A 115,343-nucleotide genomic window follows, 5' to 3' on the forward strand; every position below is an offset into this window, starting at 1 on the left:
CCAAAGATGCGGTAGAAAATTTAAAAGCGTTCATCGAAAACGTTGAAGAACATGGTGCCGACATCGTTAAAGGTAAACTTGCCAGCATTAAAGACCGCATTCATAAAAATCCATTTGAAAGCATTCAAGAGGTCGGAAAAGTCTTAGCCAATGTTGAGACTAAAGACTTTGACATGATGAGTGTATGTGGCACTTTTAGTAAAGGCAGTAAATTGGAAGTATCACCTTCTAAAGCATTGAGTTCTTTACAAGGCTTTATGGAGGGTTATACCCAAGGTTTAGAAAGTAGTTCCGATACTAAACAGCAAGAACAAGGCAAAATCTTTAGACAGGCCTTGATGTTATTAGCATCGCCAAATGGCATTGCGTTGACGACACCTGAAAATATTATTCTGCAAGCTTCGCAAGATATTGCCGAAAGTGCCAGCGGTTCAATTAATTTGAGTGCACAGAAAAATATTATTGGGCATGCACAAGACAAAATTAGTTTGTTTGCCGCTCAAAAAGGTTTGCGTGCTTATGCAGCAAAAGGAAAGCTCGAACTACAAGCGCAAGATGATGCTATTGAAGCAATTGCGAGAAAAGTGATTAAAATAATTTCGACAGAGGATAAAATCGAGCTTAGTAGTGCGAAAGAAATTGATATTAAAGCGGGAGGTAGCCAGCTTATTGTGAATGGAAATGGAGTGTTCATAAAAACAGGTGGTAAGTTCGAAAGTAAAGCTGGACAGCATATTTTTTTAGGCGGCGAAAATATTTCTATACCCAAGTATGATTTACCAAAGATAGAAAAAAATAGATTTAGTTTGAGATTTGCTCCTTTTGGTAATGATATTAACTTTGATTTAATGGGATTCATTAATCAACCTTACAAAATTATTAATAAAGAAAGCGGAGAAATACTTTCAAGCGGGATTATCACTGGAAAAAAATTGCCACGAGTTTTTAGTGATAGTGAAGATGAGGTTGAATTGTCGATTAGTGAGGAATCATGGAAACTCGATGTTCAAGTATTGTCTCCTAGTGAAGAAAAAAACTTTGAAGATGAGGTTGAAGATGTAGAAAATTTATATTGCGAATTTGATGATGATAATACTGAACATGGTTTTCTTGACTCAGATTTAATAAATTCAATAATAAATAAGTAGGAATTAAGTATGACAAAATTTATTAAAGCTTCACATGATAGACCGACATTAACTGTTCAATATATTGGAGATGATGGAAAAATTTTATTAAGAACAGGGGGGACAATTGCGTGGAGATTTAACAACCCAGGAAATGTAAGACCAAAAAATAACGGAATGTATCCAGGTCAAATTGGTACTGGGAATACGAAAAGTGGAAACTTTGCTATTTTTGAAAGCTATGAAGTAGGTAGGCGTGAAAAAAAAGCTTTACTCAGACGTAAATATAATAATTATTCATTAAAAGATGCTTTATATATTTACGCACCACCTGAAGAAAATGATACGGAAGCATATATTGCTTATTTGGTAAAACATACAGGATTTACGCGTTCAACTGTATTATCATCATTAGATGATAAAGGAATTGAAAAATTAATGGATGCTATGGAGCGTAAGGAGGGCTACTATAATACAAATACACAGCCACCCCGTTCTGATAAATGGATTAGTACCACTACCGTAAATGTTAGCAATGGCTCTAGTCCATTAGCTGATCAAAAAATTATAGTTAGTCATAATGATAAAAAGAAAGAATATGTCACCAATAAAAATGGAAATTTGCCACCAATTCCCCATGCTAAACAAGGGGATAAAATATTTTTTAGTACTATAGTAGATGGTTGTGAAAAATTAATTGGAGAGGTTGCGACTTCCGCTGAATCTCAAGTGGTTAGCTTGGTTAATAATGCAGCCCGTTTTACTAGTAAATTAATGCCTCAAAATGGTTCTTTTAGTGCAAAAAAAGATGATATACCACGAATTGAGTATATTGTTGTCAATGGAGATGTGCTATCAAAAATAGCAAAGCGTTTTCGTGTTACCGCACAACAAATACAACAATGGAATAATATAAAAAATGCGAATGAAATTTATGCAGGACAAACACTTGCAATAGGGTATTTTGCAAAAAAAAGTAATGAGCAACAAAAAGGTAAAAATAGAAATAGTTCTGTAGGTATTTATAAAGTTAAGTCTGGTGATACAATTTCTAAGATTTGTAAATTGAAAGGTATCTCAATTGAAAGCTTTATGAAAGTAAATCCAAAAATTAAAGAAAGAGATACGATTTTTGCTGGTCAAATAGTTACAATACCAACATCTATTTCTAGTACTCATACTAAGCCAAAAAGTACAATAACAAAACAAGCCACTCATACTACTTCTAATTTAAGTAGTAATATTCAAAATGTTACAAGAAGTAAGTCAGGAACAGGAGAGGGACTAGCGATTTTACCTGTAAGTAATCGAGAAGCTCCTTGGATGCCCATTGTAATTCGTGAATTAAAGCAATGGTATGGTAAAAGAGAGGGGGTGATTACTAAGCAAGATAACTATCATATATTGACAGGTAGTCAAATCAATACGTTGGTTGGTTCAAATCAAGCGTGGTGCGCATCGTTTGCAAATTATTGTTTACAAGAAGCAAAATATGCAAAATCATCTCAGCCAGCGAGTGCATTAAGCTTTCGCCGTGATACAAAAAATTTTGTTAAAATTACAAAGCCTATTTTTGGCGCATTGGCTACTATCCCCACTTCTTCTGGAGCTAATCCAGAAGCTAGCTCTGGTTTAGGTCATGTTGGTTTTGTTTATTGTTTAGATAAAACAGCTGGACGATTTCTTATAATAGGTGGAAATCAGGATGATCAAATCACAATTGCAAGTAAATCCATATCAGCTTATCGATTCTACATACCAAAAGCTTATCAAGAATTTGCAAAATCTCAAGTTTTGGAAAAGAAAATGTCAGTTGATGATCTATATGGAGCTCTTGGGCTAAAAGCAGTGCGTACAGGAAATGCTACAAGGTAAAATTAGGATATATTTATGAAATTTAGTGTTATTTGCGTATTATCTTCCCTATTTTTGTTAAGTGGTTGTTCACAATCAGAAACTCACAGTATTAACTTAAATGAAGAGTCTAAGCAAAAAAAAGAAACTCGTGATGCAAGTGTCAGTTCACCTATCTTGTATATGAAAAATGCAGAATCCTCCGGCCAAGAAATTACAACAAAAGAGCAGGCAGAGTTTTATCGGATTTTGTTGAAGAAGTTAGATGGAAACAGATTTTTAGTTCAGGATTTTTATATTACAGGGAAAAAACAAACAGATCCCTATATCTTAACTGATGGTAAATTAGATTATGTTTATAATGAACAAGCCGATACATCATATTATCCAAGAGAAGGTTCAAGAGTTGTATGGTATGAATCTGGAGATAAAGCAGCGGAGACGGAATATCATGAACATAAAGAAAATGGGTTATGGCGTGTTTGGTATGAAAATGGGAATTTAAAGGAAGAAACAAATTATAAAGCAGGTAAAATAAATGGAATCACTAAAACTTGGAATGAAGATGGGCAATTAACAGGGGAGTGTAGTTATAAAAATGGTTTAGAGGATGGCCGATGTTATGAAAAATATACAATGAACCCTCAAGCATTTATTTATGATGGTACTTATAAAAAAGGAGTTAAAGTGGGTGAGTGGAAAGAGTGGGATGAGGATGGTAAATTGGTAAAAGTAGAGAACCATGATGATTAATTTAAAACTAAACGCATTTTTTTTTGTTCTAGTAGCAAACGTCATATTTTTATCGCAAGCAATTGCGAGTGAAAACTCTACAATTCTAAGCGGTTATATACTCAACAAAAAAAGTATAGATGAGCAAAATAAAGTACATCCTTATGATGTAGTTTTATTACCTGTCGCTCAAAATTTTTATTTAAAAGAAGAAGATGAGGAATATAAAAAGATAAAAGAGATCCAATTGAACTATTTAGATAAAAAATATAAAATCGAATATAAAAAGCCAGTAAAAATAATATGTAAAAATTTATATTCAGCTGATTCAATGTTTCATTATACTAATTTAATTTGTGTGGTTGATAAAATAAGTTATATAAAGTAGTAATTTGATATAATTTCGATGAGAATAATACCATTTTCTTTTAAATAGTGAAGATAAATGGTATTTAATTAATTTGAGTTTTATACATGAAAAATTTAAATTTTAATATATGGTAGTGATATGCTATGTGTTTGTAATTTATTTAAATATTCCTAAAAAATAAACTTATTGACATTAAATTTAATTTTTATAAAATTTATAAACAATATGTAAGTTTGTTGTATTTAACTTTAATTAATTTGTATTGTTTAAATATAAAAACTGTAAAATGTATAAAGATATTAAAGGAATATAGTGCAAATATATATTAATAAGCTTTCTAATATTTTTTTAGTCTCGAGTTTGAGTATCTGCTCAAATGCTGCAGATTATAAACCATAACGGTTAGATGAGAAAACAATATATAGTAATAGTAAATATAGTCTAAACAATTTATATTCTGTCATAAAAAAACTATACTGAAGAGTTAATTATATAATATGAATAAGTTAACTAACACCTACAAAGATACTCATCTTCATTTTCAGCTAGAAGTATATTTTTTTTAGAGGTAGAATTAGACGAAAGATTTCCCAATAGCATTATAAATGTAAATTTGCCGTATTAATTTTGAGGTACTTATGAAAAATCTAAATTCTTTTGCAATGGTGATAGCTTGTAGTGTATCTTTCAATATTTGTTATGCAAAAGACAATAGCGAGTGGAACGATTATTTACAAGATTCTACCCAAATAAATTCACCTATAGAATATATAGATTCTTATAATAAATATACAGTTATAAATCCTAATTTAAAAATTAAATTAGTAGATTTTGGTAATATTAGTAAAACTAAAAAAGATATTAAATATTCTTTAAAAAAATATGGAGTTCAAATTTTAAATCGGAAAGAGGTATATAATATTTTTGAAGGTAAAGTTCCTTTAAAATCTAATGTTGACTTTACATTGTTATACAATGATAAAAATATTGTGGTTTTTAGAATTCGGGAAAATAGTAATATAGATTATGTGAAAGAACCATATAAAAATTTTACTGCAAATGCATATTTTTATAATTTGATAAATAATAAATTTATTGAAGTACCAGTTTTGAATTCAGATAGTGAGGATAAAAGTAAGTCGACCGATATCTTACAAGGAGATCAGTTAACATATGATTCAAAAAAAGGACAATATATTTATCTAGCAAATATAAAATCTTATAAAACAGGAAAAACTCAATCTATAAAAACTATTTTTAATAGTAATTTAAAGTGTATTTCATCTACTTTAGGATGTGAGACAATAGGGGTTCTTCCTGCTACAAAAGCTAATTAGTGTAAAAAGCCCAACATAAGTTGGGTTTTTCCAATATCTTTTAAATCTTTAAGTACATACAAGGTCTGCTATCAATTATAAATTTCAAAATGATTTAAGCTTTAAAAGATAGCTTTATGTGAATCTGGAACTTTTTAGTAAAGGTAGTAAATTGAAAGTATCACCTTCTAAATCATTGAGTTCTTTTAAAAGCTTTATAGAGGGTTATACCCAAGGCTTAGAAAGTAGTGCAGATGCGCACAACAAGAACAAGACAAAATTAGTTTGTTTGCTGTACAAAAGGGTTTACGGGCTTATGCAGCAAAAAGAAAGCTCGAGCTGCAAGCATGAGATGATGCTATTAAAGCAATTGCTAAGAAAGTCATCAAACTAATTTCTTCTACTGAAGAAAAAATGAGCTTACAAGTCTTAAAGAAATTGTATTAACAGCAGGTGGGGCACAGCTTAAAATTAATGCTAATGGTGTATTTTTAATAATAAGTATAAAAGTAAAGCTGGGCAGCATTTGTTTACGATTAGGGGAATAGTAAATGCTGAGTTGTTAAAAATAATTGAGAGTGAAGTTTTTAGTCGAGATTTAAATATAATGATATTTGCAATTTAGAAAATTTAAAAGATTAAATTAGATTTAAAATCATGAAAAAATAATAAGAAATATATCGGGATGTTGTCTAAAATTCAATTTATGAGTAGTAGTAATAATAAAATTATTATAAAATCAAAGGGGTAAATGAAGTGCCTTATAATTATAATATAGGGTAGGTAATGGAATTCAAAATCAGCTTAAAGAAGCTTTAGATAGTGAATATAAAGGTGTCTTAAAAGATAAATCTAATCAATTTGGAGTAAAAATGAAACGTAGTCTAATATTGCTACTGAGCACATTTATCTCAATACAAGCTTTTGCTGAAGACAACGCATGTGAAAAAATTTGGGATAGTTTCAAGCATAAGAATGAAAGTATCAAAATTGATAAAGTTACTGTCCTATGTAAACAAATTTGGGAAGATACTAATAAAGCAAGATTAGTAAAGACTGTTGGCTTAAATCCAAAAGATGCTCAATGGATGTCAACAGGGGAGTGTCAAATTATTGAAGTTAATAAAAATAAATATCAAGTTTATTATGCTTATCTAAAAAATGACCATAGTGATATAAGTATTATTAATGATAATAAGGGCAATTATTTTTCATATTTCAGAAATTTAGGCCGCTATGATATATTTGAAGATAAGTTTTTTCCAACAAAAAAAGCAAATAAAAATGGTGTGGAGTTAAGTTGTCCTGGTTTGGGGAGTTTTGAGGAATTAAAACCTATTTTAAGCTCATATATCAGTAATAAAAAAATTGATATTAAGCGATTTAGTTTTGAGGACTTAAATAAATAAAAATAGTAAATCTATAAATCAAAAATCATATCCATTAACGCGATATAGAGCTGGATTGGACACATTGATATTAATTCTTTATTAAATTTTTTGTAGCATCCTGCTAAACAAATTCAGATCATTGGAGAATGAATAGAACCTATTTGCAAACGATTAAGAAATAAAAGCTTTAATGGATACTATAGGAGAATAATAAGTAGAATTGAAATTACTGAATCGGATACTACTCAAGCATTCCTACTATTAAAAAAGGTGATATGGGAAGATAGAGGGTCAGAGTATGATGTCATTGATTATTCCAGTGCGTGCATTCATATATTCTCAGTTATTATCCTGTGTGCTGTTGTAGGTAGAACTAAAATTTCATTATGGCGAATATTTGTAAAGCCAATCCTCAATCTATTTCCAGTGGTAAAAGTGAGTTAATCAGAGCAGTTCATATTCGCTTAGCAAGTTTTGGTGGAGTATTACTAAAAGATGAATTTACAAAGCTAACTGTAAAATGTATTAAACAATTCCAATGGGATTATAGGGAAGCAGATATTTAAAAGATTTATGGTTCTGTTCTGACTGTTTTATATAAACTCAGAGATGAATAGAAAATAACTTGTTCTTTTTATTCAGTGGAATAACATTGTAGGAAATATTCAAGTTTTGGCCGTAGTAGATTTACACCCTGCCGTTAGTATAATTATTAACTAAATAAAAAAACCTATAATTTATCACCAAATGATACTACAAGAATGTTTACTGTTGCTAAGTACTAAATATTATTCTAGGACCTATGCGAGAAGCTAAATTTAAGTTGGTCTAACTGGAAAAGAAAAGTTTAATACCAATTTACAAGAGCGGATTTTCCGGGAATATTTGATACCTTCAAAGAGACCAACTTTAGGTGCATTTGTATTAGATGGGAAAGGTACCCAATATGAAGCTTCAAAAGAATGGGCATCAATAGCTACACCTCATGGATTGAAAATTGGTAAAAAGAATGTTGTCTATGTTTCAGATGGAACAAAATCTTTTTATGAAAGTAAGGCCAATCATGCAAATATGGGCTCTACAAAAATGGTTAAAGAAATTTTGGAAAAAATTTTGAAATATCATCAACAACATCAAAAGTGAGATGAACAGTGAAAAGACTAATATACGTATTATTATCTGCAATAGGCCTTACAGTAGGTTGTAATGCTAAATCAGTAGAGCCAAAAAACCTGAAGACTATTAAAGTTGAGCCTTGTGGTTTTGATTATGATGTGGATAACTATTATTGTAAAAAAGATAAACTAAAAATTTTTGAAAATAATATTGGTATGCAGCCAGATTTTAACAAAGATTATTCTGTAATAAAGATTGAGGATGGTAAATATTATAGATTGGCTGTATTAAACCAAAAAAATTATGTGGTTTATCCTCTAAATTATCAAATAAGTAAAAATAAAGCTAACTTTAATTATTCTGTTGAAAAAGATGAATTGTGTATAGCTGGAGATTTATACTCTTATAGAGATACATATTTAAATTCAAAAGCATGTTTTAAAATTATTGATGATGCTTTTGTAAAGGTTAGTATTGTAGAAAATATAAATCAAAAAACTAATAATAAGTCACTAGTTTATTTAAAAACTCCAATTTCCTCAGATTTTTTCTCCAAATGTAACGAGAAAAACTCAGCTAAGAAATGCACGCAACTTGAAAATTCTAATAATCGGGCTTACTCTTTCTCTGAATTAGAAAAAATATCTCCCGATTTTATAAATATACTTAAGGACACAAAAGTAGATTCGTTAAATGTAAATACATTTAGATTCCTTCCTCAATTCAAAGATAGCTTTTATTCTATTGCTGAAAAATATATTGATACAGATGAAAGTTCTAGTTCTGAATTTTATTTAATAAAAATAAAGCCTGATTTAAAAGTAGAGAAAATAGGAGATTATTACTCAATTGATAGTTCAGGAGTGATAACTTATAAAGATGAAAATGGTAAAATTTTAAAGAAAAATTTAAAATAAGAATTGTCTTAAAAATTAGACTAATATATTCTTTTATTGTACCCCAATAGATTTGGGGTACAGATAGAAATTTTTAACGAAAATTTTGAGAATATTAGTTATATTTTTTATTGTTACATAAATGTCAAAGTATTTTTTGCAAGGAAGATATTCAAAGAGTAAATATTTCTCCTATTAGTTTCAAAAAATGTAAATAAAAAATGTTGCGATGTTTTTATAATTTTTCTTGTAAAATAAGATATCAGCTTAGGTATAATTTATGAAATACAAATTATTTACATTTATTTTTCTATCCTTTTTCTTTAGTGTTACAAATGCAAGTAACGATGAGAAATGTTTTGAAGACTCAAAAAGTTTAATCACAAACTTATATAAAAACTATCCTGTGGATGGAAATAAAATTATTGAGAGTGCTGATAGAAAAACTATTTCTAGGTTTTTTTCTAATCAATTAACAAATATGTTAGTAAAAGATTATACTTGTAGAAGTAATCTAAATGGTGTATGCAATATAGATTTTAATATTTTAAGTAATGCACAAGATGATATAGGTAAATTTAGTATACTACAAGCTACAGATAATATTGTTACTGTTAAATTTAATACGCCTACACATGGTGAGTTTATTGATTTTTTGATAGAAAATAAAGGTAAATGTAAGCTTATTAAGAATATAAAATACGATAATAATACTAATTTGATTAAAATTTTGCAGCAATAATATTTGTTTCTATTTAGTGAGAATACTAGTGTAATATATAAATTATGGTTGGGAAAAACAAGAAGCTTTAATATATTAGTGATGTTGTTGTAAATTTTTTATAAAATAGAAATTTGTCTGAATTTTGATTTTTATTGAAGGTACATATAGTGAGAAATAGTTTCACTAAGTTTTCTAATATTTTATTAGTCTCTAGTTTGAGTATCTATTCAAATGCTGCAGATTATAAACCACAACGGTTAGATGAGAAAACAATATATAGTAATAGTGAGCATGATCTGAATAGTATATATTCAGATATAAAAAGCTATATCAGTGATAATAAAAATGAAGTTAAGTATCTGGTAGATACTCAACGTTCTTGGTTGAAAGATAGAAATTTAAAATGTAAATTTAATGGGAAAGAAGCAAGTAGTGAAAACTATAAATGTTTAAGTGATTTTAATAGTTCTAAAATAAAAGATTTGAAAAAGTTATATTTGGACCTTGATAGTTTAGAGGGAAACCTAATAAAACCATTTAAATACACAGATGGTATTGTGAAAGAGTTAGAAACAGGTGGATGTTATTGTAGTGAAAGTACAATTAAAATTTTAAAAAACAAAATTTATATATATCAAGCTTGTGATCAAGGGTTAAAGGAGGCACGTATATATAATATTGTTGGTAAGAAAAAAGATGAATTTTCTATAGAATATCAAATTGATACGAATAATAATAAAGTTCCAGAATTTAGTTTGGTATTTGTTACTATCGGTAAAAATGTTTGGAATATAGTTCCTAAAATCTTTAGAAAAGTAGATTTAATAAATTTGAATTTTGCAATTAATTATACAACAGATAATAATCTTAAAGAGACGAAGCTAGCATGTTCAATTGACTGATATAAATTTTAAATTTAAAGACTAATATTTTTGTAAACTGAGAAAACCGCATGTTTAAATTTTTTATAATTAGTATATTAGCTTGGGCGAATGCTGCTAATGCTGAGTTTAATATAGAAAATAATCAAGATCAGCCAGTAAATGTCAAATTAGGGTATCGGAGTGTTTTAAATTCTTCCTTTATATATACTGATGTCAGCAAAAATGTAGATTTGAAAAAAATATCATTACTGTTCCATATGGCGAAGTTACAGTTTTACTAAATCCGGTTTTGAATAATAATAATGAAATAAAAGGAAAGAATTATTACTTTATAAGCTATCAACCTACAATTCTATTAGGGGAAAGTCAATATAAACTTCCTTTTGTTATTTCAGATGTTGGAGCAATTGGTACTAGTATTATTTATAATGATAATAATATTTCTATTTTTTCAATTGAAAGTTATACAAATCCTGTGTCCAATAATAATTTAAAAAAATTTAAAAGTGATATATATGTATTTAATAAAAAAAGTATAGGGATATACAATCCATCATTTTTATCAATAAATGTTAAATTAAGAAGTTTAAATGATGCTTCAATAAAATTTACAAAATTATCATCCATAAAGTATAATAAAAAAGATAAGTCATATCAAATAGTATATGACTTTCAAAAACTAACTGAAGATTTTGCTTCAACTGGAAAAGTTAATTATGAGAAATTTCCAATTCAATATTCTTTTTCCTTAATTCCTGATAAAAATAAACCTTTTTTAATTAAAGATATTGTTGAAAAGAGAAAGGGTGAGAAAAATATTGTTTCAAAAATTGAAAATAATGATATGTATTTATATTTTTTGAAATAGAGATTATTTTATATAAATTATTTTACTGCTTTTTAAATAATTGGTAATATTGAAAATATTTTCTTATTAATAAAAGTTAATACCGAATGAATAAATATCTTAAATTTATAGTTTTTACTGCTTTCATGATTGGATCTATTGAGGCTTTACATGCTGACTTTGGTCTTATTCAAGATAAGGATGGGTATGTGAATGTAAGGGAAAATTCAAGTTTAAGTTCGAAAGTTACATCTAAATTAAATAATAATGAAATTGTTTCTTGTGTGATGGATGAAGAGACTAATAATTTTTGTTTAGTTAATGCAAGTAATGGTGCAACAGGATTTGTCTATAAAAATAGAATAAATAATTTTAGTGGTTACACTTCTATTAAGCTATCTCAATATTCTAGAGAAAAGGTTATCTATAGTGATAAAAATATAATTGTAGAAGTGTATGCAAAAAAAGCTATTTCGGATCCTAAACTGTATAAAACTTTCAAAGGTAAATATAAATATTTTAATAATAAAAAGTTTTTTGGGACAGATGGTAGTCTACCTGACAATAATTTTTTACAACTTGATAAAATTATTGTTAAAGAAAAAGATAACAGAATAGAAATCAGTAGAACTGAGCTCGAGCAATATTTTTTCCCTAAAGATGGTATCGATGAGGGCAAGAACGAGCTTGCTGATTTTAAAATATATTACTTAAATAATAATATTTTTATTTTAAATACTTTTAATAATGGTGGTGCAGCAGCATATAATATCGTTTTAAATATAAAAAATGGAAAACTAGTTGCCAATAAAGCTTGGAAAGTTGAAATTTGATAATATTCATATAGTAAAGTTAGGAATGGCTATAAATATTAATTTCATTAGTGATGTGAGAAAATAGAAGTGATTTATAAAAAATTAGTTTTTGTATTTTTAGTAGGTTTTAGCTTATCTACTATTCAATATCTAATTGAAGGAGCTTATGCAAATTCTTTTGAAATACAGAAAGTAAATAATAGCCAATTCATTGAATCTGCTGAAAAAATTAGAAAAATAAAAAAGGATTTAGATAATAAAATTTATTTATTATTAGATTCTGATGAGGGCTGTATAATAAGTGAAAAACCTCTTAATAAGGATATCGTAATTATCTATAAAGAGGACAAAAAATTTAAATATGATGTTGCGAATCCAATATTGAAAAAAGATAGTAGTGATTGTGTTTCAGAATTAGCTTTTGTTACAGATGAGCCTAATTATTTTTATAATATTAATAAAAGAAGTAAGGAGTTAGTTCGTGGTTATGGTTTTGAATTAAGTAAGGATCAGATTCTATATAAAAATAATAAAATTAGAGGAGTTGATTTGATAGGGGATGGAATTCCTAATATTGTAACTGAATGTTTTTCAAATGAAGGGGCACATTTTAATATTTTGGGAGGGCATAATAATGAAGAAAAATTGTTACATCGTTATACTTACCTAGATATGAACTTACAAGCCTCGTGTACTGAAAATGAAGAAATATATAGTAAAGGTTTGTTAGATTTAAGAAATAAATATAGAGAAAATTAATGAAAAGTATCTGATAATATTAGCGATAAATGAAAATTTAATTTAAATAGCATAGGGACTTTTATTACTAAAAGTGCCTATACTATCTTTATTTAGTCGTTAGAAAGTTTATATTAACAATATTCATATAATAACTTTTAAATCCAATTTAATATTTTTAAATTTTTGATTTTTATATTTTTAATTTTGTTATTATCGCCGTTAATTAAATAGGGCAGTTTAGCGCCAATCAAAATAGGTAAGTCATCATCAATATCATCACTGTATGTTGCAAACCAAGGTTGTTTGATATCAAGCTTATTCAATCTTTTTACTTTTTCTTCAGCCCTACAATGTGTTCCACTTACCCATCCTCCTAGTTTATTTTGTAAAGGAGTACCAATAATTCGTACATCTAGTTTGGTAGACTCGAGTAAAATGCTCGCTAACTTTTCTGGTGCAGCAGTGGCAATAAACACAATTCTTCCATTGGCTAAATGATCTTTAACTTCGGCTATACCTTGCTTAAACCAATATAATGAACTGGAAGTAGTTTCATTGATATTTTTAGAGAAATTTTTAAAGCTGTATTCTAATTCTTCTTCATTTAAGCTATACGTTGCAATCCATAAATACAATGAAGCACCTTTAGATTTATATTTCTTAAATTTCATAAGAGGTAAAGCGATGGGCGTAACAATAAGTGCAGCGATAAATCTAAAAATATTAGATTTCAATTTATCTGTTAACCATGCCTTTGCAGAGTCACCCGATAGTAATGTCCCATCCAAGTCAAAAACAACAATTTCTTTCATATATTTCTCTAGATTTGGTAATTGTGATAAGAATTAATTTTCAAAAAGAGTATTTTTAATAGTTGATTTATAAAACAATAAAATATTTTATTGTATTGTAATTTGGTTATAATGGTTTGACTTGATTATTTATAAGTTAATTAAATGAAAAAATTTTGTTTATTATTGCTGGCTCTTTCTGTTACCACATTTGCAAATGCAGATAAGTGGAATGGTACTTATCATTATTATAGTTCAGAAGAGTTGCCGGGTGGTAATGTTGCGACGATAGAATCGGTTTTAACACTAACACCAAAAAAGTGTGAGTATTCTATTGCTGGCTTTCAGGTTGATAAATCTTATATATGTAAAGTGAAAGAGAAAAATAACGAACTATATTTCTTTAAAGTTCAAAGTGGTGAAAAGTTAGGAAAAGTAGTCTTTAAGAAAGGAAAATATTATCTTTATTCCGATGAAGTTTTAGATATCAAAGATAATCTATTTTATAAGGATAAATAATTGATATAGGGTTCTTTATAACCTTTTCTATTTTTAATATTTGAAAAAGTAAGAAAAGATTTAAAATTTTATAAAAAAGCGCAACATAAGTTTACTTTTTATATATCTTTACAGTTCATTGTTAACATTTAAGCATATGGCTCGGCATATCTAAGATAAAGGTTTTAATACCTAAGTGATGAAGATATTGATGGAAGTAATTGTAGGATAGAATATGATTGAAATATTTAAGCGAAAAATAACGGAAGTTACAGGATTTAATATGAAAAAGACTTTTATATCAATTTTTTTATTAAGCGGAATTATGTTTAGTTTTAATATATACGCAAATGATGATACTTTTGTAGTTTCTGCAAAATGTAAGGATGAATATAGTTCTAATTGTGACATTGTCAAAACTATAAATAGTAAGAATGAAATAGTTATAAAAGATGTCAAACTTTTAAACATTTCAAAAATAAATAAAAATTTATATAAAGTAAAAACATCTTGTGGGTCTCCATGTTTAGTTACGCTTTTCTATAGTCAAAATAAAGAGGATTCTACAGACGAATTTATTGCTATTGATAATAAAAATAATTGTTTAATTGAAAGTGATAGTCAGAAAAAAGTCATTTATGCTAGAAAATTGTTTACAAATAAGCCTAGAAAAATTGTCGATTTAAAAACCAAAGAATTTAATGGGTTGTTACAAAGATTTGATTATTATATTTATTTTAAGGAAAGAAGTTTTTTCTTACCTGATGGTAGTTTAAATTTAATTGCAAATGATTATGGGGATATATTGGTTAAAAAGAAAATAAAAAATCCTTGTGGTGGTGATAAGAAATAATTTATTTAGTGCCTTTAATTGATAGAAATACTAATTTTCTTTTAGGTCTAGTGTAAATGTTAAAAAAAAGTATCAGAATTAATTTCTGGTTGGAAAATTGAGTCTTTTGATGATTAAGAGATTAGTGTTCATGGTTGTAGAGAAAAGCATAAACATGCTTAAAAATTTAAAAAATAAAATTATAAAATTATACCTTTTTAATATTAAGAAGCTAACTATATTGGCTCTTATATTTTTTGGATTTATTATTGGTTCGACCATCTATGCAAAAGATACATTTAATGTTGAATTGAAATGTAAAGGGCATGATCAGGAGTATTGTGATATCGTAAAAAACTCTGATAATCAAACTAATTTTATTTTAAGAGACATGAGATACCCTGAGGTTGACCAAGTAAATGAAAATATTTTTCATGCTTATGGTAGTTGTGGTTCACCATGTCAATATCACTTTTTTATAAGTAAAACACAGGAAGATCAGACTAAAGAATTTATTGCTTTAGATAAAAATAATAATTGTCTAATTGAAAGTGACTCTAAACGGAATCTTATTTATGCTAGAAAATTGTTTAATAAAAATAAAAAAATGATCGTTGATTTAAAAAATAAAGAATTTAATAATGTTCCAATCGATATTGCTATATATAACTCATTTCAAGAAAGATCATATTTTGATGAGCAAGGACAGCTACATTTAGTAGCCATGTTAGCAGATGTTGATAAAAATGGTGATAGTTTATACTTTAATAAAATAATCAAGAAAGCTTGTGAATAATAAGATGATTGATTGTGGAGGGTAAAATGTTTTAGCTAACTTGAATGCTATCTAAAAATATTATTTGATTTCTAAAATATAAGATAAGCTTGAATGTAAGATAGTAGTAAATTTTTTTGAAAATTTTAGAATAAAGGTCTAAGTTAATAATGAAATTATTAAAGATAGCAGTAATGACATATCTTTTATTAAATAGCATAAATTTATATGCAGAAAGTACGAAAGAATGTATGAAGTATTGGAGTAAACCAGCAGTACAAGTGAGTGTGCTGCCAGACGTCCAATGTTCTGATGTCTGGGATGATAGTTTTAGCCTAGAAAATAAAAAACTAGTAAAACAAATAGGATTTAATCTAAAAGATAAAAATTGGATTTCTACTGGTTCATGTAGCCATATCCAGTATAAAACTAAAGACTATTATATTTATTGGGCTGATATGAAAAATAATAAAACTGATCTTATTATGATTTATAGTCCTAATAATTCATTTGCTTACTCAAGAGCATTAGATCAAAAAAAAATTAAAGAAGGATTCAAAATAGAGGACTCTATCGACGTAAATTTGTCTTGCGGTAAAATAGGGGAAGATATAAATATTATATCTGTCTTAAATGGATATTTACATAAGGAAACATCGATTAAGAATATTTCTAAATATAAAATTTATGACAGATTTAAATGATTGTAAACTATACAATTTAGAAGAAGCCCAACAAAAGTTGGGCTCTATTTACGTCTCTACAATTCCTTCCAAATCTTCGAGCGTATAGTTCGGCATATCAATAATATGGGTTTGAATACCGTCTTGCACATAATCATTTACATGAGGATATAACCAGCGAGTAATCTGTTCAGCAACACTCGAGTGATACTGAATTTCAAAGTGATTTAAGCCATAAAACACGGCTTTATGAGAGTCTGGAACTTTAAGCTGAAAACGTGGATTAGGATGTTCACCTAGTGCGCTTTTTACACTCACTAAGTAATCGCCAATCACGGTAAGCGCTTTATTACGCACCTTTTCAAACTCGAGTGTTCCTGCCACTAAAAAGGTATTGATATGGGAAGGTAGAGGAGCTGGAGCACGGTTGTCATCCATCATGCCAATACGGGCATCCATATATTCCCAGTCATCATCTCGAACACTACCATGGCGTAGGTCTAAAATCCCATTACTACGGATGTTAACCAGCTGACCAATTAGGCCAACAAATGGAAAAGCGCCTAGCCGATCTTGTAGTGCAAATCCAAAACGCTCAAGTACTGCACCGTGGTGGGGAGACCCAATACAGACGAGGTTTTCGACCATATGAATCCATTGGTACATATTTTGTTTACCGTAAAACAGTGCGCTACGGGAAACTAATCCACCCATGCTATGACCAATTAAATCAATGCTGGTAATTCTTGGATTACGCTGTACTAAATCTTCTAATAAATTTGAGAAACTGCGGCCATTGGCTGAAATACGGCGGCCTGTATTGTAATTTAAATACAGCATCGTGTTGTGATCACGCTGCGCTAACAAACGCTCACCAATCCCGCCATAATGTGCATTTGACCAAGTAAGATGGTTCATGCACAAACCATGAACTAAAATTACAATACGGCCTGCAAGTTCGCCTTGTTGGATTGCACCGTAGTGGTCGTATAGAACCATTGGCAAGGCGAGGGGACTATGTTGTTTAAGTAGATAGTCTCCGAAAATACCATTTAACACTCCTACTAAAAAATGAAGGGTTGGTGTTAATGGCTTCTCATGAAGGGTTGGAAATTTTTCAATAATGCGACGTAATCCTGGTGCTAAAAAACAACTACCATATTTTTGTAAGGCACCATAAGAAAACTGATATGCCTTTTGGACAGAGGGCCGTTTTTGGAAATTTTTAGCATTTTGGGCACTAATACCAAAAGCATTTTTTAATACTTCAATATTAATGACTTGTATTAATTCATGTACACCATTTAAGCTGGTACTGAACAGTTGAGCTAAACCTTCTAGTACGTCGGCCTGACTAGGTGGCGTACGGTCCCATTTACAATAAGTTTCATGTAACGGTGTTAAGCTCGGCATATCTTTTCCCCATTTACGTTATAACCGACGTTTTAAGCTGTACTTTTTATGAACGGCAGCTAACGTTTCCATCTTAGTAGTTTAAATAACACATGTTTTTAAAATACTGATGAATGGTAAGTTGAGTGGTTTTTCTTGTCTGACAATAGTGTTTTTATATACAAACTGAGAACAAAAATGTGAGTTTATTCTCAATTTAGAGGGAAAATATATGAATATTATCTACCTCCATGGCTTTAATAGTAGCTCTTCTTCAATTAAAGGGCTCAGCCTTAAGCAGTATTGTAGCGAATTGGGCATAAATGTGCATTTGCCAGATTTAAATAGATCTCCAGAACAGGTAGTAGCACAGGTTTCAGAGTTGATTGAGTCTTTACAAGAGGTGGCTTTAGTCGGCAGTAGTCTTGGTGGTTTTTTTGCGACATATTTTGTCGCGAAATATAATATTCCGGCTGTACTGATTAACCCTGCTATGCAACCATGGAAGCTGTTTGATGAGTTATTTCAAGTTGAAAGCATGCCTTATAAGGTGAATGATCAATGGTCAATTGATCATGTTCAGTTACGACAGTTAGAACAACTGGAACTGAAACAGCCTGAAAATGCTGACAAAATACTCGTCTTGTTGCAACAAGGCGACGAAATTTTGGATTATCGTCAAGCACAACGCTATTATAGTGCTGCAACACCATCCTCATTGATTTTGACGGATGCTCATGGCAATCATGCCATGGAAGATTTTGAAGAAAAATTACCCTTAGTGATCGAATTCTTTGCGCACACCATCAAATAAGGAAAACGTACAACGTGACACAATATACGGCTCAATCGCTTGAAGTTCTTTCCGGTTTAGACCCTGTTCGTCGTCGTCCGGGGATGTATACCGATACTTCTCGTCCTAACCATTTAGCCCAAGAAGTTATTGATAATGCTGTCGATGAAGCCTTAGCCGGTCATGCCGACAAAATCTGTGTCACGGTTTATAAAGATGGTTCATTGTCAGTTGAAGATAATGGCCGTGGTATGCCAGTCGATATTCACCCTGAATATGGCCAAAGTGGTATCGAAATCATTTTAACCAAGCTGCATGCTGGTGGTAAGTTTAGTACCGATAACTATCAGTTTTCAGGTGGTTTACATGGTGTGGGGATTTCGGTTGTAAACGCTTTATCTACACGTGTTGAGGTAGAAGTTCAGCGTCAGGGTAATTTATACCAGATGGCATTTGAGCAAGGTGAACCTGTTGCTCCTTTAGCGGTGTTAGAAGGTAAAGCACCTAAACGTGCGACAGGAACTACTGTACGTTTCTGGCCTGAAGCTAAATATTTTGATAGTCCAAAATTTGCGTTAAAAGCACTCAAACATAATTTAAAAGCCAAAGCTGTTCTAGCTGCTGGTTTAAAAATCACTTATATCGATCAAATTAATGATGAAAAAATCGAATGGCAATTTGAAAATGGTCTTGTCGATTATTTGATGGATGAATTACAAGACCGCGAAATTTTGCCAAACCCTGCATTTGTAAGCAGTGGGCAAGCAGACCGTGCGGCATGTGAATTTGCGATTTGCTGGAATGTAGAGGGTGGCGAACAGGTTCAAGAAAGTTATGTCAACCTGATTCCAACTGCACAAGGTGGTACTCATGTGAACGGTTTGCGTTCGGGGGTGACTGAAGCGCTACGTGAATTCTGTGAGTTACGTAATTTATTACCACGTAATCTTAAACTTTCGGCTGAAGATGTTTGGGATGGCGTGAACTATATTTTATCGCTTAAGTTCCAAGAACCACAGTTCTCTGGTCAAACCAAAGAGCGTCTTTCGAGTCGTGAAGCTGCCAATATAGTTTTAAATATTGCTAAAGATGCGTTTGCGCTCTGGCTCAACCAGCATGCTGAAATTGCCATGCAACTTGCCGAAATGGCGATTTCTAAAGCAGGGCGACGCTTAAAAGCTGCGAAAAAAGTTGAGCGTAAAAAGATTGTTTCTGGCCCGGCTTTACCTGGTAAGCTGGCGGACTGCGTGGGCCAAACGCGTGAAGAAAGTGAACTCTTTATTGTTGAGGGTGACTCTGCGGGCGGTAGTGCCAAGCAGGCGCGTGATAAGAACTTTCAGGCCATCATGCCAATTCGTGGAAAAATCTTAAATACATGGGAAGTTTCTTCAGATGAAGTACTTGCTTCTCAGGAAGTTCACGACATTGCCATTGCAATTGGTGTAGACCCGGGTAGTGATGATTTATCTGAATTACGTTACGGCAAAATCTGTATTTTGGCCGATGCCGACTCGGATGGTTTACACATTGCGACTTTGCTTTGCGCTTTATTCGTTAAACATTTTCCAGCATTGGTTGAAGAAGGGCATTTGTATGTAGCAATGCCACCATTGTTCCGTATCGACATTGGTAAAGATGTCCATTACGCGCTAGATGATGAAGAGCTTGAAACCATTTTGAAAAATGTTAAAGGCAATAAGAATCCGCAAATTACCCGATTCAAAGGGTTGGGTGAGATGAACGCAATTCAACTACGTGAAACAACAATGGATCCGAACACCCGTCGTTTGGTTCAGCTTGATCTAGATGATGCACATTTAACGGCAGGTTTACTCGACAAGCTCCTTGCAAAAAAACGTGCAGCAGACCGTAAGCAATGGCTTGAGCAGAAGGGTAACTTAGCTGATATTACGGTTTAAAAATAAATAAAAAAATCCCCGCTCAATTGGCGGGGATTTTTTTATTTAAACCTAAATTGTTGGAAATCACCACAACGGGTTCTACTATTAAATTAAAAAATAGACAGATTTGTCTATTTTAATTTAGACAGTAATTTTTATCGGATGGGGAAATTGAAAAATATCACAATTTGTACCGCCTCCAATTCGATCCACTACTGCAAAATCACTCGGCGCTTCAAAGGTAAGCAAAGGATGATGCCAAGTACCTGCCCGATAATTGATACTTTGCTTGCCATCCGAAACAAAAGCACATAATTTTGAAATATCAGGAGTATTTTTGTCTAAAGCAGGGGCCACAATAATTAAAAATTTTTGTTGCTGTAATGGAATGAATGCTTGAGAGCCTTTCGGATGGCGCTCTAGCATTGAAATTTCCATAGGTAACACACTGGCCTTAATATTTCGGAAAATACTAATTCCTGCCTTTGCTTCGCCTTCAATTTCAGTTTCAACGAGCGCATGGTAGCGCTCGGTGTGTGCATCATTAATATGAAAAAAATCATGCCCGTCACAACAAATGACTTCTCCGAAGGGCTGAAAGTTCTCAATGGTTAAAGGCTGAATTTGAATATTCTTCATGATCATGACTTGGCAATTTTTCCCCATAAACGGACACGGCTAATACCACCATCCGGAATCATATTAATACGGATATGCGAGACTTTTTCATGCTGTAAAATTTCATTCATATATTCATGAATATGGTCCATTTGCATCGGTTGGGCTTCAAGTAAGTAAGACCAAAACATACTTTGTGGAATCAGCTGTGCATCGGTTGCATTTTCAAGGTAGACCGCCTGAATAGAAACTTCAGCAGGAAAGTTACCTTTAAAATGCGCCGTATCAATTTCAATTTTTTCAATTTTTCCGCTTTTACCCAATGCAAGAATACACCAGTCATAACCTGGTGCACGGCGGCGTTTGGTTTCCCACCCATCGCCCATGTTGACGCCACGGCCTGGGTTAATCAAATTACGTGGATGTCCAAAGTGCGCATCGCTATAAGCAATTACACGACCGCCATTTTCTAAGGCCAATAAATCGAGAGTCTGCTCGTGGTCGGTCACCTGAATATGAACGTCACCATAAACGCGTAAACGGGCAACACCACCATCTGGGAAAATATTGAGGCGTATATGCGTGAAAATTGCATCATTATTGACCATAAAAATATGATGTTGACTCGGCCCTAGCTCGGTATTTTCTAAAATACTCTGCCACTTTGCCCCAGTAAGGTCACCATTTGGTGCATAACATGCCTCTAATGAGGCAGAAGCAGGATAATTTCCTGTAAAAAACGTGGTGTCGATATCAAGTGTACTGATTTTTCCACTCACACCTAGTTTCACAATACACCAGTCATAGCCTGCATGACGCTTACGGCGGGTTTCCCAACCGTCCATCCATTTGCCATGATCATCAAATTTATCTTCAACAAAAATAGGTGCTTCAAATTGCAGCATACGCTTTGCTTCTGCAAAGAAATCATCTGAACACTCAATCACTTGTGCACCAATTCGGGCATCTGCCAAATTCGTTTTAGTATTCAAAATTTCAGGAAGTTCAAAAGCAGGAGCGTGCAATGTTGCCATAATGGAGTATCCGTATTTCTTGTTAAAAACATGATTTTTCATTTAAAACTGCACTCACACTGAGCGTGTTGAGATGAGTTTTATACATAAATATATAAGCATGGTGCATGCCAGTTTTGTGGAAAAGCTAAATAAATTTTGAACGATGGCATGTTTTTAGCATAAGCACCCTATAGGTGAATATCTATAGGAGCGTGTTATGAATGTGGTGATTATTGGTGCGGGAATGGGAGGTCTAACCACAGGCATTGCATTAAAGAAATTTGGTCACCAAGTTCGTATTTTTGAGCAAACTGAAAAGATTCTTCCGGTCGGCGCCGCAATTTCGCTGTGGTCAAATGGTGTGAAATGTCTGAACTATCTGGGATTAACTGACAAAATCGCCAAACTTGGTGGACAAATGGATGACTTGGCCTATGTAGATGGTTTAACTGGAGATGTGATGACACAATTCAGTTTACGACCATTAATTGAAGAAGTAGGACAACGCCCTTATCCGGTTGCACGTGCCGATTTACAAAATATGTTAATGGATGAGTTTGGTCGGGATCAGATTTATTTAGGCAAAAAAATGGTCAGCCTTGAAGATAAAACTGATTTTGTAGAGGTTCATTTTGCTGATGGTAGCTCAACACAGGCTGATTTACTCATAGGGGCAGATGGTACGCATTCAATGACTCGGGCCTATGTGTTAGGTCAGCAGGTACAACGTCGCTATGCAGGTTATGTGAACTGGAATGGTCTGGTTGAAATATCCGAAGATTTAGCACCAGCTCAGCAATGGACGACTTATGTAGGAGAGGGCAAGCGCGCGTCTCTGATGCCAGTTGCGGATGGACGTTTTTATTTCTTTTTAGATGTACCTTTACCAGCAGGGTTAGAGAATAATCGGGATGAATATAAAAAACTTTTAAAACAATATTTTGCTGATTGGTGTCAACCAGTGCAGCAGCTTATTGAGCGCTTAGACCCGCAAAAAACCAATCGGGTTGAAATCCATGATATTGAACCGTTCACACAGTTTTATAAAGGTCGTGTGGTGATTTTAGGTGATGCTGCACATAGCACGACACCTGATATTGGGCAAGGCGGTTGCCAAGCTATGGAAGACGCGATTTATTTAGCGCGGTCTTTGCAAATTAACACTTTGGGACTAGAAGATGCTTTACGCCGCTATCAAAACAAGCGTAATGAACGTGCCAATGAATTGGTGCTTCGTGCGCGCAAACGCTGCGACGTAACGCATATGAAAGATGAAACGGTCACGCAGGCATGGTATGCAGAACTACGCCGTGAACAAGGCGGACATATTATGCAGGGGATTATTAGCAATATTGTGGGTAATCCACTCGATTAAAAACAAAAACAGCAAGGATTTTCCTTGCTGTTTTATCTTCTAAATAAAAATTTTAGAAGTGGTATTTAACCAAAGCACTGACGTTATTCTCGTCGGCACCTTTAATACCAAATTTGTTATTCCACACAGAGTGCTCAATACCGAGGTATAGACGTGTATCAGGAGAAATGTGTTTACCTACATTCCATTTCCATTGAGTTGTCCAGTTCAACTCACTCGCATGGTCATCTTCAGCGGTTGACCAGTCGAGGAAACCATCAACCAAGAAATCTTCAGATGCGATTTTAAATGGAATGCCATAAACGAACGTCATTTGATAATCGTCGTCAGTTTTTTCATTGTTCGCACGGTAGAAGTTTAAATTCGCATATTGGAAATATGGGATATCTAAATCAACTGCAAAACCATACAAGAAGTTGTCAAAGTTATTGCCGTTTTCGCTATTACTTTCCCAAGTGGTACTAATGAGTACATCTTTAATTGGGCCGTACGCCAGTTTTTTGCCAGACACTTCGCCTAAGCTTAAACGTGGTGATAACTCAAAATAAGTACTCTTATGGTCATTTTCGCCACGCATGCGGTCCATAAAGAAAAATACATCAGCATATTTAACTTTTGCTGCATATTCCAAAGTAATCGTAGTTTCTTTGTCATCTACAACTTCATAGTTTTCACCATAAAGTCCAGTCACGCTAAAATCTTGCCAGATTGGTTTTGCCTGAACCATGGCAGTTGCAGATAACAAGGCACAAGTCGCCGCAAGTTGCTTTAATTGCATTTAAATGATCTCCCCCCAAATAAAGCACGCTAAGGATACAGGGTCTTAAGCAAAAATGAAGCCAAATTTGATCAACGGTTAAAAAAAAGCCCACCGAAGTGGGGCGCTAAAAACTAACTCATTAATGTGTATTTCGTGTGTTTATTGTTTGGCTTAAATGAGGGGTACGCGAGCTGCGAAATGAAGGTAAGTGATTAAATAACAAATTCAATAAGATAGCAAAGATACAAGTCGAACTAATACCCGAATGGAACAAAGTTTGTACCCAAACTGGGAAATGAGCATAAAATTCATGGTTAATAATTGGAATCATCCCAGCTGATAAAGCAGTTGCTACAATAATCAAATTTTTCTGATCGTTATAATCAATTTTTGCCAAAGTGCGAATTCCACTTGCTGCAACCGACCCAAATAAGACCAAACCCGCACCACCAAGTACTGGCATAGGAATTGCCGCAATAAGGCGGCCCATAACAGGTAATAGACCTAAAATAATCAGAATGACACCGCCTGCTGCCACGACAAAGCGGCTTTTGATGCCTGTAATTGCCACCAGTCCAACATTTTGGGCAAAAGCACTTTGCATGAATGAACCAAAGATAGGAGCAATAGCGCTTGAAAACATATCTGCACGTACACCATTGGCGATACGTTTTGAATCGACTTCGGTTCCTACAATATCTCCGACAGCAATAATATCGGCTGTAGTTTCCGTCATAATCACCAAAGTAACGATTAGCATCGATAAAATTGCACTTAGCTCGAAAGTTGGTAAACCAAATGCAAATAAGTGTGGAAATTGCAGCCATGCGCCTGAGCTCACCTGACTAAAATCTCCAAAACCCATAAAGTAGGCAAGGGTAGTACCAGCAACAATAGCCAACAAAATTGATAAACGGCGTATACTTGCTTGTGGCAGCATATTTAGAATAATCACAATGCCTAAGGTCAGCAAAGCTAAAGAGATATTCTCGACGCTACCCCAATCAGGTGCTTTGTTGTTGCCACCCATCATCCAGCGAATCGCAACGGGTAACAGAGATAACCCAATAATCGTGATGACACATCCCGTCACAACAGGTGGAAAAAAACGAATAATTTTTGAAAAGTAAGGTGCAAGGCATAGTCCAATTAAAGATGCGGCAATAACCGCGCCGTAGACAGCAGGTAAACCACCGCCTGTAGTGATAATAGCAACCATGGTTGCCACACCAGCAAAAGACACACCTTGCACTAGAGGTAATTTTGCCCCTAGATATTTGGTTCCGATGGTTTGTATGAGAGTTGCCAACCCGCCTACAAATAGGGCCGCTGCAATGAGCATTCCGACTTGTGCTGCGCTTAAGCCAGCTGCCGTTCCAATAATCAGTGGCGGGGCTACAATACCCCCATACATGGTGAGTACATGCTGTAAGCCGTAAGCAAAACTTTTGGAAATTCCTAAATATTCATGCTCTGGAGAAATCGCATTCTTTTGCTGATGATTCATATTTTTCTCCTATTTATATTTGAGTTAGCTGCCGCGATAAGTGGAGTAAGCAAACGGGCTGATCAGTAATGGAATGTGGTAATGCTGATTGGTGTCTTCTATGAAAAATTGAATACAAACACGGGGGAAAAAAGTTTTGATTTGCTGTGATGAAAAATAAGGGGCAACTTCAAATTCAAGTTGATAAGCACCTTTACCTAAGTTTTTTATTCCAAAATCACTCACTCGCCCATCTTGGTTGGTAATTGCAGTCGCTATCAGTTCATGAGTGGCTGCATGAAACAACTTCACTTCGACCTGTGCAGCCGGTTTTCCTAAATTCGTATCTAAAATATGAGTGCTGATCATGCTTGTACTTCCTGAGATAAACGTAATAGAGCAATTGCAGCGAGTTGCTCATGTACAATGACTTTTTCTATAGCTAAGTTGTTTTGAAGACGTTGATGGAGTTTTTTTAAAATCTCGTCGCTACTGAGGCCTGCGGCTTTAATTAGAAAAATAAAACCAAACTTCTGCTCATACTCGATATTACCTTGCAGCAGGGCTTGTTGTGTTTGTTCATCTAAGGAAATGCCAGCTTGTTCTTGGGCTGAAAAATTTTGCTCTTTTGCATTGAGCTGCTTTTTTGCTTGTCTTTCACCAATTTTTGGATGGGTGGCTAATGCGGCCTGAATCTCTTGCCATGACCATGTGTGGCTTAATTGTTCTGCATACCCTAAAAGTACTGATGTTGATGAGTAGGGACGTTCTGAAATAATTTTTTCGGCCCATACAGGAATATGGACGCAGTTGTTTAACAGAGTCTTGAGTTGGTCGGGTGGGGCTTGATTAAACTCGGCTAAAAACACTGTTATTCCTAAACTCGTTGTCGTGATATAGAGTTTTAGCAATAACAGTGCCAAGAGTGATTTGAGATTTGCTTAAGAATTTGGAAAATTAATAATCAATTATTGATTTATGTGATTTTTATACCAATATTCTGCAATATCCTGACGGCGACATACCCAAACACGATCATGCATTTCAATATAGTCCAAGAATCTTTGTAATGCTTTAAAACGACCCGGACGCCCTAAAATACGGCAATGCATTCCAATTGACATCATTTTTGGTGCAGTTTCTCCCTCGGCATACAACACATCAAAACTATCTTTTAAATATTGAAAAAACTGTTCTGAGCTATTAAATCCACCTGGTGAGCAGAACTTCATGTCGTTACATTCCAAAGTATAAGGAATAATCAGATGAGGTCGTGATGCACCCGCCGTATCGGTAAGTGTGGTCCAAAAAGGCAGGTCATCACCATAATAATCAGAGTCGTATTGTATTTGTGGGAACTCTGCAAGCAACTGACGCGTATTGGGGCTATCACGTCCAGTGTACCAACCTATAGTTTTATTTCCAAACAAGTTTTCTAAAACAGATAAGGCTTGCTCCATATGCTGTTTTTCGACTTCAAGATCTGTCTCTTGATAATGAAGCCAGCGGTAGCCATGAGAAACCACATCGTAATCGGCCTGTTTAATTGCCTCTACAATATAAGGGTTGCGAACAAGCGCCATTGCTACTCCGAAAATGGTCATGGGGAGCTTGCGCCGTTGAAACTCACTATGAATGCGCCAAAAACCAGCACGTGAACCATATTCGTACATAGAGTCCATCGACATATGTTTGGCTGGGTAACTTGCAGCGCCAATAATCTCGGATAAAAACTGCTCTGAACCTTCGTCGCCGTGTTCAATATGTTTTTCGCCACCTTCTTCATAATTCAGCACAAATTGCACGGCAACCTTAGCATTATTAGGCCATTTCACCTCTGGAGGCTGTCCGTGATAACCGATTAAATCACGTGAATAAGGAGACTTTTGAATCTGCTCAATAAGTTCTGCCCCAGATAGATAAGATTCGGACACAATTGCTCTCCTTTTGTTCAATTTTTCATAAAAATTTAAAAAATCAGCTTGCATATTTTTATAGATGGACTGATATTGAAGGTATGAAGATCTTCAAAATAAATTAAAAGCAGTACGTTTAAGTCAGGAGATAACAAACCATTACACCATCAAAATGTACAATTGAAGTCAGTTCATGCATGCTTAAAACATGCCAACATAAAAAAGTTTTGCATAGAAAAGATCCACAGTAAGAAAGAGAGGATGGTATTTATGAATATTGAAATCCGCACAGATAAAAACATCCATAATAGTGAACGTTTAATTACTTATGTACGTGCAGAACTTACTCAAGAATTCCAACGTCATAGCGAACGTATTACACATTTCTCGGTTCATTTTAGTGATGAAAATGGGGATAAAGGTGGAGACAAAGATATCCACTGTATGATCGAAGCACGTCCTTCTGGCTTAAAACCAGTTGCAGTGCACCATAAAGCAGGAAATATTGACGCTTCAATTCATGGCGCGATTGAAAAGCTAAAACGTAGCCTTGAACATACCTTTGAGAAAAAAGAACACCCGAGAGGTGGTCAACCAGAATTCATTGATGATGAAGTTTAAAAAACACTAAAAAGCCCTTCGGGGCTTTTTTTATGAAGACGTAAAAAGACCAATAAAAACTCTTCACAACTTTAGGTTTGCAATGCAATAGCGTTGACCTCTAAAATCTTCAGTAGAGATTAGGCATAATAGCGCTAATATATTTTTGAGAGATGGTCATGTTAACCACCCAACAGCAGGCTTTAATTAAAGCCATAGAAGAATTAGAACTCGCGCAAGTACAAAAATTACTTGCTGAGGGTCTTGATCCGAATTTCATTGATCCGGAACAAGGACCGCCAGTGTCCATTATTTGTGATGGAATTTTTAAATGGTGGGAAGACGTCTCTGAAGCGTATGAAGCGGGGACTCCATTATCACAAGAAAAAAAACAGCAAGCCCTGCAAGTTTATCTCGATATTCTTGAAGCCCTCATTCAGGCAAAGGCAAATGTCCATCTTTGGGATGCAGAAGAGTTTTATGGTCCACTATGGGATGCAGCAAGTTCGGCATGTGCACCAGCAGTTCAGCGCTTGCTAGATGAAAAAGTTGATCCAAACACACGTGATGAAGAAGGACTCACCATTTTATCTTCAATCAGTCAGTTGTTCTTTGATTGTGATTTTGATGAAATAGATTGGTCAGAAGCGCTTCAAGAAGAGCGTGAAACACTAGAGTTATTGCGCCGTCATGGAGCAAAAATGTCAAAAGAATTAACTACTTGATTGGATAATAGAATGAGAACATTTCAAATTTTAACTTTTGCTCTGACCGCCGTTGCTGCAGGAAGTACTTTTGCCGCAGAGTTCTCGTTTGATCGTCCGGGTTCAGGCTTTGGAACAGGCATTACGCCAGTTGGTAAATTAGCATGGGAACAAGGTTTACCAAGTGCAACCTATACAGAGACAACTGTTGATGGCGTTAAAGAAAAAACAGTTACTGTAAATGAGGATATGTTATTCCGTACAGGTTTAGCTGATGGTTTGGAATTGCAATTAGGCTGGCAAGGTCCGGCATGGACTCAAACTAAACGTGCTGGTAAAAAAACGGATAACTCAGGTTTTGGCGATGTAAGCATCGGCTTAAAAAAAGCGATTGATTTAAATGATGAAAATTTAACAATGGCTGTATTGGCTGAAGCTGTTATCGCAACAGGTAATGATGAGTTTACTGCCCATGACGATATATATAGTTTAAGTTCAGCAGTAGCTTATAAATATAATGATTTGTTGGATACTTCTATTACCATGCGTTATGAAGTACAAAACAGTAACTGGGCAGTGACTGCAATTCCAACCATCAATTATAAGATTGCGGGCAAACTCTCAGGATATTCTGAATTTGTTTATCGTAAAGCTGAAAGCCAAGACTACCAATATGGTTTAGGAACAGGTTTAGTTTACGCAGTAAATAACCGCACTCAACTTGATGCAAATATTGGTGTGGACTTAGAAGGTCAAGATAAGAGCTACAAAGGTGGCTTAGGCATGGCATTCTTATTCTGATCAGACTAACTTGAACTCATTATTATTGATGAAAAAGCTTATTTCTCAGGGAATTATTTATTTTCTAGTAGCCGCTACTTTTGTATTGAGTCAGTTTGTCTTTGCAGAAGATAAGTTATTGTCACCCGAACAGGCTTTTTCATTTTCGGTTGAATCGCCACAATCGCATACCGCAAAGTTATCGTGGCAGATTCAGCCGAATTATTATTTATATCAACATAAATTTACCGTACAACAGGGCAATCAGCCTTTAACTTTAAAATTGCCTAAAGCGGTTTCTCAATATGATGAGAACTATGGCCAAAGCCAAGTTTATTACCATCAAGTCAACTTCCAGATTAAAACCAAGCCTTCAGAGCACTACACAGTAACTTGGCAAGGCTGTGCCAAAGACCGTATTTGTTATCCTCCACAAACTATTGAGTTTCAAACTGACGCAGATGGTCTGGTCGGTTTGCAAAATCAGGCTAGTGCAGCACCAAAACGCTTATTAGATTTGGCAAATACACAAGCATCAAGCTCTACGGAGTCTTTAGAGAATCAGAGTTCAGCTACTCAAGCTGAAGGAGCTGCTCCAGAGATTGCCCAAGATCAGGTTTGGTCAGCAAAGTTAATTGAACACTCGCTTTGGTATGGTGTTTTATTATTTTTAGGTTTAGGCATGCTGCTTGCATTTACGCCATGCTCTTTACCAATGCTGCCGATTTTAACTTCATTAATTATCCGAGATCACAAAGGTTTAAAAGCTTGGACGATTGCACTTACTTTTGTGTGTAGTATGGCATTGGTCTATGCAGGTCTAGGCTTGATTGCTTCTTCAGCGGGTTTAAATTTCCAACGCTGGCTACAACAGCCTGCTACTCTTATTGCGTTTAGTTTGTTGTTTGTGGTTTTTGCGCTAAATCTGTTTGGGCTTTTTGAGCTTCGGTTACCGCAAACTTGGTTAAATCGCCTTGATCGTATTCAGTCTATGCAACAAGGCGGCACTTTAGTTGGTGCAGGCGTTATGGGCGTGGTTTCTGCGCTCTTGGTTGGCCCATGCATGACTGCGCCTTTGGCTGGAACTTTATTATTTATTTCTCAAACCCAGAGCCAATGGCAAGGTGCTTTGCTTTTATTCTGTCTCGGTTTTGGCATGGGAATACCTTTACTCATCGCGAGTGTTTTAGGTGCAAAGTTTTTACCTAAAGCGGGCGACTGGATGCATCAGATTAAAGTGATTTTTGCTTTTCTGATGTTGGGGTTAAGCCTTTATTTCATCCGTCCTTTATTACCAGATTGGGGGATGCAAGCACTTAGTTGTGTACTTGGGCTGGCTTTTATTATCTATGCGCTGTATCAGTTCTTTTGGAAAAAAGGGCAGTTACAGTGGCTTTATGCGCTCCTACTTTTATTGGTAACGCCATTTGTGGTTTATAACCAGTATCAACATATTCAAAATCGTAGCTTACAAAATTCTGAGCATATGGCTGAGTGGCATGTGGCGACCACGGCAGCAGACTTTCAAAAGATTTTAGCAGCAGCTCCTGCTGATCGGGCTATTGTTGTTGATGTCTATGCCGATTGGTGTGTGGCTTGTCAGCCTATTGAACATCGTATTTTAAAAGCACCTGAGGTTCAGGCGGCTCTTGCGCCTTACTATCTCATTAAGCTTGATTTGAGTCATTATGACCAATCACATGAAGCTCTACTCAAACAATGGAATATTCTTGGGCCTCCTACATATCTCTTTTTAAACAAGCAACAGCAAGAAATTCGTTCTTTACGTTTAACAGGCGCATTTAGTCAGCAAGAGCTTTTACAACAGCTGGGAAGCTTATCAAAAGCTAAAGATTCAAATTGATTTGATCTGAGGTAGTTGGTGAAAAGTGCGTACTTGATTACGCCCAGAGGCCTTTACCGCATAGAGCGCTTGATCGGCTTGTCTAATCACAAGATAGGGGTCATTTGCAAATGCGGAACTGCTGATGCCAAAGCTGGCACTTACATGAATTTGGATATTTTGATTATTGAAGATAGTCAATTCTTGTAAAGCTTGCCGGCAACGTTCGGCAATTTTTTCTGCTTGAATAATATCGGTATGAGGAAGTAATAAAATAAATTCTTCTCCACCAAATCGACCAATGATGTCTTCATTACGTAAATTTTCAGAAAGACATTGAGCAATTTCAATCAAAACCTGATCACCTTGGTGATGTCCGTATATATCATTAATTTTTTTAAAATGATCGATATCAAGAAGTATCACGGCATAATCAAATTGCTGTTCATGAAGTGCTTCAAGATGGGTGTTTAAGCTTCGTCTATTTAAGACATTAGTTAATGGGTCGATTTGGCTTAAACGTTGAATATAGGTTTCTCGTTGACGCCATTGGGTCAGCAATATTTCAAATAAAATAAAACACGCCACTAAAATAGGCGTAATAAAAAACAGCATACTTCCTAGCCAAAATGGATTGGTTTGGGCATGACGCATCGCTGTAAAATTAAATAGGGGCGCATATGAAATAACCCCCGTCATACTTAAATATGTACATACCGCTAGAATAATAGTTGCAGGTATAAAAGCGCTATAAACAATTTTTCTTTCAAATAAAACCAAACCTACGCCAATAGTGCCTACGTAACCCACCATTGTGGCAGGGCTGATACTACCAATTAAATATCCATCGTGGCACAACATCAGCATAAAAGCTTGTACACTAATTAAAGGCACAATTTTTTGCGCCCAAGCTTGGTCTTTGTAGCGATAACAAGGAATAATGAGTACAGCTAATAAAAATAAGGTCAGTAAATTCAGCCAGATTTGTGATTCAACTAAAGATAGGTTTGCCCATTGCCAAATACTAGGAGTAATTAAAATATAGCCTTTCCATAAAATCCAACTGAAATTCATTGCGCAGGCGAGGGTAAGCATTAGTGCGCTTTTTTGTAATGGGGTCCAGTTAATAATGTGATTGTGATGGATGAAATCGAGAATCACCTGTTTTATTTTATTTATAGGACGAGTGATTAAACGAATTTTCATAATAATAAAGGAACTCCTAAATAGAGATGTCTCTTCGTCAGATCATCCTAAAGAGGGAGAGTTTGAAGGATTCATAATCTAAACATACCATGATTCATAAATTAAACCTCATGATTTGGATTGTGAAAAATAAGAAGAAGTGACAAATTTTAAATTTGTCACTTCTTCATTTTGATTAAGTCTTATCAAGTTCATGAGCAAACTCAGCAATATCCGCCATCGCCTGTTTTGCTTCTTCGAACCAAGCATTAAACATTTGGAAGTTATGCCACATGCCTGTGTAAAGTTTAAAATGTACTTTTACACCTGCTTCTTCAGCTTTTTCTCTAAAACGTTTGGCATCGTCTAATAAAATTTCTTTTGAACCGACCTGAACTAATGTTGGCGGTAAACCTTCTAAGTTGTCGAAAATAGGTGAAACACGCGGGTCATCTGCCGCAATATGATTGCCAATATAATGCTGAATACCTATTTGCAGAGCTTCAAAAGAAAGCAAGGCATCATGTTTTTGGTTAAATCTTAAAGACTCACTGGTTAGGGTTAAATCTAGAAAAGGTGACAATAAAATCAGGCCACTTGGCATAAGTTCGGGTTGTTCTTTTAAACGTAAGCAAAGTGCCAAAGCTAAATTAGCTCCACAAGAGTCACCAGATAAAATAATATCTTTAGGCTGGATACCTTGAACTAATAACGATTGATAGACGTCATATAAGGCCTCAGTTGCCTCAGGATATGGATGCTCGGGTGCAAGTGGATAGTCCACATGAATAATTTGCATTTGGGTACGAGCAGCCAAATCTGTCATGAACGCATGATGTGTTTTTAAACTTCCTAAAAAAAAGGCGCCGCCGTGAATATGAAAAATAAGCTGGGTCGCTGAATCTTGGGCTTTAATTTCTTCACCCTTAATGCCAGCAAGTCGGATTGGTCGAACGGTTACATTTTTCTGTTTTGGAAATGCTCGGCAAAGTTGTTCAAGCATAGGGCGCAGAGCAGTTGGAGGTAAATTCAACTGACTTGGTTTGCGAATTGCTGTTTTAAGAAATGTTTCTGTGAAATAATATTTTAAAACATTAGGTATATTCATATAGTATCCGCTTATGTTAATTACTTGTTTCCCTATAAATTTTATTTTTCAAGGTTACAAGGTTACACGAAACAGTCACATTCAAAAATTGCAATATCGTTGCGAGTTTTGAATACTGAAGTCTTGGAAGACCCAAGGATATTACAAAAATGAAAAAGATTGCTTTAGCTTTAGGACTTGTTGGTATGGCTGCATTTGCCAATGCGGCTGACCCACTAAACGGAACGGTATGGAAAACGATTGATGACCAAACCAATAAGCCCAAAGCCGTAGTAAAATTTACGGAACAGAAGGATGGAACCTTAACTGCAACCATTCAAAACATTTTGACACCAGGTGAAGAAAACGCTTGTACAAAATGTGAAGGTCCGTATAAAAACAAACCGCTTAAAGGTGTGACCATTGTACATAATCTAAAAAATGTAGGTGGCAACAGTTATGAAAACGGTACAATTTTAGACCCGAAATCTGGCAAAACTTACAAATTAAAAGGTGAGTTGGCTGAGGGCGGTAAGAAGCTTAAATTACGTGGTTATATTGGCGTTTCAGCATTGGGCCGTAACCAAACTTGGATTCGTGCGAACTAAAAGCCTAAATAAAAAAACGAGCCATTGGGCTCGTTTTTTTATGCACTTAAGTTTTGATAGGCCGTTTCATCAAAGCCCACAAGAAACCCTTTAGAGGTCTGTAGAACTGGTCGCTTGATTAAGCTTGGCTGAGCAATTAGCGCTTCAATAAGATGATCTTCACTGCTTAAAGCACGCGTTTGTTCTTCTTCAGATAGTTTTTTCCACGTAGTACCTTTCTTGTTGAGCACCGTATCTTGTCCAATTTCTTTTAGCCAGATTTTTAGAGTATCGGCATCGATCCCTTGTTTTTTATAATCGTGAAATTCGTAGCTCAAACCTTTTGCTTGTAAAGCATCAAATGCTTTTTTCATCGAGTTACAGTTTTTAATACCATAAATTTTTAACATTTTATCGGACCATGTCAAAAAGAAAGAACACACAGCCTAACCCAAAATGCATTTGAGCACTACTTTATACAGATACTTTTAAAACAAATGAAAAATAATGATTAAAACAATAAAGAATGTCATGTTATTGTCATAAGACAAGGTAATAATGGGCTTAATAAGAATAAATTAAAAACTAAAAGAACGTAGCGCAAAAAATAAGAGATAGAAAAGAGAAAACCCGCATTTAATCATCCTGATCATGCGGGTCTCATTTCAACGTCCATTGTCACATCCTTGCAAATAAACTTATCTTAAGTTTATTTTATCTTCCTACGGCGTCCTATCCTTTTGCGTCATCCTGACTGCTTCCCTGTGCCGTGGGGCTATAATGCCGTTAAACATGTGTAAGAAAAATACTCAAAAGCGACATGTGTTGTAAGCAAAAACGACAATGTAAGTGAACATGTGTTCACTTATTCTTGAATTTTATAGTCGATAATAACGGGTGCATGGTCACTAAACCATTGATCTTTATAAACCCAAGCATTAATTGTACGTGCTTTCCAGTCTGGCGAGCATGCATGATAGTCAATACGCCACCCTACATTTTTTGCACGAGCTTGACCGCGATTTGACCACCATGAATACAATTCCGCTTCTGTTCTTACAACACGGAAGGTGTCTACATAGCCAAGTTCATCATAAATATGATCAAGCCAAGCACGCTCATGTGGTAAACAGCCAGACGACTTTTGGTTGCCAGACCAGTTTTTAATATCAATCCGTTTATGAACAATGTTGTAATCGCCACAAATAATGATGGACTTATTCTCATCACGCCATTGTTTCAAGATTTTGGCGTATTCACCTAAAAATAAATCTTTACGTGCTTGCGCTTCTTCACCACTTGAGCCTGAAGGTAAGTATAATGATGCAATATGTACGGGATGTGACAAACCTAAATCGAATTCGGCAGAAATGAAGCGGCCTTGACTATCGGCCAATTCAAACCCTAAACCATCTTTAATAGAGACAAAGGGTAAGCGGCTATAAATTGCAGTACCTGCGTAGCCTGCACGCTCTGCTGGAAAGAGATGGGTATGCCATCCTTCGGGTCTAAATTTCTCAGTCCATTGTTCATGGGTAATGCGGCTTTCCTGCATGCATACGACATCGGCATCTGATTGTTCTAACCATTCAAGTAAGCCTTTCGTCACTGAAGAACGTAAGCCATTTACGTTAATGGAAACGACTCGAAGAATTTTTACATCACTTGGATACTGATCCTTTGGTATCATGCGAAAATTTAACCTCAATTGTGAATTTGGAGCACCTCATGACAACGCCTGTGTCATTTCACCCGCAAGCATTTATCGAACTCGCATTATCACGCGGTGTGCTTAAATTTGGTGAGTTTACTTTAAAATCTGGACGCGTGAGTCCTTATTTTTTTAATGCAGGCCTACTCAACGATGGTGAAGCTTTATCTCTTTTAGCACAAGGCTATGCCGATAAATTAACACAATGTGAAAATGTTGATGTGATTTTTGGACCAGCTTACAAAGGTATTCCATTTGTAGCTGCGACTGCTGTTGCTTTATCGCAAACACATAACAAGAGCGTGCCGTGGGGCTTTAACCGTAAAGAAGCAAAAGATCATGGTGAAGGCGGTGTTTTAGTCGGTGCTGCGGTTGAAGGTAAAAAAGTCTGGATTATTGATGACGTGATTACCGCAGGCACAGCGATTCGCGAAGTGGTAACGATTTTGAAAAATGCTGGTGCAACTATTGCGGGTGTTTTGGTTGCGCTAGATCGTCAAGAACGTGGGCAAGGTGAACTTTCTGCAATTCAAGAAGTTCAAAAAGAATTAGAAATCCCTGTGCACGCACTGATTACCATGAAAGATTTAATGGATTATTTAGATGGAAAAGACGAAAAAGAAGCTTTAGCCGATATGCGAGCGTATCGTGAAAAGTACGGAATTTAATTTTTAACAATTTAAAAGGAAGCACAAAGCTTCCTTTTTCATTATTAATTTTTCTTAAAGGATATATAAAAAATAGAGTTAAAAATTATATAAAATATTCTTTCTTATTGTAAATATTATAAATTACTAAATAATACTTTGATTTTTTTTACTAAATAATATTTTTTATTTTTATTGTTGGTTTTGTTTTTATTTTAAAATTCATGTGAAATCAATAATTATATTTAAAACTTAAAATACTCTTTAGAAACTATATTTTTTTCTTTTTGGTAAAATATATTAAATTGCTGATGAATAATAAATTTAATAATTTTTATTTTTAAAAATTTTACCTAAGTTATTGATCTTGACGAATGCTAGAAATGAGCTCATTTATAGATAAAAGCGTTAAAAGATGTAAGAAATTTTCCAGTTTTTCATTTCATAAGGATAAGAGGTGGAAACATGGCAGTTTTTGGATATTCATCAGCAACTTCCGTCTTACCTGGAAGTTCAATCAGTTTTTATCTCAGTACTGATGTACCTGGGGTAATGAATTTAACCATAGAGCGTATAGGAACAACCTCAGTATCATCAACAATTACTACAACTCTTTTTACCCGATCACTTCCGACTACCAACCCATGGGAAGGATTTGGTTGGCCAGTTTCAACAACATTTAATATCCCTTCAAATTGGCCTTCTGGGTTATACAGACTTGCCTATATGTCTCAAGATGTGCTTACTTTTGTGATTCGGCCAGTCATTCCGGCGGCCGTTTCTAAGGTGCTTTTACAAGTCTCTTTTCTGACACCGACCGCCTATAATGCGGCAGGTGGCAAAAGTTTATATGATTTTAATAGTGTGGGAGGAGCTCGTGCGAATAAAGTTTCATTTAATCGATCTGGTGGTACACCAACAAGTAATGGACCTGAGTCTATTCTCATTCACTGGCTTGAAACCGAAGGAATAGCGATTGAATATTGCTCGAGTGTGGACCTGCATAGTATTTCAAATCTACTCACGAACTATGAGTGTTTGATCATTGCAGGACATGATGAGTACTGGACAAGAGCAATGCGAGACCAAACGGAGCAGTTTATTGCTAACGGTGGTAACCTGATCATACTTTCTGGTAACACATGCTACCGAGCTGTAAGGTTAGAACAAGGGAACCGCATGGTTGTTTTTTATAAATTTGCTGGTAGTGACCCGAATCAAAATGCTTATGATACGACTGTAGCATGGGCAGAGCCACCATTGAACCGACCCCAGAATTCATTTCTTGGGACTGGTTTCACTGAAGGTGCTTATGGTGGAACAGCGACAGCATATACAATCCGGTTTCCAGAACATTGGGTGTTCAACGGAGTTTTATCCACAACTACAACATCAGCTTTTATGACCTATGAGACTGATGCTGCAGCTTATGTAGATGAGGAGGAGGGTTACCCACGTGTTACTGGAGATGAAAATACACCACTGACTATGACTGTGCTTGCCTCAGCAGAGCTTGGTTCATGGACTGGTAAACCAGGGCGCGCGACAATGGGTATATTTTCTCATAACGGTACAGTTTTTAATGCTGCAACAACGGACTGGATATATGTTTTGGGTAGTGATGCTGTTGTGACTACTATCACACGTAATGTATTTTCCCGTCTTAAACAGCGTATAACATGGGATTGGGAGAATATTGGATATGCAAATGATTGCTGTGCGCTCACCGCATTGCAAGGCAAAATTTTCATGGCAACAACACAAAATAGACTTTTACAGCGGTACCCTATTGGTGCAGATGTAGCTTGGCGTGATGTTAGTCATGCGTATAATGTCGTTGCAATGACAGCTCTTGGAGATACACTTTATTGTGTTACATCCGATAATCAACTTTGGTGGAAGCCTGCTTCAGAGGGGGGGCAGCCTTGGGCTTCAATGGGGACTGGCCCGACTGGTGGAACCAAGGCGTTAGCTGCTACGGGCGGAATGCTTTATGCAGTTGATAGTCTGGGAGCATTATGGAGGGCGCCAGCAACGAGAACAACTCCGTCATGGGTAGCAATGACGACATTCACGCAGGATGCTACTGTTAATGCAATGGCTGCTTATGGAGATATTCTCTTCGCTTCAACTACAGATAATCGCTTGTTACGTTCAAACAATGACTTTATTTGTGAAAGTAGTGCATGGGCCTATATCCATCACTGTAACTATTCTGCTGGTCTGGCAGTAGTTGAATCAATCCTCTTTGTTGCTACAACCCAAAATCTTCTTTGGAAAATTGACCTTTATGGACTCCGTCAGCCTTAAGATTCTAAAATGTATACTATCTAATAAAAAGGCATACCTCTAAATAGGGGTATGCCTTTTTAATATTTTTTTAGAACTGATAATTCAAACGCAATAACACATTACGTGGTGTGCCTGGCATGCTGTCTGAGCGCCAGTACTCTTTATTGGTTAGGTTATTCACCGCAAGTGTGACATTCCATGGATCTGCACTATAGCCAATCGCCGCATCGACACGATTGAAGCCTTCCATTTTTACTTGATTATTAATATTTGGATAATAAGAACCGACATAGGTCACGCCCACTTCGGTATACCACTGTTCAGTTGGTAAATAGCGAACAAATAAATTACCCGTATTTTTAGAAGTGTTGGCTAAATAATTGCCTTCTCGCTCAGGGTTTTGATTGTCTTCTTTAACTTTGGCATCGGTATAGCCATACCCACCGCGAATAAAGACATTATCAAGTACACGGCCAATAAAACTAAATTCGAGACCACGAGATTGATGTTGACCAGCAGTTGCCCATACCTCTGGTTCACTGTCAGGATTCGGTTTATAACGAATATTATTTTTACGAATATCAAAGACAGAAAATTGAGTATTTAAACGATTATCGAACCATTCACTTTTTACTCCAACTTCATATTGCTCGTTATATTGAGGCTCTTTATCCATTTTTGTGACATCGGTGCTGCCAGTAACTTGGTTAACACCCATTTGCCCGCCAAATGGTGCAAAACTCTTAGAGTAAGACGTATAAAAGCTATGTTCAGGAACTGGTTGCCATACCAAGCCAACATTTGGGCTAAAAGTACTGTCTTTTACATTACGATGTTCATTGTTAATTTTGTTAGTAGTTGAAAAGTCGAAGTAATCGTAGCGGAGTCCCATCATAAGTTTAAGTTGGTCATTTAGACCAATTAAATCTTGAATAAATACGCCGTAAGTTGTGCCTTCATTATAGTTATGCTGACTAATCTTTAATGGGCCATTGCCACGACTGTACTCTCGTTCACCAGTGATTGGATTAACGTAACCATAAATGGCCGACCCATTTTGAGTTTTATTGGCTAGACGTGGCTCTCGTTGTTCATAAGTCCAGTCTGTACCAACCATAATTTGGTGTTCAAGCTGGCCTGTCTTGAACTTTCCTTTAATATCAAATGTATTGGTTGTGGTCTTATTGCTGGTTTGTTGCCAGTAGTAAATTTGGTCGATGTAACCTTTTTTTGTACAAGCCTCATTCTTTGAGTTTTTTCCATCTAAACCACAATAATTTCCAAAATAAAAGTGGTCAAAGTTCTGTTCTGCTTGTCGGTAACTTGCCGCCCAGTGGAAGTTCCAATCAGGCGCATATTCATAATTCACATCGGTACGAACGACTTGCAAAATATCATCAACATAATCACCGTCTTGGGCAAATCCCATTTTAATAGAAGTTCCCGCAGGCAAGTTGTCACGTGTTGGTCCACGGTCAGGAACTCGACCTAATTTGTCATAGGTATATTGTGTGGTCCAAGTCAGCTTTCCATCGTCATTCTTATAGGTAAAGCTTGGGGAAAACATCTCAATCTTATTTTCAATACCAGAGCGGAAGCTGCCTGCCTCACCATATTCTCCAGTCAAACGCACTGCTAAATTGTCATTAAGTACTTGGTTGATGTCAGCGGTTGTTCCGTAGTTATCGTATGAACCTGCATATGCGCCAACTGAACTTTTAGAGTCAAAATTGGCGAATTTACTCACCATATTCACAACCCCGCCGCCAGCACTACGGCCATATAAAACCGAAGCGGGGCCTTTTAAAATTTCTATACGTTCAATATTGGCTGTACTGCGGCGTACTTGCCCGCTTTCACGTATGCCATCACGGTAAATATCGCCTGTGTCGGCACCAAAACCACGAATCGTGATCCCATCACCACGCATATCGTAACTGGTTGATACACCTGGTGTACCTTGCAGCATGACGCTTAAATCATTCGATCCATAAATTTTATATTTCTGAACATCAATGGTATCAACGGTTTGAGGGATATCTTTTTTATCTAAACCATTACGAGTGACATTGGCTTTGTCATAATCGATATAGCTTTTAATCGGGTCGAGCTCACTCATGGCCTCGATTTTTATGGTTGGCATGGTGGCTGCAGCTTTTGATGAGGAGTCAATCAATTCCTCGGCGTTAGCACCTTGAATATTTAAAATCATTAAACTGAGTAAGCTGAGCGGGAATGAACCCTTAATTTGGGGAGATGATATAGAAATTCTTAACATAAAAATAAAATCAATTAACAAAAATAAAAGTATAAATGATAATTATAATCATTTAATTGTTTAGAATAAAAGAACTATTAACTTAAAAAATGGCATATTTATTTTTTATTAACTGATTTTTAAGAAGTTAATTAGAAAATTAAAGGACTTGTTGGGTTGACTCATTAGTTTTTCTTGTTAATTAGGTTTTAGAGGGGCTTTTTATTGATAAAAATGCCCCCTCTAAAATCACGCATTATTTTTGAGAACATCTAAAATATCCATTTCTGGATCATAATTTTCATCAATTGTTTTGCAAATCGCTTGGCCTACAATAACTTGAGAGCCATTAAAAGTCATAGTAGGTGCTTCATAGAGCTCCCAACCATGATTAAGTGCTTTAGTCACTCGTGCACAAAAAGCAGAGTCATCAGGTCCAGTTAAATAGCGATAAAGTTTCATCTTTAGCCTTTAAAAATAATATTTTATGATCATAGTTTAACTGAATTTACCTTAATTCAAGATAAAGAAATAACCGATAAGGTTTTACTAAAATTAAGAAAAACGAGTGAAAAATCTCAGCTATACTCATGCTAATTTAAATTTTAAGAAGAGCTTGAGCATGCGTGTACTTGTCGTCATGGATCCGATTGAAACCGTAAATCTGAAAAAGGATTCAACCATGGCAATGTTGTGGGCGGCGAGCCGTCGTGGACATGAGTTAGGTTATGCATTACAACAAGATTTGTATATCGATCAAGGTAAGGCTTACGGTCTCATCTCTCCGTTAAAAGTTTTCGAAGATTACAACCATTATTATGAGTTAGGCGAAAAGAAAAAAGAATCAATCGCGGCTTATGATGTTGTCCTCATGCGTAAAGATCCGCCTTTTGACATGAACTTTGTCTACACAACTTACGTGCTTGAACAAGCTGAACGTGAAGGTTCATGGATTATTAATAAGCCCCAATCACTGCGTGACTGCAATGAAAAATTGTTTGCTACGCAATTTCCTGAATTACAGGTGCCAACACTTGTAACATCGCAGCAGAGCTTGATTCGCGAATTTATTACCGAGCACGGTGATGTGATCGTTAAGCCACTTGATGGTATGGGTGGTATGGGTATTTTCCGTTTATACCAAGACGGTGTAAATATTGGTTCTACCTTAGAAATGCTTACAGAATTAGGCACCCGCCCAATTATGGCTCAGCGTTATATTCCTGAAATTGTAGAAGGGGATAAACGAATTTTAATGGTAAATGGCGAGCCTATTCCTTACTGTCTGGCACGTATTCCGCAAAATGGTGAAGTGCGCGGGAATTTGGCAGCTGGGGGCTTAGGTCAAGCGCGTCCACTCACAGAAAATGACAAACTCATTGCTGCTAAAGTTGGTCCTTTCTTACGTGAAAAAGGTTTGGTATTTGTAGGTCTTGATGTAATTGGTAATTATGTCACTGAAATTAATGTGACAAGTCCAACCTGTATTCGTGAAATTGATGCGCAATTTGGTACATCAATTGCCGATGACCTATTTGATGTATTAGAAGCTGGTCGTCCAGCATAAGGGTCTATTTCGGGTGGTTTCCTAAGCTTATTATTGGAAATCACCCGAAAATATATGAATTAATAAAATCACAATATGAAATACGCTAGCGCTTTGTAGGCATATTTTCAAAAAAGCACATCTTTCTGTTATAAACGAGTGAAATTCGCTTTTCGTTAATGAAGCTTTAGGATTAAAATAAACGGCTACAAAAATAGATGACAATTTCCATTGTTTTTTGAGTTGAAGAATTAGACCGTGACCGATTCACAGCAAAGCAAACCTAAACATGTCATGATGATGGCTGCCGGTACTGGTGGACATGTTTTTCCAGCCCTCGCCGTAGCCAAACAACTTCAACAACAAGGTTGTCAAGTTTCATGGTTAGCCACGCCAACAGGTATGGAAAATCGTTTATTAAAAGATCAAAATATTCCAATTTATCAAATTGATATTCAAGGTGTGCGTGGAAACGGAGTGATCCGTAAACTTGCTGCACCTTTTAAAATTTTAAAAGCAACTTTTAGTGCAATGCGCTATATGAAACAGCTTAAAGTGGATGCTGTTGCAGGCTTTGGGGGATATGTGGCAGGCCCGGGTGGGCTAGCAGCGCGTTTATTAGGTATTCCTGTTCTCATCCATGAGCAAAATGCGGTTGCAGGATTTACCAATGCACAGTTATCCCGTGTTGCTAAAGTGGTATGTGAAGCGTTTCCAAATACATTTCCTGCTAGCGAAAAAGTAGTGACAACTGGCAATCCGGTACGTCGTGAAATCACTGATATCTTAAGTCCAAAGTGGCGCTATGATGAACGCGAGCAAGCGGGTAAGCCGTTAAATATTTTAATTGTGGGCGGCTCTTTAGGTGCAAAAGCACTGAATGAACGCTTACCTCCGGCATTAAAACAACTTGAAGTTCCACTGAATATTTTCCATCAATGTGGTCAGCAACAGGTTGAAGCAACTCAAGCTTTGTACGCAGATGCGCCAGCAAATTTGACCGTACAGGTTTTGCCGTTTATTGAAGATATGGCGAAAGCTTATAGCGAAGCAGACCTGATTATTTGCCGTGCTGGTGCTTTAACTGTGACAGAAGTAGCAACAGCTGGTGTTGCAGCAGTTTTTGTACCGCTTCCTATTGCGGTGGATGACCACCAAACTGCAAATGCCAAATTTCTGGCCGATGTCGGTGCTGCAAAAATTTGCCAGCAATCGACTATGACACCAGAAGTTTTAAATCAATTGTTTACTACGCTGATGAATCGCCAATTACTTACAGAAATGGCAGTGAAAGCGCGTCAACATGCCCAACCAAATGCAACTCAGCATGTGGTTGATCTTATCCAAAAAATGTAATCGGATTTACTATGTCTCCAACAACAGCTGCGAACCAAGCAAAAAAACTGATTAAAGTGCCTGAAATGCGCCGTATCAAACACATTCATTTTGTGGGAATTGGCGGTGCAGGTATGTGTGGTATTGCTGAGGTGTTAGCTAACCAAGGATATAAAATTTCCGGTTCAGATATTAAGGCATCAAAAACCACACAACAATTAGAAGAAAATGGCATTAAGGTCTATATCGGACACGAAGCAGAAAATATTAAAAATGCAAATGTGCTTGTCGTGTCAACAGCAATTGACCCGGAAAATCCGGAAGTTAAAGCTGCCATTGAACAACGTATTCCGATTGTACGTCGTGCAGAAATGCTCGGTGAACTTATGCGTTACCGTCATGGTATTGCTGTGGCAGGTACACATGGTAAAACTACAACCACAAGTCTTTTGACGACAATGTTGGCGGAAGAAAACCTCGACCCAACTTATGTGATCGGTGGTTTACTTAACAGTACAGGTGTAAATGCAGCGCTTGGTGAAAGCCGCTTTATTGTTGCTGAAGCTGACGAATCGGACGCATCTTTCCTTTATTTACAGCCAATGGCAGCGATTGTAACCAATATCGATGCTGACCATATGGATACTTATGAAGGAAGTTTCGATAAATTAAAAGATACCTTCGTACAGTTCCTTCATAACTTACCATTCTACGGCTTGGCTGTGGTTTGTGGCGATGATGCGAACATCCGCGAGATTTTGCCACGTGTAGGCCGTCCGGTTATTACTTATGGTTTTAATGAAGATAATGACATCCGTGCGATTGATGTAGAGCAAGATGGTATGCGTTCGCACTTTACTGTATTACGTAAAGGACGTGAGCCGTTACGTCTAACTATTAATCAACCGGGTTTACATAACGTTTTAAATGCTTTGGCTGCAATTGGTGTTGCAACTGATGAAGGCGTTTCAGATGAAGCAATTAGCCGTGCATTAAAAGGTTTTAGTGGTGTTGGACGTCGCTTCCAAGTACAAGGTGAATTTGAACTTGGTGAAGGGAATGTAAAATTAGTCGATGACTATGGACACCATCCTAAAGAAGTGGAAGCTACGATTAAAGCTGCTCGTCAGAGCCATCCTGATCGTCGTTTAGTTATGCTTTTCCAACCACACCGTTACTCTCGTACACGTGATTGTTTTGATGACTTTATTGAGGTTTTATCTCAAGTCGACCAATTATTATTACTAGAAGTTTATCCGGCTGGGGAAAAACCAATTGTTGGCGCAGATAGCCGTACTTTGGCGCGTAGTATTCGCTTGCGTGGTCAGGTTGAACCGATTTTGATTGATCCGGTTGAAGGTAATTTGCAAAACATCATGCAAAATGTGTTACAACCAAATGACTTGTTATTAACGCAAGGTGCAGGTAACGTGGGAGCAATTTCAGTAGAACTTGCACAGCACCATTTGTATGTGAAATAAACAAAAAGTATTGAATTATCGGGTTAAGGATTTAAACGTGTCAAATGCTACAAAATTCGGCAAAGTTGCCGTGTTACTTGGTGGGAAATCGGCTGAGCGTGCTGTGTCTTTAGATAGTGGTCAGGCAGTTTTGGACGCTTTGTTACGTTCAGGTGTTCAGGCTGAGGCATTTGATCCGCAAGACCGTAGCGTAACTGAACTTGTAAACTATGATCGTGCATTTATTGTATTGCATGGTCGTGGTGGCGAAGACGGTCAAATCCAAGGTGTGCTTGAGTGGTTGAACATCCCTTATACAGGAACGGGTGTACAAGGTTCTGCCATTGGTATGGATAAAGTCAAAACCAAGCAAATCTGGCAAGGAAGTGATTTACCAACTGCACCGTATCGCATTATTACTAAAGAAACTGACTTGGATTCAGTGATTGCTGAATTGGGGTTGCCTGTCATTATCAAGCCTGTACATGAAGGTTCAAGTGTAGGCATGAGTAAAGTTGAGAAAGCTGAAGATTTTGCGGCAGCAATTGAAAAGGCAACTCAGCATGATGCTGTAGTTATGGCAGAAAAATGGATTACAGGACGCGAATTTACGATTTCATTCTTAAATGGTCAGCCTCTACCTGTTATTCGTTTGCAGCCACCAGCAGATGTTGCTTTCTATGACTACGAAGCAAAATATCAACGTAATGATGTTGAGTATGGCATTCCTTGTGGTCTTAGCGAAACTGAAGAGAAAAAACTACAAGCTCTATGTTTACGCGCTTTCCAAGCCGTAGGTGCAGAAGGCTGGGGACGTATTGATGCAATGCAGGATGAGCAAGGTAACTTCTGGCTTTTAGAAGTAAATACTGTGCCAGGCATGACCAGTCATTCGCTTGTACCAAAGGCTGCTAAAGCAGTAGGTTATAGCTTTGATGAATTGTGTGTTGCAATTCTTGAGCAAACATTGGAAGGTACGGCTTAAATATGGCACAACTTCCGGCATCCATGCGCCGTAAACGTGCGGCAATTACCTCCATTCATGAAAAACCGCCTACGCGCAAGCAAAAACTTGCCAATGCCGGCGGATGGGTGTTGCTGGTTATTGCCTTTTTAGTCTTGGCGGTCGGAATTTACGGACTATATAAAGTTATTACTGATGCAACTGTTGCAAAACTTGAAGTTGTAGGTTCAACAACTCCAGTTGAGACTCAGCAAGTGATGCGATATGTGCAGCCGATTGTAAAAGATAACTACTTTACATCTGATTTAGAGCAGATTCGTGATAAAGCATTAGAAATTTCATGGGTAGACCGAGTCGTCGTATCTCGTGCTTGGCCCAATGGTATTCGCGTTCGTGTTATGCCTCGACATGCTATCGCCCGTTGGGGAACAGGTCGCTTATTGAGCGATGGTGGCGATGTATTTAGTGAAGCAGAGCCGAGACTTCATCCTGAGCTTCCGTTACTACACGGTCCGGTAAGTCAGTCTAAAATGATGATGCGACGCTATAATGAAATTAATCAGTTATTCCATCCTGTTAATTTGCGTTTAAAAGAGTTATATCTAACAGAGCGAATGACTTGGTTTATGCAGTTTGACTCTGGTTTACGAATTATTGTTGACCAAGATCAAACAATGAATAAATTGCAACGTTTAAGTCATTTGGCACAATCTGACCTAAAACCTGTGTGGACGAAAATCTCAGCCATTGATTTGCGATATCGTAATGGATTATCTATTCAATGGAAGAATGCAACCCCACCTAAAATCGTGAATGGTCAGTTTGTTGTAACGAGTGATGACACAAGCATTGCAGGTGGTACAAAAGCAAAGCCATAATACGTGGCTTTAAAATAGGCAATTTGCCTGGTATTAGACAACAAAGAAATGGTATGAGTGATGAGTGAAGCTGTTCCCTCAGTTGTTGCGATTGACATTGGGACGCATAAAGTTTCAGTTTTGATTGGAAAAATTCATGCGCCGGATAACATTCAGGTTATCGGTATGGCAACTGCTCGCAATCGAGGCATGAACAAAGGAAAAATTGTAAGTCTCGATAAAGTCATTGCTGCGATTAAAAACGCTGTTGCTGAAGCGGAAAATATGGCCGAATGTCGCATTCATAGTGCGTGGGTATCTATTCCGAGTACCGAGCTACAAAGTTTCTATGCTTCTGGACGCACACCTGTTGCTAACCCGGCGCATGTGATTACAACCAATGAAGTTGTACGTGCATTAGAGTTGGCAAAAGCAAGCCATGTGACTTCTGACTATTATCTAGCGAGTGCGGTCCCATTAGGATTTGAATTAGGCGACTCATCTGAATGGGTTCAAAACCCAATCAATATGACCGCTCACAGCATGACTGGTCATTATCAGCTTATGATGATGCCGATTGCCACTATGCAAAACCTTGATCGTGCCATGAAAGGCGCGAACATTGGAGTTGAGAAAATGGTGGTTTCTTGCTTGGCTACGGCTGAGGCAAGTTTGCTTAAAGATGAAAAAGAATATGGTGTCTGTCTTGTCGATATTGGTGCAGGTATTACCAATCTGGCAGTTTATTTAGATGGCCGTTTAGCTTTAGCACGCACCTTACAGCGTGGTGGTGAGCATGTGACACGTGATATTGCTGCCGTGTTACAAACAACCACTGAAGAAGCTGAACGTATTAAGATTCTGCATGGCTGCGTTGATCTAAGTGCTGTTAAGCCTGACCATATGATTCAAGTACAGGGTATTGATGGTCCGCAAACGATTAGCCGAATTGAGTTGGCGGAAATTATTATTGCTCGTTATGAAGAGATTTTCAGCCAGATTCGCGAAGAACTCGAACAAAGCGGTGCAATCCATGGTCTATATCATGGTGTGGTATTGACTGGCGATGCTTGCCAGATTGAAGGTATGGTAAGTTTGGCGCGTCGTATGTTAGGTGTGTCTGCCCATCTAGGTAATCCGCCATTACAGGTGTATGCTGATGATCAGCATCAAGCTGCATTACGCCGCTCAATGTATGCAACAGCAGCTGGTTTACTTATGTTTAGCCAAAGTGAATTACAAGAAGCTGTTGAGGAGCCTGAAGAGGGAAATGACCGTTCGGTATGGGAACGAATGGTGAATGGCTGGAATGCTTTTAATAGCAAACTTAAAGCCATTTTTTAGGATGTATGTATTTATTGGTAGAATTGTTAGGAAGTTGTAAGAGAAAACCACTGTACTTGACAAGGTTGGTATTGCACAGCATTCTTAAAATTAGTTATTTTTGAAAATCAAGGCAGTATACGGGCTGAAGTGACTGCCATAATGTATTAGGAACCCTAAAGGTCATGGCCTCATTTGAATTTATAGAAGATGAACTAAACGATGGCAACGGTCAAGCCCGTTTCACTGTATTTGGTGTAGGTGGCGGTGGCGGTAATGCCGTTCAGCACATGGTACAGTCTGATATTCAGGGTGTTAAATTCGTTTGTGCTAATACAGATAAACAAGCACTTGACTGTATGAATGCCCCTTTCAAAATTCAGTTAGGTGAGCAAAGTACACGTGGTCTAGGTGCAGGTGCTAACCCTGAAGTAGGCCAGGTAGCAGCAGAAGAAAGCCGTGAAATTATTCGTCAGCACCTTGAAGGGACTGACATGGTGTTTGTAACCGCTGGTATGGGTGGTGGTACAGGTACTGGTGCAGCTCCGGTTGTTGCCGAAGTTGCTAAAGAAATGGGGATTTTGACTGTTGGTGTTGTAACAACTCCATTTAACTTTGAAGGCCGTCGTCGTCAAAAGTCTGCTGAGCGTGGTATTGAAGCGCTGGAAGCTCATGTTGATTCATTGATTATTATTCCTAACCAACGTTTATTAAGCGTTTATGGTGATATTTCAATGAAAGATGCCTATAAAAAGGCAGATGACGTATTGTTAAACGCTGTACGCAGTATCTTTGATCTTGTGGTTAACCGTGGTCATATTAACCTTGACTTCGCGGACTTGAAAACTGCAATGAGTACTCGTGGTTACGCAATGATGGGTGCTGGTTTGGGCCGTGGTGAAGACCGTGCGCGTCAAGCAGCTGAACAAGCTATCCGTAGCCCATTACTTGATAATGTGAATATTATTAATGCGAAAGGCGTGTTAATTAACATTACTGGTGGCGATGACATCACATTGCGTGAAACAGAAATCATTACTGACGTTGTTAACCAGATTGTTGACCTCGATGAAGGTGAAATCTTCTACGGTACAGTATTTGACCCAGACGCACGTGATGAATTACGCGTAACTGTGATTGCAACTGGTTTAACACGTAATGCAGCTGATGCAGAGCCAAGAAAGCGTAATACAGTTAGCCATACATTAACTCAATCTGCACAATCTGTAGATGAAGATGACGTTCCTGCAATTAATAAACGCCAAAATGCTGAAAATGACGTGAATAATGTGCCAAGTTCAACTCCGCGTTCTTCGCCAATGAGTATTCAAGATTACTTGAAAAATCAGCAACGTAAGTAATTTAGCGTACAATCTATCGAAAGGCAGTGTATAAACACTGCCTTTTTTTATTTTTGATCAATGACTAAATATGCTAACGTATAGCGGTTTTAAAAAAGAAGTTACAAAGCATGGTGAAACAGCGTACTCTCAATCGTGTGGTAAAAGCGAGTGGAATAGGTCTTCATAGCGGTCAAAAAGTGATGATCAATTTCATTCCACATACCGTGGATGGAGGTATTGTATTTCGCCGTATCGATTTGGATCCACCTGTCGATATTCCTGCTAATGCATTGCTGATTCAAGAAGCATTTATGTGTTCAAATCTTGTCACTGGCGATATTAAAGTCGGGACAATCGAACATGTGATGAGTGCGATTGCCGGTTTAGGAATCGATAACTTAATTGTGGAAGTGTCTGCTTCTGAAGTTCCAATTATGGATGGTAGTGCTGGTCCATTTATTTATTTACTCATGCAAGGTGGCTTGCGTGAACAAGATGCTCCTAAGAAATTTATAAAAATATTAAAGCCAGTTGAGGCTTTAATTGATGATAAAAAAGCAATATTCAGCCCGCATAATGGCTTTCAGCTTAACTTTACGATTGATTTTGATCATCCTGCATTTGCCAAAGAATATCAGTCTGCAACTATCGATTTTTCTACTGAAACGTTTGTGTATGAAGTCAGTGAGGCACGAACTTTTGGTTTTATGAAAGACTTGGATTATCTCAAAGCAAATAATTTAGCTTTAGGAGCAAGTCTAGATAATGCAATTGGTGTAGATGATACGGGTGTGGTGAACGAAGAAGGTTTACGATTTGCCGATGAGTTTGTTCGTCACAAAATTTTAGATGCAGTTGGTGATTTGTATTTACTTGGTCATCAAATTATTGCCAAGTTTGATGGCTATAAATCAGGACATGCCTTAAATAATCAGCTATTACGCAATGTTCAAAGCGATCCGAGTAATTATGAAATTGTAACATTTGATGACGAGAAAGACTGTCCAATTCCATACGTGAGTGTGACATAAGTCATTGTCTTTATTTGGCTATGTTATAATGTAACATTAATAAGTGTGATTTTTATCACATATTAAGAACGATTCTAATTAAGAAATAGAAAGCTCATCATTTTTTATTGCTTGCCAAACGTAGTAAAGCTTGGCTAAGCTTAGGGTCGCTCACGAAGTCGGCGGCACTACGTAACATTTCTTGTGTTTCCGGGGGGATGGATTTAGAAGGCTCAGATGAGGTCGTTACAGGAATAGTTTTATTTCTTAAGCGAACTTGAATTCTTTGTAAGTCTTTTAATCCTTCAAGTTGAGATAATTTAGATACATATTGGCTCTGTAAATAGCTGAGTTGACTAATCATTGCCTGATTTTCACCAGTAATAATTAAAGAGCCATTTTGATAACACACGACTTGCCATTGTTCCGGTTGGGGCAATAAGGGTTGGATTATTTTCGTAAGTCTTTGCCATTGCGCGACTTGCGTTGTTAGAAACGTAAGGTTTCCTGTTTTTATGTGTTTTCCGGTTTGTTGAAAAACGTTATCGGGTTTAGACATTGATCATCCTCGAATGGTTTCTTGTCCTAATCTTAAGCGTTCATTTCAACCGATATCAAGGAAGAGATCATAAGGAACTTGAGTAAGAACAGTTTCAAGAGGTTTTTATGCACACGCGTCGTATTTTATTAGCGTTTTCACTTGCCGCTTCGGCAGCATCGGTTGCTTTTGCAGATTATCAAAATATTAACCAATCTACTGATTCAGATCGATTGGAACAGTTATCAAAAACACTATCTCAAGGCTCATATACTCATCCTGATGATTTAGATCTTCCGGCGAGTGCAAAAGTTTCAGTGACTTTACGTGAGAAAACAGTTGAACTCAACAATGATTCACTGGCAAAGAAATACGGCACTACGACAGCTAAAAATTCATTTAAAACCTCTTCTTCAAATCCTTATTCTTGGTTAGTTTCTCATCCTCTTCCTGATACAGTACGTGTTTCTTCTAACTTTGGTGGTCGTACCATGGGTGGTCGTGCAGAGCATCATGGTGGTTTAGATATGGCTGCACCAAGTGGTACGCCAATCTATGCGACTGGCCCGGGTATTGTGACTAAATCAGGCTGGGGCACAGGTTATGGCCAATATGTTGAAATTAACCATGGTAATGGTTATTTAACACGTTACGCGCATGCTTCACGCTTAATGGTTCGAGTAGGTGATCAGGTTTCTGCTGGTGACCATATTGCTAATGTTGGTTGTACAGGCCGCTGTACTGGTCCACATTTACATTACGAAGTAGTTAAAGATGGTCAACGTAAGAATCCATCAACATACTTAGCAATGTTGCCTTAATTACATTGCCTCCAAGGTCAAGGTTATTAAATTTATGAATTTGAAATTAACTTAAACCTTTTTTAACGTAATGATTGTATAAAAAAACGCCTTTATTGGCGTTTTTTTGTTATTTTGTTTACTGCTCGGTCAATGACTATTCATTCAGAAAATAATAGGCCCCCCCCACATTCACCCGTGGCAATAACTTGAAAGGGGTAAAACGTGGTAAAAATACAAAGTAGATTAGAGAACAAGGAACAGGTGAATTATGGCGTTTTACGGTGACTCCGACGCACAAGAAACCCAAGAATGGCAAGATGCATTCGATTCAGTTTTACAACACATGGGAACTGAGCGAGCGGCATTCTTGTTGGAAAAACTTTACCAACAAGCAATTGCTAAGCATGTTCCAATTCAACGTCTCAATACACCTTACTTAAATACAATTTCTGTTGAAGAGCAACCTGCAATGCCAGGCGACCAAGATATGGAACGCCGTATTCGTGCATTGATTCGTTGGAATGCCTTAGCAATGGTACTTCGCGCGAATAAAACAGGTGATGATTTAGGTGGTCACTTGGCGAGCTTCGCATCAAGTGCAACATTATATGACGTAGGTTTTAACCATTTCTTCCGCGCTAACAGTGATAACTTTGGCGGAGATATGATTTATTACCAAGGACACTGTGCTCCTGGTATTTATGCACGTTCATTCCTTGAAGGACGTTTAACTGAAGAACAGTTAAGTAATTTCCGCCGTGAAGTTGGCGGTAACGGTTTACCAAGCTATCCACATCCATATTTAATGCCAGACTATTGGCAATTCCCAACTGTATCAATGGGTCTTGGTCCAATCATGTCGATTTATCAAGCGCACATTCAAAAATATTTGATGAACCGTGGCTTGATCAAAGAAGAAGATCGTAAAGTTTGGGCATATCTCGGTGATGGCGAGATGGATGAGCCAGAAAGCTTAGGCGCGATCTCACTAGCTGGTCGTGAGAAGCTTGATAACTTAATTTGGGTAGTTAACTGTAACTTACAGCGTCTAGATGGTCCTGTACGTGGTAACGGTAAAATTATTCAAGAACTTGAATCAATCTTCCGTGGCGCAGGCTGGCGTGTCATTAAAGTAGTATGGGGTCGTCATTGGGATCCATTACTAGCTAAAGACACAAGCGGCGCATTAAAAGCACGTATGGAAGAAGCTGTTGATGGTGACTATCAGCGTTATCAAGTAAAAGGCGGTGCATATACACGCGAAAAATTCTTTGGTAAGTACCCTGAAGCTGCGGAACTTGTAAAAGATTTAAGCGATGAAGATATCGATAATCTTAACCGTGGTGGTCATGACCCTTATAAAGTTTTTGCTGCATATGCAGAAGCGATGAAAGCAAAAGGTCAACCAACAGTAATCTTGGCGAAAACTATCAAAGGTTACGGTTTATCTGAAGAAATTGAAGCGGTAAACAAAACTCACCAAATCAAAAAGATGCAAATTGACTCTTTAAGATATGTACGTGACCGTTTCAATCTTCCATTCACAGATGAGCAATTAGAAGAGCTTCCATTCTATCGCCCAAGTGAAAACTCTCCAGAAATGAAATATATGAAAGCGCGTCGTGAAGCGTTAGGTGGTTACTTACCTGCACGTCGTCGTGAGAGTGAATCTTTAGCGATTCCTGATCTATCTGTATTTGATGCAGTGTTGAAAGGTTCGGGTGGCAAAGAGCAATCAACCACTATGGTGATGGTTCGTTTAATTGCTGCTTTACTTAAAGAAAAAGCAATTAAAGACCGCGTAGTGCCAATCGTTCCAGATGAAGCACGTACTTTTGGTTTAGAGGGTATGTTCCGTCAGCTTGGTATTTATGCCGCTCATGGTCAAAAATATACACCGGAAGACCAAGAGCAGTTAATGCATTACCGTGAAGCAAAAGACGGTCACATGTTACAAGAAGGGATTAACGAAGCAGGTGCGATGAGTGCATGGGCTGCGTTAGCGACAAGTTATTCAACCAATAACTTGCCAATGATTCCAATGTACATGTACTACTCAATGTTTGGTTTCCAACGTATTGGTGATATTGCATGGGCTGCGGGTGACGCACAAGCTCAAGGTTTCTTGTTAGGTGCGACTGCGGGTCGTACAACATTGAACGGTGAAGGCTTACAGCACCAAGACGGTCATTCTCACATCTTGGCGAACACGATTCCAAACTGCGTATCTTATGACCCATGTTTTGGTTATGAGTTGGCTGTCATCGTACATGACGGTTTACAACGTATGTATGTGAATCAAGAGCGTGTGTTCTATTACTTAACTGTAATGAATGAAAACTACGAGCATCCTGCAATGCCAGAAGGCGTTGAAGAAGGCATTAAACGTGGTATGTATTTATTCGAGAAAGATGAAAAAGCAACTGTTCAGTTACTTGGTTCAGGTGTAATTCTTCGCGAAGTGATTAAAGCTGCGAAAATCTTACGTGATGAATACCAAATCCATTCAAACGTTTGGAGTGTAACAAGCTTCAATGAATTGGCACGTGATGGTATGGCATGTGAAGAATACAACCGCCTACACCCACTTGCTGAAGAAGTTAAAGAATCTTGGGTATCTAAACAATTACGTGGTACGGAAGGTATCGTAGTTTCTGCGACCGACCATATGCGTGCTTACAGTGAACAAATCCGTGCGTATCTTCCAGATGGTCGCCCATTTGTTGCATTGGGTACAGATGGTTACGGCCGTTCAGATACACGTGCGAACTTACGTAGTTTCTTTGGTGTTGATGCTGCGCACATCGTTGTTGCTACCTTGAAAAAATTAGCTGACGAAGGTGAAGTAGACGCACGTTTAGTGAAAGACGCAATTTCTAACTTTGAGCTAGATACTGACCGTCCGGTTGCATGGGCGCCGCAAGCACATCCGGAAGTTCAGCCAGTTGCTGAATACAATGAAACGCAAACAGGTGAGGGGAACTAAGCATGCAAATTAAGACCCCTGATATTGGTGTAGATAAAGCAAACGTCGCTGAAATTTTAGTAAAAGTTGGCGACCGTGTTGAAGTTGATGACAGTATCGTTGTGCTTGAGTCTGATAAAGCAACTGTTGAAGTGCCTAGCACTTCAGCAGGTGTCGTAAAAAGTATCTTGATTAATCAAGGTGATGATGTGACTGAAGGTGTTGCTTTGATTGAGATCGAAGCAGAAGGTGCGGCACAACCAGCACCGGAACCAACACCAGCTCCTGCGGCTGAAAAGCCAGCTGCTCCAGCACCTGCGCAACAAACTCAAGCTTCAGCTCAACCTGCTGCTACATCAAGTGCAACTGTTGAAGTGACTGTACCTGACATCGGTGTTGAAAAAGCATTGGTTGGTGAAATCCTCGTTAAAGTGGGTGACCAGATCGATGTTGAACAAAGTATTGTGGTTGTAGAGTCAGATAAAGCGACTGTAGAAGTTCCAAGTAGTGTTGCTGGTACTGTAGAAAGTATTCAAGTGAAAGAAGGCGATACCGTTAAAGAAGGTGTTGTTCTTATTCAAGTGAAAACAGCAGCTGCATCTAATGCGCAAGCAGAAGCTCCTGCTACTACACCAGCTCCAGCTGCGGCAGCTGAACCGGTTGCTGCAAAGCAAGAAACTGTGGCAGCGGCTCCAGCTCAGTCTGGTTCAGTTGATATCAATGTTCCTGATTTGGGTGTAGACAAAGCTATTGTTGCTGAAATCTTGGTTCAAGTTGGCGATAAAGTTGATGTAGACCAAAGCCTTGTTGTTGTTGAGTCAGATAAAGCAACTGTAGAAGTTCCAAGTACCGTTGCTGGTGTTGTAAAAGCAATTCACTTGCAAGCAGGCCAACAAGTTTCACAAGGTGTATTGCTTGCAACAATTGAAGCTGAAGGCCAAGCACCTGCTGCTGCACCAGCGGCAAAAGCAGAAGCAGCCCCAGCTCCACAGGCAGCAGCACCTAAAGCAGCCGCTCCTGTTGCAACTCAGTCTGCACCTGCGGCACCTGCATCTGGTACTGATAAGTTAACGAAAGAGCAAGAAGCAGAAAACGCTAAAGTGTATGCTGGTCCTGCTGTTCGTAAGCTGGCTCGTGAACTTGGTGTGATCTTGTCACAAGTTAAAACTTCTGGTGAGCATGGCCGTGTTGTTAAAGAAGATATCTTTGCTTATGTGAAGAGCCGTTTAACTGCACCGCAAGCTGCACCAGTAGCTCAAGCTACTGCTGCTCCGGCTGGATTGCCGTCATTACCTGACTTTACTGCTTTTGGTGGCGGTGAAGTAAAACCAATGACGCGTTTACAGCAAGTTTCTGTACCACAGTTGTCTTTAAACAACTACATTCCACAAGTAACTCAGTTTGACCTTGCGGATATTACTGAGCTAGAAGCTTGGCGTGGTGAGTTGAAAGACGGCTTTAAGAAACAAGGTGTGAGCCTAACAATTTTGGCATTTATTGCAAAAGCAGTAGCACACTTGTTGAAAGAAGAGCCTTATTTCGCGGGTCACTTAGCAGATGATCAGAAATCTGTATTGCTCCGTAATGAAATCCATATGGGTATTGCGGTTGCGACTCCAGATGGTTTGACAGTACCTGTACTACGTAATCCTGACCAAAAATCAATTAAGCAAATTGCTGTTGAATTAGGTGAGTTGAGTAAAAAAGCGCGTGATAAGAAATTAACACCGAAAGATTTACAAGGTGCTAACTTCACGATCACAAGCTTGGGCTCAATTGGCGGTACAGCATTTACGCCACTAGTTAACTGGCCACAAGTTGCAATTTTGGGTATTTCACCTGCAACGATGCAGCCTGTATGGAATGGTAAAGACTTTGATCCACGCTTAATGTTGCCGTTGTCATTGTCTTATGATCACCGTGTAATTAATGGTGCGGATGCAGCGCGCTTTACAAATAAACTTACGAAACTTCTTAAAGATATTCGTACTTTATTAATCTAATGCTTTGAAAGAACATACTAAAACCTCGCTTCGGCGGGGTTTTGTTTTAATGTCTATTTGACTTAATTTTAGGTTAATCTACAGATTAAGCAGGATTTATCGAGAGTGAGGAGACATTTCTCGTTATTACATAAAGGAGAAATAGTAAATGTTGGGTTTTCTGAAAATTATGTTACCCTTGTTGTTGGTTGTATTTTTATTGATGGGAATATGGGTCAGTATTTTGCACTTCCCTTGGGAGTGGATGACTTATGTTGTCATGGGGATTGAAGTGTTTGTCGCTACTCTGATTTTACCCCTTGAATATCAAACTGGAACAAGTAGCAGCCATATTGGTTTTATCAGTATAAGTGCTTGTCTTGCAGTGCTGTTAGGAATAGCCCGTTTATTCGTATGGACATGGGTAAAATTTTTTGCCTGAATATTTGAAAAATAGATTTAGTCGAATATAATAAGCCCATACTTCATTGGGGAGTAGCCGCTATTCACAGCAAATGTGAATAGGTGATGGTCAACATAATTGTTCAACAGAACATGGTCATCATAGCTTAAACGTCTCATCGTTCCTGAGTTGGCAAGACCTTTGATTTACCACTCTGCAATCATTTTATGATATTTGGCTAGCAGGAGGGGTAGGTCATAGGCATTTATGCTAGCCAGAGAACCGACATGCAAGAATTTCTGATTTCTACCTCGATTGTTGCCCTCGCTGAAATGGGCGATAAAACTCAATTGTTGGCACTTTTATTATCTGCACGTTTTCGTAAGCCAATCCCTATTTTAATCGCGATTCTTTTAGCAACTTTAATTAACCATGGTATTTCTGCTGTGCTTGGGCAGTGGATTACAACGGTTTTAAGCCCTGAAATCTTAGTCTGGGTACTTGCGGTTGGTTTCATTGGGATGGCGTTCTGGATGCTTATTCCGGATGAGCTTGATGATGAAACAGCGAGTATTAATAAATGGCAAAAGTTTGGCGTTTTTGGCGCAACCTTTATTTTATTTTTCTTGGCGGAAATTGGCGATAAGACTCAAATTGTAACAGTCGCTTTAGCTGCACGTTATGACAGCATTTTCTGGGTAATGTTAGGCACAACTTTAGGAATGATGATTGCCAACGCACCAGCTGTATTTATTGGCAACAAATTGGCTGAACGTTTGTCTATTGCGCTCATTCATAAAATTGGCGCCGCTATTTTCTTCATTGTAGGTGTTTCTACACTCGTACAGCATTATTTCTTCTAACGCATTTTAAGCTGCCAAAAAAACGCACTCGAATAGAGTGCGTTTTTTTATAGGTAATTTTAATAATTAAATTTCACAGTAAAGTTAATTTGACGTGGATTACCGAGAGTCACCAAATTTTCGTTGAGAGCACCTGTATAGTAATCTTTATCAAATAGATTACGGATCGCAAGTTGAGCACCCCAATGCTCAGCATCATAACCAGCTTCGGTATCGAATACTGTATAGCCCGGAACATGCACATCTAAACCATCAACGGTTTTATAAGTTTCACCCCGGAAACCACCACCTACATACCAACCAAGTTTTGATGATGGATCAAATTTGTAACGAGCTGACAAGCTATAAGCGTGTTCAGGAATATTGTCGAGCGCTTTCCCTACATTGCTTGCATTTGCATCTTTACTAATTTCTGCATCAATTGTGTAGGTATATGCAGCCGTTAATTTTAAACCTTTTAAAATTTCTGCACTAAGTTCAGTTTCAATACCGCGAGTTAACTGTTCACCACGTTGTACTTTATAGCCACTATTCGCAGTATCAGTAACCAAAACATTCTGACGTTTTAGATCATACCAAGCGATAGCACCTTGAATTCGTTGATCCGGACTTTGTAATTTCATCCCGACCTCAACCTGTTTTCCTTTTTCTGGCTTAAATGGGTTGCTATTTACGTCAGTACCACTATTTGGAGTAAATGATGTAGCGTAGCTCACATAAGGTGCCACAATGTCATTGAAGGTATACATGACAGAAGCACTGCCCGTAAATGCATTATCTGATTGTTTACTCGCATTGCCAGTTACTAAACTTGTAGTTTGGGTTTGTGCCCAATCTTGACGTCCTGATAAGCTTAAAAGTAATTGATCATTAAGCTGAATACGGTCGCGTAAATAGAGCCCTAGATATTTGAGACGGTTGATATCACGTACATTTTGCTTCAATGTCACGTTCTGACCATAGATAGGGTTATAGATATTTAAATCACCAATATCATATTTATCATTGGTGTAGTCACTTTTTTCTTGAAAAGCATCGACTCCAATATTAACGTCATGCTGCATGCCATATAGATCAAATTGTTTATTTAAACGGTTATCGATGGCGAAGCTTAAGTTATCAATAACTTGGTGTCGGCTGTTATTTTTACGGCTGATAGTCGTGTAATCAATTTCACCTTGTTTATCTTTTGCCCAAAAGTTACTACCTGTACGAGCAAAGACTGCTTTGCCATCCATTTCGGTTTTTTGTACGGCAAAATTCTGGTTAAAGCTCCAGTCATTATCAAAAGTATGTTTAAACGTATAACCAGTGCGATAAACATCTGCCTCATATTTACCGAAATTAGGATCTCCAATATATAAACTACGATCTATAGGTCCGTTAGGGTTGTCTTTTAATGTACCAATTACAGGTAAACCTTGCTGACGAATATATTCGCGGTGTTGATAGCTTGCGATTATAGAGAGGTCAGTGTTATCACCGAGGTCAAAATTATAAGAAGGCGAGATATAAAAATTTTTAAAATAAACATAATCGGTTGGATCATCTTGATCAGAGATACGTCCATTTAAACGGAAAGCACCTTTTTCACTATTGTTTGGGCTGTAGTTTAAATCGAATGTTCCTTCTTTAAGGCTGTAACTACCATAAGTCATGCTAGCACGTGCAAAGCTTTCTGCTTCCGGTCTTTTAGTCACTAAATTGACCATACCACCCGGAGCAACTAAACCGAAATTAATAGAAGCAGGACCTTTTAAAATTTGTACCTGATCCATACCAGATAGTTCGGTGGCAACATAAGTATTTTGGCCTACCCTTAAACCATCGACATAGACCGAATCAGAAGAAGTTTGGCCTCGAATAATAAAGTCGTCCCAACCGCGGCGACCGAGTTTTCCAGCCTCTACACCTGCAACCCCTTCAAGCGCATCCGTAAGAGTTCTTGCTTGTTTTTGGTCAAGTTGTTCACGGGTGACGACAGAAACTGATTGAGCAGTTTTAAATAGAGGTGCATCTGATTTTAAAGCTGAGTTTGCTTTTGTTGCGACATAAGAAGAGGGATTTTCTTTTTGTGCTTGAATAGAAATAGTGGGTAACACATTGGTTGAATTTTGCTGTTCTGCCAGTTCTTCAGCATGACTTGTTGTCATTGAAGTAAAAATAGCAACTGCTAACAAAGTTTTTGAAGTTGAAAAAGCAAAGCGTTGAGTCATGGGAGGCCTAAACAGCGCAAAAAAGTAAATTTGATAATGAGAATTATTTTAATTTATTGCAGTTTAATTTTAAATAACATTATGATTCATTTATAAAATAAGAAAAGCAAAATCAATTTTAAAATATTATGAGAAAAATAAAGTAATTCATTGCATGAGTTATTGAATCCCATTATTTTATTATGGAAATAAAAATATCTAATATTTAAAGTTTTTTTGGGGAATTTTATGGGGTTTGAAAAAACAACATCACAGATATTATTTGATAATGGCGTACACAAATGTATTAGTTTTACCAGTTTGGTCAAAGGGGAAGGCATACAAGCCAATCAATTTTTAATTATTGATCATGAGCGTGCTGCCGTGATCGACCCAGGTGGTGATTTGACCTATGTTCCGCTGACAATGGAACTTAATAAATATACGCGCCTTAAAAATCTTGATTATGTGATGGCTTCGCATCAGGATCCAGACATTATAACCTCAATGCCCCGCTGGTTGGTTTATACCGATGCTAAAGTGGTGGCCTCAAAATTATGGGCACGGTTTTTACCTCACTTAAATTCATCATTTATGAGTGAGCGTATGAAAGGGAATTGGGAAGACCGTTTGATTGAGCTGCCTGATCGTGGTCAAGTGATTCAATTAGGTGAATCGAAACTTGTAATTATTCCAGCGCATTTCCTACATTCGGTGGGTAATTTTCAGTTTTATGATCCCGTTGCTAAAATTTTGTTTTCGGGCGATATGGGAGCATCCATCGTAGATGATGCAAGTCAGCCTCTAAAAGATTTTGATAGCCATGTGATGAAAATGAAAGCTTTTCATCAACGTTATATGTGTTCAAATAAAGTCATTCGCTTATGGGTTAACATGGTCCGTCAGATGGATATTGAAATGATTGTCCCTCAGCACGGTAGTCCATTTATTGGTAAAGAGATGATTAATCAGTTTTTAGAGTGGATTGAAACATTGCCATGCGGTGTAGATTTAATGACGGAACAAATTTTTAGCTGTCCAACATAAAAAATAATATTCGACATATTGAGTCCAATTTGAAATTTTTTTAGGATTTCGCGTCGCAGAAAAATTTTTGATGACGAGAATTTGAATAAAAATGTTATCTCAAGTTGCGACTCCAGATGAATGCCTACGCTGTGGGGCATGTTGTGCACATTTTCGGGTTTCATTTTACTGGGCTGAGGCCGAGTTAATGGAAGAACATCTAGTTGAACCTTTGACACCTGTCTATTCATGTATGCGTGGAACTAATCAACCTGAGCCCCGATGTCAGGCTTTGACGGGTGAAATTGGTAAAGAGGTGGGTTGTTCCATCTATGCGGTGCGTAGTTCTACCTGTAGAGAAGTGCAGATTGCTGATGAGCAGTGTAATAAAGCTCGTTTAGCGCACCAGCTTATTCCTCTTATTCAGGTTAGCCCGGCAGATTCAGAGAATGATCACGACTATGATCAGGTGAGTTAAATATAAGCTAACACAATAATAAGTGGGAAATATTTAGAGTAGGCGAATATCTATTGCTGAAAAAGGCAAAGATAATATGAAAATTGCATCGAAATTTGTTTATAATAGCTCACGGAATTTACCAGTGAGATTGTTATGCTGACCATCGTTCAAGAAGCGCTAACCTTCGATGATGTCTTATTACTTCCTGCCTACTCTACTGTTCTCCCAAAAGATGTCTCTCTAAAGACACGTTTAACTCGCGGCATTTATTTAAATATCCCATTAGTTTCAGCTGCAATGGATACAGTGACTGAGTCACGTATGGCGATTGCAATGGCGCAAAATGGTGGTATCGGGATTTTGCACAAAAACATGGATATTGCTGCTCAAGCTGCAGAAGTACGCCGTGTGAAAAAATTCGAAGCGGGTATGGTGAAAGACCCTATCACTGTAAGCCCTGAAACTACAGTACGTGAACTGATTGCAATTACCTCTGCTAATAACATTAGTGGTGTACCTGTTGTTAAAGACGGCAAGGTTGTTGGTATTGTGACAGGCCGTGATACGCGTTTTGAAACCAATTTAGAACAACCTGTTAGCAACATCATGACAGGCCAAGATCGTTTAGTCACTGTACGTGAAGGCGAGTCTAAAGAAAATATTCAAGCATTATTGCAAAAACACCGTATTGAAAAAGTCTTGGTCGTTGGCGAGAGCAACGAACTTAAAGGCTTAATTACAGTAACTGACTTCCGCAAAGCTGAGAGCTATCCAAACAGTTGTAAAGATGATCTTGGTCGTTTACGTGTTGGTGCTGCGGTAGGTACAGGTGCTGATACACCAAGTCGTGTGGAAGCATTGGTTGAAGCTGGTGTTGACGTCATTGTTGTTGATACAGCACATGGCCACTCTGCTGGTGTAATTGAACGTGTACGTTGGGTGAAACAAAACTTCCCTCAAGTACAAGTGATTGGTGGCAACATTGCAACTGGTGATGCTGCATTAGCATTATTAGATGCAGGTGCAGATGCTGTAAAAGTGGGTATTGGTCCTGGTTCTATCTGTACAACGCGTATTGTGGCTGGTATCGGTATGCCACAAATTTCTGCAATTGACAGCGTTGCTAGCGCACTAAAAGATCAAATTCCTTTAATTGCAGATGGCGGTATCCGCTTCTCTGGCGATATGGCAAAAGCGATCGGTGCGGGTGCAAGTACGATCATGGTTGGTTCATTACTTGCAGGTACTGAAGAAGCGCCGGGCGAAGTTGAGTTTTTCCAAGGTCGTTACTACAAAGCATATCGTGGTATGGGTTCATTAGGTGCAATGGCGGGAGCAACTGGTTCTGCTGACCGTTATTTCCAAGATTCAAAAGCGGGTGCTGAGAAGTTAGTACCAGAAGGAATCGAAGGCCGCGTTCCATATAAAGGCCCAATGGGTAACATCGTTCATCAAATGATGGGTGGTTTACGTTCATCGATGGGTTATACAGGTTCAGCTGTGATTGAAGATCTTCGCCAAAATGCGAAATTTGTGAAAATTACTTCAGCAGGCATGTCTGAGTCACATGTTCATGATGTAACGATTACTAAAGAAGCTCCGAACTATCGTGTTGGTTAGATTTTGGTAACCAAAACAATCAAGAAAGCCGTCAGTACACTGACGGCTTTTTGTTTTTGGTGTAAAGTAAATCCGATGAAAAGAGATATGGCGGAATAGCCATATATGAAATGAGCCACGGCTGAAGTGGCGTAAAAATGAGATAAGCTATGAGTTATTTTGGAACGGATGGTATTCGTGGAAAATTTGGGCAAATGCCGATTACGCCAGAGTTTGCTTTAAAACTCGGTTTTGCTGCAGGGAAGGTATTAAAACGAACGAGTCCGAAAAATAAACCACTTGTTGTATTAGGAAAAGATACTCGTTTATCCGGTTATATTTTAGAGTCTGCTTTGCAGGCGGGATTAAATGCTGCTGGTGTATATGTTCACTTACTTGGACCATTACCGACACCGGCTATTGCACATCTTACCCGTGCCTTACATGCACATGCAGGGATTGTTATTTCTGCATCACATAACCCATATTTTGATAACGGGATTAAGTTCTTCTCAAGTGAAGGTAAAAAATTACCAGATTCATTGCAGGAAGAAATTAATAAAGAATTAGAAAAAGATTTATTTATCGAAGACACTGCAAACTTAGGTAAAAGTGTTCGTGTGACCGATGCAAATGGTCGTTATATCGAATTTTGTAAATCTACATTCCCATATCATTTTGATTTAAATAATTTAAAAATTGTTGTGGATTGTGCTCACGGCGCTGCTTACAGCGTTGGCCCTTCGGTTTTCCGTGAACTCGGCGCTAAAGTTGTCGCTTTATACAATGAGCCAGATGGTTTAAATATTAATGAAAACTGTGGTTCAACTCATCCAGAGAGCTTACAAAAAGCGGTTGTGGAACATGGGGCTGACTTAGGTATTGCCTTTGATGGTGATGCTGACCGTGTAGTGATGGTTGATAAGTTCGGTAACTTAATTGACGGTGACCACATCTTATATATTTTAGCGACTCAGGCAAAAAACAAGCCAGCAGGTGTTGTTGGTACAGTAATGAGTAACATGGCACTTGAAGTTGCGCTTGAAAAAGCAAATGTTGGCTTTGTTCGTGCAAAAGTCGGTGACCGTTATGTATTACAAGCCCTAGAAGAAAACGGATGGGTAACAGGTGGTGAGCCTTCTGGTCATATTCTGACTTTAGACAAGAGCACAACAGGTGATGCGATTATTGCAGCATTACAAGTGTTAACCGTGATGGTTGAGCAGAACAAAGCGCTGCACGAATTGGTTAACGGCTTTAAACTGTACCCACAAGTTCTTGTAAATGTACGTTTGGAACAAATGCTTGATCCATATTCTATTCCTGCATTAGTTGCTGAGTTCAATAAAGCTGAAGAGCAGCTCAAAGGACGTGGACGTATTTTAATTCGTAAGTCTGGAACTGAGCCAGTCATTCGTGTCATGGTTGAAGGTGATAACGAGCAAGAAGTGAAAACTTTAGCTGAACATTTAGCAAATGCAGTTCGTTCACAGGCACAAGTCGCATAAGGTGTATGGCATGAGTGATGTCATTAAAGACTTAAGTGAATTGCGCTTAAGCTATGAACAAGGTGAGTTGTACGAGACTCAAGTTGCTAGCAATCCCCACGAGCAATTTCTAGGTTGGTTTAATCATGCTTTAGCAGCTAACTTGCATGAACCGTATGCAATGTCATTAGCAACTGCGAGTGCTAGTGGTCGTCCGCATGTCAGAACTGTGTTGTTACGCGGTGCGACAGAAGCAGGTTATGATTTCTATACCAACTATGACAGTCAAAAAGGTATAGATTTGGCAGAAAATCCATATGCTGAATTGTTATTTTATTGGCCAAGTCTAGAGCGTCAGGTACGAGTAGGTGGGCATGTTGTAAAAATTCCTGAACAGGAATCTACAGACTACTATCATAAACGTCCACGTGATAGCCAGATTGCAGCTCATATCAGTACTCCTCAAAGTGGCAAAATTGAAAGTCGCGAATTGTTACAACAGCGTTTTCAAGACTTGCAACAACAAGTTCAAAGCCACGAAGTACTCGATAAGCCGGAGTTCTGGGGTGGATACCGTCTACAGCCGGATTATTATGAATTCTGGCAAGGGCGACCAAATCGTTTACATGACCGCTTGAGTTATGAAAAAATCGACGGTCAATGGACGTTGCACCGACTGATGCCTTAAATGACAAAAATACAAATTAAACAAAGACCTTTATTGACACGCCCTGAACAGTTTCAGGGCGTGCCTCCGTTTATTGCCGAAATTTTGGCAAGACGGGGCGTACAATCCGAGCAAGAACTAGAGTTAAAGCTTAAGAATTTACTGGCTCCTGAACTCAAAGGGTTGGACGCTGCTGTAGCATTAATGGATCAAGCCATCGATGAGCAGAAAAAAATAGTTATTGTGGGGGACTATGATGCTGATGGCGCAACCAGCACTGCTTTAATGATGCTCGTGCTTCGCGATATGGGAGCACAAGTCGACTATCTGGTACCGGACCGTTTTAAATATGGCTATGGACTTACTCCTGCCATTGCTGAGCTTGCTCATCACACCTATCAACCCGATCTATTAATTACGGTAGATAATGGAATTTCTAGCCATGCTGGTGTTGATGCAGCACATGCCCTAGGCATGCAAGTGATTATTACTGATCATCATTTAACGACTAAAGAAACACCACTTGCAGAAGCAGTTGTTAATCCAAATCAATTAGGCTGTGAGTTTCCAAGTAAAGCATTGGCAGGTGTTGGTGTTGCTTTTTATGTACTTGCCAATTTGGCGAGCCTACGCAATAGACAGGGTAAAAGCACAAGTAAAGTTACCCAATATTTAGATTTGGTCGCTTTAGGAACTTATGCTGATGTTGCTGTCCTAGATTATAACAACCGTATTTTGGTCGATGCAGGTGTAAAACGTATTCAGCAACATCAGTGTCGAGTGGGAATTTTAGCCTTACTCGATATCGCTGGTCGGGAAGCTACTTCAATACGTGCCCAAGATTTAGGTTTTGTGCTCGGACCGCGCATTAATGCTGCTGGACGTATGGAGAGTATGCGTATTGGGATCGAGTGTTTATTAGCTGACACGATGGAAACTGCATACCCCATTGCTCAGCAATTAAATCAGTTAAATATCGATCGCCGTCAAATTGAAGGGGAGATGAAGCAACAAGCTTTATCTGCTTTAGACAGTTTACAACTCTCACAACAAGATATTCCCGCGGCGCTTGTTCTGTTTGAAGAAAACTGGCACCAAGGTGTCATCGGGATTGTCGCGGGACGTTTAAAAGAACAGTTTCATCGCCCAACGATTGTGTTTGCTCCAGATGAAGATGGTATTCATATTAAAGGCTCAGCACGTTCCATTGATGGGGTGCATATTCGAGATACCATTGAACAAGTTGCCGAACAACATCCTGAGCTGGTGAGTCATTTTGGTGGACATGCGGCAGCGGCAGGCTTAACGATTCGTAAAGAAAACTTTGAAGCTTTTAAAACCGTATTTAATGATTGTGTAGCTGCTATGGATGAATCAATCTTTCAAGCGACATTATGGACCGATGGTGAGCTACCTGTCTCTGCTTTGCAATTAGATACCTTAAACTGGATTGAGCAATTAGGTCCGTGGGGACAAAAATTTCCACTGCCTCAATTTGAAGGATATTTTAAAGTTATCGATTTTCGTTGGCTCAAAGAGACACATTTAAAGCTTAGATTAGCGATAGACCAATATAGTTTCGATGCTATTGCTTTTAATGCGGCAGGTCGCTTCGAGTTTGATCCGATGCGAGACCATGTGCATTTGGTTTATGAAATAGACCGTAATGTCTTTAATGGTAATGTGAGCTTACAGCTACGCATTGTGCATTTAAATCAATAAAAAAATCCGCTCAATTGAGCGGATTTTTTTTAATCTAGGTTAGATTAGAAGCGGTATGCTGCACGAACACCATAAGTGTTGTCGTTATCACCGAATCCAACACGACCTTCAACACTTACTTGCTGATTTAAGAATTTTTTAGCATTGATACCAAATTCATCTTTATCAGTTAAGTCGTTATTGTAGTAGTCCACACCTAAACTTAAAGTTTTATCGATGTAGTAGTCACCACGAACTTTATATTCGTCAAGGTCACCAAACGCACCATAAGCTTCAAGGTTTACGTCATGTTGACCAACTTGAGTTACATACTTAGCACGAACGGTAGGATCTGCACCGTCTTTACCGTCTTTCTCGTCGTAACCTTTAACACCTAGAGCAAGTAATAAACCAGGAGCTGGTAAATAACCTACTTCTGCAGCATAAGTAGTCACTTTACTGTCGATATTAGTGTTGTCGATTTCACGTTCGTTTCTGCCTACATCACCGCTAAGGTAAAAGTCAGAGTTAGGAACGAAGTACTCAACGCCTACGCCATATTGAGTGTCTTTTGTGCCGCTGTTATCGCCATAGTTAACATGCGCGTTAACGTTACTTGCACGGTTTAAGAATGCTGCTTCTGCAAGCGGTGCGTTACGTGTTTGAACAGGGTTGAAATAATAAGTCCCATCAACACCGAATTTGCTTACGCTGCTGCCGTTATCTGGATCAAGATAATTGTAAGAACCACCAACTTCAGCTTGGTAAGCGTTTGCTGTGCCACTTACTGCAAGAGCAGATAAAAGAGCTGATGCAATTGCTAGTTTTTTCATGGAATCTCTCCCCTCTAAAAACGATTTTATAAATGTTTTGTTACAACTTTCAGTCTAGAGCAAAATCATTCACCGTCAATCTTGTCCAAGTAACTGGACTGTAACCATGTGCTTTTTATGTAACTATATTTAATTTAATATATTGATTTTAAATAATAAAAAAACAATGTTTTATTTTATTAAAAATGAGGAGATTTTGTGTAGAAACTTAAAAATGCTGGAAAAGTACCCAATTTTGTATGGGGATGTTACGAGTTAAGCTTAAAATCTACTGAAAGAAAATTAGCAAACTTATTCATTGAAATAAGAGTTAGCGATTAAAGCAGGTTCGAAGATAACCGTAGCTATGATAAAATATTCGACTGTTTATCTGCTTTTATGGGAACACTCGCGTGGAAATTAATCCTTATCTAAACCAATTGAAAGACTTAACTGATCGTAGCCAAACACTACGGGGGTATCTTTGACTACGATCTAAAAAAAGAACGTTTAGAAGAAGTTTTACGTGAGTTAGAAGACCCTGCGATCTGGAACGATCAAAACCGTGCTCAGGCAATGGCGAAAGAAAAGGGCGAACTAGAAAACGTTATTAATGTATTAGATGGCTTATCTACACAGCTTGAAGATGCAAAAGCAATGTTGGATTTGGCTGTAGAAGCTGATGATGAAAGCTTGCTTGAAGATGTTCAGTCTGAACTGAGTACTGCTGAAGAAGAATTAGCAAAACTTGAATTCCGCCGTATGTTTAGCAATCCAATGGACCCGAATCCTTGCTATGTCGAGATTCAGGCGGGTTCAGGTGGTACAGAAGCACAAGATTGGGCTTCAATGCTATTACGTATGTATATGCGCTGGATTGAACGTCATGGTTTTAAAGCAGAACTTATGGAAGTGTCTGACGGTGACGTGGCTGGTATCAAATCTGCAACAATTCGTGTTGAAGGTGAATATGCATATGGTTGGTTACGTACAGAATCTGGTGTACACCGTTTAGTACGTAAATCACCATTTGACAGTGGTAACCGTCGTCATACTTCTTTCTCTGCGGTATTTATTTCTCCAGAAGTTGATGACAATATCGAAATTGATATTAATCCTTCAGATGTTCGTACTGATACTTACCGTGCATCTGGTGCAGGTGGTCAGCACATTAACAAAACCGATTCGGCAGTACGTTTGACGCATATTCCGACTGGTATTGTAGTGGCATGTCAGAACCAACGTTCACAGCATGCGAACCGTGATCATGCATGGAAACAGTTACGTGCAAAATTGTATGAATTAGAAATGCAAAAACGTAATGAAGCCGCTCAAGCACTTGAAGACTCGAAGTCTGATATTGGTTGGGGTAGCCAAATTCGTTCTTATGTACTTGATGACTCTCGAATCAAGGATTTACGTACGGGTGTTGAAAATTCAAATACTGGTGCGGTTCTTGATGGTGACCTTGATCGTTTTATTGAAGCGAGTTTAAAACAGGGGTTATAAGAGTCTTTTGAACTTTTAATTCTCTATAACTCTTAAATTTTTAGCGATTAAAACGGCAAAGCAGTTCAGTGTTTGGAAGTTAATCGGAAAAATACGATATGAATATCGAAAAAAATAGATATGAATATCGTCAAAATACGATATTATGTTTCCGAAATGCTGAACAAAGCTTTGTTCGTTTACAAGACGTGTTGAGCCTATGGATATTGATGCAATTAGCAAAGCCCTAGCCAATCCTCTGCGTCGGCAGATTCTGCAATGGTTAAAAGAGCCGGAGCATTATTTACCGGTAGAAGAGTGTGGTGGTAGTTTTGAAAAAGGGGTTTGCGCAGGTCATATTGAACGTTTGGGTAAAGTAGCTCAGTCTACAATGTCCAATCATTTGTCTGTATTACAGCAGGCGGGTCTCATTCAGGTCCAAAAATATGGACAATGGTCTTATTTTTCACGTAACGAAGCTTTGATTCAGCAATATATCGAACATTTAAAACAGACACTTTAAAACAAATAAAGTGTAAGTCGAGGCGATCATGGCTGAACTCAATACTCCCTTAACAGTTGGTGATTTTGAAATTAAAAATCGACTGGTAATGGCCCCATTAACACGTGCGCGTAGTGGCGAAAGCCGTGTTCCAAACGATTTAATGGTGGAATATTATCAGCAACGTGCAAATGCAGGTCTCATTCTCACTGAAGCAACAGTGATTGGTTCAAAAACCGTAGGTTATGCAGATACTCCGGGACTATGGTCACAAGAGCAAGCACAAGCATGGAATAAGATTATTGAAGCAGTTCATGCTCAAGGTTCAAAAATTGTAGTTCAACTGTGGCATGTGGGTCGTATTTCACATCCAGAGCTTTTAGATGGTGATATTCCTGTTGCACCGAGTGCGATTCAACCTGCGGGTGAAGTAAGTTTATTACGCCCTAAACGTCCATATGTAACGCCACGTGCGCTTTCAATTGAAGAAATTCAGGAAATTGTTGCTCAATATAAGCATTCAGCTGAATTGGCTAAAGCAGCAGGTTTTGATGGCGTTGAGCTACATGCAGCAAATGGTTATTTAATTGACCAGTTCCTTCAAAGTAATACTAACCAGCGTGATGATGAGTATGGTGGTCCGGTTGAAAACCGCGCTCGCTTGTTATTAGAGGTAGTTGATGCCTTTATTGAAGTGTGGGGCGCTGGCCGAGTAGGTGTGCATATTGCACCGCGTGGCGACTCGCATGATATGGGTGATGAAAACCCGCTAGCGACATTTGGTTATGTGGTTGAACAACTCAGCCAACGTAATGTGGCTTTCATTTTCTCTCGTGAATATGAAGCAGCTGATAGTATTAGCCCACAATTACGTAAAAAATTTAATGGTGTATGGATTGCCAATGAAAATCTGACACCAGAGTCAGCAAAACGTATCTTGCGTGAAGGTCAAGCAGATGCTGTATCTTTTGGTAAAGCATATATCGCTAATCCAGATCTTTTACAGCGTTTAGAACAAGGCTTACCATTAAATGAACTTCAACCAACGACTTTATATGCTAAAGGCGCTGAAGGATATACAGACTATCCGGCTTTAGAAGCTTCATAAGTTCATAATATTATTAAAATTTACTATGTGCTGAACTTGCTCTTTCGTGAGTTCAGTAGATGACTTTTCTTGTATATGGTAGAGTTTAGGTATCGAAACTCTGCCATTTTTTTTATCTATGTTATATTTTCCGCAGTTTTTGAATTTTGACTATTTGAGGCAAATCGCTTGGCGACCCCATTTTGGTACAACACCGCACTTCATTTATTAAAACCGTTTTATCGTTGGCGGATAAAAAGACGTGCAGAAAGTCTAGAATTATATCAGCAGGAATGTCTGGAAAGATTTGGGCCGTTTGAAGCACCGAAGAATGTAAAAGCGATCTGGTTTCATGCTGTTTCAGTCGGGGAAACCAATGCTGCACAGCCTTTAATTGAGTATTACCTAAAACTTGGGCAGCCAGTCTTAGTGACCAATACCACGAAAACAGGTCAGGCTCGTGCCAAGTCACTTTTTCTAAAAGAACCATATTTAGATTTATTTCAAGCCGTTTATTTGCCTGTAGACCAGAAGCCTCTTTTAAAAAAATTTTTTGAGTTATATCAGCCAAAGCTTTTAGCACTGGTTGAAACTGAACTCTGGCCAAATTTAATCGATCAAGCCAAGTTACAGCATGTACCTTGTTTGCTGCTTAATGCTCGGTTGTCAGAAAAATCTGCAAAAGGATATGGCAAAGTCTCGGGTTTAACCGCAGGTATGTTAAAACAGCTGGACTGGGTGTTAGCGCAAGATAGTGCAACTCGTCAGCGTTATGTTGAGCTTGGTTTAGACGAACACAAAAGTCAGGTCGTTGGTAATATTAAATTTGATATCCATACACCAGAGGCTTTTATTAAACAAGCTGCCCAATTGCATCAGCAGTGGTATCTGGAAAATCGGCAGGTTGTGACGATTGCCAGTACACATGCACCCGAAGAACAACAAATTTTGGAAGCACTCGCACCTTATTTAAATTCAGATCGTGAGTTGGTGTGTATTGTGGTGCCTCGTCATCCTGAGCGTTTCGATGAAGTATTTGAAATTTGCCAAAATTTAAATTTAATTACGCATCGTAGAAGTATGGGCCAAAGTATTCATGCCAGCACGCAAGTTTATCTCGCTGACAGTATGGGTGAGCTCTGGTTATGGTATGCCTTAAGTCAGGTGTGTTTTGTAGGCGGTTCTTTAAATGAGCCGGGTGGTGGGCATAATATTTTAGAACCTATGGTTTTAAATGTACCTACTGTGGTTGGACCGCGTTATTTTAACTTTCAAACGATTGTCGATGAGTTCATTGATGAAAATGCTGTGCTTATTGCTCAAGATGCACAGCAGGTCGTTGATATCTGGTTAGCATGTCTGGCAGAACCTGAGGCGACTGAACAGTTAGTGGTACAGGCGCATAAAGTGTTGCAACGTAATCAAGGTTCCTTACAAAAACATATCGGGGTGATTAATCGCTATCTGGCCGAAAAATCATGAATATTGTTTTACTAGAGCCTGAAGATGTTCAGTCGGATACATGGTCTATCCATTCAAAACGTCAATTACAGCATTTGCGTGAACATCTTGATATTACAGTCGGCCAGAACCTAAAAGTTGGTATTCGCAACGGCGCCCGTTATATCACTGAAATTGTTTCGATGAATGAGCATGAAGTCCGTATACGGCCTATTCGTGAAGAACTACTACCAGCAAAACTTCCGGTTCATTTAATTGTAGCTTTACCAAGACCTAAAGTTTTACGCCGTCTAATTATGGACAGTGTGACTTTAGGGGTTGAAAAGATAAGCCTGATTCATAGTTATCGTGTTGATAAAAGCTATTGGCAAACTCCTTTTTTACAGCAAATAGACAACTACGTTACGCTGGGACTTGAGCAAGCAGGCGATACAATTGTTCCTGAAATTCAACTTTATAAACGTTTTAAACCTTTTGTTGAAGACGTCTTGCCAAGCTTAATTACGCAGGAAACACCTGCCTATGTGGCTCATCCTTATGCTGAGCAGCGTATGCCAATTAATATTAGCCATGCTTGTAGTGTAGTGGTCGGGCCGGAAGGGGGATTTATTCCTTACGAAGTAGATTTGCTCATAAAAAACGGCTGCCAAGCTATGAGCTTAGGCAACCGTATTTTAAGAACCGAAACGTCTATTTCTTATATTTTAGGTCGTTTGTTTAGCTGATGTTTCAGGGTTTAAAGCTGGTGGATTAGATACCATTTTTAATTCCTGAATTGGGTAAGGAATATCAATATCATTTTCATTGAAAGCTTGTTTTACTTGAGCTTGAATATTACTAATAGATGAAGAGATATCAGTTTCAGTGGTATCAACCCACCAGCGTACAGTCAGGTTAACCGAGAAATCTGCTAAAGCTGTGACGTTAACTGAAAACGCAGGTTGACTCAGTACATTTCGATCATTATTGAGAATATCTAAAATAATCTGTTTTGCTTTTTGCTCATCATCATCATAGCCAATTCCGACTACAAACTCGCAGCGTCGTTGTTGATAAGCAGTATTAACAGTTAAGGCACTTGTATAAACCGTTGCATTTGGAATAACAATACGGCGACCATCCGGTGAGCGTAGGAAGGTTGCACGGATCTGGATGTCTTCTACAGTTCCTTCAAGTGAATTCACCACAATTGAATCGCCAATACGGAATGGCTCGCTCAATAAAATCAAAATACCTGAAAGCAGGTTTTGGAATATATCTTTAAATGCAAAACCAATGGCGACTGAACCGATCCCTAGTGCACTCATGAGCTGGCCTGGTGTGAACCCTGGAATCATAATGACAAGAGCTATTAAGAAACCAAAGAATAAGATCGCTGTACTACCGACACGGTTTAAAACTAAAACAAGATTTTGACGAGTATAAGAGCGATTTTCTAAAGTCTTACGAACAAAGAACTTAAATAATTTGGTCAGTAGCCAAAAAATAAGAAAAACAACAATCGCAATGCAGATATAAGGTACACGTTCCCAAAAACTATCTACGATTTTGTCGATAGTGGTATAGGCATCATGATATTTCTCGGTATGCGCTAAAACTGTTTGAGTGGTTTTAGTACCTGCTTCTTGCAAAAGTTCGCCTGTATTTTTTGCAACATCCGTTAAGGATTTTTGTTCATCAGCCACGACAAGTCTCTAATTGAATAAATTCAGAAAGCCTTTTCAGCTTCCATCATAGTAGGAGATAAAATGTGCGCCTACTATAATGAGTTCATCTAAATAATAAAGTGTTTTTTAATTAAAAGTATTCCGTTCCTTTTTGTAAGATTTGTGTCGGGGTTTGAATAGTATCGGTACCAGAGAAGTAGTAAAAAAAGCCTGCTGTAGAAATAAGGCTAATTAAAATAGCGATTAAAATAAGCCAAGCCATCAGTTTTTCTATAAACGTTGAAGGCCGAACAGGACCATATTGATTAGTGCCCGCTGTACCAGAAGCAAGCAGTAAATAAAGCATAAAAAAGAACTGAACGACTGGAATAAATAACAGTAGTCCCATCCAGCCACTTTTATTTAAATCGTGTAGGCGTCGAACGACTAGAATAATGTTGAGATAGATCAGAAATAGCCAGAAAGCCCAGACCATTAAAGCACTTATACCGGAGAGAGAGCTGTAAAATTCAAAATTAAATAGATCACTTGAAAGCTGAAAACTTCCAAGAAACGAAGCCAGAATAAAATAGCCCACGATTGTGACTAAATAAATCAGGCCATATCCACCCAAATAACTCATTCGGTTAAAGCGACCATGAATTGAAAAAGGGCTGTCTTTAAACGGGAGTTGAGGTGGACGTGAAGAGGGAGTTTCGGCAAACATCTTATTTTATTCCTGCACTGCTTCTAAAAGCTAAAATAATCTTTGTTGATGGTCAAAACCATCAAAACTTAAAAAAATTATAAAAGTAAAAGCTATAGACAAATGTTTTAAATCAACTTAATTTTATAAAAATGTTCACAATTTCGTATGCTTGAGTAAGTGATTAATATATGACCAAAGTCGCATTGTCTAGGCTTTGAAAGAGTCATCATACTGAAAAGGCAAACAAATAAGATCCAGTAAAATAATAGCCACAGTCTCGAGATGGGATGCACAAGATCAAGGAAGTTGCGTATGAATGAGATCTATCCAGTACCAGAGGAATTTAAAAAAACTGCTCGTACTGTTGAAGCAGACTACTTTAAACGTTATCAACACTCTATCGAGAACCCAGATGAATTCTGGGCAGAGCAAGCTAAAATTGTCGATTGGATAAAGCCATTTACCCAAGTTAAAAATACCAGTTTTGACAAAGACAATTTCAAGATTGAATGGTTTGCTGATGGTGAGTTGAACGTATCAGCAAACTGCTTGGACAGGCATCTTAAAGAACACCCTCACAAACCTGCAATTATTTGGGAAGGTGATCATCCTTCTCGTCATAAAATTGTTTCTTATAAAGAATTACACGACGAAGTCTGCCGTTTCGCCAACGTTTTAAAGAAATATGGCATTGGTAAAGGTGACCGCGTTGTGCTGTATATGCCAATGGTGACTGAGGCTGCAATTGCCATGTTAGCCTGTGCCCGTATTGGTGCGGTGCACTGCGTGGTATTTGGTGGTTTCTCACCAGACTCGTTGGCGAGTCGTATTGAAGATAGCCAAGCTAAACTTGTGATTACGGCTGACTCAAGCCTACGTGCCGGTAAGTTGTTACCACTTAAAGAAAATGTTGATTTGGCTCTAGCATTGCCGGGCACAGAATGCGTTGAAAATGTGATTGTGGTTTACCGTAATGCAAACCCAATCGAGATGAAGCCGGGTCGTGATTTGTGGTATCACCTTATTATTATGGAGGTGGATGCAAACTGTCCTCCAGAACCAATGAAGGCCGAAGACCCTTTATTTATTCTTTATACCTCTGGCTCGACGGGTAAACCTAAAGGAGTGTTGCATACGACAGGTGGTTATCTGGTGTATGTGGCGAGTACCTTTAAAGAAGTTTTTGATTTAAAACAAGATGATGTGTACTGGTGTACCGCTGATGTCGGCTGGATTACAGGCCATAGTTATCTAATCTATGGACCACTAGCAAATGGTACGACGACCTTAATGTTCGAAGGTGTGCCTCAGTATCCAACATGGGCACGTCTTGGTCATGTGGTCGATAAACATAAAGTCTCTATTTTATATACAGCGCCAACCGCGATTCGTGCCATGATGCGAGAGGGTGATTCGTATGTACGTGAAAGTAACCGCAGTAGCTTGCGTTTGTTAGGTTCAGTGGGTGAACCTATTAACCCAGAGGCTTGGAACTGGTATTACAACGTTGTTGGTGAAGGCCGCTGTCCAATTGTTGATACATGGTGGCAAACCGAAACAGGTGGTATTTTGATTGCGCCATTACCGGGGGCAACAGCTTTAAAACCAGGTTCGGCAACGCGTCCTTTATTTGGTATTCAACCAGCTATTGTCGATGGTGAAGGCAATGAACTAGAAGGCGCTGCCGAAGGTAACCTTGTGATTAAAGATTCATGGCCGGGCCAGATGCGTACCATTTGGGGTGACCCAGATCGCTTTATTGAAGCTTACTTCTCGACCTTTAAAAATACTTATTTTACAGGTGATGGCGCCCGCCGTGATGAAGATGGCTATTACTGGATCACGGGTCGTGTTGACGATGTCTTAAACGTTTCAGGCCACCGTCTAGGTACGGCTGAAATTGAAAGTGCTCTTGTATCGCATGAATCGGTGGCAGAGGCTGCTGTTGTAGGTATGCCGCATGATATTAAAGGGCAGGGTATTTGTACTTTTGTGACTTTGCAGGCGGGTGTTCCGGAGTCGGAAGAACTGCGTAAAGAGTTAATTAGCTGGGTACGTAAAGTACTCGGACCAGTAGCTTCACCAGATGCACTGCACTGGGCGCCGGCATTACCTAAAACTCGTTCGGGTAAAATCATGCGCCGTATTTTAAGAAAAATTGCAGCGAATGAACTGGATAGTTTGGGCGATACCTCAACCCTAGCTGAACCAGCAGTGGTGGATCAACTGATTGCGACAGTTTATCCTGATAGACAAAAATAACGTTTTAATAAAAAAGCCCCGATAGGGGCTTTTTTATTAAACCTGTTTAAAATTTTGCTAGAAATTCAGCAGTATTTTGTACGCTTGCAAACATACCAAGAGCAGCTAAAAAAGCAGTTTGTACATCTTCGGCTTTAACAGTTTTTCCGTTATGGCTTAAATCACGGGTCGCAGTGGCATCTCCAATTAAGATGGGTTGATAACCTAACTCTTTGGCTGCACGTGTGCCAGAATCAATACAAATATGTGTCATCATGCCTGTGATCACGAGTTGTTCAATTTGATGTGCTTTTAAAAGTTCTTTTAAATTGGTTTCTAAAAAACTGTTTGGATAATGCTTTGTCACGATTAATGAATCACTGCCAGCACTGAGTTCTGGATGAAGTAACACACCTTCAGTATTTTCTTGAAAGAAGCTGGCTTGTGGCGGGTTAATATGTTGCACATAAATAATCGGTAAACCTTTTTCATTAAAATATTGCTCGAGCTGTTTTATTTTATCGAGCGCTTGATCTGGTCCAACCAATTCCATTTTGCCATTTTTAAAATAATCATTTTGTACATCGATAACTAATAGTGCTTGTTTCATGAGAATACTCTTGTTGGTATAAGATAAAACAAGGTTATTCTCTGCCCGCAAAATCGGCTATAGTCCTATGAAAGCATTATCGCCAGTTTTCTTTCGTTATGAAAAATGAATATTGAATTAGACCCTATTGATCTAAAAATTATTGCATTGCTTAAGCAAGATTCTCGCTTAACAAATAAAGAAATTGGGCAGCGTGTTCATCGGACAGGACAGGCAGTAGGAGCGCGAATTGCTCAGTTAATGGATGCAGGCGTTATTAAAAATTACACCATTGCTGTGCAATACAGGCATAAACAATTTATTCATTTGCATTTAAATGAACAACGCTCCTTTGAAGAAATTGAAAATTTAGTGAAGCAATATGAACAAATCGATGAGTGCTTTAAAGTTATGGGTAATGCTTGTTATATGATCGTTAGTCATTTCGAACCAGCAGAACTCAATGCTTTTATTGAAGTCCTCTCAAAATGGTGTCGTTACTCAGTTGAAACTGTCATTCGAGAAGTAGAGAAAGCTTAAAAAAAATAAAAGCTCCAAGCCGAGTCTTGGAGCCAATATGTCTTTATTTTTATTTATTGTTTTTATTGTCTTGCGCTGTTTTAACTGGAGGTTTTAGGCTGATTTAGCTTGAATTTCTACCTCCTTTTCCTGTTGTAGTTCTAACTGACGAACGAGCGGCAGAACTTTTTCACCAAAGTATTCCACCTCTTCAATAAAGTGTAAGAAACCTGAAAGAACCAAGTCGACACCTACATTTTTAAGCGCCACAATACGCTCTGCAATTTGCTGAGGTGTACCAATTAAATTGGTTTTAAAGCCATCGTTATATTGAACTAAATCTTCAAAAGTTGATTTTGCCCAGTTGCCTTCTTGTTCTGGTGAAGCAGCACCCGCTTCACGAGTTGCATCGCCAAACGCATTTACTGCTTCTGTGTTGGCTTTATCAATAATTTCTTGAAGTACTGCTTTTGCTTCTTCTTCGGTATCTCGAGCAATAATAAAAGCATTTACCCCAATTTTAACTTGATGGTTATTGGCTTTTGCTTTGGCTCGGATATCTTCGACCTGTTTTTGAATTTCTTCGACGGTATTACCGTTGGTAAAATACCAGTCAGACACACGAGAGGCCATGTCACGTGCGGCACGTGAACTACCACCTTGAAAGACTTCAATATGTGGTTTTTGCAGAGGTTTTGGCTTAAGTGTGTAGTTCTGGAATTGGTAATACTTACCATCGAAACTATAGTTATCTGTGGTCCAGATTCCTTTTAGCGTGCGAATAAACTCTTCAGAGCGAACATAACGCTCATCATGCTCAGGCCATTCTTCGCCAATCGCATCAAACTCACCTCTGAACCAGCCACTTACCACATTAATGGCAATACGACCTTGAGTTAGATAATCAATCGTTGCGAGTTGTTTAGCTGCAAGTGCCGGTTTCCAAGGGCCGGGCAGAATAGCCGCAATCACTTTAAGTTTCTCAGTTTTTGCAAGTAATGCATGACTGAAACTCACAGATTCATGCTGGTTTTCTGCCCCGTACCCTGCCGTAAAACGAATTTGGGTGAGCGCATATTCAAAACCATTGTTTTCGGCTGCCTGTGCAAGTCGAACATTGTAGTCATAACTCCAGTCTGTACGCTGTTCGATGTTACTTACGACAAGGCCACCGCTTACATTTGGTACCCAATAAGCAAATTTAATTGGTTGTTGTAATTGCGTCATGGTGCTCTCTCCCCATTCGTTATTTTTATTTAGCTATATTGCGCTTAGGCAACATGCGTTAATGATTTACCGGACTTATGATGCAAACGAGATTCTGCTGCATCGAGATTTGGTACAGCTGCTGAAGGCAATACTTCTTCTTGCTCAATTTGCTTGTTAATACCGAGCTCTTGATTCGCTTGCTGAGATTTAGGTTTAACCACTTCAGCACGTTTACCTTTCGCTGGTGCCCATTCTAAAATTGGCAATGCACGCGCTACGGCTAGCGTAATACGGTCAGATAACTGTTCACTTTTCACCGTATATTCAGGAGTAAAGTCGCGATCTGTTGCGTATACGCCAATTGGTAAAGTTTGCGCCTGAAAGAAGCTAAACAATGGGCGAAGCTGATGCTCTAGTACTAATGCATGACGATCACTACCACCTGACGCAGCTAAAAGTACAGGTACATCTACTAATGCAGTTTGTTCAACGAAGTCAAAAAAGTGTTTGAAAAGGCCTGTAAAAGAAGCACGGTAGACAGGCGTACCAACAATTAAGGCATCTGCTGCTTCAACCGCTGCAAGGTCATCTTGTACGCGCTGCGGAAGCTGGTTGCGATAAAATGCGCCGCCTAATAAGGGCCCGATTTCACTCAATTTAATAAAGTGAACTTTAATATCAATTGCTTCAGATAACTCATCAAGAATGGCCTGAACCAGACTTTCGGTTTTAGATGGCGTATTCAAACCACCAGAAACAGCAACAATATTTAAGGGTTTTGATGATGCGATACCAGTCATGATTTGGTTCCTAAGCCTAAAAAAGAAGATTGGACTTATTAATCAACAATGCTGGCGAACTGTAAAATAACGAAATTGGTCAACCTTATCAGTTTTAAATATAAAACCCGAATAGTTGTTTTTTATTATTTAATAGTGAGTTAAATGTCTGTTTTTATTTTATATAATTATTGATGATATATTTTTTAGAATAAAAATAAAGCTTATATAAAAAACAGATTAATTTTGATTAAAAGGTAAAAAACATCTGCAAATCGGAGCAAAGGTCTGTATTTAACAACATTTTGCATAAAAATGGATAAGATGAGCATATCTTTCATCTAAATAGTAGGGTTACAATAGGCCATACTTATGCTCAAGATTACTTTAATCGCTTATGAATATTTTAATCGTTGATGATCATCCTTTGTTTCGTCATGCTTTGATTCAAGCAGTACGTTATAGCCTGCCGCAGGCACAAATTCATGAAACAGCTTCGGTTGATGAGTTTTATGAGCGTTTGGAAAATGGGGCAGAACCTGATCTGGTATTACTCGATTTAAACTTACCGGGTGCTTCAGGCTTTTCGGCTCTGGTCTATGTAAGAGCACAATATCCATCTATTCCTATTATTGTGGTTTCTGCACACGAAGAAGCGTCAATTATTCAACGTGCAATTGCGCATGGTGCAATGGGTTATATTCCTAAATCGGCTCATCCAAGTCATATTGGTGAAGCAATCCGTCAAGTGTTAGATGGGGAAATCTGGTTACCGCCAAACTTGCCATCAAATATTAATCTTGACCCGAGAGCGGCAGATGAAACTGCTTTGGCTGAACGTATTCAGTCGTTAACGCCTCAGCAATTCCGAGTTTTGATGATGGTTGCAGAAGGTTTATTAAATAAACAAATCGCTTATGAACTCGATGTTTCAGAGGCTACTATCAAAGCGCACGTAACCGCTATTTTTAGAAAACTAGGCGTACAAAATCGTACACAGGCTGTATTGGCAATTAGTGCATTAAATATTGAAGATAAAAAAATCTAAAATAAAAAAGACCTCAATTGAGGTCTTTTTTATATGTTCCACTTAGGCAAGGCAATCTTGCTTAGGTGTTAGGCTGTCGCAGTACAGTGGGTTAAGCGCACATTGCAAATCATCAATTTGTTCTTGGGTCACATAGCCTTTGCTTTTTAAATATTCAGCCACGCGGTCATCACGCAAGCTTAAGAAAGCCGCATCATAAACACCTAAATCAACAAAGAGAGCTGCGGTTTCTAGGCTATTGAACCGGTCAAGGAAAATATCATTGCCATACATTAAGAAGATATGGTCAAGTTTTGCTTTTTCATCTACATGCAAACGTTCAGCAAGTTGATGTGGAGGTGTCTTAATAAACAGCAAGTCAGAAAGCTCATCGAACTGAGTCATATCTAACTGGTTTTCTCCGAGTTTGACATGACCAAGCCAAGCCTTGAAAACCAGAACAGCACCACCGCGTAGAAGCATACTCCAGATTTGATGGCGTGTTTCATGATCAAGGTTTTCACTTTCAGCAGTAAGGACTTTTAAGAAGTTCTCTTCTTGTTGCGCTAATTTATCAAATAAACCTAAGCCTTGCGGATGATAGGCAGCAGGCGCAAATACATCAAAATTTAGATCATGAAATACATTAAGTGCGAGAGGTACAGCACACTGATAAATAGTATTGAGTGCTTTGATATGTGCTTCGCTCAGCTTGCTATGCGGAAAAATACTTTGCCAATCTAACTCAGGAAGTAGGGCATTGGCACTGTATTGACGATAAAATTGTTGAGACGAGAGTTGCCCTTGTGGGGTGTTATCAGAAATATTCATGGCAGTTATCCTTTGCATTCATTCTAGAGCAGTGAAGCTATATAGATTGGAAATCGATTTGATAATTCGTTATACAATTTAAAAATTCGTTTTGAATATTTATGTGTCATGAAGAATGCAAGTAGAATACGACTAAAGTCGTATAAGGTGATTTTTTGTAGATAATCTATTATAAAAACAATGATTTATTAAATTGTAACTAAGTATACAAGTGTTCACTTACAAAAAAGGTGGGCTTTGCCATAGAAAAAAAGGCATTGGAAATTTTGGTCAATGATTTACTGAGTAAAAGTAGACTTTTTGAGCAGTTCTGCCTATTGGCTTAAATTCAGTCAAACATTTTTGCCAAGAACCGCTCCCCAAAATTATTAAAGGTTGGGAAGCGATAAATGATTAGTCTGTCGTGCTGGCAATTTTAAGCCCAGATAACCATGCTCTTAATGAAGCAGGTTTTAACGGTTTTTTGAGTAAAACAATATTCAGTTCTTTTAATTGCTGCGGTAACTCTGGGTGCGAGTCCGCTGTGATTAAGGCAACAGGAACATCTTCTTGACGATTTTGAGTAATAAAATCAACGCCAAGTTGATTGTGGTTTAAATGCTGGTCAATGAGCCAAACCTGAATATTCTCTTTTTGAATAATTTCTAGCGCCTGTTCAGGTTCAGTCGCTTTGAAAACTTGATAACCCCATCTTCCTAATAAACTACTCATTCCTTCAAGAATAGTTTCATCATTGTCTAGGCACAAAATACGGTAGGCTTTAGTTTTTAAAGGTACGGCTTGTACAGCTGGTGTTGCAACTTTTGGTGGCTCGACAATAGGTACTTCAATCATAAAGCATGAGCCTTTGCCCAACTCTGAGTAAACATGAACAGGGTAATTTAGCAAACCTGTCATACGTTGTACGATGGCAAGTCCTAGCCCTAAACCTTGTTCACCCCAAGGTGATAAATGCCCACAGCGCTCAAACTCTTGGAATAGCTTAATCCGTTGTTCTTCGGCAATACCAGGTCCAGTATCCCAAACCCCAATTCGAATATGTCCAGACTGCTGCGCAGAGCGGAGTACACCCACCACCACTCGACCTTTGGCGGTATAACGCAAAGCATTACTGACAAAGTTTTGGATAATACGACGAATCCACTGCGGGTCGGTATCGATCCAGAAAGACACATCGTGGACTTTCAGTGAGATATTTCGCTGAGCAGCGATCGATTTAAACTGCAACTCAAGATCACTGAGTAAATCATGCAACGGATAAGGTTGTCTTTTTGGCTGTATGGTGCCGCCTTCCAAACGCGCAATATCGAGTAGGGCAGAGAGCATACTTTCTGCTCCATAGAGTGCTCGGTCAAGTTGTTGTAGGGTCTGGCGGTCTTCTTCGGTCGAAATACTTTGCTCAAGAACGGTACTAAACAGACGAGCAGCATGCATAGGCTGTAATAGATCGTGACTTGCCGCGGCAATAAATCGACTCTTTGACATATTGGCCATATCGGCTTGTTCACGTGCAAGCTGTTGTTCAGTTAAGGCATCGGCAAGCTGTTGTGTTCTATCTTTTACGCGGGCTTCAAGCACGGCTTCGTTCGCACGGAAGGCCGTAATATCGGCAAATGTCGTTACAAAGCCTCCACCTGCGATTGGATTTCCTCGCATTTGAATTACACGGCCATCTTTACGAATACGTTCAAATTCATGAGCACTTCCCACTTTCATCCAGTGAAGACGTTTACGCACATGTTCTTCAACTGAACCGGGGCCACATTCACCGCGCTCGGCGTTATAACGAATGAGGTCGGCAATTGGGCAGCCCACATAAACGAGGTCTTTTGGGTAACCAAACAGTTTTAAATATTGATTGTTCCATGCGACCAAACACATATTTTTATCAACCACGCTTACCCCTTGGGTCATGTGGTCAATCATGGTCATAAGAAGGTTCTGATTAAAACGTTGCCACTGCGATGCTTGGTCTAAAATATTAGCCACTTGCCCTAAAGCGAGACCGTTATTAATCATTGCTGTTGTGAGCAACGTACGTGCAGAAGCGGCACCGATAATACCGGCCAGATATTGCTCGGTAAAACGCCACCACATGCCATTGGCAATACTATTTGGGTTGAGGGTGAGGTGATTTTGCTCACAAAAATTTTCGAACGCTTGCGTAGTGGGTTGCTCACCCGTAATTCTTTTGGCTAGGGCAAATAAATCACCCACTTTTAAGCGGGCCGCATCATGAGGAAGATAGGTTAAATCAGTAGAGGTGTGCGGTGATGGTAAAGGCTTTGTTTCATAATAAAAGAAGCTTTCTGCCTGAATTTGTTCAGCGACACTTGGCCGATAAATTTTTGAAATCCAAATGTACAAAACAATATTTAAACCGAGTGACCAAATAACACCGTGAGTTAAAGGTGCAAATGACTCAAAACCAAATAAAGATTCTGGGCGTAGGGCATTAATGCCGAAAGGACCGAAAAGTAAAATACTTTGAGCAGTTTCCTGATAGGCTTCAGGCAAGCTACGCAAAATAGTTGGAAATAGTAATGTATAACTCCACATTAAAAATCCAATAATAAGTCCTGCATAGACACCCTGACGACTTCCGCCACGCCAATACAAACCACCAATCAGGGCAGGTGCAAACTGTGCTACAGCACTAAAGGCCAATAAGCCGAAAACTGAAAGTTGGTTAATGTCATTAAAGAAATGGAAGAATAAAAAGCCAAGTAGCATCACCGCAACAATACTGATACGGCGGCTAAATTTAAGAACTTTAGGTAAATGCTTATCGTGACGTGACAGCAACTTAAATCGCCATAGAGCAGGCATAATCAAGTCGTTACTGAGCATAATAGACAATGCTACTGATGACACCAGTAACATACCTGTTGATGCAGAGAACCCGCCTAAAAAGGCCAGTAATGCCAGCCACTCTTGGTTATAACTTAAAGGCAATGACAGCACAGCCACATCAGGCACAGTCAGAAACTTCGGTGCGGCATGTAAAGCCCAGCTTGCAATCGGAATAATGGCAAGAATAGTTAAAATGAGATAAACCGCGAACCATTTACGAGCGCCGCGAATATGCTTCTCATCGCGGAGTTCGACCACAGCCACGTGGAACTGACGTGGTAAGCAAATAATAGCTAAACCTGCCAATAATGTTTGAATCCAGAAAGTTTCGGGTACACCAAAGAGCTGAACTTCCTGAAAAGTTTGGTTTACATCAGAGGTCATTTGGCTCAGGTTGGCCGGTGATTCAAAAATAAAAAATAAAGCGACACAAAGTAAGGCAAATAACTTCACAAATGATTCAAATGCAACCGCAAGCATGAGGCCGCCGTGTTGCTCCGTGTTTGCAATCTGCCTTGTACCAAAAATCATGGCCAAAATCGCAAGCACACTGGTGAGCAATAATACGCTGTTAGTCGTCGTATGAATATGCGAGCTTTGCTCCATAATGACCGAGGTACTTAACGCAATCGCACGCAGCTGTAACGCGAGGTAGGGGATAATCGCAATAACGGCAAGAATAGTGACCAACGATGCGAGTACACCACTTTTACCATAGCGCGCCGCGACAAAGTCAGCGATTGACGAAATCGCATGATGCTGACGAACTCGACCTAGACGCCGCCAGATATCATAACCAAACCAGACAAATAACAGTGGACCTAAATAAATAGGTAAGAAGATAACGCCTTCACGTACGGCAGCCCCAGTTGCCCCATAGAATGTCCAAGAGGAACAATAGACACCTAAAGTTAAGCTAAATAAAAACATACGGCCACGCGTGCTAAGACGACTGGCATGCTTCTCACCAAAAAAAGCACAGACAAATAAAAGCGCAATATAAAGAGTGAGCACCCCAATAATCAGCCAGCTGTTCATATGACCTACATAAGTGAAACCTTATGCCTATCATAACCCAAGCCGAAACAAAGCTATAAATTGATTAAATTTTAACGACCAAAGTCTAAGTTACGACTGAGCTGGAATCTTGCTAACTTTAATAATGAAAAAATACATTAAAAAAAAGTGACCAAGGTTGGGCACTATGTAAGGAGTTTGGTTATGGATCAAAGCCAAGTAGAACAGATTCTACGTAATCCAAAGTTTCAAAAAATGGTCAAGAAAAAAAGTGCATTAAGCTGGACGCTCACAATCATCATGTTAGTGCTTTATGTGGGCTTTATGCTACTTGTGGGCTACAACAAAGAATTTTTGATGAGTTCCTTTAGTGGTGGTGTAACGACATGGGGGATCCCGCTAGGTTTAGGAATTATTGTTTTATCTTTCCTACTTTGTGGTGTGTATTCCTATATCGCAAATAATACCCTTGACCAATTGAGTGAAGAAGCGTTGAAGGAAGTTGAAGCCATCACGCATGAGAAAGGACTACACTAATATGAAATGGAATTCATTCAAAGCGAAAGCCTTATTGGCAGCAGCATCGCTATATTCAACTGTTGCTATGGCAAGCCCGGACTTAGGTGAAGCAGAACAGCAAGCTACCAACTGGCATGCCATTATCATGTTTATCATCTTTGTTGGCTTTACCTTGTTTATTACCAAATGGGCGGCTAAACAAACTCAATCGGCGCAAGACTTCTATACTGCTGGTGGTGGGATCAGTGGTTTCCAAAACGGTTTGGCGATTGCGGGTGACTATATGTCAGCAGCGTCATTTCTTGGTATTTCTGCAATGGTGTTTAGCTCAGGTTTTGACGGCTTGCTTTATTCACTCGGGTTCATGGTCGGTTGGCCAATCGTTTTATTCTTGGTGGCAGAACGCTTACGTAACCTTGGTAAATATAACCTTTCAGATGTAGTGTCATTCCGTCTTGAAGAAAAACCAGTTCGTACTTTAGCTGCTTTCAGCTCGCTTGTTGTAGTCGCATTCTATTTGATTGCACAAATGGTAGGGGCAGGTCAGCTCATCAAACTATTATTTGGTTTGAACTATAACATTGCAGTTGTGATTGTCGGCTTGCTCATGATGGCATACGTTATTTTCGGCGGCATGCTAGCAACCACATGGGTACAAATCATTAAAGCAGTGATGTTATTAAGTGGTGCAACGTTCATGGCCTTTATGGTGATGAAAGCGGTTGGTTTCAGCTTTAGTAACATGTTCACCCAATCAATTGAAGTGTTCAGTAAAGTTCATGATGTAAGCTTTGAAGATGCTGCAAAAATTATGGGACCAGGTAAACTTGCCGCAAACCCGATTGATGCCTTATCTCTTGGCTTGGCACTCATGTTTGGTACAGCAGGTCTTCCACACATTCTTATGCGTTTCTTCACGGTAAAAGACGCAAAAGAAGCTCGTAAATCGGTTGTCGTTGCAACAGGCTTTATTGGTTACTTCTATCTTTTAACTTTCATTATTGGTTTCGGTGCGATCCTTTTCGTATCAAACAACCCGCAATTCCTTGATGTTGCGAAAATGGCAATGACCGGCAAACTTGAGCTTGTTGGTGGTAACAATATGGCAGCCGTGCATTTAAGTGACGCTTTAGGCGGTGACTTATTCATGGGCTTCATTTCAGCAGTAGCGTTCGCAACGATCCTTGCTGTTGTTGCTGGTTTAACACTTTCAGGTGCATCTGCGATCTCACACGATTTATACGCTAACGTATTTAAAAAAGGTCAAACCACGCCAGCTTCAGAGCTTCGCATGTCAAAAATCGCGACGCTTGGTTTAGCAATCTTTGCCATGATTTTAGGTATTTTGTTTGAAAAGCAAAACGTAGCATTCATGGTAGGTTTAGCATTCTCTGTAGCGTGTTGTGCAAACTTCCCAATTCTTGTTCTTTCAATGTTCTGGAAAGGTTTAACAACTCGTGGTGCGGTCATTGGTGGCGTAGTTGGTCTTGTAACAGCGGTTGTACTCATTATTCTGTCTAAAGCAGTATGGGTAGATACTTTAAAAATCTCTGATACCCCAATTAACCCGTTCAATGGTCCTGCATTATTTGCAATGCCTTTGTCGTTCCTTTGCTGCTGGTTCTTCTCGGTAACTGACAGCTCAGCACGTGCGAAAAAAGAACGCGCTTCTTTCGACGCTCAATATGTTCGTTCAATGACAGGTATTGGTGCTTCTGGCGCATCAGATCACTAATCAAAATATATTGAACATCACAAAAAAGCCCTACGGGGCTTTTTTTATTTATCTCATAAAGTGTATTGAAAGAAGCTCCTTAATAAAGAACAACTTGTTTATCCTATTTTTTGTACAGTATGATTTTCTATAATCCAAAACATAATGAAAAAATGGAAAATAATTAAATGCGATCTATCATTGAATTCTGGTCGAGCTTTCGATTGTTGCCTTCTGCATGGCTGCTGTTGGTACAATTCATTTTACTTATTCTGGCTATGCTGACTTTTGATAACGAGGCTTATAGGACCTTAACTTGGGCGCTAGGGGTACTTGCATTACTCATTATTGCTAAAGTTATTCGCCAAACACCTATGTTCACTTTTCTGGGGCTCGCATTTGTCAGTGGGGCAATTATAGCTTCGGTCTTTATTTTATTAGGCTATAGCAATTTAACCATCCAGATTTTTGCCCATAGCTGTGAAGCCTTAGCTTACTTTTCGGCTGCTTATGGTTTATTTCGCTATATGTTTGCCGACCGATATTTAACCCGCGATGAGTTGTTTGCAGCTGCCGCAGTTTTTACCTTGCTGGCTTGGGGATTTGCATTTTTATATAACATTTGTCAGTTACTCATTCCTAATAGCTTTCAAAATCCAAACCACATCCATCACTTACAAACTTGGTTAGATTTACTGTTTTTAAGCTTTAGTTTGCAGTCAGCTACGGGACTGTCTGACTTAATGCCCCTTAGTCCACCAGCACGTGTTTTAGCGATGTTACAGATGTTTTGTGGAGTGATGTATTTAGCCCTAATAGTCACGCGTTTAATCGCTTTACAATATATTAAGCACACGCCTAAAAAGAATTCTGATAAATAAAGAAGGAGATGTTTTAATTTATTTACACCTTTGTAACTGCAATATTATTTAAGTTTATTTAAAGTATTATCGGCTTTCTCTATTGAAAGATATAACTTTGTTCATTCCTGAATGTCTTTATTGGCTTTAAGCCTGTCATTTTCATTAAAATAACATGGAGGATTTATGCCTTCCAAACAAGCGAGTTGGTTCGCAAATGTTAATCCCAATGTCTTTTTGGGTACGGTCATTATTATTGCTTTGTTCTTAGCAGTTGTTGTGATCGCTCCGAGTTCTTTTGAACTTCTCACGCAACAGTTAAAGCAGTGGATCACCGATTCTTTTAGTTGGTTCTATGTCTTATCGGTTGCCTTCTTTCTTATCCTACTCATTTATATTGCCTGTTCTGCGATTGGACGTATTAAATTAGGTCCTGACCATAGCCAGCCCGAATATAGTAACGGATCATGGTTTGCCATGTTGTTTACTGCGGGTATGGGTATTGGCTTAATGTTCTTTGGTGTGGCTGAACCTGTCATGCACTATGTCAACCCACCAAGCGGTGAGCCGCAGACAATTGAAGCAGCACAACAAGCTTTACGTGTAACCTTTTTCCACTGGGGCTTACATGCATGGGCAATTTACGCCGTGGTCGGTTTAGCATTAGCTTATTTTGCTTATCGGCATAATTTACCGCTAAAAACCCGTTCAGCACTGTATCCACTGATTGGTAAAAAGATTTATGGACCGTGGGGCGACAGCATCGATATATTTGCGACCATTGGTACGGTATTTGGTGTAGCGACTTCTCTCGGATTTGGTGTTACCCAGATTAACTCTGGTTTACATTATCTATTTGGTATTGAGCAAAGCACCACTACTCAGGTTTTACTCATTATTTTTGTGAGTATTCTCGCTTCATTATCTGTGTTCTTAGGACTAGATAAAGGGGTCAAACGTTTATCAGAGCTAAACTTAGTATTAGCTTTAATATTATTAGTATTCGTTTTTATCGCTGGCCCTAGTATTTATTTACTTCAGACCACTATTCAAAACACTGGGCAGTATATCTCTAACCTTTTTACCATGACATTCAATTTATATGCTTATCAGCCGAATGGATGGATTGGGGGATGGACTATTTTATATTGGGCTTGGTGGATTTCTTGGTCGCCATTTGTAGGTATGTTTATCGCAAGGGTTTCACGTGGTCGTACCATTCGAGAATTTATTGTTGGGGTACTCCTCATTCCAACAGGCTTTACCATTATCTGGATGGGCTTTTTAGGAAATGCCGCGTTATTTAGCATTATCCATGAACATCAAACCACTTTAATTCAGGCTGTTCAGCAAGACTCGTCAGTTGCTCTATTTGAGTTTTTAGGACACTTGCCATGGTCAGGTGTCATGAATATTCTGGCGACTATTTTGGTGGTTTTATTCTTTGTGACTTCTGCTGACTCAGGGGCATTGGTTACTGACTACTTAACAGCAAAAACAGAAAATTCACCTACTTGGCAGCGCCTGTTCTGGACAGTGCTTATGGCGGTGCTGGCTATTATTTTACTCTTGGTGGGCGGTCTTGCGGCGCTTCAGTCTTCAATCATTATGAGTGCGTTGCCTTTTACCGTAGTCATGCTGTTAATGAGTTGGGGCCTAATAAAAGCCTTGCATCTTGATGTCACTAAAATGATAGCAATTCAAGAGGCTCGCATTACACCACGTGCCATTCATAACCCTAGAAGCTGGCAGCAGCGTCTTGGTTTAATCATGCATTATCCTCATAGTGAAGAAGAGGTGAAGCAATATATTGAAAAGCAGGTTTCACGTGCTTTTGAAAATATTCAGCATGAGTTTAGACGCCGTCATCTTGAGGTGTCGATTAGTGAAGTGGAAGATGGAATGCAGCTTCGAGTCGATCATCATCATGAAATTAATTTTATTTATAAAGTTGTTTCACGTGAAACAGTACCTCCAAGTTTTTTAATTGGTCGTACAGAAGCAGAAGACGGTCAGTATTTTCAAGCTGAGGTATTTTTGAGAGAAGGCGGACAAAACTATGATGTAATGGACTGGACTCAGGAAGATTTGATTCAGGATATTATTGATCAGTACGAACGTCATTTACATTTCTTAAATATCGTACGCAGTTAATAGTCATAAAAAAAGGACTCAATTGAGTCCTTTTTTTTAATTCAATTTCTAAATTAAATTAGAAACGGAATTTAGCATTTAAGCCGATAGTTTGTGTATCACGTGGGTTGCCATCTTTCGCATTTGCTTTAACGAAGTCAGCACCAACTGCTACAGCAGGAGTGATGAAGTATTGAGTGTGACCACCCCAAACATGGTCGTAACCAGAATTAAATGCAGACACATCCGCAAAAGATGCACCAACACTTAACTTAGGAGTTACGAAAAGGTCAGTTTTCATACCGTAAGCGTTGTCTTCAGCAAATACACCAAATGCTTCAAAACCAATAGCCATGTTAGTGCCATCGATGTTGCCAACATATTTAGTACGAGCAGTTACAGCATCTTGTTTTTCATCAATAGCAACTGATTCACCAACTGCTTTAGCGATTCCGTATTTGTTAACACCGAACGCATCTAAAGAAATTTGATCAGCAACGCTTGTATAACCAACTGCAACTAAGAAGTTAGGTAACAACATTGCACCAGCTTCTAATGCATAACGGTCACCGTTGTCATCGCTCACGCCATCTTTAAAATCATTGATAGTGTGGTTATAAGATGCGCTAGCATAAACTGGTAAGTAAGGAGTTGGAAGGTATGCTTCACCTTTAACACCATAAGTATGAGATTCAACATTTACAGTGTCTTTCTCATCATATTTGATATAGTTATAAGCAACAGAAACGTTAGATGCTTGGTTTAAGAAAGCTGCTTCAGCTAAAGGACCTTTAGATGCATCAACATTTTTGAAGTAATAAGTACCTTGAGCAGTACCAGTGAAGTTTTTATCATTTGCAGTTGTGTCAACATATTCAGATTGACCTTGAACTTCAAATTGATAAGCATGAGCACCGGTCATGGCTAATAATACAGCAGTGGCTAAACCAAGTTTTTTCATAATCATTTCCAGCATTAACAAGAGATAAAGCTGGGGTCATTGTATTGTAACAATTTATGAAGTCAATAATAGATGAAACGTAATGTTAAGGAAATTTGACACTTATGTTAAAAATGGTTAAAAAAACAACAATTGAAGTGTATTATGTCAACCTGCTAAAAAAATGAACATTAACAAGAGTCTAAACCTTAAGTTTCATAGGGAATTGACACTAAATAGTTTAAAAATAATTACATTTACAATTGGAAAAAGCGATTTTATTAATCGGTTTTAACGTTAATTTATTTGTCGACTTGTTTAATAAATAGTCACTCAAACATTATTCTTTTTTCAATTTTGCTGTATTTTGAGTAATAGTTAACACTATTTTGATAAGTTCATCTAAATAATCTATCTATTTTGAATTATTATATAATTGAATAAAGCAAAGAAAATATGTTTTTAAACTAAAAAAACGATTAAAAAATTAATTCTGATCAATTTAATCAACTTTACAAAATTAGAGATAAGTCACACAATTCAATTGCAAAGTTCACTATCTAACATTTTTTAGAGTTGGAAGTGCTTTCCCAGATACGATGTGTTATCACATCAGACTTTACGAGCTCAGCTTTCCCCAAGGTTGAGCTTTTTTTTATCTATAAGAAAACATTAATATTTATTAAAAAAATACATGAAATTTCTTCTATTGAGTGTGTATAAAAAAGAACCCAGCTGAGGGCTGGGTTTAGGATGCTGGGAGAAACATCCAAGAGGAAAAAGAAGCTAATTATAGGATTGCTAAATTTACATCATCTGTAAAATGGAGTTTTGCTATAGCCATCATTTGCTCTTTCGATCAAATTTTTAAGAAATAGAAAAGATGAAAGCGTATATTGCGTTAATCGAACTTTGTTGCTGAACTTCTGTTCAGTAAAGTGCTAGGATGCGGATTAATTACTTCATTCTATAGTAGTGATCATGGTAGGACATTTACGGAGTACCAGCTAGAAATGTCAGGATTACGTTCAGAACATATCAGTAATCGACTGTTTTTCTTCATGTTGGTCATTATTTTGTCCTTACTGTTTATGGCGGTTCCGCTTATTGTCAGCAGTTATCAAGAGTACTTAAAAACTAAACAGGCTTTGGTTGAAATTAAAAGCTTAAGATCAATTGCTGAAGTTGCAAATAAAGTCTCTAAAGAACGTGCGCCCGCAAATAAATTAATGTCGAGTAACGCTGCCGACTTTTTAAAAAATCAAAAAAACTTAAAAGAATATCGCCTCTCTGTTGATCGCCAACTTAATGAAACTATTCATATTTTAAAAGAAGAAGGTTATACCGATTTAGCAAATACCTTAGATACTAAATTTAGAGATGATTTAAAACAGGCGCGTGCTGTAGTTGACTATTATGTTGCAACTCCTGAACAAGCGAGAAGCTCTATACAATTCGATAATGCAATTTTGGCTATGTTTGGAGCTTGGGATAGCTGCCGAGAAGTTTTACAAAATTTGATGCTACAGTTAAAAAGTAAAGATAGCCAAATTAACAATTATTTTACTTTGATTGTGGTGTTGACCGATATGCGGGATCAAGCTGGTCGTACCGCATCTAATGTTATTGCGCCTGTGACTTTTAAAGAAACCATACCTAATGATAATCGGGCGCGGTCTTTGCAGACTCAGCAGCAAGCACGCTACTTATGGGCACTTGTAGACACACTACAGTCAGAGCAAGCTAAAACTCCGGAATATCATCGCCTTTACTCAAGGGTTAAAACTGAATTTTTAGATAAAGGCGTACCTATTGTGGGTCAGCTTTTAGATGAAAGCCAAAAGCACCAAGCCTATCATTTAAACGGAACAGAACTGACAGACCAGATCGTTGATAAATTTACCACGGTTATTGATTTGCAAAAGTTTTTACTTAATAAAAGCGTCTTGATTGCATCTCAAGAAAACTATTTAGCAAAAAAGAAGTTTTTCCTTACTTTACTCATTTCAAGCATATCCTTAGCAGCAGCGTTACTTACACTAATTTATGCAAAGAGAAGGGTGTTTGAGCCTCTTATTCAGGCCCGTACCTTAATTCTTGATTTATCTCATAGCACAGATTACCCAATAGATGAGTTGAAACCTAAAAAAGGCGAATTTATTTCGTTGTTCGAAGCTATTGACCGTTTACAAAGGATGCTCAAGCAGCGAGATGCTTTTGAATTCCAGCTTAAAAATATTGCCAATACAGATCCATTAACGGGTGTATCCAATCGTTTGGCTTTATCTGAGTATTTAAAAATTGTTGAGAGTTACCCTCAAAAATTTTCTCAAACTTGTTTGATGATTATTGATATTGATCGCTTTAAACACGTGAATGATCAATATGGTCATATTGTGGGTGACCAAGTGATTCGGCGTATCGCAGATCAATTAAAAGCAAATGTACGGGCTTCTGATTTAATTGTTCGTTATGGTGGTGATGAGTTTTTAATTTTGTTAGAACAAGTGCAGTTTTTAGATGCACGTCTCTTGGCCGAAAAAATTCGTATTGCGATTTCTTTAGAGGAAATTGATCTATCTGGTACACAAGAAAAATTGCATGTATCGGTCAGTATTGGGTTTGCGATTGGAGCGACAAGCTGGATGGAGTTATTAGAGAACGCTGATCGTTCACTCTTAAGAGCTAAAGCTCGGGGGCGAAATGTTGTAGAGGGGTAATTTTAATTTAAACCTTATGAACCTTATTTTGAAAAATGAAATTATTTATGTTTTATTAGGAGCCTATTGGATTGAAATATACTGAATTATGAATGTATTAGATAAAGAAAAAAGATTAAAAGAATTATTAGAAAATAATATAAGAAATGAAAAAATTGGTACAGCAATAGCTATTACGGGCCCTTGGGGGGTTGGGAAAACTTTCTTTTGGAACAAGTTTTATAAAAATGCCACTTATAAAGAGATAAGAGATAAAAAGAATTTTTATTATGAAGCTAGTAGAATTAACTATGAAAGTATTTTTGACTGTCGAAAATACGCTTATATTTCTCTTTTTGGTATAGAAAATTTAAGTGACTTAAAAAATACTATTTGTACGAAGTTAACTCTTAATCCACATGCTAAATCGGACATTGATAGATTTGAATTTATTCAACTTTTAAAGAATACATTAGCTCAATTTAGGGATGTGAAAGTATCAAGTTATGGTGTGAGTACGTCAGCAAGAGTTTTAGAGTCGTTACTTTTCTTACAAGTTAAAAACTCAATTATTTGTTTTGATGATTTTGAGCGGATGTCTAAGAATTTAGATATTAAAGACGTTATGGGTTTAGCAAACTATTTAAAATTAGAAAAAAATTGTCAAATTATTTTAATCTTGGATGAAGATAAATCAGATAATAAAAATAAGGATAAATATAGTAGCTATAAAGAAAAACTAGTTGATGAAACAATTATTTTGAGCTCTGTCGAGCCTTTGATCAGAGAGAATACTTCAGGTTTTGATGAACGGCTTGTTGAACTTATGATTAGTTTTGCCGATCACTTAGAGATACATAATTTTAGATTTTTTCAAAAAGTAATCAAGCTATATCAAAATTTTCTTAATAGATTACCTACAGAAGTCGCTTATTCAACAAAAGAAATAATTTTGACTAGAATACTACAAGGATACTTAATTACGGATTTTGGAAATGAATTAAAAATTAGTTGGAAAGATTTTACAATTGAAGAATTTGTTAAAATTTATGATGAAAATGAAAAAGATAAGCTGGATGATATTAGGGCGAAAACCTTAATAAACTTTAATAAGGTTTTTAATGGGGCCTTTAACAACTCTGATGGATGGTTTATTCAATTTAAAAACTGGTTTGAGCAGAGAGATTTAGACTCTCCTATTTTATATAGTTTAGCTAACTCAGAAATGATTTCCGAAGAGAAAAATAGAATTAAAGAAGAGAAAAGCAGATTATGGAAGAATTTTTGGAATAATCAGATTGATGAAGAATTCCCAAGCAAATTGTATGAGATCTATATTTTATTAATAGGAACAGAGGATATTGAGAATTTGGTTTATGCTCATGAAATATTAATGAAATTAAATGCACAAGAATTGGCCTATAAATTAAAAGCAAATATTTATCGATGGATTAATAGTGAGTTGAAGAAAGATAAAACAAGTTTTATTGAGTCTTTTACATCTTGGAGACGTAGCAAAAATATATTTTATGATTATGTTGATAAATATGAAAAACAACATCTTTATGAAGGTTTGCCGGATCTTTTAGAAGTCATATATGATTATACGATTCAAAAATCATGGAAAAAAGAACATGTTTACGCTTTAGAAGTAGCAACTGAAGCCGAATGGGAAAAGCTTTTATTTGAGCTAATTCCTAATGATGATCGCTTTAATAATGTTAATAGTAGTTTAATTGCTACAAAAATGATTAAGCAGTCAATGGAACCTAAACTTAATTCAAAAATTAAACAAATAATTATTAAAATTTATCAGAGAAAAGGTCAAAAATCAGTTTTCTACAAAAGGTATATGGATTACCTAATTTCCAGATTAGACAATTAAAAAGGGCTCTTAACGAGCCCTATGAAATCACTTCAACATCGGTTTTAAGAAACGTCCCGTATGGGAAATCTCGACCTCGGCTACTTGTTCAGGTGTACCTTCGGCAATGATCATACCACCGCCCGAACCACCTTCTGGACCTAAGTCGACCACCCAGTCTGCTGTTTTAATGACATCAAGGTTATGTTCAATTACCACAATGGTATTACCCTTGTTGCGTAGCTCATGCAAAATATCGAGTAACTTGGCAATATCGTGGAAATGCAAACCTGTTGTTGGTTCGTCCAAGATATAAAGCGTTTTACCCGTATCACGTTTCGCTAACTCACGAGCCAGTTTGACACGCTGTGCTTCACCACCAGATAAAGTAGTAGCCGCCTGACCTAAACGAATATAGCCTAGACCTACCTGAGTTAAGGTTTCTAAACGACGGTGAATAACTGGAATAGCACTAAAGAACTCAGCAGCATCTTCAACCGTCATTTCTAAAACATCAGAAATGTTTTTGCCTTTATAGCCGACTTCAAGTGTTTCACGGTTATAGCGTTTGCCATGACAAGCATCGCAAGGTACATACATGTCTGGTAAGAAGTGCATTGCGACTTTAATCATACCGTCGCCTTCACACGCTTCGCAGCGTCCGCCTTTTACGTTAAACGAGAAGCGACCCGCACTATAACCACGAGCTTTCGCTTCTGGTGTTTGAGCAAATAACTCACGAATTGGCGTAAATAGACCCGTATAAGTCGCTGGATTAGAGCGCGGTGTACGGCCAATTGGGCTTTGGTCAATATCAACGACTTTATCCAGATGTTGTAGACCATCAATTGAATCAAACTTTTCAGCGGTTAAGGTCGTTGCACCGTTGAGCTGTGTTGCAGCTAGTGGGAGTAACGTACGGTTAATCAGTGTTGATTTACCTGAACCTGAAACACCCGTGACACAAGTCATAATGCCAAGTGGGATGGTTAAATCGACATTTTTTAAGTTATGACCTGCTGCACCTGAAAGTTTAATTTTTTCTTCAGGTTTAGGTGGTTGAGTTCGCTGTTTTGGCACTTCAATTTTGAGTTTACCTGAAAGATATTGGCCTGTGAGTGAGTCGGCATGTTTAGCCAGCTCATCATACGTACCTTCAGCAATGACAACACCACCATGCACCCCAGCACCCGGGCCGATATCAATAATATGGTCAGCTGCACGGATTGCATCTTCATCGTGTTCCACGACTAATACCGTATTGCCCAAATCACGTAAGCGAATTAGCGTTTGTAATAAACGGTCATTATCACGTTGATGGAGACCAATTGATGGTTCATCGAGTACATACATAACACCCATCAAACCTGCACCAATTTGCGAAGCTAGACGGATACGCTGGGCTTCACCACCCGATAGTGTTTCGGCAGAACGAGCCAGACTTAAATAGTTCAGGCCAACACTCACCAAGAAATGTAAACGCTCACGAATCTCTTTAAAGATTTTATCTGCAATTTCACCTTTGGCACCTTCAAGGTTTATACCTTGATAGTAACTTTCGGCATCTCCAATCGACATGCGGGTAATGTCAGCAATGGTTTTGTCTTTCACACGAACATGACGTGAAATTTCATTGAGACGTGAACCGCCACATGCATCACAAGCTGCATTAGACAAATATTGTGCTAAATCATCACGTACATAGTTACTTTCAGTTTCACGATAGCGACGTTCAAGGTGTGGCAAAATTCCTTCAAAAGGTTGCACGCGTGTATGTTTACGGCCACGTTCATCGATATAACTTAAATCGATTTTTTCTTTGCCAGTACCTTGTAAGAATTTCTTTTGCGTGTCTTTATCTAACTGATTCCAAGGTGTATCAAGTTGAAAACCGAAATGGTCGGCAACTTTTTGCAGCATTGAATAGTAATAAGGACGTTGACGATCCCAACCACGAATAGCACCTTCACTAATTGCAAGCTCAGGGTTAGGAATGAGTTTTTCAGGGCTAAAATGGCTACGTGTACCTAAGCCATCACAGACAGGGCACGCACCGAACGGGTTATTAAATGAAAATAAACGTGGCTCAAGCTCTGCGACTGCGCGATCACATTCAGGGCATGAGTGTTTTGCAGAAAAAACGCGATCTGGGTGTTCGCCATTCATCCACGATAAAACTGCAATATCGCCACCTAAACGCAGTGCAGTTTCAAATGATTCAGCAATACGGTTGCCTAAGTCATCACGTACTTTAAAGCGGTCAACAACGACTTCAATGGTATGTTTTTTCTTTTTGTCGAGTTCTGGTGGTGTATCAATATCAATGATTTCACCATCAACACGGGCACGAACAAAACCTTGACCTTGTAGTTGTTCGAACAAGTTGCTGTATTCACCTTTACGCTCACGAACAACAGGGGCAAGCAACATGAGTGCAGTGCCTTCCTCAAGGTTCTTTACCGCATCGACCATTTCAGAAACAGTTTGCGCAACCATAGGTAAGTCGTGTTCAGGGCAATAAGGCGTACCGACACGTGCATAAAGCAGACGCAAATAGTCGTAAATTTCGGTAATCGTACCAACCGTTGAACGTGGGTTATGGCTAGTAGACTTTTGCTCAATGGCAATCGCTGGTGATAAACCTTCAATCGAGTCAACTTCAGGTTTTTCCATTTGCGATAAGAACTGGCGGGCATAGGCCGAAAGTGATTCGACGTAACGGCGCTGTCCTTCGGCATACAAGGTATCAAAGGCAAGAGAAGATTTTCCTGAACCTGATAGCCCCGTAATTACCACAAATTTGTCGCGTGGAATATCGAGTGACACATTTTTTAAGTTATGGGTGCGTGCGCCTCGAATACGGATATGACTTTGGCTCATAAAACATCTCAATTGTGTATTGATGAAAATTTAGGTGTTGAGTGATCAGCCGCAGGGAGGTGTGACTGGTTATAAACAACAGACCCTATATATGATAACGATTTAAAATTGTTCAAGTGGTATAAAATGATTTAAAGCGACAAATTGTGACGGTTAAACGACAAACGACAAAATTTGTTTAATTAAGCAGGTTGTATTTTTAACATTCCTCATTCTACATTTCTACTCTAAGCAAATTTTAACCAGCAACATAATTTTACTAGACGACTGGTCTAATAGTTGTTTATGATGAATGCATGAAACGATTAAATAAAAGCGAAACCACACGACAACACATTCTAGATACCAGTTTTGAACTGGTACTACATAAAGGTTTTGTCGGTGTTGGTTTGCAAGAAATTTTAAAGGCTTGTGACGTACCTAAAGGTTCGTTCTATCACTACTTTGCTTCAAAAGAGGCGTTTGGCTGTGCGTTGCTCGAGCAATACATGGCCAATTATAAAGTCCGTATGGAACAGCTTTGGCAGCACAGTGAGCAAAGTGCCCATGCCCGTTTAATGGCTTTATGGCAGGCGTGGATTGATGATCCGGTCCATGGTAGCTGGGCTGAAAACTGCTTGATTGTGAAATTGGCAGCCGAGGTTTCGGACTTATCAGAAGATATGCGTCAAATTCTAAATGACGGTGTGCACAAACTAACGCAACGTTTGGCTTTGCTACTCAAAGAAGGGCAACAAGAAGGATCAATTCCAAAACATATTGATCCTTTGAAAACTGCGCAAGTCATGTACCAGTTATGGTTAGGTGCTGCTTTACTCACAAAATTGTCGCAAGACAAAGCACATCTACATCTAGCCTTAGAAACCACCCAACAACTCTTAAAACCGATAGAGGAATAAAGCATGCGAAGTATTATCCATCGTAATTTTGGCGAACCTGTAGACGTTTTAGAGCAGGCGGATATGCCAAAGCCTGAGCCAAAAGCAGGCGAAGTGCGTATTAAAACCATCATGTCTCCGATCCATAACCATGATGTATGGACAGTACGTGGAAGCTATGGCTATAAGCCGACTTTACCTGCGATTGGTGGCAGTGAGGCAGTTGGTATTGTTGATGCGTTGGGCGAAGGCATTACTCATGTACAAGTCGGGCAACGTATTGCCGTTGCGGCTGTGCATGGCAGTTGGGCTGAATACTTTATTGCGCCAGCGCAAGGGATTATTCCACTCAATAATGAAATTGATGATGAAACAGCAGCACAACTGATTGGTATGCCAATTAGTGCACTTATGCTACTCGACTTTGTAAATGTTCAACCGGGTCAATGGCTCATTCAAAACACGGCGAATGGTGCAGTCGGTAAAACAGTTGCCATGATTGCACAGGCACGTGGCTTACCTGTGATTAATCTGGTTCGTCGTACTGATGCAATTGCAGAAATGCAAGCATTAGGTATTCAACATGTAGTTGCAACCGATCAGCCTAACTGGAAAGAGCAAGTTAAACAGATTCATGGCGACCAACCTCTGATTGCCGGTGTGGACTCGATTGGTGGAAGTGCAAGTGGCGAAATGCTGCACTTACTCAGTGAAAATAGCCTGCTCGTTTCGTTCGGTAGTATGACTGGCGAAACCATGCAGATTTCATCGGGTGATCTAATTTTCAAACAAGCGACAGTAAAAGGTTTCTGGGCGAGTGTAGTTAATAAAGAAATGCCAGCAGCTCGTAAAAAAGAACTGATTGTTGAGCTGCTAACATTAGCGACTCAGAAAAAATTAATCCTTCCTGTAGAAGGTGTATTTAGTTTTGATGAGATTAAAACTGCGGCTCAAAGAGCAACGCAAGGCGCTCGTCAAGGCAAAGTATTATTAAAGCCGTAAAACACTAAAAGATCAGTCGAGAGACTGATCTTTTTTCATATCTTTAAAATAAAAAGGAAAATTGTATGATTGGACAAATATTGATTGCGCTTATCGCAATATTACATGTCTATATTTTAGTGTTAGAGATGTTTTTATGGGACAAACCTTATGGCATGAAAGCCTTTGGAAATAATGCAGAAAAAGCAAAACTCACCAAAGTCATGGCACAGAACCAGGGTCTTTATAATGGCTTTTTAGCAGCAGGTTTATTTTGGTCTTTATTGGCTGATGCGTCATTTGCAACATCAATTGCCAACTTCTTTTTAGGCTGTGTACTGATTGCTGGTATTTATGGTGGTCTGACTGCCAGTAAAAAGATTATTTATATTCAGGCGGTTCCGGCATTGATTGCTTTAGTCGCTGTTAATTTTCTTTAAAAAGCGCAAAATACAGCGTTTTGAAATGGATATGACCAGATAGGATCAGCGCATGTGGGCGTTATTTTTAAAGTGTATGTTGGGGGCTGGAGTTGTCCTCATTATTTCGATTTTATCGAAAAGTAAGGCATTTTATATTGCGGGTTTAGTCCCGCTTTTTCCTACCTTCGCTTTAATTGCTCATGTGATTGTTTTTCAGCAAAAAGGAGCCGAAGCGTTACAAAAAACGGCTTTGTTTGGTCTATGGTCACTTATTCCTTATGCCATTTATTTAGTTGCTGTTTATGTGCTGGCAACACGTATGTCGATGTGGTCTTGTCTAGGAGTCGCAACGCTATGCTGGGTTGTGGCTGCGGCAGGTTTGATTTACGGCTGGCAATTGTTTCAAAGTTAAATTAAAGACTGACCATTTAACGAAGTAAATGGTCAGAGCTCATCTTGATTTAGATCTGATCTAAACCTAACCATTGTCTTTGATGGTAGGCACTATCCCAAAATAACCATTCAAGTTTTGCACCCATGGTGTAAGCGGCATGCATTTTTTCTAACGTGTCTGCATCACAACGTGCGGCAACCTTGTCTACTGTGGCAATCACATTACGAACGGCGGTATGGAATTCTTCACCTGCGTAGGTATCGATCCATGCCTGATAAGGATTGTTTGGGACAGACTTACTCACAATGTCTTTACCGACTTCGGCATAAATCCAGAAGCAAGGTAATAGAGCAGCAAGTACAACAGGGTAGCTTTCAGACCAAGCAGTTGCTGTCAAAAATGAAGTGTAATGATGGCCTGCCAAGGTCAATGGGGTATTTTTAAATTCTTCTTTAGTTACCCCAAAGTTTTTCATAAAGTCGTCATGCAAACTGCGCTCGACCACAATTGCAATTTTAGCTGCATCTGAAAACTGCATAATATCGTCAGCATCAAAAGCTTTAGCTGCTGCAACAGCCAGCACACGGCCATAGGCCACTAAATATTGAGCATCTTGAATAACATAATGACAAAAAGCTTCTTTATCTAAAGTACCGTTAGCAAGTTCCTGATTAAAAGGCAGGTCGAGAATTTTTTGATATAAATTTAAATTACGTTGCCAAAGTTCTTGAGAAAAAAGCATAAAAACATTCCATTTAAAATAAGACAGCTAAACCCGATTTTAAATCAATTTTAAAATACAAAAATAATAATGATAGATATATCGCAAGAAAATATTTAATACGATTAATAAGTTAATGAAATATTATAAATTTCTTTATTAAACAGTGAGATAAAGTAAAGTGAATAACGGCACAAAACAACATCGTTTTGTGGTTAATTATCGATATAATAGCCGCGGTTTTAAGAAAGATTAAATTTAGTTCTTGGTATAGGTCTGATCCATGAAGCATTTCCGATTTTCGATATTTTTTACGGTGGTGTGTTTAGCACTATCCGCTTACTGGGGTTTTACCCATGGACCTGAAGCGGGCGTGTCAACCATGCTTAAAGCTTTAACCATTACCGCGATTTTAGCTGTGATGGAAGTTTCTTTATCTTTTGACAATGCGGTCGTGAATGCATCGGTTCTCCGTAATTGGGACCCGTTCTGGAAAATGATCTTTTTAACGGTAGGTATTTTAATCGCCGTTTTTGGTATGCGTCTGATTTTCCCAGTCGTGATTGTTGCAGTGACTGCTGATATGGGTGTTATCGAAGTAGCCAAAATGGCACTTAATGATCCGAAAACCTACTCTGAACGTTTAATGGCTCATCACGCTGAAATTTCGGCTTTTGGTGGAACATTCCTATTACTGGTGTTCTTAAACTTCTTCTTTGATGACGAAAAAGAAACGCATTGGTTTAGATGGCTTGAATCTAAACTTGCAAGCTTGGCAAGCGTACCAGCAATGTCTGTATTTCTTGCTTTGATTGCCTTAATTGTGATGGCAGGTTATGTCGATGACCATCAACGTTTAGCTGTAACTATGGCCGGTATTTGGGGCATTGTGGTTTATATTGGCGTTGAAGTGCTCAGTCATTTGTTGGGCGGCGAACCTGAAATTGATGAAAATGGTAATGCTGTATTACAAGATGGATCAGGCGCTGCTTCTGGTGTTGTAAAAGCCGGTTTAGGTGGTTTCTTATATCTTGAAGTGTTAGATGCATCATTTAGTTTTGATGGTGTAATTGGTGCATTTGCCATTACTAGCGACGTTGTCGTGATTATGCTCGGTCTTGCAATTGGTGCTATTTTTGTCCGTTCAATGACAGTTTATCTTGTAGAAAAAGGCACACTAGATGCCTATGTGTTCTTGGAACATGGCGCGCATTATGCGATCGGTGCTTTAGCATTCATTATGATTGCAAGTGGTACAGGCGTGCATGTGCCGGAAGTTGTTACAGGTTTAATTGGTGTAGCGTTCATTGTTTGGGCGGTTATCGCTTCAATTCAATATTCGAAGCGCGAGCAACAGTCGCCTTAAGCTAATTTTCAGCAAACTTCGATAAACTAAAGAGGCTAAACGCCTCTTTATTTTTTTAAGCCCAAATCGTTATTTTAAATAAGGTGTCCCGTATTTTTAGAAACGAATCGGCTTATAATTTACTTAGTTTGATAACGTGTATTGATATGATGAATGCTTTGGAACGTCGCTCAACTTTTGCCTTAAGTAGTATTTTTGCACTACGCATGTTGGGCTTGTTCATGATTATTCCTGTCTTTTCTGTAGTTGGGCAGTCATATCAATATGCGACTCCAGCACTCATTGGTTTGGCTGTAGGTATTTATGGTTTAAGTCAGGCCATTTTACAAATTCCATTTAGCTTACTTGCTGACCGTTTTAGCCGTAAACCGCTTGTGGTCTTTGGTCTGTTACTCTTTGCTATTGGTGGCGCAATTGCCGGATTATCTGACACCATTTATGGCGTGATTATTGGCCGTGCTATCGCTGGGGCGGGTGCAGTTTCGGCAGTAGTTATGGCACTTTTAGCCGATGTGACGCGTGAAGAGCAGCGTACTAAAGCCATGGCTGCCATGGGCATGAGTATTGGTCTATCTTTTGTAGTCGCTTTTAGTCTTGGGCCTTGGCTCACAAGCCTTGTAGGTATTTCTGGTTTGTTCTTTGTGACAACCATCATGGGTTTGATCGCGATTGCGATGTTATTGCTGGTGCCTAAAGTTACTCGTCACCATCGTAATTACCAGCAAGGCTACATGGCACAGCTTAAACAAGTCATTCAAATGGGTGATTTAAACCGTTTACACGTTTCGGTTTTTGCATTGCATTTATTGCTGACTGCCATGTTTATTTATGTGCCGTCACAGCTTATTGAGTTTGCGCATATTCCTTTGGCGAGCCACGGTTTGGTGTATTTGCCACTTTTGGTTATTAGTCTGTTTTTTGCATTTCCTAGCATTATCATCGCTGAAAAATATCGCAAAATGCGCGGCATTTTCTTAACAGCAATTACAGGCATTATCGCAGGTTTGCTTCTTCTTATATTTGGTTATCAATCAAAATATGTATTACTCGCTGGCTTAGGAATTTTCTTTATTGCATTTAATGTGATGGAGGCTTTATTACCTTCTTGGCTGTCAAAATCCGCTCCAATCCAGTCGAAAGCCACCGCTATGGGGGTAAATGCCAGTAGCCAGTTCTTAGGTGCTTTTTTTGGTGGCACACTAGGTGGTCAATTATTGATGTTACATAATACTGCGATTGGATGGAGTGTCTTAGCAGGGATTGCTATAATATGGCTGCTAATTAGTTTTGGTTTAGCTCAGCCGCGGTATTTGTCATCTATTGTGCTGCCATTGCCGCAAGTGCAACAGGTGAATGAGTGGACCACACAACTATTGGCAATTCGTGGTATCGAAGAAGTTGTGGTGATGCCTGACCAGCAAGTTGCTTATATTAAAGTCGATAAACAGTCTCTTGATGACGCTTCGCGACGTGATTTAACGCAGTTGTTCGGTAAAGAGGTAGCCATTTAAGCATAACTCTTATAAAGTAAAACATAGAAATGTATAGGATGAAGACAGCTAATGCGTGGTGTAAATAAGGTTATTTTGGTTGGTACTTTGGGTCGTGATCCTGAAACAAAAACTTTTCCAAATGGGGGCTCGTTGACCCAGTTTTCTATCGCAACAAGTGAAGTTTGGACCGATAAAAATACAGGTGAACGTAAAGAACAAACAGAATGGCACCGTATTGTTTTGCATAACCGTTTAGGGGAAATTGCTCAGCAGTTTTTACGTAAAGGTTCTAAGGTTTATATCGAAGGTTCATTACGTACACGTCAGTGGACAGACCAAAATGGTCAAGAACGTTACACTACAGAAATCCGTGGCGACCAGATGCAAATGTTAGATGCTCGTCAACAAGGTGAACAAGGTTTTGCTGGCGGTAATGATTTTAACCAACCACGTTTTAACGCGCCTCAACAAGGTGGCGGCTATCAAAATAACAACCAAGGTGGTGGCTACGGCCAAAACAATGGTGGTTATGGTGGCCAAGGTGGTTTCGGTAATGGTAGCAATAGCCCACAAGGTGGTGGTTTCGCTCCTAAAGCGCCACAACAACCAGCATCTGCACCAGCTGATTTAGACGACGATTTACCGTTCTAATCAAAGTTTCAAAAAAGGCGAGTTTATCTCGCCTTTTTTATTATTCAATTCCAAGTAAACGTACCAGTGCTGTGCCAGCAGCTGCCAGACAAATCACCAATAAAAGCGGTGCTTTTTTCCAAACCAAGAAAAGTGCCAAACCCACCCCAAATATACGTGCGAAACCCGCGAAATGGTGACCTTCAAAAAATGTAGTGGTCACCGCAATGGCACAAAGTAAAACAGTTGCGCCGTTTGAGAGTAAAACTTGGTATTTTTCAGAAAATGAAAACTTGGCACCTAAGTGAAAGCCAGCAAAACGAATACTGTACGTTCCAAGTGCAAGTAGAGCTATTCCTACAATAATCAGTAACTGTTGACTCATTTTTTTCTACCCCATATCAATCCAAAAAGCGAAATCAGAATTGGAAGTCCTGCGGCTAAAAAGGGTGTGGTTATCAACGCTAAAGTTGATCCGGCAAATGCAGCTTTTCGAGTCACCTTATTCTTTAAAGCAGAAAAAGTAAGAGCAATTAAAATAGCTGGGAAAATCGCATCTAAGCCAAATGTTTTAGGGTCTGGAATAGCACTCCCAATAAAATAACCTGCAGTGACACCGAGCGGCCAACTGAGCATGATGGCTATACCACATAGCCAGTAAGCAGCCTTTTTGGTGTCGAAATCAGGCTGTGCCATACCAAACAAAACACTTTCATCGTTCATGATATGAGACCCAAAATATTGAGAGAATTTGCCTCGAATCAGTTCATTGACCGCAATGCCAAAAGGCAGATGTCTTAAATTGACGAGTAGTCCTGCAATTGCAGCCGCAATCGGGCTACCACCTACCGCCAAGAATCCAATAAAAATAAATTCAGCAGTTCCCGCGAGCACAAATATGGACAGGCAAAGTGGGATCCAGAGTGCTAAGCCATAACTTGCAGCGAGTGAACCTAAGGACATACCAACGATACTCGTTGCTAGACACACAAAGAAAATCGAGCGAGTAGTATCTTTACTAAGTTTTTTAATAAGAGCGTATGTAGTCATGGCATGATATAGCGAACGATTTTCCATTATAATGAATAAGTCTGATTGTTTTGTCAAAACGAACAATCGTTTTTTTTATAGAACGGATAGAATGAATGTCTCAGCCAATCGAAATTATTGCCAAAGGTTTAACGCGTGAACGCCAAAGAGCGGGGCTTTCATTGGCAGAGGTTGCGCGCCGTGCAGGTGTTGCCAAATCTACACTTTCTCAATTAGAGGCAGGGCAAGGTAATCCAAGTATTGAAACCTTATGGGCACTTTGTGTTGCACTCAATATTCCATTTGCACGTCTGATGGAAGAACCGAGCAATCAAGTGCAAGTCATTCGCTGTGGCGATGGGCCAACGGTGAGTTCGGAGATTGCTAATTACAAAGCAATTTTGTTGGCGACCTGTCCACCCCATGCGCGCCGAGATGTGTATTTATTGATTGTTGAACCGGGCGAAGATCGACTTTCAGAACCACATCCAGTTGGTTCGGTAGAACATATTATTGTGGTTGAAGGGCGAGCTTTAGTGGGCTTAATTGATGAAGCGGTTGAGCTGGGTGTTGGAGACTATATTTGTTATCCAGCCGATCAAAAACATATATTTAGAGCCTTGGAAACAGGCACAAAGGCGTTATTAATTTCTGAGCAAAACTAAAGAAATTCAATCTGATTAAAATAAAAACAGAAAGCCATTTACCAGCATCTTCTACAAAAAGGGCCAATTTTGCGTATAAATTTTGCAATTGGCTCTCTCTTTTATTACAAAAATGGCTCTCGTTTCTTGAGTGCCGAAACGACAAATTAAAGCCATTGGAAGTATGCATACGGAAGCGCCGGATAAGCTCAGTGAATTTTCTGTTTTAGGAATTGGGCAGAACGGCTAAATTTTTAGGGGATATTTTTTGGCTTCGGAGGATTTCCGAGACTAGCCGATATCCTCCATATATTAAGGAAAATGATATGGCAGCTCATCAAAATGGTTCTGAAGCCAATCACTCCCAAAGTTTAAAACATGGACTTAAATCACGCCACTTAACTATGATCTCGATTGCAGGGGTTATTGGTGGCTCTCTCTTTGTTGGCTCAGGCAGTATTATCTACAACACCGGCCCTGTAGTTTTTCTAACTTATGCTTTAGGTGGTCTACTCGTTTGGTTCATCATGCGTATGTTAGGCGAGATGGCCGTTTTAAATCCCGACAGTGGCTCTTTTTCAACTTATGCAGACCGTGCGATTGGTCGTTGGGCAGGGTTTTCAATTGGTTGGTTGTACTGGTGCACGCTGGCGATGCTCATGGGCTGGGAAGCTTATGTAGCAGGAAAGATTTTAAACAACTGGTTCCCGTTTATACCGATCTGGGTTTATATGACCGTCGTCATTGTCGCACTGGTTGTTGTCAATTTACAAAACGTCAAGAACTATGGTGAATTCGAGTTCTGGTTTGCGCTCATCAAAGTTATCGCGATTGTTGTTTTCCTTGTGATTGGTAGTTTAGCCATCATGCATTTGTGGCCTTGGGGCAATCCGGCTGCATCTGGTATTAGTAACTTAACCTCTCAAGGCTTTATGCCAAATGGCGGTTCGTCAGTGATTACAGCCTTGCTTGGGGTCATGTTCGCCTATATTGGTGCTGAAATTGTTACCGTAGCAGCAGCAGAGTCTGCAAATCCATCTAAAGAAATTCGTAAGGCATCAAACTCGGTGGTTTGGCGCATTATTTTATTCTACGTTGGTTCAATGTTTGTTGCTGTATGTTTGATTCCTCACAACAATGAACTTTTAAAAGATTCAACTTGGGGTACTTATAGTGTAACTCTGTCTGCACTTGGTATTCCGGGCGCGCGCCATATCGTAAATTTTGTAGTTCTAACATCGGTATGTAGTTGCTTTAACTCAGCGCTTTACACGTGTTCACGGATGCTATTCTCGTTGTCTAAACGTGGTGATGCACCAAAAAGTTTTGGTTCTGTAAACAGTAAAAGCAGTCCTTGGGTGGGCGTGATTGTGTCATGCTTCTTCTCTGTAATTGCGGTAATTTTAACTGCAACAGAGAGTATGAATGTTTATGACTTCTTCATGCTAACAACAGGTGCAGCAACACTATATGTGTACCTGACCATTGCTTATTCTCAGCTTCGTATGCGTAAAAAATTAGAAGCTGAAGGCGTGAAGATTGACTTTAAAATGTGGATGTTCCCTTACCTAACCTATGTGGTAATCTTTGCAATTATTGGTGCAATTCTTACCATGTTGATTGAAGGCACCTATTTTAAAGAAGTGATTTACACCACAGCATTGTTCGGCATTATTGTGTTCTTCGGATTGTTGTCTGAAAAGCTAGGTTGGGGTAAAGAGCGTCGTGCAACCCATTTAACTCATAGCCATGAAGAAAAGTTAGTTTAAATTTTTAAATAAAAAAGAGCCTCACTGTGAGGCTCTTTTTGTTTGTTTTAATACGAGAGAATAGTTAATTTAGCGTAGGTACACCTGCTTCACGTAAGCATTGGAGCAAGACACCAAAAGCCATCACCATATCTTTTTCATTTACACAGGCAAAGCCCATCAGCAGTCCACGTTCGGCATGTGCATGTGATTGCATGTAGTATTGTGAAAGTGGGCGAACTTTGACGCCACGTTCAAGTGCTGTGGCTGCAATGGCGACATCATCGCAAGAGTTCGGTAGTTTTAAAACCAGATGTAACCCTGCTGCTTCATCATATTCATGAATAAATTCGGGGCCAAGATAGCGTTGAATTAAGCTCACCAAGTAATCGCGGCGTTTACCATAGAGCAGGCGCATACGGCGAATATGCGCTTCATAATGGCCTTCACGAATAAATTCAGCGAGGGCTTTTTGCTCAAGCAAGTGCCCACCACGATAAAGTTCGGCCGCAACAATACGTAGCGGTGAAAATAACGGCTTAGGGACGACCAAATAGCCAATTCTTAAAGATGGGTAAATAGTTTTACTAAACGTGCCCATATATAAAACAGGTGCATTATTTTCTAAGCCTTGCAAAGATGGATAAGGCTGGCCCGAGAAACGGAACTCACTGTCATAGTCATCTTCTACAATCCAGCTATTGTGCTGACGTGCGATTTGAATCAATTGTCTGCGACGATCAAGGCTTAAATGTGAGCCAAGCGGATATTGATGTGATGGTGTGACAAAAATGAGTTTAGGCGGTACTGCCGGATTTTCTTCAGGAATAATGCCTTCAGCATCGACAGGCATCGGCTGAATATCGAGGCCATTAATCCGTAACGTATTACGCATTCCCCAATAAGCGGGATCTTCAATCCAGACTTTATCTCCCATATCACTCAGTGCACGTGAGACTAAATCAATGGCTTGATGAATGCCTTCGGTAATAATAATCTGGTCCGCATCGCACTGGACTGAACGCGCAACACGTAAGTAATCTGCCAACGCACTTCGAAGCTCTATGCATCCACCTGCGTTGCTATAAATCAAGCGGTTAATGTCCGGTTCGCGGCTTAAGCGTGCTTGAATACGACTAAAAATATGATGTGGAAACTCGGTAACATCGGGTGCTCCCGGAACAAAGGCTCCCCATTGATGTGGCGAGGCTGCGGCATAGCCTAATAAGTTTGAGCCACGCTGTGAGAGGGCGTAAGAACTTTGAACATTTGGGCTAGAAACTACTTTTTTCTTGTTTTGTGTATTTAAAAAACTCTCTGGCAACTTTTCGGCAACCCATGTGCCATGTCCTGTCCGTGCTTCTAAATAGCCTTCGGCCTGTAGTTGTTCGTAGGCACTAAGAACGGTATTTCTCGAAACATGAATTTCACTGGCTAAATCGCGTGATGCGGGTAGACGAGTCTTCGGCTGGATCACTCCATCAATAATGGCACCACGCAGACAACGGAAAAGGCGTTGATGTAGTTTCCCTTCAGTGTCCTGTTGGAGTCGTTGCAGCAAATGATCTCCAAGTAAACTACGCAATTGGCTCTCTCCTACAGTTAAAAAGTGGCTCTCGTCAGTTGCCATCAGACGAGCGAAATTACATGCATAGGCAGTCGTTGTAAAGCACCCTGAAAATTAAGCACAGGATGCAAAAAACCAAAGCTGCAACTGATGATGAAAATATGAGGGAATCAAATGGATAATCAACATTCTGCACTTAACGCACGTAAACAGCAAGCAACTCCACGTGGTGTAGGCGTGATGTGTCAGTGGTATGCGGAAAAAGCTGAAAATGCCACGATTTGGGACAAGGAAGGCAACCAATTTATCGATTTCGCTGGTGGTATTGCGGTTTTAAATACAGGCCATCGCCACCCTAAAGTCATTGCAGCGGTGACTGAACAACTTACTAAATTTACTCATACTGCGTATCAAGTTACGCCTTATGAAAGCTATGTGGCTTTAGCTGAACGTATTAATGAACGCGCACCAATTGCTGGTCCTGCGAAGGCAGCTTTTTTCACAACAGGTGCAGAAGCTGTTGAAAATGCAGTAAAGATTGCTCGTTGTTACACAGGTCGTCACGGTATTATCACGTTTGGTAACGGTTTCCACGGTCGTTCATTCATGACCATGGCAATGACAGGTAAAACTGCGCCTTACAAACGTGATTTCGGTGTAATGCCAGCGGGTGTGTTCCACGCACGTTACCCAGTACCTGCAAAAGGTATTTCAGTAGATGCGGCAATTGAAAGCGTTGAAGATATTTTTAGTGAAGATATTGCACCACATGACGTTGCAGCAATTGTGCTGGAGCCAGTACAAGGCGAAGGCGGTTTCAATGTGGTGCCAGCCGAGTTCTTAAAACGTTTACGCGCAATTTGTGATAAGCACGGTATTTTACTTGTTGCTGATGAAGTTCAATCTGGTTTTGCACGTACGGGTAAGTTATTTGCGATGAACCATTACGAAACTAAAGCAGACCTCATCACGATGGCGAAAAGCTTGGGCGGTGGTTTCCCTATTTCAGGTGTTGTGGGCCGTGCAGAAGTCATGGATGCACCAAACCCGGGTGGTCTAGGCGGTACTTATGCAGGTAGCCCGATTGCAGTTGCCGCTGCGCATGCCGTGATTGACGCGATTGAAGAAGAAAACTTATGCGACCGTGCAAATGAATTAGGCGCTGAGTTAGTTGCTACGCTTAAAGATATTCAGCAAGCAACAGGTGACGTAGTAACCGATATTCGTGCATTAGGTTCAATGGTTGCAGTAGAGCTTGAAACAGCTGAACAAGCAAAAGTTGTACAAAACTATGCAATGGAAAACGGGTTGTTACTTCTTACTTGTGGTAAATACGGTAATGTAATTCGTTTCTTATATCCATTAACCATTCCTGCTGAGCAATTCCGTCAAGGTCTTGATATCTTGAAACAAGGTTTTGCGACACTAAAAGCAGGTAGTGCAAAAGCAATGGAGCAATCTGCATGATTCAAAATAATTTGCAGTATTTATTAAAACATCCTGATATTTCATTAGAAGCACCTGCATCAAATGACTATATCGAGGTAAATGATGCTGCTACAGGTGAAACTTTGGCATGGGTGAAAACCTATGACCGCGCAGGGGTTGAAGCCGCAATTAACCGTTCGGCAAAAGCGCAAGCTGCTTGGAAAAAGCAAACTGCCTTGGCGCGTGCTGATGTGTTATTGGCATGGTACAACCTCATGCTTGAGCACAAAGAAAATCTGGCACAGATTTTAACGGCTGAGCAAGGTAAACCATTGGCAGAAGCACGTGGTGAAATTGGTTATGCAGCATCATTTATTCGCTGGTTTGCCGAGCAAGCGCGACGTATTGATGGTGAAGTCTTAACACCTACGTTGCCAAACCAACGTCTGCTCGTGATTAAACAAGCGATTGGTGTTACTGCTGCTATTACGCCGTGGAACTTCCCGGCTGCCATGATTACGCGTAAAGCAGGTCCAGCCATTGCTGCAGGTTGTTCAATGTTGGTTAAACCAGCCGAGCAAACGCCGTTAACCGCCTATGCGCTTGAAGTATTGGCGTTACAGGCAGGCTTACCAACTGATGTTTTAATTAACATTAGTGGTGATGCAGTTGAAGTAGGTAAAACCCTATGTGAAAGCGATATTGTTCGTAAGTTAAGCTTCACAGGTTCAACCCAAGTTGGCCGTATCTTGATGCAACAATGTGCGCCAACCATTAAAAAGCTTTCACTTGAACTTGGTGGTAATGCACCAGTTGTGGTATTTGACGACGCTAATCTTGAACAAGCAGTTCAGGGTATTATGGCAAGTAAATATCGTAACAGCGGTCAAACCTGTGTCTGTGCTAACCGTATTTATGTTCAAGACGGTATTTACGATGCATTGGCAGACCGTTTGGTTGAAGCCGTGTCTAAATTGAAAGTTGGTGATGGCCGTCAAGAAGGTTCAACTCAAGGGCCTTTAATTGATGAAGATGCGATTGCTAAAGTGCAGTCTCATATTGCTGATGCAACTGAGAAAGGCGCGACAGTTCGTATTGGTGGTCAACGCTCGGCACTTGGCGGCACATTCTTTGAGCCAACAGTTTTAACTGGCGTAACGCAAGACATGAAAGTGTCTAAAGAAGAAACTTTTGGTCCACTTGCCCCATTGTTCCGCTTTAAAACTGAAGATGAAGCAGTGGCAATGGCGAACGATACCGAGTTTGGTTTAGCTGCTTATTTATTTACTCAAAGTACAGCGCGTCAATGGCGTGTGGGTGAAGCACTTGAGTACGGAATGGTCGGCATTAACACAGGCGCAATTTCAAATGAAGTTGCTCCGTTTGGTGGCGTAAAACAGTCAGGTCTAGGTCGTGAAGGTTCAAAATTCGGCATCGAAGAATATGTCGAAATGAAATACCTCTGCGTAGACTTATCTGAGTAAGGAATAAAGCGAGTTTGCTTTGTTCTGAACGAAAACATGCAGTTATACTGCATGTGATGTTTCACAAAAAAACCGGTCATGCCCATTCATGACCGGTTTTTTTATTTAAGTCGGCAAATATCCTTCATGGCTTTCGGGTAAACGACGAAGCTCATCAATGAGGGTTTCAATGAGTTTTTCGACCACAAGGCGTTGGCCTTTTCGGGACACATAAACCAGTTGTAGCATGCCGATATTCGACTTCCAGTCAGGAAGAATATGAACTAGTGTTCCTTTACGAATTTCCGATTCAACGGTTAAAAAAGGAAGA

103 protein-coding genes, 3 pseudogenes and 1 riboswitch (2 of these 107 cut by a window edge) are annotated in these 115,343 nt (G+C 38.5%); of the genes and pseudogenes, 74 read left to right on the forward strand and 32 right to left on the reverse strand.

Annotated elements, in window-relative coordinates; translation table 11 throughout:
• The 16 genes and pseudogenes from MKL36_RS17400 to MKL36_RS17475 form a co-directional block, all read left to right on the forward strand.
• Nucleotides 1-1,148, forward strand: partial view of a type VI secretion system Vgr family protein gene (locus tag MKL36_RS17400; protein WP_032061094.1) — the end only. 2,242 nt of this gene lie to the left of the window's left edge; 1,148 of the gene's 3,390 nt are visible here — the last part of the coding sequence; the start codon falls outside the window, past its left edge; it ends in the stop codon at nucleotides 1,146-1,148.
• 9 nt (nucleotides 1,149-1,157) lie between these two features.
• Entirely contained in the window at nucleotides 1,158-3,002 is a 1,845-nt protein-coding gene (locus MKL36_RS17405; protein WP_004910041.1) for a LysM peptidoglycan-binding domain-containing protein, read from the forward strand.
• A gap of 15 nt (nucleotides 3,003-3,017) precedes the next feature.
• Nucleotides 3,018-3,734 carry a hypothetical protein gene (locus tag MKL36_RS17410; protein WP_004910037.1) on the forward strand — a complete coding sequence of 239 codons (717 nt, stop codon included), beginning with the start codon at nucleotides 3,018-3,020 and terminating at the stop codon, nucleotides 3,732-3,734.
• The gene (locus tag MKL36_RS17415; RefSeq protein WP_227521665.1) at nucleotides 3,724-4,101 is read left to right on the forward strand and encodes a hypothetical protein; all 378 of its coding nucleotides are present in this window, start codon (nucleotides 3,724-3,726) and stop codon (nucleotides 4,099-4,101) included. Before MKL36_RS17410 ends, MKL36_RS17415 begins: the two co-directional genes overlap by 11 nt.
• A gap of 294 nt (nucleotides 4,102-4,395) precedes the next feature.
• Nucleotides 4,396-4,551 (forward strand): annotated as a pseudogene (locus MKL36_RS17420) (lysozyme inhibitor LprI family protein); the annotation flags it as partial.
• Nucleotides 4,552-4,721: 170 nt separating this feature from the next.
• A complete protein-coding gene (locus tag MKL36_RS17425; RefSeq protein WP_021510227.1) occupies nucleotides 4,722-5,420 on the forward strand; it encodes a hypothetical protein in 699 nt (232 codons plus the stop codon).
• 133 nt (nucleotides 5,421-5,553) lie between these two features.
• Nucleotides 5,554-6,024 (forward strand): annotated as a pseudogene (locus MKL36_RS17430) (DUF2345 domain-containing protein); the annotation flags it as partial.
• Between the two features lie 247 nt (nucleotides 6,025-6,271).
• Nucleotides 6,272-6,808 (forward strand): hypothetical protein, encoded by a 537-nt coding sequence (locus MKL36_RS17435; protein ID WP_005109249.1) that lies wholly within the window; start codon nucleotides 6,272-6,274, stop codon nucleotides 6,806-6,808.
• Nucleotides 6,809-7,176: 368 nt separating this feature from the next.
• Complete coding sequence (locus MKL36_RS17440; RefSeq protein WP_005109250.1) at nucleotides 7,177-7,356, forward strand: hypothetical protein; 180 nt, start codon at nucleotides 7,177-7,179, stop codon at nucleotides 7,354-7,356.
• A 319-nt stretch (nucleotides 7,357-7,675) separates the two neighbouring features.
• A complete protein-coding gene (locus MKL36_RS17445; RefSeq protein WP_021510226.1) occupies nucleotides 7,676-7,933 on the forward strand; it encodes a hypothetical protein in 258 nt (85 codons plus the stop codon).
• A gap of 8 nt (nucleotides 7,934-7,941) precedes the next feature.
• Nucleotides 7,942-8,823, forward strand: coding sequence for a hypothetical protein (locus MKL36_RS17450; protein WP_005109254.1), 882 nt, complete (start codon nucleotides 7,942-7,944; stop codon nucleotides 8,821-8,823).
• A 259-nt stretch (nucleotides 8,824-9,082) separates the two neighbouring features.
• Entirely contained in the window at nucleotides 9,083-9,544 is a 462-nt protein-coding gene (locus MKL36_RS17455) for a hypothetical protein (protein WP_021510225.1), read from the forward strand.
• A 149-nt stretch (nucleotides 9,545-9,693) separates the two neighbouring features.
• The gene (locus MKL36_RS17460; RefSeq protein WP_021510224.1) at nucleotides 9,694-10,428 is read left to right on the forward strand and encodes a lysozyme inhibitor LprI family protein; all 735 of its coding nucleotides are present in this window, start codon (nucleotides 9,694-9,696) and stop codon (nucleotides 10,426-10,428) included.
• Nucleotides 10,429-10,478: 50 nt separating this feature from the next.
• Nucleotides 10,479-11,278 (forward strand): annotated as a pseudogene (locus MKL36_RS17465) (hypothetical protein).
• 86 nt (nucleotides 11,279-11,364) lie between these two features.
• A complete protein-coding gene (locus tag MKL36_RS17470; protein WP_005109259.1) occupies nucleotides 11,365-12,090 on the forward strand; it encodes an SH3 domain-containing protein in 726 nt (241 codons plus the stop codon).
• A 69-nt stretch (nucleotides 12,091-12,159) separates the two neighbouring features.
• Nucleotides 12,160-12,831: a hypothetical protein gene (locus tag MKL36_RS17475; RefSeq protein ID WP_021510221.1), complete on the forward strand. Its 672-nt coding sequence runs from the start codon at nucleotides 12,160-12,162 to the stop codon at nucleotides 12,829-12,831.
• A gap of 137 nt (nucleotides 12,832-12,968) precedes the next feature.
• On the opposite strand, the gene MKL36_RS17480 is transcribed toward MKL36_RS17475, so the two are convergent.
• Complete coding sequence (locus MKL36_RS17480) at nucleotides 12,969-13,625, reverse strand: haloacid dehalogenase-like hydrolase (protein ID WP_021510220.1); 657 nt, start codon at nucleotides 13,623-13,625, stop codon at nucleotides 12,969-12,971.
• 144 nt (nucleotides 13,626-13,769) lie between these two features.
• Between MKL36_RS17480 and MKL36_RS17485 the strand changes: the two genes are divergently transcribed.
• The 4 genes from MKL36_RS17485 (at nucleotide 13,770) to MKL36_RS17500 (ending at nucleotide 16,413) form a co-directional block, all read left to right on the forward strand.
• Nucleotides 13,770-14,123, forward strand: a complete 354-nt coding sequence (locus tag MKL36_RS17485; RefSeq protein ID WP_021510219.1) for a DUF5991 domain-containing protein — start codon at nucleotides 13,770-13,772, stop codon at nucleotides 14,121-14,123.
• Between the two features lie 214 nt (nucleotides 14,124-14,337).
• Nucleotides 14,338-14,955 carry a hypothetical protein gene (locus MKL36_RS17490; protein WP_021510218.1) on the forward strand — a complete coding sequence of 206 codons (618 nt, stop codon included), beginning with the start codon at nucleotides 14,338-14,340 and terminating at the stop codon, nucleotides 14,953-14,955.
• A 130-nt stretch (nucleotides 14,956-15,085) separates the two neighbouring features.
• Nucleotides 15,086-15,730, forward strand: coding sequence for a hypothetical protein (locus MKL36_RS17495; protein ID WP_227521666.1), 645 nt, complete (start codon nucleotides 15,086-15,088; stop codon nucleotides 15,728-15,730).
• Nucleotides 15,731-15,879: 149 nt separating this feature from the next.
• Nucleotides 15,880-16,413: a hypothetical protein gene (locus MKL36_RS17500; protein ID WP_021510216.1), complete on the forward strand. Its 534-nt coding sequence runs from the start codon at nucleotides 15,880-15,882 to the stop codon at nucleotides 16,411-16,413.
• Between the two features lie 48 nt (nucleotides 16,414-16,461).
• Here MKL36_RS17500 and MKL36_RS17505 read toward each other — a convergent pair whose 3' ends face one another.
• A complete protein-coding gene (locus MKL36_RS17505) occupies nucleotides 16,462-17,805 on the reverse strand; it encodes an alpha/beta fold hydrolase (RefSeq protein WP_001139636.1) in 1,344 nt (447 codons plus the stop codon).
• A gap of 211 nt (nucleotides 17,806-18,016) precedes the next feature.
• Here MKL36_RS17505 and MKL36_RS17510 point away from each other — a divergent pair, with 211 nt between their 5' ends.
• Together MKL36_RS17510 and parE are read left to right on the forward strand one after the other, a co-directional pair.
• Nucleotides 18,017-18,598, forward strand: a complete 582-nt coding sequence (locus MKL36_RS17510; protein ID WP_001021725.1) for a YqiA/YcfP family alpha/beta fold hydrolase — start codon at nucleotides 18,017-18,019, stop codon at nucleotides 18,596-18,598.
• 14 nt (nucleotides 18,599-18,612) lie between these two features.
• Nucleotides 18,613-20,496: a DNA topoisomerase IV subunit B gene (parE, locus tag MKL36_RS17515; RefSeq protein WP_000195974.1), complete on the forward strand. Its 1,884-nt coding sequence runs from the start codon at nucleotides 18,613-18,615 to the stop codon at nucleotides 20,494-20,496.
• Between the two features lie 123 nt (nucleotides 20,497-20,619).
• Here the strand turns inward: parE and MKL36_RS17520 are convergent, their stop codons facing one another.
• Both MKL36_RS17520 and alc read right to left on the reverse strand, forming a co-directional pair.
• Nucleotides 20,620-21,123: an ureidoglycolate lyase gene (locus tag MKL36_RS17520; protein ID WP_021510215.1), complete on the reverse strand. Its 504-nt coding sequence runs from the start codon at nucleotides 21,121-21,123 to the stop codon at nucleotides 20,620-20,622.
• The gene (alc, locus tag MKL36_RS17525; protein ID WP_005130569.1) at nucleotides 21,120-22,130 is read right to left on the reverse strand and encodes an allantoicase; all 1,011 of its coding nucleotides are present in this window, start codon (nucleotides 22,128-22,130) and stop codon (nucleotides 21,120-21,122) included. Before alc ends, MKL36_RS17520 begins: the two co-directional genes overlap by 4 nt.
• Nucleotides 22,131-22,329: 199 nt before the next feature.
• Here alc and hpxO point away from each other — a divergent pair, with 199 nt between their 5' ends.
• Nucleotides 22,330-23,487: an FAD-dependent urate hydroxylase HpxO gene (gene hpxO / locus MKL36_RS17530; RefSeq protein WP_001103529.1), complete on the forward strand. Its 1,158-nt coding sequence runs from the start codon at nucleotides 22,330-22,332 to the stop codon at nucleotides 23,485-23,487.
• A 52-nt stretch (nucleotides 23,488-23,539) separates the two neighbouring features.
• Here the strand turns inward: hpxO and MKL36_RS17535 are convergent, their stop codons facing one another.
• The 5 genes from MKL36_RS17535 to puuE form a co-directional block, all read right to left on the reverse strand.
• Nucleotides 23,540-24,265, reverse strand: coding sequence for an outer membrane protein OmpK (locus MKL36_RS17535; RefSeq protein ID WP_021510214.1), 726 nt, complete (start codon nucleotides 24,263-24,265; stop codon nucleotides 23,540-23,542).
• 121 nt (nucleotides 24,266-24,386) lie between these two features.
• Nucleotides 24,387-25,754 carry a nucleobase:cation symporter-2 family protein gene (locus MKL36_RS17540; RefSeq protein ID WP_001016455.1) on the reverse strand — a complete coding sequence of 456 codons (1,368 nt, stop codon included), beginning with the start codon at nucleotides 25,752-25,754 and terminating at the stop codon, nucleotides 24,387-24,389.
• A gap of 24 nt (nucleotides 25,755-25,778) precedes the next feature.
• Entirely contained in the window at nucleotides 25,779-26,102 is a 324-nt protein-coding gene (gene uraH / locus MKL36_RS17545) for a hydroxyisourate hydrolase (RefSeq protein WP_000626018.1), read from the reverse strand.
• Entirely contained in the window at nucleotides 26,099-26,602 is a 504-nt protein-coding gene (gene uraD, locus MKL36_RS17550) for a 2-oxo-4-hydroxy-4-carboxy-5-ureidoimidazoline decarboxylase (RefSeq protein WP_000477673.1), read from the reverse strand. The genes uraH and uraD overlap by 4 nt, the downstream gene beginning before the upstream one ends.
• 99 nt (nucleotides 26,603-26,701) lie before the next feature.
• Entirely contained in the window at nucleotides 26,702-27,667 is a 966-nt protein-coding gene (puuE, locus tag MKL36_RS17555) for an allantoinase PuuE (RefSeq protein WP_000004719.1), read from the reverse strand.
• A gap of 252 nt (nucleotides 27,668-27,919) precedes the next feature.
• Here puuE and MKL36_RS17560 point away from each other — a divergent pair, with 252 nt between their 5' ends.
• From MKL36_RS17560 to dsbD, 4 genes are all read left to right on the forward strand, one after another.
• The gene (locus MKL36_RS17560; RefSeq protein WP_001019316.1) at nucleotides 27,920-28,270 is read left to right on the forward strand and encodes an HPF/RaiA family ribosome-associated protein; all 351 of its coding nucleotides are present in this window, start codon (nucleotides 27,920-27,922) and stop codon (nucleotides 28,268-28,270) included.
• 158 nt (nucleotides 28,271-28,428) lie between these two features.
• Nucleotides 28,429-28,974 carry an ankyrin repeat domain-containing protein gene (locus MKL36_RS17565; protein WP_021510213.1) on the forward strand — a complete coding sequence of 182 codons (546 nt, stop codon included), beginning with the start codon at nucleotides 28,429-28,431 and terminating at the stop codon, nucleotides 28,972-28,974.
• 12 nt (nucleotides 28,975-28,986) lie between these two features.
• Nucleotides 28,987-29,754: a transporter gene (locus tag MKL36_RS17570; RefSeq protein WP_001258758.1), complete on the forward strand. Its 768-nt coding sequence runs from the start codon at nucleotides 28,987-28,989 to the stop codon at nucleotides 29,752-29,754.
• A gap of 28 nt (nucleotides 29,755-29,782) precedes the next feature.
• Nucleotides 29,783-31,597, forward strand: coding sequence for a protein-disulfide reductase DsbD (dsbD, locus tag MKL36_RS17575; protein ID WP_021510212.1), 1,815 nt, complete (start codon nucleotides 29,783-29,785; stop codon nucleotides 31,595-31,597).
• Here the strand turns inward: dsbD and MKL36_RS17580 are convergent.
• Both MKL36_RS17580 and MKL36_RS17585 read right to left on the reverse strand, forming a co-directional pair.
• The gene (locus tag MKL36_RS17580; protein ID WP_021510211.1) at nucleotides 31,589-32,782 is read right to left on the reverse strand and encodes a GGDEF domain-containing protein; all 1,194 of its coding nucleotides are present in this window, start codon (nucleotides 32,780-32,782) and stop codon (nucleotides 31,589-31,591) included. The two genes, dsbD and MKL36_RS17580, sit on opposite strands and share 9 nt — an antisense overlap.
• 175 nt (nucleotides 32,783-32,957) lie before the next feature.
• Nucleotides 32,958-33,869, reverse strand: coding sequence for an alpha/beta hydrolase (locus MKL36_RS17585; RefSeq protein ID WP_021510210.1), 912 nt, complete (start codon nucleotides 33,867-33,869; stop codon nucleotides 32,958-32,960).
• Between the two features lie 149 nt (nucleotides 33,870-34,018).
• On the opposite strand from MKL36_RS17585, the gene MKL36_RS17590 reads away from it, so the two are divergent.
• On the forward strand, nucleotides 34,019-34,456 hold the full coding sequence (locus MKL36_RS17590) for a DUF2147 domain-containing protein (protein WP_000717015.1): 438 nt from the start codon (nucleotides 34,019-34,021) through the stop codon (nucleotides 34,454-34,456).
• Between the two features lie 38 nt (nucleotides 34,457-34,494).
• Here the strand turns inward: MKL36_RS17590 and MKL36_RS17595 are convergent, their stop codons facing one another.
• Nucleotides 34,495-34,845 carry an arsenate reductase gene (locus tag MKL36_RS17595; RefSeq protein WP_000913165.1) on the reverse strand — a complete coding sequence of 117 codons (351 nt, stop codon included), beginning with the start codon at nucleotides 34,843-34,845 and terminating at the stop codon, nucleotides 34,495-34,497.
• 455 nt (nucleotides 34,846-35,300) lie between these two features.
• Entirely contained in the window at nucleotides 35,301-36,125 is an 825-nt protein-coding gene (locus tag MKL36_RS17600; RefSeq protein ID WP_021510209.1) for an exodeoxyribonuclease III, read from the reverse strand.
• A 38-nt stretch (nucleotides 36,126-36,163) separates the two neighbouring features.
• Between MKL36_RS17600 and pyrE the strand changes: the two genes are divergently transcribed.
• Nucleotides 36,164-36,814, forward strand: coding sequence for an orotate phosphoribosyltransferase (gene pyrE, locus MKL36_RS17605; protein WP_000211302.1), 651 nt, complete (start codon nucleotides 36,164-36,166; stop codon nucleotides 36,812-36,814).
• Between the two features lie 444 nt (nucleotides 36,815-37,258).
• The gene (locus MKL36_RS17610) at nucleotides 37,259-39,103 is read left to right on the forward strand and encodes a N,N-dimethylformamidase beta subunit family domain-containing protein (protein ID WP_021510208.1); all 1,845 of its coding nucleotides are present in this window, start codon (nucleotides 37,259-37,261) and stop codon (nucleotides 39,101-39,103) included.
• Nucleotides 39,104-39,173: 70 nt separating this feature from the next.
• Here MKL36_RS17610 and MKL36_RS17615 read toward each other — a convergent pair whose 3' ends face one another.
• Together MKL36_RS17615 and MKL36_RS17620 are read right to left on the reverse strand one after the other, a co-directional pair.
• A complete protein-coding gene (locus MKL36_RS17615; RefSeq protein ID WP_021510207.1) occupies nucleotides 39,174-41,363 on the reverse strand; it encodes a TonB-dependent receptor in 2,190 nt (729 codons plus the stop codon).
• Nucleotides 41,364-41,591: 228 nt separating this feature from the next.
• Nucleotides 41,592-41,804, reverse strand: coding sequence for a DUF1737 domain-containing protein (locus tag MKL36_RS17620; protein WP_000781166.1), 213 nt, complete (start codon nucleotides 41,802-41,804; stop codon nucleotides 41,592-41,594).
• Nucleotides 41,805-41,964: 160 nt separating this feature from the next.
• On the opposite strand from MKL36_RS17620, the gene gshB reads away from it, so the two are divergent.
• The 8 genes from gshB to lpxC all read left to right on the forward strand — a co-directional run bounded on the left by gshB (nucleotide 41,965) and on the right by lpxC (nucleotide 51,201).
• Nucleotides 41,965-42,909 (forward strand): glutathione synthase, encoded by a 945-nt coding sequence (gene gshB, locus MKL36_RS17625; RefSeq protein ID WP_001265491.1) that lies wholly within the window; start codon nucleotides 41,965-41,967, stop codon nucleotides 42,907-42,909.
• A 237-nt stretch (nucleotides 42,910-43,146) separates the two neighbouring features.
• Nucleotides 43,147-44,244, forward strand: a complete 1,098-nt coding sequence (murG, locus tag MKL36_RS17630; RefSeq protein WP_000132435.1) for an undecaprenyldiphospho-muramoylpentapeptide beta-N-acetylglucosaminyltransferase — start codon at nucleotides 43,147-43,149, stop codon at nucleotides 44,242-44,244.
• Nucleotides 44,245-44,255: 11 nt separating this feature from the next.
• Nucleotides 44,256-45,704, forward strand: coding sequence for a UDP-N-acetylmuramate--L-alanine ligase (gene murC, locus MKL36_RS17635; RefSeq protein WP_000075472.1), 1,449 nt, complete (start codon nucleotides 44,256-44,258; stop codon nucleotides 45,702-45,704).
• A 37-nt stretch (nucleotides 45,705-45,741) separates the two neighbouring features.
• The gene (locus MKL36_RS17640; protein ID WP_000063661.1) at nucleotides 45,742-46,668 is read left to right on the forward strand and encodes a D-alanine--D-alanine ligase; all 927 of its coding nucleotides are present in this window, start codon (nucleotides 45,742-45,744) and stop codon (nucleotides 46,666-46,668) included.
• A gap of 2 nt (nucleotides 46,669-46,670) precedes the next feature.
• Complete coding sequence (locus tag MKL36_RS17645) at nucleotides 46,671-47,525, forward strand: cell division protein FtsQ/DivIB (RefSeq protein WP_000057904.1); 855 nt, start codon at nucleotides 46,671-46,673, stop codon at nucleotides 47,523-47,525.
• A gap of 60 nt (nucleotides 47,526-47,585) precedes the next feature.
• Nucleotides 47,586-48,848: a cell division protein FtsA gene (ftsA, locus tag MKL36_RS17650; RefSeq protein WP_001287630.1), complete on the forward strand. Its 1,263-nt coding sequence runs from the start codon at nucleotides 47,586-47,588 to the stop codon at nucleotides 48,846-48,848.
• 164 nt (nucleotides 48,849-49,012) lie between these two features.
• Nucleotides 49,013-50,188, forward strand: a complete 1,176-nt coding sequence (ftsZ, locus tag MKL36_RS17655; protein ID WP_021510206.1) for a cell division protein FtsZ — start codon at nucleotides 49,013-49,015, stop codon at nucleotides 50,186-50,188.
• 110 nt (nucleotides 50,189-50,298) lie between these two features.
• Nucleotides 50,299-51,201, forward strand: coding sequence for a UDP-3-O-acyl-N-acetylglucosamine deacetylase (gene lpxC / locus MKL36_RS17660; protein ID WP_000240700.1), 903 nt, complete (start codon nucleotides 50,299-50,301; stop codon nucleotides 51,199-51,201).
• A 97-nt stretch (nucleotides 51,202-51,298) separates the two neighbouring features.
• Here the strand turns inward: lpxC and MKL36_RS17665 are convergent, their stop codons facing one another.
• Nucleotides 51,299-51,739 (reverse strand): DciA family protein, encoded by a 441-nt coding sequence (locus MKL36_RS17665; RefSeq protein ID WP_000042455.1) that lies wholly within the window; start codon nucleotides 51,737-51,739, stop codon nucleotides 51,299-51,301.
• Between the two features lie 107 nt (nucleotides 51,740-51,846).
• On the opposite strand from MKL36_RS17665, the gene MKL36_RS17670 reads away from it, so the two are divergent.
• From MKL36_RS17670 to MKL36_RS17690, 5 genes are all read left to right on the forward strand, one after another.
• The gene (locus MKL36_RS17670) at nucleotides 51,847-52,539 is read left to right on the forward strand and encodes a M23 family metallopeptidase (protein WP_000557460.1); all 693 of its coding nucleotides are present in this window, start codon (nucleotides 51,847-51,849) and stop codon (nucleotides 52,537-52,539) included.
• Nucleotides 52,540-52,789: 250 nt separating this feature from the next.
• On the forward strand, nucleotides 52,790-55,507 hold the full coding sequence (aceE, locus tag MKL36_RS17675) for a pyruvate dehydrogenase (acetyl-transferring), homodimeric type (RefSeq protein ID WP_000896433.1): 2,718 nt from the start codon (nucleotides 52,790-52,792) through the stop codon (nucleotides 55,505-55,507).
• A gap of 2 nt (nucleotides 55,508-55,509) precedes the next feature.
• A complete protein-coding gene (locus MKL36_RS17680; RefSeq protein ID WP_021510205.1) occupies nucleotides 55,510-57,489 on the forward strand; it encodes a 2-oxo acid dehydrogenase subunit E2 in 1,980 nt (659 codons plus the stop codon).
• A 148-nt stretch (nucleotides 57,490-57,637) separates the two neighbouring features.
• The gene (locus MKL36_RS17685; protein ID WP_000900286.1) at nucleotides 57,638-57,910 is read left to right on the forward strand and encodes a hypothetical protein; all 273 of its coding nucleotides are present in this window, start codon (nucleotides 57,638-57,640) and stop codon (nucleotides 57,908-57,910) included.
• A 36-nt stretch (nucleotides 57,911-57,946) separates the two neighbouring features.
• Nucleotides 57,947-58,143: riboswitch (yybP-ykoY riboswitch) on the forward strand.
• Between the two features lie 15 nt (nucleotides 58,144-58,158).
• Complete coding sequence (locus MKL36_RS17690; protein ID WP_021510204.1) at nucleotides 58,159-58,734, forward strand: TMEM165/GDT1 family protein; 576 nt, start codon at nucleotides 58,159-58,161, stop codon at nucleotides 58,732-58,734.
• A gap of 59 nt (nucleotides 58,735-58,793) precedes the next feature.
• On the opposite strand, the gene MKL36_RS17695 is transcribed toward MKL36_RS17690, so the two are convergent.
• Entirely contained in the window at nucleotides 58,794-60,950 is a 2,157-nt protein-coding gene (locus MKL36_RS17695) for a TonB-dependent siderophore receptor (protein WP_021510203.1), read from the reverse strand.
• Between the two features lie 228 nt (nucleotides 60,951-61,178).
• Between MKL36_RS17695 and MKL36_RS17700 the strand changes: the two genes are divergently transcribed.
• From MKL36_RS17700 to recJ, 6 genes are all read left to right on the forward strand, one after another.
• Entirely contained in the window at nucleotides 61,179-61,976 is a 798-nt protein-coding gene (locus MKL36_RS17700) for an MBL fold metallo-hydrolase (RefSeq protein ID WP_021510202.1), read from the forward strand.
• 91 nt (nucleotides 61,977-62,067) lie between these two features.
• A complete protein-coding gene (locus MKL36_RS17705; protein WP_000952249.1) occupies nucleotides 62,068-62,433 on the forward strand; it encodes a YkgJ family cysteine cluster protein in 366 nt (121 codons plus the stop codon).
• 135 nt (nucleotides 62,434-62,568) lie between these two features.
• Nucleotides 62,569-64,035 carry an IMP dehydrogenase gene (gene guaB, locus MKL36_RS17710; protein ID WP_000956023.1) on the forward strand — a complete coding sequence of 489 codons (1,467 nt, stop codon included), beginning with the start codon at nucleotides 62,569-62,571 and terminating at the stop codon, nucleotides 64,033-64,035.
• A 149-nt stretch (nucleotides 64,036-64,184) separates the two neighbouring features.
• On the forward strand, nucleotides 64,185-65,522 hold the full coding sequence (glmM, locus tag MKL36_RS17715) for a phosphoglucosamine mutase (RefSeq protein ID WP_000119870.1): 1,338 nt from the start codon (nucleotides 64,185-64,187) through the stop codon (nucleotides 65,520-65,522).
• Between the two features lie 10 nt (nucleotides 65,523-65,532).
• Nucleotides 65,533-66,189, forward strand: a complete 657-nt coding sequence (pdxH, locus tag MKL36_RS17720; protein ID WP_001286113.1) for a pyridoxamine 5'-phosphate oxidase — start codon at nucleotides 65,533-65,535, stop codon at nucleotides 66,187-66,189.
• Entirely contained in the window at nucleotides 66,190-67,890 is a 1,701-nt protein-coding gene (gene recJ / locus MKL36_RS17725; RefSeq protein WP_000161615.1) for a single-stranded-DNA-specific exonuclease RecJ, read from the forward strand. It begins immediately after the preceding gene.
• A gap of 44 nt (nucleotides 67,891-67,934) precedes the next feature.
• On the opposite strand, the gene MKL36_RS17730 is transcribed toward recJ, so the two are convergent.
• On the reverse strand, nucleotides 67,935-68,702 hold the full coding sequence (locus MKL36_RS17730; RefSeq protein ID WP_000731729.1) for a putative porin: 768 nt from the start codon (nucleotides 68,700-68,702) through the stop codon (nucleotides 67,935-67,937).
• A 392-nt stretch (nucleotides 68,703-69,094) separates the two neighbouring features.
• On the opposite strand from MKL36_RS17730, the gene prfB reads away from it, so the two are divergent.
• The 5 genes from prfB (at nucleotide 69,095) to MKL36_RS17755 (ending at nucleotide 73,944) form a co-directional block, all read left to right on the forward strand.
• Nucleotides 69,095-70,190 (forward strand): peptide chain release factor 2 gene (gene prfB, locus MKL36_RS17735; RefSeq protein WP_096640204.1). Its coding sequence is split into 2 segments (ribosomal slippage): nucleotides 69,095-69,166 and nucleotides 69,168-70,190, totalling 1,095 coding nucleotides; the frame shifts between segments, so codons are not numbered across the junction.
• A 199-nt stretch (nucleotides 70,191-70,389) separates the two neighbouring features.
• Nucleotides 70,390-70,692, forward strand: a complete 303-nt coding sequence (locus MKL36_RS17740; RefSeq protein WP_000350419.1) for an ArsR/SmtB family transcription factor — start codon at nucleotides 70,390-70,392, stop codon at nucleotides 70,690-70,692.
• Between the two features lie 28 nt (nucleotides 70,693-70,720).
• Entirely contained in the window at nucleotides 70,721-71,779 is a 1,059-nt protein-coding gene (locus MKL36_RS17745) for an alkene reductase (RefSeq protein WP_000819048.1), read from the forward strand.
• Nucleotides 71,780-71,947: 168 nt separating this feature from the next.
• Nucleotides 71,948-73,240, forward strand: coding sequence for a 3-deoxy-D-manno-octulosonic acid transferase (locus MKL36_RS17750; RefSeq protein WP_000224857.1), 1,293 nt, complete (start codon nucleotides 71,948-71,950; stop codon nucleotides 73,238-73,240).
• Nucleotides 73,237-73,944: a 16S rRNA (uracil(1498)-N(3))-methyltransferase gene (locus MKL36_RS17755; RefSeq protein ID WP_021510201.1), complete on the forward strand. Its 708-nt coding sequence runs from the start codon at nucleotides 73,237-73,239 to the stop codon at nucleotides 73,942-73,944. The genes MKL36_RS17750 and MKL36_RS17755 overlap by 4 nt, the downstream gene beginning before the upstream one ends.
• Here the strand turns inward: MKL36_RS17755 and MKL36_RS17760 are convergent.
• Nucleotides 73,924-74,904 (reverse strand): mechanosensitive ion channel family protein, encoded by a 981-nt coding sequence (locus MKL36_RS17760; RefSeq protein ID WP_000752853.1) that lies wholly within the window; start codon nucleotides 74,902-74,904, stop codon nucleotides 73,924-73,926. The two genes, MKL36_RS17755 and MKL36_RS17760, sit on opposite strands and share 21 nt — an antisense overlap.
• A gap of 112 nt (nucleotides 74,905-75,016) precedes the next feature.
• Entirely contained in the window at nucleotides 75,017-75,592 is a 576-nt protein-coding gene (locus MKL36_RS17765) for a DUF805 domain-containing protein (RefSeq protein WP_000457175.1), read from the reverse strand.
• A gap of 294 nt (nucleotides 75,593-75,886) precedes the next feature.
• Here MKL36_RS17765 and acs point away from each other — a divergent pair, with 294 nt between their 5' ends.
• Nucleotides 75,887-77,836, forward strand: a complete 1,950-nt coding sequence (acs, locus tag MKL36_RS17770) for an acetate--CoA ligase (protein WP_001002965.1) — start codon at nucleotides 75,887-75,889, stop codon at nucleotides 77,834-77,836.
• Between the two features lie 46 nt (nucleotides 77,837-77,882).
• Here the strand turns inward: acs and MKL36_RS17775 are convergent, their stop codons facing one another.
• Nucleotides 77,883-78,425, reverse strand: coding sequence for a cysteine hydrolase family protein (locus MKL36_RS17775; protein ID WP_021510200.1), 543 nt, complete (start codon nucleotides 78,423-78,425; stop codon nucleotides 77,883-77,885).
• 105 nt (nucleotides 78,426-78,530) lie between these two features.
• On the opposite strand from MKL36_RS17775, the gene MKL36_RS17780 reads away from it, so the two are divergent.
• Entirely contained in the window at nucleotides 78,531-78,944 is a 414-nt protein-coding gene (locus MKL36_RS17780; protein ID WP_001019415.1) for an Lrp/AsnC family transcriptional regulator, read from the forward strand.
• A gap of 93 nt (nucleotides 78,945-79,037) precedes the next feature.
• On the opposite strand, the gene sfnG is transcribed toward MKL36_RS17780, so the two are convergent.
• Nucleotides 79,038-80,150 (reverse strand): dimethylsulfone monooxygenase SfnG, encoded by a 1,113-nt coding sequence (sfnG, locus tag MKL36_RS17785; protein ID WP_000192764.1) that lies wholly within the window; start codon nucleotides 80,148-80,150, stop codon nucleotides 79,038-79,040.
• Nucleotides 80,151-80,194: 44 nt separating this feature from the next.
• Nucleotides 80,195-80,932 carry an FMN reductase gene (gene msuE / locus MKL36_RS17790; RefSeq protein WP_000145704.1) on the reverse strand — a complete coding sequence of 246 codons (738 nt, stop codon included), beginning with the start codon at nucleotides 80,930-80,932 and terminating at the stop codon, nucleotides 80,195-80,197.
• Between the two features lie 376 nt (nucleotides 80,933-81,308).
• Between msuE and MKL36_RS17795 the strand changes: the two genes are divergently transcribed.
• Nucleotides 81,309-81,959 carry a response regulator gene (locus tag MKL36_RS17795; RefSeq protein ID WP_001023261.1) on the forward strand — a complete coding sequence of 217 codons (651 nt, stop codon included), beginning with the start codon at nucleotides 81,309-81,311 and terminating at the stop codon, nucleotides 81,957-81,959.
• Nucleotides 81,960-82,001: 42 nt separating this feature from the next.
• Here MKL36_RS17795 and MKL36_RS17800 read toward each other — a convergent pair whose 3' ends face one another.
• Together MKL36_RS17800 and MKL36_RS17805 are read right to left on the reverse strand one after the other, a co-directional pair.
• Nucleotides 82,002-82,769, reverse strand: coding sequence for a hypothetical protein (locus tag MKL36_RS17800; protein ID WP_001026735.1), 768 nt, complete (start codon nucleotides 82,767-82,769; stop codon nucleotides 82,002-82,004).
• A 393-nt stretch (nucleotides 82,770-83,162) separates the two neighbouring features.
• On the reverse strand, nucleotides 83,163-86,660 hold the full coding sequence (locus tag MKL36_RS17805) for a hybrid sensor histidine kinase/response regulator (RefSeq protein WP_001089744.1): 3,498 nt from the start codon (nucleotides 86,658-86,660) through the stop codon (nucleotides 83,163-83,165).
• A 183-nt stretch (nucleotides 86,661-86,843) separates the two neighbouring features.
• Between MKL36_RS17805 and MKL36_RS17810 the strand changes: the two genes are divergently transcribed.
• The 4 genes from MKL36_RS17810 (at nucleotide 86,844) to MKL36_RS17825 (ending at nucleotide 91,886) form a co-directional block, all read left to right on the forward strand.
• On the forward strand, nucleotides 86,844-87,176 hold the full coding sequence (locus MKL36_RS17810) for a DUF485 domain-containing protein (protein WP_000372818.1): 333 nt from the start codon (nucleotides 86,844-86,846) through the stop codon (nucleotides 87,174-87,176).
• Between the two features lies 1 nt (nucleotide 87,177).
• A complete protein-coding gene (locus MKL36_RS17815; RefSeq protein WP_000871878.1) occupies nucleotides 87,178-88,893 on the forward strand; it encodes a cation acetate symporter in 1,716 nt (571 codons plus the stop codon).
• 167 nt (nucleotides 88,894-89,060) lie between these two features.
• A complete protein-coding gene (locus MKL36_RS17820) occupies nucleotides 89,061-89,753 on the forward strand; it encodes an ion channel (protein ID WP_001256565.1) in 693 nt (230 codons plus the stop codon).
• A gap of 165 nt (nucleotides 89,754-89,918) precedes the next feature.
• Complete coding sequence (locus MKL36_RS17825) at nucleotides 89,919-91,886, forward strand: BCCT family transporter (RefSeq protein ID WP_001139472.1); 1,968 nt, start codon at nucleotides 89,919-89,921, stop codon at nucleotides 91,884-91,886.
• A gap of 58 nt (nucleotides 91,887-91,944) precedes the next feature.
• Here MKL36_RS17825 and omp33-36 read toward each other — a convergent pair whose 3' ends face one another.
• Nucleotides 91,945-92,826, reverse strand: coding sequence for a porin Omp33-36 (gene omp33-36 / locus MKL36_RS17830; protein ID WP_000733010.1), 882 nt, complete (start codon nucleotides 92,824-92,826; stop codon nucleotides 91,945-91,947).
• A gap of 992 nt (nucleotides 92,827-93,818) precedes the next feature.
• Here omp33-36 and MKL36_RS17835 point away from each other — a divergent pair.
• On the forward strand, nucleotides 93,819-95,525 hold the full coding sequence (locus MKL36_RS17835; RefSeq protein ID WP_000016109.1) for a GGDEF domain-containing protein: 1,707 nt from the start codon (nucleotides 93,819-93,821) through the stop codon (nucleotides 95,523-95,525).
• Nucleotides 95,526-95,613: 88 nt separating this feature from the next.
• Nucleotides 95,614-97,389, forward strand: coding sequence for a P-loop NTPase fold protein (locus tag MKL36_RS17840; protein ID WP_021510199.1), 1,776 nt, complete (start codon nucleotides 95,614-95,616; stop codon nucleotides 97,387-97,389).
• 27 nt (nucleotides 97,390-97,416) lie between these two features.
• On the opposite strand, the gene uvrA is transcribed toward MKL36_RS17840, so the two are convergent.
• Nucleotides 97,417-100,248, reverse strand: a complete 2,832-nt coding sequence (uvrA, locus tag MKL36_RS17845; protein ID WP_021510198.1) for an excinuclease ABC subunit UvrA — start codon at nucleotides 100,246-100,248, stop codon at nucleotides 97,417-97,419.
• Nucleotides 100,249-100,544: 296 nt separating this feature from the next.
• Between uvrA and MKL36_RS17850 the strand changes: the two genes are divergently transcribed.
• The 4 genes from MKL36_RS17850 to MKL36_RS17865 all read left to right on the forward strand — a co-directional run bounded on the left by MKL36_RS17850 (nucleotide 100,545) and on the right by MKL36_RS17865 (nucleotide 102,941).
• A complete protein-coding gene (locus tag MKL36_RS17850; protein ID WP_000826319.1) occupies nucleotides 100,545-101,147 on the forward strand; it encodes a TetR/AcrR family transcriptional regulator in 603 nt (200 codons plus the stop codon).
• A 3-nt stretch (nucleotides 101,148-101,150) separates the two neighbouring features.
• Entirely contained in the window at nucleotides 101,151-102,128 is a 978-nt protein-coding gene (locus tag MKL36_RS17855) for a zinc-binding dehydrogenase (protein WP_021510197.1), read from the forward strand.
• A 65-nt stretch (nucleotides 102,129-102,193) separates the two neighbouring features.
• On the forward strand, nucleotides 102,194-102,547 hold the full coding sequence (locus tag MKL36_RS17860; protein ID WP_000580166.1) for a DUF1304 domain-containing protein: 354 nt from the start codon (nucleotides 102,194-102,196) through the stop codon (nucleotides 102,545-102,547).
• A 52-nt stretch (nucleotides 102,548-102,599) separates the two neighbouring features.
• A complete protein-coding gene (locus tag MKL36_RS17865; protein WP_000263327.1) occupies nucleotides 102,600-102,941 on the forward strand; it encodes a GlpM family protein in 342 nt (113 codons plus the stop codon).
• A gap of 49 nt (nucleotides 102,942-102,990) precedes the next feature.
• Here the strand turns inward: MKL36_RS17865 and tenA are convergent, their stop codons facing one another.
• Entirely contained in the window at nucleotides 102,991-103,665 is a 675-nt protein-coding gene (gene tenA / locus MKL36_RS17870) for a thiaminase II (RefSeq protein ID WP_000899418.1), read from the reverse strand.
• A 262-nt stretch (nucleotides 103,666-103,927) separates the two neighbouring features.
• Between tenA and MKL36_RS17875 the strand changes: the two genes are divergently transcribed.
• The 3 genes from MKL36_RS17875 (at nucleotide 103,928) to ssb (ending at nucleotide 107,154) form a co-directional block, all read left to right on the forward strand.
• Entirely contained in the window at nucleotides 103,928-105,010 is a 1,083-nt protein-coding gene (locus MKL36_RS17875; RefSeq protein ID WP_000680211.1) for a DUF475 domain-containing protein, read from the forward strand.
• Nucleotides 105,011-105,156: 146 nt separating this feature from the next.
• Nucleotides 105,157-106,521: an MFS transporter gene (locus MKL36_RS17880; RefSeq protein WP_000980460.1), complete on the forward strand. Its 1,365-nt coding sequence runs from the start codon at nucleotides 105,157-105,159 to the stop codon at nucleotides 106,519-106,521.
• Nucleotides 106,522-106,572: 51 nt separating this feature from the next.
• Nucleotides 106,573-107,154 (forward strand): single-stranded DNA-binding protein, encoded by a 582-nt coding sequence (ssb, locus tag MKL36_RS17885; RefSeq protein ID WP_002068963.1) that lies wholly within the window; start codon nucleotides 106,573-106,575, stop codon nucleotides 107,152-107,154.
• A gap of 40 nt (nucleotides 107,155-107,194) precedes the next feature.
• Here the strand turns inward: ssb and MKL36_RS17890 are convergent, their stop codons facing one another.
• Both MKL36_RS17890 and MKL36_RS17895 read right to left on the reverse strand, forming a co-directional pair.
• A complete protein-coding gene (locus tag MKL36_RS17890; protein WP_000082712.1) occupies nucleotides 107,195-107,518 on the reverse strand; it encodes an AzlD domain-containing protein in 324 nt (107 codons plus the stop codon).
• A complete protein-coding gene (locus MKL36_RS17895) occupies nucleotides 107,515-108,210 on the reverse strand; it encodes an AzlC family ABC transporter permease (RefSeq protein WP_021510196.1) in 696 nt (231 codons plus the stop codon). Before MKL36_RS17895 ends, MKL36_RS17890 begins: the two co-directional genes overlap by 4 nt.
• Before the next feature lie 68 nt (nucleotides 108,211-108,278).
• Here MKL36_RS17895 and MKL36_RS17900 point away from each other — a divergent pair, with 68 nt between their 5' ends.
• On the forward strand, nucleotides 108,279-108,827 hold the full coding sequence (locus MKL36_RS17900) for a helix-turn-helix domain-containing protein (protein WP_000081859.1): 549 nt from the start codon (nucleotides 108,279-108,281) through the stop codon (nucleotides 108,825-108,827).
• A 305-nt stretch (nucleotides 108,828-109,132) separates the two neighbouring features.
• Nucleotides 109,133-110,575, forward strand: a complete 1,443-nt coding sequence (locus MKL36_RS17905; RefSeq protein WP_000718865.1) for an amino acid permease — start codon at nucleotides 109,133-109,135, stop codon at nucleotides 110,573-110,575.
• A gap of 64 nt (nucleotides 110,576-110,639) precedes the next feature.
• On the opposite strand, the gene pdxR is transcribed toward MKL36_RS17905, so the two are convergent.
• Nucleotides 110,640-112,139 (reverse strand): MocR-like pyridoxine biosynthesis transcription factor PdxR, encoded by a 1,500-nt coding sequence (gene pdxR / locus MKL36_RS17910; RefSeq protein WP_001257166.1) that lies wholly within the window; start codon nucleotides 112,137-112,139, stop codon nucleotides 110,640-110,642.
• A gap of 156 nt (nucleotides 112,140-112,295) precedes the next feature.
• Between pdxR and gabT the strand changes: the two genes are divergently transcribed.
• Together gabT and MKL36_RS17920 are read left to right on the forward strand one after the other, a co-directional pair.
• Nucleotides 112,296-113,588: a 4-aminobutyrate--2-oxoglutarate transaminase gene (gene gabT / locus MKL36_RS17915; protein WP_021510195.1), complete on the forward strand. Its 1,293-nt coding sequence runs from the start codon at nucleotides 112,296-112,298 to the stop codon at nucleotides 113,586-113,588.
• Nucleotides 113,585-115,033 carry an NAD-dependent succinate-semialdehyde dehydrogenase gene (locus tag MKL36_RS17920; protein WP_021510194.1) on the forward strand — a complete coding sequence of 483 codons (1,449 nt, stop codon included), beginning with the start codon at nucleotides 113,585-113,587 and terminating at the stop codon, nucleotides 115,031-115,033. The genes gabT and MKL36_RS17920 overlap by 4 nt, the downstream gene beginning before the upstream one ends.
• A gap of 105 nt (nucleotides 115,034-115,138) precedes the next feature.
• Here MKL36_RS17920 and MKL36_RS17925 read toward each other — a convergent pair whose 3' ends face one another.
• Nucleotides 115,139-115,343, reverse strand: the 3' portion of a protein-coding gene (locus tag MKL36_RS17925; RefSeq protein ID WP_000912182.1) for a LysR substrate-binding domain-containing protein. Its footprint extends 770 nt past the window's final position; 205 of the gene's 975 nt are visible here — the last part of the coding sequence; its start codon lies beyond the right edge, outside the window — the gene reads right to left on this strand; the stop codon is at nucleotides 115,139-115,141.

Source organism: Acinetobacter sp. AOR12_HL (genome assembly GCF_027855275.1).
GTDB lineage: Bacteria > Pseudomonadota > Gammaproteobacteria > Pseudomonadales > Moraxellaceae > Acinetobacter > Acinetobacter baumannii.

Excerpts from the sequence above, each read along its gene's own strand:
- gabT (WP_021510195.1), top strand. The coding sequence starts at position 112,296 with ATGGATAATCAACATTCTGCACTTAACGCACGTAAACAGCAAGCAACT.
- ssb (WP_002068963.1), top strand. The coding sequence starts at position 106,573 with ATGCGTGGTGTAAATAAGGTTATTTTGGTTGGTACTTTGGGTCGTGAT.
- MKL36_RS17455 (WP_021510225.1), top strand. The coding sequence starts at position 9,083 with ATGAAATACAAATTATTTACATTTATTTTTCTATCCTTTTTCTTTAGT.
- MKL36_RS17610 (WP_021510208.1), top strand. The coding sequence starts at position 37,259 with ATGGCAGTTTTTGGATATTCATCAGCAACTTCCGTCTTACCTGGAAGT.
- MKL36_RS17775 (WP_021510200.1), bottom strand. The coding sequence starts at position 78,425 with ATGAAACAAGCACTATTAGTTATCGATGTACAAAATGATTATTTTAAA.
- glmM (WP_000119870.1), top strand. The coding sequence starts at position 64,185 with ATGAGTTATTTTGGAACGGATGGTATTCGTGGAAAATTTGGGCAAATG.
- MKL36_RS17520 (WP_021510215.1), bottom strand. The coding sequence starts at position 21,123 with ATGATCATGAAGAATATTCAAATTCAGCCTTTAACCATTGAGAACTTT.
- MKL36_RS17645 (WP_000057904.1), top strand. The coding sequence starts at position 46,671 with ATGGCACAACTTCCGGCATCCATGCGCCGTAAACGTGCGGCAATTACC.
- MKL36_RS17855 (WP_021510197.1), top strand. The coding sequence starts at position 101,151 with ATGCGAAGTATTATCCATCGTAATTTTGGCGAACCTGTAGACGTTTTA.
- MKL36_RS17680 (WP_021510205.1), top strand. The coding sequence starts at position 55,510 with ATGCAAATTAAGACCCCTGATATTGGTGTAGATAAAGCAAACGTCGCT.
- murC (WP_000075472.1), top strand. The coding sequence starts at position 44,256 with ATGTCTCCAACAACAGCTGCGAACCAAGCAAAAAAACTGATTAAAGTG.
- MKL36_RS17595 (WP_000913165.1), bottom strand. The coding sequence starts at position 34,845 with ATGTTAAAAATTTATGGTATTAAAAACTGTAACTCGATGAAAAAAGCA.
- MKL36_RS17730 (WP_000731729.1), bottom strand. The coding sequence starts at position 68,702 with ATGAAAAAACTAGCAATTGCATCAGCTCTTTTATCTGCTCTTGCAGTA.
- MKL36_RS17410 (WP_004910037.1), top strand. The coding sequence starts at position 3,018 with ATGAAATTTAGTGTTATTTGCGTATTATCTTCCCTATTTTTGTTAAGT.
- MKL36_RS17505 (WP_001139636.1), bottom strand. The coding sequence starts at position 17,805 with ATGCCGAGCTTAACACCGTTACATGAAACTTATTGTAAATGGGACCGT.
- MKL36_RS17825 (WP_001139472.1), top strand. The coding sequence starts at position 89,919 with ATGCCTTCCAAACAAGCGAGTTGGTTCGCAAATGTTAATCCCAATGTC.
- MKL36_RS17470 (WP_005109259.1), top strand. The coding sequence starts at position 11,365 with ATGAATAAATATCTTAAATTTATAGTTTTTACTGCTTTCATGATTGGA.
- MKL36_RS17560 (WP_001019316.1), top strand. The coding sequence starts at position 27,920 with ATGAATATTGAAATCCGCACAGATAAAAACATCCATAATAGTGAACGT.
- MKL36_RS17580 (WP_021510211.1), bottom strand. The coding sequence starts at position 32,782 with ATGAAAATTCGTTTAATCACTCGTCCTATAAATAAAATAAAACAGGTG.
- MKL36_RS17600 (WP_021510209.1), bottom strand. The coding sequence starts at position 36,125 with ATGATACCAAAGGATCAGTATCCAAGTGATGTAAAAATTCTTCGAGTC.
- MKL36_RS17780 (WP_001019415.1), top strand. The coding sequence starts at position 78,531 with ATGAATATTGAATTAGACCCTATTGATCTAAAAATTATTGCATTGCTT.
- MKL36_RS17795 (WP_001023261.1), top strand. The coding sequence starts at position 81,309 with ATGAATATTTTAATCGTTGATGATCATCCTTTGTTTCGTCATGCTTTG.
- MKL36_RS17535 (WP_021510214.1), bottom strand. The coding sequence starts at position 24,265 with ATGCAATTAAAGCAACTTGCGGCGACTTGTGCCTTGTTATCTGCAACT.
- MKL36_RS17585 (WP_021510210.1), bottom strand. The coding sequence starts at position 33,869 with ATGAATATACCTAATGTTTTAAAATATTATTTCACAGAAACATTTCTT.
- MKL36_RS17590 (WP_000717015.1), top strand. The coding sequence starts at position 34,019 with ATGAAAAAGATTGCTTTAGCTTTAGGACTTGTTGGTATGGCTGCATTT.
- MKL36_RS17705 (WP_000952249.1), top strand. The coding sequence starts at position 62,068 with ATGTTATCTCAAGTTGCGACTCCAGATGAATGCCTACGCTGTGGGGCA.
- MKL36_RS17700 (WP_021510202.1), top strand. The coding sequence starts at position 61,179 with ATGGGGTTTGAAAAAACAACATCACAGATATTATTTGATAATGGCGTA.
- MKL36_RS17850 (WP_000826319.1), top strand. The coding sequence starts at position 100,545 with ATGAAACGATTAAATAAAAGCGAAACCACACGACAACACATTCTAGAT.
- MKL36_RS17620 (WP_000781166.1), bottom strand. The coding sequence starts at position 41,804 with ATGAAACTTTATCGCTATTTAACTGGACCTGATGACTCTGCTTTTTGT.
- MKL36_RS17805 (WP_001089744.1), bottom strand. The coding sequence starts at position 86,660 with ATGAACAGCTGGCTGATTATTGGGGTGCTCACTCTTTATATTGCGCTT.
- MKL36_RS17510 (WP_001021725.1), top strand. The coding sequence starts at position 18,017 with ATGAATATTATCTACCTCCATGGCTTTAATAGTAGCTCTTCTTCAATT.
- MKL36_RS17570 (WP_001258758.1), top strand. The coding sequence starts at position 28,987 with ATGAGAACATTTCAAATTTTAACTTTTGCTCTGACCGCCGTTGCTGCA.
- MKL36_RS17480 (WP_021510220.1), bottom strand. The coding sequence starts at position 13,625 with ATGAAAGAAATTGTTGTTTTTGACTTGGATGGGACATTACTATCGGGT.
- MKL36_RS17895 (WP_021510196.1), bottom strand. The coding sequence starts at position 108,210 with ATGGAAAATCGTTCGCTATATCATGCCATGACTACATACGCTCTTATT.
- MKL36_RS17820 (WP_001256565.1), top strand. The coding sequence starts at position 89,061 with ATGCGATCTATCATTGAATTCTGGTCGAGCTTTCGATTGTTGCCTTCT.
- aceE (WP_000896433.1), top strand. The coding sequence starts at position 52,790 with ATGGCGTTTTACGGTGACTCCGACGCACAAGAAACCCAAGAATGGCAA.
- MKL36_RS17690 (WP_021510204.1), top strand. The coding sequence starts at position 58,159 with ATGCAAGAATTTCTGATTTCTACCTCGATTGTTGCCCTCGCTGAAATG.
- MKL36_RS17670 (WP_000557460.1), top strand. The coding sequence starts at position 51,847 with ATGCACACGCGTCGTATTTTATTAGCGTTTTCACTTGCCGCTTCGGCA.
- MKL36_RS17905 (WP_000718865.1), top strand. The coding sequence starts at position 109,133 with ATGGCAGCTCATCAAAATGGTTCTGAAGCCAATCACTCCCAAAGTTTA.
- MKL36_RS17500 (WP_021510216.1), top strand. The coding sequence starts at position 15,880 with ATGAAATTATTAAAGATAGCAGTAATGACATATCTTTTATTAAATAGC.
- MKL36_RS17565 (WP_021510213.1), top strand. The coding sequence starts at position 28,429 with ATGTTAACCACCCAACAGCAGGCTTTAATTAAAGCCATAGAAGAATTA.
- MKL36_RS17810 (WP_000372818.1), top strand. The coding sequence starts at position 86,844 with ATGGATCAAAGCCAAGTAGAACAGATTCTACGTAATCCAAAGTTTCAA.
- MKL36_RS17485 (WP_021510219.1), top strand. The coding sequence starts at position 13,770 with ATGAAAAAATTTTGTTTATTATTGCTGGCTCTTTCTGTTACCACATTT.
- hpxO (WP_001103529.1), top strand. The coding sequence starts at position 22,330 with ATGAATGTGGTGATTATTGGTGCGGGAATGGGAGGTCTAACCACAGGC.
- MKL36_RS17695 (WP_021510203.1), bottom strand. The coding sequence starts at position 60,950 with ATGACTCAACGCTTTGCTTTTTCAACTTCAAAAACTTTGTTAGCAGTT.
- MKL36_RS17860 (WP_000580166.1), top strand. The coding sequence starts at position 102,194 with ATGATTGGACAAATATTGATTGCGCTTATCGCAATATTACATGTCTAT.
- MKL36_RS17890 (WP_000082712.1), bottom strand. The coding sequence starts at position 107,518 with ATGAGTCAACAGTTACTGATTATTGTAGGAATAGCTCTACTTGCACTT.
- lpxC (WP_000240700.1), top strand. The coding sequence starts at position 50,299 with ATGGTGAAACAGCGTACTCTCAATCGTGTGGTAAAAGCGAGTGGAATA.
- MKL36_RS17865 (WP_000263327.1), top strand. The coding sequence starts at position 102,600 with ATGTGGGCGTTATTTTTAAAGTGTATGTTGGGGGCTGGAGTTGTCCTC.
- MKL36_RS17740 (WP_000350419.1), top strand. The coding sequence starts at position 70,390 with ATGGATATTGATGCAATTAGCAAAGCCCTAGCCAATCCTCTGCGTCGG.
- uraH (WP_000626018.1), bottom strand. The coding sequence starts at position 26,102 with ATGATCAGCACTCATATTTTAGATACGAATTTAGGAAAACCGGCTGCA.
- omp33-36 (WP_000733010.1), bottom strand. The coding sequence starts at position 92,826 with ATGAAAAAACTTGGTTTAGCCACTGCTGTATTATTAGCCATGACCGGT.
- MKL36_RS17755 (WP_021510201.1), top strand. The coding sequence starts at position 73,237 with ATGAATATTGTTTTACTAGAGCCTGAAGATGTTCAGTCGGATACATGG.
- MKL36_RS17875 (WP_000680211.1), top strand. The coding sequence starts at position 103,928 with ATGAAGCATTTCCGATTTTCGATATTTTTTACGGTGGTGTGTTTAGCA.
- MKL36_RS17425 (WP_021510227.1), top strand. The coding sequence starts at position 4,722 with ATGAAAAATCTAAATTCTTTTGCAATGGTGATAGCTTGTAGTGTATCT.
- MKL36_RS17765 (WP_000457175.1), bottom strand. The coding sequence starts at position 75,592 with ATGTTTGCCGAAACTCCCTCTTCACGTCCACCTCAACTCCCGTTTAAA.
- acs (WP_001002965.1), top strand. The coding sequence starts at position 75,887 with ATGAATGAGATCTATCCAGTACCAGAGGAATTTAAAAAAACTGCTCGT.
- MKL36_RS17415 (WP_227521665.1), top strand. The coding sequence starts at position 3,724 with ATGATGATTAATTTAAAACTAAACGCATTTTTTTTTGTTCTAGTAGCA.
- dsbD (WP_021510212.1), top strand. The coding sequence starts at position 29,783 with ATGAAAAAGCTTATTTCTCAGGGAATTATTTATTTTCTAGTAGCCGCT.
- recJ (WP_000161615.1), top strand. The coding sequence starts at position 66,190 with ATGACAAAAATACAAATTAAACAAAGACCTTTATTGACACGCCCTGAA.
- MKL36_RS17920 (WP_021510194.1), top strand. The coding sequence starts at position 113,585 with ATGATTCAAAATAATTTGCAGTATTTATTAAAACATCCTGATATTTCA.
- uvrA (WP_021510198.1), bottom strand. The coding sequence starts at position 100,248 with ATGAGCCAAAGTCATATCCGTATTCGAGGCGCACGCACCCATAACTTA.
- pdxH (WP_001286113.1), top strand. The coding sequence starts at position 65,533 with ATGAGTGATGTCATTAAAGACTTAAGTGAATTGCGCTTAAGCTATGAA.
- MKL36_RS17880 (WP_000980460.1), top strand. The coding sequence starts at position 105,157 with ATGATGAATGCTTTGGAACGTCGCTCAACTTTTGCCTTAAGTAGTATT.
- alc (WP_005130569.1), bottom strand. The coding sequence starts at position 22,130 with ATGGCAACATTGCACGCTCCTGCTTTTGAACTTCCTGAAATTTTGAAT.
- MKL36_RS17440 (WP_005109250.1), top strand. The coding sequence starts at position 7,177 with ATGGCGAATATTTGTAAAGCCAATCCTCAATCTATTTCCAGTGGTAAA.
- MKL36_RS17540 (WP_001016455.1), bottom strand. The coding sequence starts at position 25,754 with ATGAATCATCAGCAAAAGAATGCGATTTCTCCAGAGCATGAATATTTA.
- MKL36_RS17745 (WP_000819048.1), top strand. The coding sequence starts at position 70,721 with ATGGCTGAACTCAATACTCCCTTAACAGTTGGTGATTTTGAAATTAAA.
- MKL36_RS17685 (WP_000900286.1), top strand. The coding sequence starts at position 57,638 with ATGTTGGGTTTTCTGAAAATTATGTTACCCTTGTTGTTGGTTGTATTT.
- MKL36_RS17835 (WP_000016109.1), top strand. The coding sequence starts at position 93,819 with ATGTCAGGATTACGTTCAGAACATATCAGTAATCGACTGTTTTTCTTC.
- MKL36_RS17615 (WP_021510207.1), bottom strand. The coding sequence starts at position 41,363 with ATGTTAAGAATTTCTATATCATCTCCCCAAATTAAGGGTTCATTCCCG.
- pyrE (WP_000211302.1), top strand. The coding sequence starts at position 36,164 with ATGACAACGCCTGTGTCATTTCACCCGCAAGCATTTATCGAACTCGCA.
- MKL36_RS17800 (WP_001026735.1), bottom strand. The coding sequence starts at position 82,769 with ATGAATATTTCTGATAACACCCCACAAGGGCAACTCTCGTCTCAACAA.
- MKL36_RS17405 (WP_004910041.1), top strand. The coding sequence starts at position 1,158 with ATGACAAAATTTATTAAAGCTTCACATGATAGACCGACATTAACTGTT.
- MKL36_RS17435 (WP_005109249.1), top strand. The coding sequence starts at position 6,272 with ATGAAACGTAGTCTAATATTGCTACTGAGCACATTTATCTCAATACAA.
- guaB (WP_000956023.1), top strand. The coding sequence starts at position 62,569 with ATGCTGACCATCGTTCAAGAAGCGCTAACCTTCGATGATGTCTTATTA.
- MKL36_RS17840 (WP_021510199.1), top strand. The coding sequence starts at position 95,614 with ATGAATGTATTAGATAAAGAAAAAAGATTAAAAGAATTATTAGAAAAT.
- MKL36_RS17815 (WP_000871878.1), top strand. The coding sequence starts at position 87,178 with ATGAAATGGAATTCATTCAAAGCGAAAGCCTTATTGGCAGCAGCATCG.
- tenA (WP_000899418.1), bottom strand. The coding sequence starts at position 103,665 with ATGCTTTTTTCTCAAGAACTTTGGCAACGTAATTTAAATTTATATCAA.
- gshB (WP_001265491.1), top strand. The coding sequence starts at position 41,965 with ATGCGTGTACTTGTCGTCATGGATCCGATTGAAACCGTAAATCTGAAA.
- ftsA (WP_001287630.1), top strand. The coding sequence starts at position 47,586 with ATGAGTGAAGCTGTTCCCTCAGTTGTTGCGATTGACATTGGGACGCAT.
- MKL36_RS17900 (WP_000081859.1), top strand. The coding sequence starts at position 108,279 with ATGTCTCAGCCAATCGAAATTATTGCCAAAGGTTTAACGCGTGAACGC.
- MKL36_RS17665 (WP_000042455.1), bottom strand. The coding sequence starts at position 51,739 with ATGTCTAAACCCGATAACGTTTTTCAACAAACCGGAAAACACATAAAA.
- msuE (WP_000145704.1), bottom strand. The coding sequence starts at position 80,932 with ATGACTGGTATCGCATCATCAAAACCCTTAAATATTGTTGCTGTTTCT.
- MKL36_RS17495 (WP_227521666.1), top strand. The coding sequence starts at position 15,086 with ATGGTTGTAGAGAAAAGCATAAACATGCTTAAAAATTTAAAAAATAAA.
- sfnG (WP_000192764.1), bottom strand. The coding sequence starts at position 80,150 with ATGACGCAATTACAACAACCAATTAAATTTGCTTATTGGGTACCAAAT.
- MKL36_RS17490 (WP_021510218.1), top strand. The coding sequence starts at position 14,338 with ATGATTGAAATATTTAAGCGAAAAATAACGGAAGTTACAGGATTTAAT.
- ftsZ (WP_021510206.1), top strand. The coding sequence starts at position 49,013 with ATGGCCTCATTTGAATTTATAGAAGATGAACTAAACGATGGCAACGGT.